Below are 111,008 nucleotides of genomic sequence, written 5' to 3'. Positions count from 1 at the left end.
GGACCAGGCGGCATTGCTGCGCAGGGCGCCGCGCAGCCGGTGCGCCAGCTCCACCAGCAGCCGGTCGCCCGCCGCATGGCCGAAGCGGTCGTTGACTGGCTTGAAGTGGTCCAGGTCGAGGTAGCACACGGCCAGCAGCGTGCCCTCGCGGTCGGCCGACGCCATGGCATCCGCCAGCATCTGCGCCAGCCGCGCGCGGTTGGGCAGGCGCGTCAGCTCGTCGAACAGCGCCTGGCGCTCCAGCCGCTGGCGCTGCAGGTGCTGCTCGGTGATGTCGGAGATCACCAGCACGTGGTAGCGCGGCTGGCTGTCGGGACCCAGCACCGCGGTGATGGTGACCTGCAGCGCGCAGGGGTCGCCATTGCGGCGGCGGTCCACCACCTCGCCGCGCCAGGTGCCGGTGGCACGCAGGCTGGCCCACATGCTGCCGTGGGTGGCGGCCGCGGCAGGGTCGCCGCTGGGCGTGCCGGCGCGGGCGGCGGCCAGCAGCGGTGGCACCGTGCCCAGCAGCTCATGACGCGAGACGCCCATGATCTGCGAGTACGTCGGGTTGACGTCCAGCACCCGCAGGTCGGCGTCGGTGATCAGCAGGCCTTCGTGCAGGTGCTGGAACAGACGGGCGGACAGGCGCTGTCGCTCCTCGTTGGCGCGGCGGTCGCCGATGTCGGCCAGCGTGGCGATCAGGCGGCTGGGGGCGCCGCGGCCGTCGCGCTCGGCCACCAGCATCTGCACATGGAACCAGCCCCAGCCGGTGGCGGTCTTCAGGCGCAGGTCGTGGCGGTAGGCGTCCTCGCCCGGGCTGTGCAGGCGCTGCAGCGCCTCGCGCTCGCGGTTGCGGTCGTCGGCATGCACCTGCGCCAGCCAGGCCTGGGGCGGCGGCAGGCTGGAGGGGCCGGCGGCATCGGCCGTGCCCAGCAGCGCCTGCCAGCGTGGCGAATGCACGCCGCGTCCGGTGGTCAGGTCCCAGTCGGCCACGCCGACGTCCGCGGCCTCCAGCGCCAGGCGCCAGCGGCTCTTGACGCGGCGCAGCTCGGCCGCACCGCTCTGCACGATGAGCACCAGCAGTCCGCAGCAGGCCAGGTAACCCCACAGCAGCAGCAGCGCATGGCCGCGGTCGCCCCGGCTGCCGAAAGGGCCGTGGCCTGCTTCCAGCGTGAGCAGTGCGCCGATGGCCAGCACGCCCAGGGTCGCCGAGGCCCAGCGGCCGGCGCCGCGCGCCGCCATCCAGGCCAGCAGCACCGGCGGCATGAACACCAGGGAGGCCTGCGCGGCCGACAGCGGCGCGGTGCCCAGCCAGGCGCCCCAGCCGGCGGCCAGCGTGGCCACCGCCAGCAGGCAGGAGCCGGCCAGGCCCACCGTGCCCGGCTCCGGCGCCGCCACCGCCGCAGTCATCGGGGCGGTGCTGGCCGTGGCGTGGGCTGGAGAACCGGAGGGTGCCAGCGTGGAGGGGCCGGCCGGATCGACCGCGGGCGGCTGCGGGCGGCTGGCCGACGGCAGGCGGCTGCCGCGGCCCAGCCACGGCAGGCAGCCCAGCAAACCGCCCGCGGCCGCGCCCATGCCGGCCAGGTAGCCGGCCGCCAGGGCGGACAGGGAGTCATCGCCGTGCACGGCCCACATCAGCGCATGCCAGGCGGCGGCCAGCGCCGCGCTGCCCACTACCGCGGCGCTCAGCAGCCGCGCATCGCGCACGCCGGGCATGCCGGCCTGGAACCGCTGGCGCGACAGCCAGGCCGCGCCCAGCCAGGGTGCCGCGGTTTCACCGGCGGCCAGCAGCAGGGCGCTGGTGGGTGACTCGCCGGCCAGCAGGTGGGCGGCGAGCAGCCCCGCCGCCACGGCCCCGGCCATCGACCGGCCCCAGGACAGCAACGCGCCCAGCGCGATGCCGGCGGGCAGCCAAAGCAGGGCGGGCCCCTCGTCGATGCGGCCGTGGCGCAGGGCCAGCAGGCCGAGCGCGGCGCACAGGCCGGCCACCAGGACCGCCCGCCCCAGCACGCCGGCGTCGGGCCGGGCGGCAAAGGCGTGGCCGCCGGAGCGTCGGCGGCAGCGGTGGCGGCAGGAGAGGAGGGGGCGGTAGCGAGGACACGAAGCACCACAACAACGCGTGCGGCGACATAACACGCGCGGTGCGCGCTACCGGATGCTAGAACCTGCCGTGGGGGCAGCGCAACCAGATGTGGAGTTTGTCTGGCAAGTGTGGCGCCGGCGCCGCCAAAGGAGCCGGCGCGGCGATCAGATGGCGAAATCGGAAAGCTGCTTGCCTTCGGCCAGGGCGGCCTTCAGCCATTTGGGTTGCAGGCCACGGCCCGACCATGTTTCGCCGGTATCACCGTTGCGGTATTTGGCTGCCACTTTCTTGGGCGTGCCTTCGGCGCGGGGAGGGGCGGCGCGTTGGGAAAGATCGGCCAGCGTCAGCCCGTGTTCGGACATGATCGACTTGACCTTGGCGATGGCGTTTGCACGCTCCTCGCGTTGCGTTTCAGCAATCTGCTTTTCGAGCGATGCTTTCTGGGCCAGGAGTTCTTGCAGCGTTGCCAATCGGGTCTCCTCAGACAATTCGGGCACGCGGCGAATATATCATCGCCGCGTGCCCGCGAGAAGACGACCGAAGGGAAAGCGGCTTACTTGAAACCCACCCTGTCGAGCATTTGCTGCACCTTGCCCTGGTTGACGCCAACGGCCGACACGGGGATGGTTTCAGACTTGAATGTGCCCAGCGATTCCAGCGCAGGATTGGACGGTTTCACGCTGGCCACCGCCGGCCATTCGTTATTGCCGTTGGCGAAGTAGATCTGGGCTTCGTCGCTGGACAGATATTCAAGGAACTTCACCGCGGCTTCACGGTGGGGTGCGTATTTCGCAACGCCGGCACCGGCGATGTTCAGGTGCGTGCCCCAGCTTTGCTGGTTGGGGAACACCACGGCCACCTTTTCAACCACGGCGCGGTCTTCCGGCTTGGTCGAACGCATCATGCGTGCGAAGTAGTAGCTGTTGCTGATGGCGATGTCGCATTCGCCGGCGGCCACGGCCTTGATCTGGTCGGTATCACCGCCCTTGGGATCGCGCGCCAGATTGTCCTTGACGCCCTGCAGCCAGGCCTCGGCCTTTTCCGGGCCCATGTGCTCCACCATGGCGCCGAACAGCGACAGGTTGTAGGGATGCGAGCCGGAGCGCGTGCAGATCTTGCCCTTGTTCTTCGGGTCGGCCAGCGACTCGTAGGTGGCCACGTCGGCCGGCTTGACCTTGATCTTGTTGTAGATGATGACGCGGGCGCGGGTGGACATGCCGAACCACTGGGCGCCGTTGCCGGTGTCCTTGCCGCGCAGGTTGGCAGGGATGCGGCTGTCGAGCGTGCTGCTCTTGACCGGCTGGAACAGGCCGTCGGTTTCGGCGCGCCACAGGCGGGCGGCGTCCACCAGCAGGATCACGTCGGCGGGGCTGCTGGCGCCCTCGCTCTTCAGGCGGGAGAGGATGCCGGAGTCGTCGCCGTCGACGCGGTTGATGCGGATGCCCGTCGCCTTGGTGAAGTTGGCGTAGAGCGCCTCGTCGGTCTGGTAGTGACGGGCGGAGTACAGGTTGAGCACCTGCTCCTGCGCATGGGCGGGCGCCTGCAGCGCGGCCACGGCGGCCGCGGCCAGGAACACTCTCGATAGGGACATGGGGCTCCTCAGCGGGATCAGTCGAAGACGGAGCCAGTATAGAAGCTATCGAGAATGATTCGCGTTAATCAACTGGCGTTGCCGGGGGCTTGCGGATCGCTCGGCGGCACGTAGCCGGTGGGCTGCTCGGCGCCTTCGCCGAAGAAGAAGCGCTCCATCTGGCGCGCCAGGTATTGGCGGGCGCGGGCATCGGCCAGATTGAGCCGGTTTTCGTTGACCAGCATCGTCTGGTGCTTCTTCCAGGCCTCGAAAGCTTCCTTGCTGACGTTGTCGTAGATGCGCTTGCCGAGCTCGCCCGGATAGGGCGCGAAGCTCAAACCCTCGGCTTCCTTCTTCAGGTAGATGCATTGGACGGTGCGGGTCATCGGGGTTCTCCGGGCAAAGGGTTACTGAAGGTGCTTGACCAGCACTTGCGAGCGCCGGTCCCAGTTGTATTTGCGCTTGCGCGCCTCGGGCAGCCAATCCGGATCCACCGGCTGGAAACCACGCTTGATGAACCAGTGCATCGTGCGCGTGGTAAGCACGAAAATGCTGGCCAGCCCCATCGATTTGGCGCGCTGCTCCACCCGCTTGAGGATGCGCTCGCCATCGCCCTGGCTTTGCACCTGCGGGCTGATGGTGAGTGCCGCCATTTCCGCAGTGCCGGCCTCGGGATACGGATACAGCGCCGCGCAACCGAAGATCACGCCGTCGTGCTCGATCACGGTGTAGTTGGCGATATCCCGCTCGATGGAGGTGCGTTCGCGGCGCACCAGGGTGCCGTCGCGCTCGAAGGGTTCGATCAGCTGCAGGATACCGCCGACGTCGTCTGCGGTGGCTTCACGCAGGCTCTCGAGTTTTTCGTCCACCACCATGGTGCCGATGCCGTCGTGGGTATAAACCTCCATCAGCAGCGCGCCGTCCTGGCTGTAGGGCAGGATGTGCGAGCGCTCGACGCCTTCGCGGCAGGCCTTGACGCAGTGGCGCAGGTAAAAGCCCGGCTCGGTCGGTTTGGTGGCCGGCAAAACCGCCAGCAGTTTTTCGGCGTCGGCCAGCGCCAGTTCGGTATCGATGTCGCTTTCCGGGTCGTCCTGCTTTTCGCGGATACCCGGCACCTCGGTCATGAACATCAGCTTGTCGGCCTGCAGCGCGATGGCGGTGGAGGTGGCCACGTCTTCCATCGTCAGGTTGAAGGCCTCGCCGGTGGGCGAGAAGCCGAACGGCGACAGCAGCACCACCGCGCCGCTGTCGATGGTGCGGCGTATGGTGATCGCATCCACCTTGCGCACGATGCCGCTGTGCATGAAGTCCACGCCGTCGACGATGCCGACCGGCCGCGCGGTGAGGAAGTTGCCCGACACCACCCGCACCGTGGCATTGGCCATCGGCGTGTTCGGCAGGCCCTGGGAGAACGCCGCCTCGATCTCGAAGCGCAGCTGGCCGGCGGCCTCCTGCGCGGCGTCCAGCGCCGGCGCGTCCGTGATGCGCAGGCCGTGGCTGAATCGCTCGGGGTGGCCCTTGGCGCGCAGCTGCTCGCTGACCTGCGGGCGGAAGCCGTGCACCAAGACCAGCTTGATGCCCATGGCCTGCAGGATGGCCAGGTCTTGCGCGAAGGCACTCAGCTTGCCGGCGGCAATGCCCTCGCCCGCCATGGCCACCACGAAGGTCTTGCCGCGGTAGGCGTGGATGTACGGCGCTACCGAGCGAAACCAGGGCACGAAGGTTTGGGGGAATATGAGGTTCATCGACGTACGGCTTTCGGGGCCGGGCATTGTGCCGCAGGGCACCTCGTCATAATCCGCGCCCCGTGAGTTCAGCCCCCACCCCTGCCGCCGGCGTCGCCGCGCTGGCCATCGAATTTCCAGAATCCCTGCCGGTTTCGGCGCGACGCGAGGAGATCGCGCGCCTGATCGCCGAGCACCAGGTGGTCATCGTCTGCGGCGAGACCGGCTCCGGCAAGACCACCCAGCTGCCCAAGATCGTGCTGGAGCTGGGCCGCGGCAGGATCAACGGCGGCAAGCTGATCGGCCACACCCAGCCGCGGCGCATCGCGGCCAGCAGCGTGGCCAAGCGCATCGCCGAGGAGCTGAAGACCCCGCTGGGCGAGGTGGTGGGCTACAAGGTGCGCTTCCAGGACCGGCTGCAGCCGGGCGCCAGCGTCAAGCTGATGACCGACGGCATCCTGCTGGCCGAGACGCAGACCGACCCGGTGCTGCGCGGCTATGACACGCTGATCATCGACGAGGCGCACGAGCGCAGCCTGAACATCGACTTCCTGCTCGGCCACCTGCGGCAGATCCTGCCGCGCCGGCCCGACCTGAAGATCATCGTCACCTCGGCCACCATCGATGCGGAGCGGTTTGCGAACCACTTCGCGGGCAGGAATGGCCCGGCCCCGGTCATCATGGTGTCCGGCCGGTTGTTCCCGGTGGAACAACGCTGGCGCCCCTTCGAGGAAAGCCGCGAATACGGCCTGAACGACGCCATCGTCGATGCGGTGGACGAACTCTGGTCGGGCCGCATCGGCGGCGACATCCTCGTCTTCCTGCCCGGCGAGCGTGAAATCCGCGAGGCGGCCGACCACCTGCGCAAGCACCTGGCGCACCAGCCGGCGCACCGGCACGCCGACATCCTGCCGCTGTTCGCAAGGCTGTCGCAGCAGGAGCAGGACCGGGTGTTCTCCACCGGTGGCGCGCCGCGCATCGTGCTGGCCACCAACGTGGCCGAGACCTCGCTGACGGTGCCCGGTATCCGCTTCGTGATCGACGCCGGCCTGGCGCGCGTCAAGCGCTACAGCTACCGCAACAAGGTCGAGCAGCTGCAGATCGAGCCGGTGAGCCAGGCCGCGGCCAACCAGCGCGCCGGCCGCTGCGGCCGCGTGGCCGATGGCGTGTGCATCCGCCTGTACGACGAGGCCGACTTCACGGCCCGCCCGCGCTTCACCGACCCCGAGATCCTGCGCTCGTCGCTGGCTGGCGTGATCCTGCGCATGAAGTCCCTCAAGCTGGGCGACGTGGAGGACTTTCCGTTCCTCGAAGCGCCGCCTCGCAAGGCCATCGCCGACGGTTATGCGCTGCTGGGCGAGCTGGGCGCGGTGGACGACGACAACGCGCTCACGCCCATTGGCCAGGAGCTGTCGCGCCTGCCGCTGGACCCGCGCGTGGGCCGGATGATCCTCGAGGCGCGCGAGCGCGGTTCGCTGGCCGAGGTGCTGGTGATCGCCAGCGCGCTCAGCGGCCAGGACGTGCGCGACCGGCCGCTGGAAGCCGCGCAGGCCGCCGACGAGAAGCACAGGAAGTTCGACGACGAGAAGTCGGAATTCATGGGCTACCTGAAGCTGTGGCACTGGATCGAGCAGGGCCGCGGCGTGCATGGCCATGCGGGCAGCGAGGCGCCGGTGGACACGCCCAAGCTGAGCAACCGCCAGCAGGAGCAGCGGCTGCGCGAGAGCTTCGTCTCGCCGCGGCGGGTGCGCGAGTGGCGCGACATCCATTCGCAGCTGCTGACGGTGGTGCGCGAGCACGGCTGGCGCCAGAACACCCAGCCGGCCACCTACGAGCAGGTGCACATGGCGATGCTGGCCGGCCTGCTGGGCAACATCGGCCTGAAGAGCGAAGAGGACGACTGGTACCTGGGCGCGCGCGGCATCAAGTTCTGGAAGCATCCCGGCGCGCACCTGAGCAAGAAGCCGGGCCGCTGGCTGGTGGCCGCGGAGCTGGTGGAAACCACGCGGCTGTTCGGCCGTGGCCTGGCCGCCATCGAGCCCCAGTGGATCGAGCGCATCGCCGGCCACCTACTGAAGAAGCAGCTGCTGGAGCCGCACTGGGAAAAGAAGGCCGGCGAGGTGGTGGCGCTGGAGCGGGCCACGCTGTACGGCATCGTCGTCTACAACAACCGGCGGGTGAACTATGCAGCGGTGGACCCGGCCGGCGCGCGCGAGATCTTCATCCGCGAAGGGCTGGTGCAGGACGAGTGGGACACGCGGCTGCCCTTCCTGGCGCACAACCGCAAGCTGATCCGCCAGGTGCAGGAGCTGGAACACAAGGCCCGGCGGCAGGACGTGCTGGTGGACGACGACCTGATCTTCGCCTTCTACGACCAGCAGCTGCCCGCCGACGTGACCAGCGGCCCGGCGCTGGAGCGCTGGTACCGCCATGCCGCGAAGGAGCAGCCCGAACTGCTCAAGCTCACCCGCGACGAGCTGATGCGCCACGAGGCCGCCGGCATCACCACCTCGGCATTCCCGAAGGTGGTGCGGCTGGGCGGCGTGGACTGCGCGGCCACCTACCTGCACGACCCCGGCGACGCCAAGGACGGCGTGACCGTGACCGTGCCCATCTATGCGCTCAACCAGGTGAGCGACGAGCGCTGTGAATGGCTGGTGCCCGGCATGCTGAAGGACAAGGTGCTGGCGCTGGTGAAGAGCCTGCACCAGCGCCCGCGTTCGCGCCTGGTGCCGCTGCCCGACTATGCGGCCGAGTTCGTCGCGACCGTGCCGTTCGCGCAGGGCAGCCTGATGGACGTGCTGCTGAAGGCGGTGCGCGACCGCACGCAGCTGGCCGTGCAGCGCAACGACTTCAAGCTGGAAACGCTGCCGGCCCACCTGTTCATGAACTTCCGCGTGGTGGACGAGCATGGCCGCCAGCTGGGCATGGGCCGCAACCTCGCTTCGCTGAAGGCGGAGCTGGGCGGCCAGGCGCGCTCGGCCTTCCAGGCGCTGGCGGGGTTGAAGCTGGGCAACGCCGCCGCGGCCGAGCCGGCTTCGGCGCCGGCAGGCAAGGGGGCCCAGCGCGTGCCCGCGCCTGCCGGCGACGGCCGGCCCGCCGCGCCGGCCGAAAACAAGCCCGCCGCGGCCTACACCGCCTGGACCTTCGGCGAGCTGCCCGAGCTGATGGAGATCCGCAAGGCGGGCCAGACGCTGGTGGGCTTTCCAGCGTTGATCGACAAGCGCACGCATGTCGAGATCGAGGTGTTCGACGAGCCCGACGTGGCCGCCGCCAGGCACCGCGCCGGCCTGCGCCGGCTGGTGGCGCTGGCCATCAAGGAGCCGCTGAAGTACCTGGAGAAGAACATCCCCGACCTGCGGCAGATGGCGGTGTGGTTCATGCCGCTGGGCACGCAGGAGGAACTGCGCGACCAGATCATCGACGTGGCGCTGGACCGGGCCTTCCTGGCCGACCCGCTGCCCACCGATGCACGCGCCTTCCAGGCGCGCATCGACGAAGGCCGGGCGCGGCTGAACCTGATCGCGCAGGAGGTGGCGCGCATGGCCGGCACCGTGCTCGTCGAGCATGCCGCGGCGCTGCGCAAGCTGAAGGACAGCCGCGCGCCCAAGGAGGTGGCCGACGATGTCACCGCGCAGCTTCAGCGGCTGGTGGGCAAGCGCTTCCTGCTGGACACGCCCTGGGCCGCGCTGGCCCACCTGCCGCGCTACCTGAAGGCGGTGGTGCTGCGGCTGGACAAGCTGCGCGCCGACCCCGCGCGCGATGCCCAGCGCCTGGCGGAGCTGCGCCCGCTGGAGCAGCGCTACATCCGCCGCATCGCCGAGTTGAAGGGCACGGCCGATGCGCGGCTGAACGAATACCGCTGGCTGCTGGAGGAGCTGCGGGTGAGCCTCTTCGCGCAGGAGCTGCGCACGCCGCAACCGGTGAGCGCCAAGCGGCTGGACAAGGCCTGGGCGCAGCTCAGCAGCTGACGACCCGGTTCGTCGTGGCAGACGCTCGCCATCGCCCGAGCCATGGCTGTGCCTGGATGATCAGCTATTCTTTTTCTATTCATCTTCGATTCATCTGCGATTCGTTTGTCATCCATTCGCCAGTCGACTCGTGGCGGTGCAGGTGTAGCATGCGGCCATGGAGACGCCCCTGCAGTTTGAACTTCTGTCGACGCTGAAGCAGCTCGGCGTGGCCAGCTCGGCGCAGCTGCAGGCGGCCACCGGGCGCAGCCAGCCGACGCTGTCGCGGCTGCTGCGTGGGCTGTCGTCCGAGGTGGTGGCCCTGGGCAGCGGGCGGCAGACGCGTTATGGGCTGCCGCAGCCGCTGCTGGGCGCGCCGGCGGTGCAGCCGCTGCTGTGGGTGCTGCCTGACGGGCAGGTGCAGCGCTGGGGCCGGCTCAGCTTCCTGCAGGGGGACCGGGTGCACGTACAGGCCGAGGGCGTGGACAGCCTGACGCAGGCCGGGTTGCCGTGGTTCCTGGCGCCGCTGCGTGCGCAGGGTTTCCTTGGCCGCGTGCTGGCCCGGCAGTGGGCGGTGCGCGGGCTCGATGCCAACCCCGAGCGCTGGTCGCTCGAGCAGGTGCTGGCCACCGCGCTCACGCTGCATGATGCCCCCGGCGCCATCGTGCTGGGCGAGCCGCCGGCCGCGGGCAGGGCGCCGGTGCCGCAACCCGGCGTGTCGCCCGACCTGGATGCCCTGGCGGATGCGGTGGCGGCCACGCTGCCGGCCGGGTCTTCCGCCGGCGGCGAACAGGCCAAGTTCCTCACCCATGAAGAAGCCGGTCATCCCCTCATCGTCAAGTTCACGCCGCCGCTGGCCACACCCTTCGGCGATCGCTGGCGCGACCTGCTGCAGGCCGAGGCACTGGCGCTGCAGGTGCTGGCCGACTGGGGCGTGCCAGTGGCCGCCAGCGAAGTGGTCGAGACGGGCCGGCGTGCCTTCCTGGTATCTCGGCGTTTCGACCGCCTGCCGGGTGGTGGCCGGCTGCATGTGGTGCCGCTGGACGCGGTGCACGATGCCTTCGTGGCCGGCGGCCGCCAGCACTGGGGCGCCACCTGCCATGCGCTGGAGCGCCAGCGGCGGCTGCCGGCCGGTGCCGGCATGCAGGCCGAGGCGCTGCTGCATTTCGGCCGCCTGATCGGCAACACCGACATGCACTTCGGCAACCTGAGCCTGGTGGTGCAGCCGCAGGGCGTGCCGGGCGGCCGCTTTGCCGGCCTGGCGCCGGTGTACGACATGCTGCCGATGCGCTGGCGGCCCGATGCGGCGATCGGCCTGGTCGACATCGAGCCGTTCAGCCCCGACGAGCTGGCCATGGGCTCACCGGCCCGCGCCCCGGCGCTGCAGTTCTGGCAGCGGCTGGCCGACCTGCCCGCGGCCTCGCGGCCGCTGCGCCGCACCGCGCAGGCGATGGCGCAGCGCCTGCGCTGAGCGCAGCCCGGGTCAGGTCGGCCGCACCACTTCCAGCAGCCGGTCCAGCCCGCCTTCGTTGATCGACACCATCGCTTGCGCCCGCACCTTGGGCTTGGCGTGATAGGCCACCGACAGGCCGGCCGCGCCCATCATCGGCAGGTCGTTGGCACCGTCGCCCACGGCGATGGCCTGGCGCGGCTCGAAGCCGTGCTCCGCGCACATCGCCAGCAGGGTGCGCTTCTTCTCCTCGCCGTCGCAGATGTCGCCCCAGGGCTGGTCGACCAGGCGGCCGGTGAGGTGGCCGTCCACCACCTCCAGCACATTGCTGCGCGCGGCGTCGATCTGCAGCCGCTCGCGCACCGCGTCGGCAAAGAAGGTGAAGCCGCCGGACACCAGCAGCGTCTTCAGCCCGGCCTCGCGGCAGGTGCGCAGCAGCACGTCGGCGCCCGGGTTCAGGCGCAGCCGCTCGTCCAGCACCGCCTGCAGCGCGGTGGCCGGCACGCCGGCCAGCAGCGCGACGCGGCGGCGCAGGCTGTCCTTGAAGTCGGTGATCTCGCCGCGCATCGCGGCTTCGGTGATGGCGGCCACCTCGGCCTTGCGGCCGGCGGCATCGGCGATCTCGTCGATGCACTCGATGTTGATCAGCGTCGAATCCATGTCGAACGCGATCAGCCGGAAATCGGCCAGCGCCAGCGGGGGTGTGAAACCCTGGATCACCAGGCCGTCAGCGGAGTCGGGTGCAGTCATTCGGTGGGCCGCGCAAAGCCCGGAATTCTAGGTGCGCAGCTTCAGCCCACCACGCGGAAGCCGCTCATCGCGCCCTTGAGCTTGTCCGATTCACCCTTGAGCGACTGCGCGGCGGCCGACACCTGCTCCACCAGCGCGGAGTTCTGCTGCGTCACGCCGTCGATCTGGGCCAGCGCCTCATGCACCTGGCCGATGCCCAGGCTCTGCTCCTGCCCGGCATGCGAGATGGCGCTCATCAGCGACGACGCATGCGTCACCCGCTCCAGCAGCTCGCGCATCGTCCTGCCCGCCTGGTCGACCAGCGCCGAGCCGGCGCCGATCTTCTCGGTGGAGTCGCCGATCAGCGTCTTGATCTCGCGCGCCGCTGTGGCGCTGCGCTGCGCCAGGCTGCGCACTTCGCCGGCCACGACCGCGAAGCCGCGGCCCTGCTCGCCGGCCCGCGCCGCTTCCACCGCGGCATTCAACGCGAGGATGTTGGTCTGGAAGGCGATGCCGTCGATCACGCCGATGATGTCGGCGATGCGCGCCGCGCTGGCATTGATCTCGCCCATGCGGCCTTCCACGTCGCGCATCAGCTGCTCGCCGCGGGTGGCCACGTTGCTGGATTCCAGCACCACGCGGTTGGCTTCCTCGGCATTGCTGGCATTGGTGCGCACCGTGGCGGCCAGCTCGTCCATCGAACTGGCGGTCTGCTGCACTGCCGAGGCCTGGCTCTCGGTGCGGGCCGACAGGTCGGCATTGCCGTTGGCGATCTCGTCCGAGGCGTTCTTCACCATCTCCACGCTGCCGCGCACTTCCAGCACCATGGCGCGCAGCTTCTTGCGCATGCTGTTAAGCTCGTACCGCAGCCAGGAGACTTCGTCCTTGCCCGGCGACTCGATCTTGGTCTCCAGGTCGCCGCCGGCAATGCGGATGACGGCCTGCACCGTGTCTTCCACCGAGCGCTTGATGCTGCCGCGGATGAGCATTGCGGCGATGGTGATGACGCCCAGCGCGGCGGCCGTGCCGATGCCGATCGACCACGCGGCGCCAACGGCGCCCAGCCCGTGGAGTTGGTGGGCGGCCGATCCGCCGATGCCGGCCAGGGCGGCCCCGGCCAGTCCAAAGCCGATCGTCGTCCTCTTCACGAGGCTGACCTTGCGCACCCAATCCATGACCGTGTCTCCTGCATCGAACCGCTGCCCGAACTACCACAGCACCGGGCCGGCCGTGCAGCCATATCGACGCGCCCGCCCAGCCGCTGAAGGCACCGCGGGCCGCCGGCGGCCGTGCCGGCGACGATTAGAGTGGCAAGCTCAGGAACACGGATCGCCAGATGAAAAAAGTGATAGATGTCGGCCTGCCGGCGCTGAATCAACCATTTTCGTGGGCCACCCAGGCCCAGGGGCTGCTGTTCACCGCGCACGGCCCGGTGCGGCCCGACGGCAGCATCGACACCGGCCCGATCGAGGACCAGGCGAGGCTCACCTTCGCCAACCTGCGGCAGGCGGTGCAGGCGGCCGGTGGCACGCTGGCCGATGTGACGCAGGTGCTGATCTACATGACCGACGTGCAGGACATGAAGGCCATCGACGCGGTGTACCGCGAGTTCTTCGAGGCACCGTATCCCAACCGCTCCAGCATGGGCGTGTCGGGCCTGGTGGTGCCAGGCATGAAGATCGAGATCGTCGCCTACGCCAGCATCGGTCCAGCCTAGCCCTCAAGCTTCCTTCGGCTGCCCCAGTGAGCGCAGCACGTCGCGGATCAGCTGCACGCGGTCCTTGACCTCGGGCGTGTCGCGTTCGATGCGCAGCTTGTCGTTGCCGGCCAGCTTGATGTGCCGGTTTTTCTGCACCAGCTCGATGATCTTCATCGCGTCCACCGGCGGGTTGGGGCGGAAGCTCACCACCATCAGCCGCGGCGCCGCGTCGATCTTGCTCACGCCATAGGGCCGCGCCAGCACCCGCAGGCGGTGGGTGTCGAACAGCGTCTGGCCCTGCGCCGGCAGCTTGCCGAAGCGGTCGGTGATTTCCTCCAGCAGCGTGTCGATCTGCGCCGGCGTGGTGGCCGTGGCCAGCCGCTTGTAGAGGTTCAGCCGCGTGTGCACGTCGCCGCAATAGCTGTCGGGCAGCAGGGCGGGCGCATGCAGGTTGATCTCGGTGGCCGCGCCGAACACGCCGCCCAGCGGGCTCAGCAGGTCGGGCTCCTTGCCGCTCTTGAGCGAGCGCACCGCCTCGCCAAGCATGTCGTTGTAGAGCTGGAAACCCACTTCCATCATGTTGCCGCTCTGGTTGTCGCCCAGCACCTCGCCGGCGCCGCGGATCTCCAGGTCGTGCATGGCCAGGTAGAAGCCGGAGCCCAGTTCCTCCATCTGCTGGATGGCCTCCAGCCGCTGCGCGGCCTGCTTGGTCAGCGCCTCCACGTCGGGCACCAGCAGGTAGGCATAGGCCTGGTGGTGGCTGCGGCCCACGCGGCCGCGCAGCTGGTGCAGCTGCGCCAGGCCGAACTTGTCGGCGCGGCTCATGATGATGGTGTTGGCCGAGGGCACGTCGATGCCGGTCTCGATGATGGTGGAGCACAGCAGCACGTTGAAGCGCTGGGCCACGAAGTCGCGCATCACGTGTTCCAGCTCGCGCTCGGGCATCTGGCCGTGGGCGATCGCGATGCGGGCTTCGGGCAGCAGCTCCTCCAGCTTGGCAGCGCGGGCGCGGATGGTGTCCACCTCGTTGTGCAGGAAGTAGACCTGGCCACCGCGCTTCAGCTCCCGCAGCACTGCCTCGCGGATGACGCCGGTGGTCTCGGTGCGCACGAAGGTCTTGATGGCCAGCCGGCGCTGCGGCGCGGTGGCGATCACGCTCAGGTCGCGCAGGCCTTCCAGCGCCATGCCCAGGGTGCGCGGGATGGGCGTGGCAGTGAGCGTGAGCACGTCCACCTCGGCGCGCATGGCCTTGATGGCTTCCTTGTGGCGCACGCCGAAGCGGTGCTCCTCGTCGATGATCAGCAGCCCCAGGCGCTTGAACTTCACGCTCTGGCTCAGCAGCTTGTGGGTGCCGATCACGATGTCGATGGTGCCGGCCTCGATGCCTTCCAGCGACGCATTGATCTCCTTGGTGGAGCGGAAGCGCGACAGCTCCGCCACCTTCACCGGCCACTTGCCGAAGCGGTCGGCGATGTTCTGGAAGTGCTGCTCGGCCAGCAGCGTGGTGGGCGCCAGCAGCGCCACCTGCTTGCCGCCCAGCACCGCGACGAAGGCCGCGCGCAGTGCCACCTCGGTCTTGCCGAAGCCCACGTCGCCGCACACCAGGCGGTCCATCGGCCGCGGGCTCACCATGTCCTGGATCACCGCATGGATGGCGGCGCGCTGGTCGGGCGTTTCCTCGAAGCCGAAGCTGGCCGCGAAGGCCTCGTAGTCGTGCGGCGAGAAGCGGAAGGCATGACCCTCGCGGGCGGCGCGGCGCGCATACAGGTTCAGCAGCTCGGCCGCGGTGTCGCGCACCTGCTCGGCGGCCTTGCGCTTGGCCTTGTCCCACTGCGGCGAGCCCAGCTTGTGCAGCGGCGCTTCCTCGGCGCTCACGCCGGTGTAGCGGCTGATCAGGTGCAGCTGCGCCACCGGCACGTACAGCGTGGCCTTGTCGGCGTACTCCAGGTGCAGGAACTCGCTGGCGCCGTCGCCCAGGTCGATGTTGAGCAGGCCCACGTAGCGGCCGATGCCGTGGTTCACGTGCACCACCGGGTCGCCGACCTTCAGCTCGGACAGGTCCTTGATCAGCGCCTCGACGTTGCTGACCTGCTCCTGCTTGCGGCGCCGGCGCGAGCTGGGTGCGGTGGAGAACAGCTCGGTCTCGGTCAGGAACTGGATCGACGCTTCCGGCGTGTGCCAGTGGAAGCCTTGCGCCAGCGGCGCGGCCGCGATGGCCACCTTCTCGTCGCCGGCCTCGAACTCGGCCAGGCTGCCTACGCTGGGCACGTCGATGCGGTGGTCGCGCAGCAGCTCCAGCAGGCTCTCGCGCCGGCCGTCGCTCTCGGCCACCAGCAGCACGCGAGCCGGCGTGTTCTTGAGGTGCGCTTCCAGGCCGGCCAGCGGCTCGGTGGCGCCGCGGTTCACGCTCACGTCGGGCAGCGGCCGCGCCCAGTCCACCGGCTCCACGCCGCGCAGCGACAGCGTGGGATGCGCATGCGTCAGCGCGAAGAAGTCTTCCGGCTTGAGGAACAGCTGCTCGGGCGGCAGGATCGGCCGCTCGGGGTCGTGCTGCAGGAAGCGGTGGCGGTCGCGGGTGTCGGCCCAGAAGCGCTCGATCGATTCATCCACCGTGCCGTGCAGCACCACCGAGGCCTGCTCGCCGAAATACTCGAAGATCGACGCCGTCTGCTCGAAGAACAGCGGCAGGTAGTACTCGATGCCCGCGGTGGCGATGCCGGCCGCGATGTCCTTGTAGATGCGCGACTTGGTCGGGTCGCCGTCCAGCTTCTCGCGCCAGCGGGCGCGGAAGGCGGTGCGGGCGGCCTCGTCCATCGGGAACTCGCGGCCCGGCAGCAGCCGCACCTCGGGCACCGGGTACAGGCTGCGCTGCGAATCGGGGTCGAAGGTGCGGATCGAATCCACCTCGTCGTCGAACAGGTCGACCCGGTAAGGCACCAGCGAGCCCATCGGAAACAGGTCGATCAGCCCGCCGCGCACCGCGTACTCGCCGGGCGACACCACCTGGCTCACATGCTGGTAGCCGGCCAGCGTCAGCTGCGACTTCAGCCGCGCCTCGTCGAGCCGCGTCTTCTGCTTGAAGTGGAAGGTGGTGCCGGCCAGGAAGCTGGGCGGAGCCAAGCGGGTGAGGGCGGTGGTGGCGGGCAGCAGCACCACGTCCACGTCGCGCTGGGTGGCCTGGTTGCCGGTTTGCGTGTGGCTCCACAGACGCCACAGCGTGGCCAGGCGCTCCGAGATCAGGTCCTGGTGCGGGCTGAAGGTGTCGTAGGGCAGCGTCTCCCAGTCGGGGAACACGGCCACGCGGATGCCGGGCGCGAAGAATGGCAGCTCGTCGGCCAGCCGCTGCGTGTCCGAAGGCTCGGCCGTGACGATGGCCAGCAGCCTGCCTTCGGCGGCACGGGCCTGGGCCAGGCGCGCCAGCATCAGCGCATCGGCGGAACCAGGAGGGCGGGGGAGGGTGAAGCGCTTGCCAGGCGCGATGGAAGGCAGGGGAACGGACGGCGAAGCCATCGCGAATTCTAGAATCGCCTCGATGACCCAGCCCGTCGAGCGGATGCCCCGCTGCCATGCCCTTGTTCCCTGCGCCGGTGTCGGTGCACGCTCGGGCGCCGATGGGCCCAAGCAGTACGTGCCGCTGGCTGGCCGGGCCATGGTGGCGCACACGCTGGCTGCGCTGGCCGCCGTGCCGCGCCTGTCGGCCACGCTGGTGGTGCTGTCGGCCGAGGACGATCTGTTCGAAGCTGCCGTGCCCTGGTTCGGCCGTGCGCCGAACCGCGAATGGCTGGCCCGCTGTGGCGGCGCCAGCCGCGCCGCCACCGTGGCCAATGGCCTGCAGGTGCTGGCCGACCGCGGCGCGCAGCCCGACGACTGGGTGCTGGTGCACGACGCCGCGCGTTGCCTGGTGCAGCCGGCGTGGGTCGACCGGCTGATCGACGCCTGCCTGGGCGATGAAGTGGGCGGCCTGCTGGCCCTGCCGGTGGCCGACACGCTCAAGCAGGCCGATGCGCAGGGCCGTGTGGCCGCCACCGTCGACCGCAGCGCCAAGTGGGCCGCGCAGACGCCGCAGATGTTCCGCATCGGATTGCTGCGCCAGGCGCTGGCCACCATCGGCGACGCACCCACCGACGAGGCCGGTGCCATCGAGGCGCTGGGGCTGCAGCCGCGGCTGGTGGTAGGCGACGCCGCCAACTTCAAGGTCACCTGGCCGGGCGATTTCACGCTGGCCGAACGTCTGCTGAACACACTGTAGGGAGTACCCATGACGATTGAAACCGAAGCCGACATAGAAGGCCTGCGCCGTGCCGGCGCGCTGGTGAGCGACGTGCTGCACAGCATGCTCGACGCCATCGAGCCCGGCATGCGCACCGACGAGCTGGACGCCATCGGCGCCCGGCTGCTGGCCGCGGCCGGTGCGCGTTCGGCGCCGCAACTCACCTACGGCTTCCCCGGTGCCACCTGCATCAGCATCAACGAAGAGGCGGCGCACGGTCTGCCGGGCGCGCGCCGCATCGCCAGGGGCGACGTGGTCAACATCGACGTCTCGGCCGAGCTGGACGGCTACTTCGCTGACACCGGCGGCACCCGTGTGGTGCCGCCCACCACGCCGGTGAAGACGCGGTTGTGCTGGGCCGCCCGCCATGCACTGGACGAGGCACTGGGCCAGGCCCGCGCCGGCCGGCCGGTGGCCGCCATCGGCCGCACCATCGAGCGCGTGGCGAAGCAGACGGGCTTCCGCATCCTGCGCAACCTGGGCAGCCACGGCGTGGGCCGCGCGCTGCATGAGTCGCCCGAGTTCATCCCCGGCTTTGCCGACCCGAGCGAGAAGCGCGTGCTGGCCGCCGGCATGGTGATCACCATCGAGCCCTTCCTGTCGACCCGCGCCCGCATTGCCGAAGACACCGGCGACGGCTGGACGCTGTCGGGCGGCGCAGGCAACCTGTCGGCGCAGTTCGAGCACACGCTGATCGTGACGAACGGCGCGCCCATCGTCGTCACGCGGCATTGAGCCGCAGCCCCCATGAACCGCCGCGGCCTGTCCGCGGACCACAGGACTTCCGTACATGACGACTCCCGCGATCCCCGCCCTGCGCATCGGCGAAGGCTGGGACACCCACCAGCTGGTCACCGGCCGGCCGCTGATCCTGGGCGGCGTGACCATCCCGCACAGCCACGGCCTGCTCGGCCACTCGGACGCGGATGCGCTGCTGCACGCGATCACCGACGCGCTGTTCGGCGCGGCCGCGCTGGGCGACATCGGCCGCCACTTTCCGGACACCGACCCGACGTTCAAGGGCGCCGATTCGGTGGCGCTGCTGGTCGAGGCCGTCAAGCGTGTGCGCGCCGCCGGCTGGGAGCCGGTGAACGTTGACGCCACCATCGTGGCCCAGGCACCCAAGATGGCCCCGCACATTCCCACGATGCGCGAGCGGGTGGCGGCCTCGCTCGGCATTCCGGTCGAGCGTGTGAACGTCAAGGCCAAGACGGCCGAGAAGATGGGCCCGGTGGGCGAAGGCCGCGCCATCGAGGCGCGGGCGGTGGTGCTTCTAGCGGGGAGCTGAACCCCGCTTCAGCTCATGGTGCGCGCTTGAGCCGCACATGGGCCACCAGCCCACCTTCGGCCGCATTCGCCAGCTCCAGGTTGCCGCCCATGCGCTGCAGCGACTTGTCGACGATGGCCAGGCCCAGGCCGGCGCCGGTGGCGGCGGTGCGGGCGGTGTCGCCGCGGTAGAAGGGCGTGGTCAGCTCGGCCAGCTTCTCGGGGGCCACGCCGCGGCCATGGTCGCGCACGCTCACCGTCACCCACGGGCCGGCGCGCGAATAGCTGACGTCGATGCGGGTGATGCCGGTGCCGGGCGTCTGGCCATAGCGGCGCGCGTTCTCGAACAGGTTCTGGAACACGCGGCCCAGTTCGGTCTCGTCGGCCATCACCTTGATGTCGATGGCCACCCGTGAGGTGATCTGCAGCGCCGGGTCGCGGAAGCCCGCGGCCTCGCGGTCGATCAGCATCGACAGGTGCACCGGCACCAGCCGGGTATCGCCCGGCCGCGCATAGTCCAGGAACTTGTCGATGATGGCGTCGAGCTGGTCGATGTCCATCGCCATGTTGCGCCGCGCTTCATCGTCGTTGACGCTCATCTCCGCTTCCAGCCGCAGCCGCGCCAGCGGCGTGCGCAGGTCGTGGCTGATGCCGGCCAGCATGATCGCGCGGTCTTCCTCCACCTTGGCCAGCTCACGCGCCATGCGGTTGAAGCCCATGTTGACCTCGCGGATCTCGCTGGTCAGGGTGTTCTCGTCCAGCCGCGAATCAAACTCGCCGTCGCGGATGCGGCTGGCCGCGAACGACAGCTCGCGCAGGGGCTGGTTGATGCGCCGCGCGATGGCCACCGAACCCACCAGCGTGGCCAGCAGCGCGATGCCCACCCAGACGAACCAGGTGCCCGGCGTCAGCGGCACCACGCGGGTGGACTCGGCCTGCAGCCAGTACAGGTCGTTCTCGATGGTGAAGCCCACCCACAGCCCGTCACGGCCGTTGACGGTGCGCGCCACCAGCGTCTCGGCGCCCAGCCGGTTGTGCAGCTCCTGGCCCACGCGGCGGGTGAAGCGGTCGACCTCGAAAGGCTCCCAGCGGTCACCGGGCTCGCGTGGCAGCACCCGCAGCGCATCCTGGTCGTCCATGGTCTTGACGATGGAGGTGCGGCTGATGCTGTCGGAGTAGCGCAGCGCCGCGCGGCTCAGGTTGACGAGCGCGGCGATCTGCTGCGCGGCCTGCACCGCGCGCGGCTCAAATTCGAGCGCGCGCAGGGTCTGCACCCACGCGAAGATGCCGCCCGTCAGCAGCAAGGCCAGCAGGACGAAGGTGCGCCAGAAGAGGCTGAGGGCGACATGACGGCTGCTCATCGGGCGCGATGATGCCCGCAGTCAGCGAAGAGAAAGCGCCTCAAGATCAGGCTGCGCCGTCCGGCACGAAGACATAACCGACGCCCCACACCGTCTGGATGTACCGCGGCTGCGCCGGATCGGGCTCGATCATCTTGCGCAGGCGGCTGATCTGCACGTCCAGGCTGCGGTCGAAGGGCTCGAACTCGCGGCCGCGGGCCAGCTGCGCCAGCTTGTCGCGCGACAGCGGCTGGCGCGGGTGGCGCACCAGGGCCTTGAGCATCGAGAACTCGCCGGTGGTCAGCGCGATCTGCTCGCCGTCCTTGGTCAGGCGGCGCAGCGACAGGTCGAACTCGAACGGGCCGAAGGTGACGGTCTGCGCTTCCTTGGCCGGCGCACCCGGGGCTTCCATCGCCGGGCGGCGGCGCAGAACGGCGTGGATGCGGGCCAGCAGCTCGCGCGGGTTGAAGGGCTTGGGCAGGTAGTCGTCGGCGCCCACCTCCAGGCCGACGATGCGGTCGACGTCCTCCACCTTGGCGGTGAGCATGATGATGGGCGTGACGTCGTTGGCCGCGCGCAGGCGGCGGCAGATCGACAGGCCGTCCTCGCCCGGCAGCATCAGGTCGAGCACGATCAGGTCAATGGTCTCGCGGGTGATGACGCGGTTGAGCGCCTTGGCGTCTTCGGCCAGCAGCACCTCGAAACCTTCCTGCGTCAGGTAGCGCCGCAGCAAATCACGAATGCGGGCATCGTCATCAACAACGACGATCCGGTCCGGCCGTGTGTTTGCGGGTGCGTTCATATGTGGACTCCAAACTTGTAACAGGCGCATTGTGCGCAGGAAAGACTAAGGGTTAACCCTTGTTCTGACCCGTGGTTACAAGTCTTTCGGTAACCAAAGGCCGGTCCGCCAGTCAACCCGGTGCCATGGCCAGCGGTTGTTGGCAGGGCGCATGCCCAGCGGAGAGCGGCCCCCTCCAGCGCAGGTGCCGGTCTGGCGCAGCCGTTGCGGCGTCACTTTTTCTTGCCCACAGGAGCTTCATGAAACCCACGATCGATCGTCCCCGCGCCACCATCCGCCGTTCGGCGCTGCTCGCCGCCCTGGTGGGCCTGGCGGCCTTCAGCGCCTCGGCCCAGCAGGCGGTGCTGCCCGCGCCGCAAGGGGTGCTCGGCTTGAACGCCAGCGCCAGTGTGGAAGTGGCGAAGGACCTGCTGACCATCACCTTCACCGCGACGCGCGAAGGGACGGATGCGGCCACGGTGCAAACCCAGCTCAAGCAGGCGTTGGACGCCGCGCTGGCCGAGGCCCGAAAGGCCGCCCGGCCGGAGCAGGTGGAGGTGCAGACGGGCAACTTCTCGCTCTATCCGCGCTATGCGGCCAAAGGCGCCATCAACGGCTGGCAGGGCACGGCCGAGCTGGTGGTGCAGGGCCGCGACATGGCCGCCATCTCGCAGCTGTCTGGCCGTATCTCGACGATGACGATCGGCCGCGTGAACTACGGCCTGTCGCGCGAGGCGACGCAGAAGGTGGAGGCCGAGGTCACCGCGCAGGCGATCAAGCGCTTCCAGGCGCAGGCCACCGAGATGGCCCGGCATTTCGGCTACCAGGAGGCCACCGTGCGTGAGGTGAACGTGCAGACCAACGAGGTGGGGTCGATTCCCATCGCGCCAAAGACCTACATGCGCGCCGCGGCCGCGCAAATGGACGAGGCCCTGCCGGTGGAAGCCGGCAAGAGCACCGTCACCGCCACGGTCAGCGGCACGGTGCAGATGAAGTAGCCGGCCCCCAACCTCCCTGCGCTCGCGCCCCCCGAGGGGGATCTCAGCCCCTTAGGGCGGCCCGGCGGGGCTGAGGCCTACTGCGCGGCCCAGCCGCCGTCCACGTTGATGGCGGCGCCGCGCAGGTTGTCGGCCGCGGCCGAGCACATGAACACCGCCAGGTCGCCCAGTTGCTCGGGCGTGGTGAACTGCAGCGAAGGCTGCTTCTCGCCCAGCAGGTCGCGCTTGGCCTGGTCCACCGAGATGCCTTCGCGCGCGGCGCGGTCGTCGATCTGCTTCTGCACCAGCGGCGTCAGCACCCAGCCGGGGCAGATGGCGTTGGCGGTGACGCCGGTGGTCGCCGTCTCCAGCGCCAGCGCCTTGGTGAAGCCCAGGATGCCGTGCTTGCTGGCCACGTAGGCCGACTTCTGCGCCGAGGCTACCAGCCCGTGCGTGCTGGCCACGTTGATGATGCGTCCCCAGTTGCGCTGCTTCATGCCGGGCAGCGCATGGCGCGTGGTGTGGAAGGCCGAGGTGAGGTTGATCGCGATGATCGCGTCCCACTTCTCGGGCGGAAAGTCTTCCACCAACGCCACATGCTGGATGCCGGCGTTGTTGACCAGGATGTCCACCGCGCCGAACTCGGCCTCGGTCTCGCGCACCAGCGCCTCGATCTCGTCGGGCTTGCTCATGTCGGCGCCGTTGTAGGCCACCTTCACGCCCAGCGCTTCCACCTGTGCCTTCGGTCCGGCATGGTCGCCGAAGCCGTTGAGCATGATGTTGGCGCCCTGCGCGGCCAGCCGCATCGCGATGCCCAGCCCGATGCCGCTGGTCGAGCCCGTGACGAGGGCGGTCTTTCCTTTGAGCATTCCAGATCTCCGTGAGGGGGTTGCTACGATGCATTATCAAACGCAGGGGCACCTTTCCATGACCGTCGAACCCGTCCTCCAGCATGTGCAATGCCTTGGCAGCCGCGGCCTGCATCGCATGGCTTATTGGGAGTGGGGCGACGCGGCCAATCCCAGGGTGCTGGTGTGCGTTCATGGCCTGACGCGGCAGGGCCGCGACTTCGACGTCCTGGCCCGCGCAATGTGCGACGAGTACCGCGTCATCTGCCCCGACGTGCCCGGCCGCGGCCGGTCCGACTGGCTGGCCGATCCGGCCGGCTATGCAGTCCCTGCGTATGTGTCCAACATGGTCACGCTGGTGGCGCGGCTGGGCGTCGACAGCATCGATTGGGTCGGCACCTCGATGGGCGGGCTGATCGGCATGGGCCTGGCCTCATTGCCCAACACACCGGTGCGCAAGCTGGTGCTCAACGACATCGGCCCGGCCATCGACTATGAAGGCCTGGCCCGCATCGGCACCTATGTGGGCAAGCCGGCGCACTGGGCCAGCGAGCAGGAGGCCGCGGCCGCGCTGTGGGCCATCTCGCAGGGCTTCGGCCCACATTCCGACGAACAGTGGCTGGCGCTCACGCGGCCACAGCTCAAGCCCGACGGCGATGGCTTCAAGCCGCACTACGACCCGGCCATCGGCCTGGCCTTCCAGGGCATGACGCCGGAGATGGCCAAGGCCGGCGAGGCCATGCTGTGGGCCGCCTATGACGCCATCGCCTGCCCCACGCTGCTGACGCGCGGCGCGCAGAGCGACCTGCTGTCGGCGACCACCGCGCAGGCCATGACCCGGCGCGGACCACGGGCGCGGCTCGTCGAATTCGAAGGCGTGGGCCATGCGCCCACGCTGGTGCAACCCGACCAAGTGAAGGCCGTGCGCGACTTCCTGTTGTCCCCGTGATCGTCGCCCCGTGAAGAGCCACGCCCCCGAAGTCACCACCGACCACGCTGCCACCATCGTCCGGCTGGCCGACGTGGCCGACGAACTGGACGCCAAGCACCGCGCACGCAGTTTCGCGCAGCCGCTGCTGCAGGGCGAAGTGCTGGACACCGGCGAAGATGCCCTCGGCCATGCCGACGGCGTGGCCGCGATCCTGCATGACATCGGCGCCTCGCCCGCGATGCAGGCCGCGGCCTACCTGGTGTATTCGGCCGACTTCCTGCAGCGGCCGGAAGAAGTCATCGCCAAGGCCTTCGGGCCTTCCTATGCCGGGCTGGTGCTGCACACCGTCAAGCTGGTGCAGATCCAGCGTGCGGCGCGTGAAGCCCGGCTGGCCGTCGCCGACCGCGCGGTGCAGACGGAGCGGGTGCGCAAGATGCTGCTGGCCTTCTCGCGCGACCTGCGCGTGGTGCTGCTGCGGCTGGCCTCGCGGCTGCAGACGCTGCGCTGGTATGCCGCCTCCCGCACGCCATGCCCCGAGGCGCTGGCGATGGAAACCCAGCAGGTCTTCGCGCCGCTGGCCAACCGCCTCGGCATCTGGCAGATCAAGTGGGAGCTGGAAGACCTCTCCTTCCGCTTCCTGCGGCCCGACGACTACAAGCGCATGGCGCGCCTGCTCGATGAAAAGCGCGTGGAGCGCGAAGCCGGTGTCGAGGCCTTCCGCCAGCAGCTAGCGCAGCAGCTGCAGGCCGCCGGCCTGCAGGCCGAGGTGCAGGGCCGGCCCAAGCACCTCTACAGCATCTGGAAGAAGATGCAGGGCAAGGGGCTGGACTTCGCGCGGGTGTTCGACGTGCGGGCCATGCGCGTCATCGTGGCCGATGTGCCGGCCTGTTATGCCGCGCTGGCCCATGTGCAGCAGCGCTACCGCGTGGTGCAGGGCGAGTACGACGACTACATCGCCAAGCCCAAGCCCAACGGCTACCAGTCGCTGCACACCGTGGTGCTGGACGACGACGGCCGCACGGTGGAAGTGCAGATCCGCACCCGCGCCATGCACGAGTACGCCGAGTTCGGCGTGGCTGCCCACTGGGCCTACAAGGAGGCGGGCGCCAAGGGATATGCCGGCGTGTCGGCCGCGGGCGCCGACGACGAGCGCGTGGCCGAGGCGCGGCGCTCGGTGCTGCGTCAGCTGCTGGCCTGGGAGCGCGACTTCGCCGGGCAGGGGGCTGACGATGCGGCCGGCGCACGCGACGAGCGCATCTACGTCTTCACGCCGCAGGCCGCGGTGATCGAGCTGCCCGCCGGTGCCACGCCGGTGGACTTCGCGTACACGCTGCACACCGACCTGGGCCACCGCTGCCGCGGTGCCAAGGTCGATGGCGCGATGGTGCCGCTCAACACGCCGCTGGCCAACGGCCAGACGGTGGAGATCAACGCCATCAAGGAAGGCGGGCCGTCGCTCGACTGGCTCAACCCCGAACTCGGCTACCTGGCCAGCTCGCGCGCCAAGAGCAAGGTGCGCGCATGGTTCAACGCGCTGGCGCAATCGCAGACCATCGCCAAGGGCCGCGAGCTGGTGGAAAAGCTGCTGCAGCGCGAAGGCCGCACCGCCATCAAGCTCGACGACCTGGCCTCGCGCCTCGGCTTCCGCGGTGCCGATGCGCTGTTCGAGGTGGTGGGCAAGGACGAGTACTCGCTGCGCAACATCGAGCAGTTGCTGCGCCCGCCGGTCGAGGCCCCCACGCCCGACGAGATCGTGGCGTTGCGCCGCTCCAAGGGCGACGGTGCCACGCCGCGCGGCGGCGTGCTGGTGGTGGGCGTCGATTCACTGCTCACCAGCCTGGCGCGCTGCTGCCGGCCTGCGCCGCCCGATGCCATCGGCGGCTTCGTCACCCGCGGCAAGGGCGTGGCGGTGCACCGGGTGGACTGCACCAACTTCCGCAACATGCGCGCGCAGCAGCCGGAACGCGTGATCCCGGTGGCCTGGGGCGCGGGGCAGGGCGTGCGCGGCGAGGAAGCGATGTATCCGGTGGACGTGGTGGTGGAAGCCGCCGACCGCCCGGCACTCCTGCGCGACATCTCCGAGGTCTTCGCCAAGGAGAAGATGAACGTGACCGGCGTGCACACGCAGTCGGTCAAGCATGTGCGCGGCGGCACCGCCTGGATGACCTTCACCGTCGAGGTGGGCGACGCCGCCCGGCTGGCCGCGGTGCTGGGCCAGGTGGCCCGCGTCGCCGGCGTGCGGCACGCGCGGCGCAAGTAGCCGACGCCCGCGTGCGTCAGCGCAGCAGCGTGAGCAGCGCGCCGGCCGCGCCGCTGGCCAGGATCACCGGGATCACGCCCACGCGCCCGCTGAACAGCGCGATGGCGGCCAGCCCGCCCAACACCGCGGCCACCGGGTCGAAGCCCTGCCACATGCCACCGGCCAGGCCCTGCGGCCACAGCACATGCTGCGCGAAGAACACCGCCAGGTTCACGATCACGCCCACCACCGCGGCGGTGATGGCGGTCAGTGGTGCGGTGAAGCCGAGCTTGCCGTGCGTGGTCTCGATGAAGGGCCCGCCCAGCAGGATGAAGCAGAACGAGGGCAGGAAGGTGAACAGCGTGACCACGCACGCGCCTGCGATGCCGGCCAGCGCCAGCGCATCCGGCCCGAACAGGGCGCGGCCCCAACCGCCGACGAAGCCGACGAAGGCCACCACCATGATCAGCGGGCCGGGCGTCGTCTCGCCCAGCGCCAGGCCGTCGATCATCTGGGTGCCGGTGAGCCAGCGGTAGTCGTCCACCGCGCCCTGGTAGACATAGGGCAGCACCGCATAGGCCCCGCCGAAGGTCAGCAGCGCAGCCTTGGTGAAGAACCAGGCCATCTGCGTCAAGGCGCCATCCAGCCTGAAGCGCGCGGCTAGCGCACCGAAGGCCAGCAGCCACAAGCCGATGAACGCGGCCAGCACCAGGCCGAAGCGCCGCCAGGTGAAGCGTGCATGCGCCGGCGTCGGCGTGTCGTCGTCGATCAACGCCGGCGCCTGCGCCACCGGTGCGGATGCGCCAGTCGGTGCATGGCCGGCCGCACGTGGCATGAAGGAATCCGGCGACCAGCGGCCACCCAGGAAGCCGATGCCGGCGGCCGCGGCGATGATCAGCGGAAACGGCAGGTCGAAGGCGAACAGCGCGACGAAGGCTCCGGCCGCCAGCGCCCACGTCCAGGCATTGCGCAGCACCCGCGACCCGATGCGCCACGCCGCCGCCAGCACGATGGCCGTCACCGCCGGCTTGATGCCGTACAGCACACCGGCCACTGCCGGCGCCTGCCCATGCGCCAGGTACAGCCAGGACAGCCCGACCAGCAGCAGCAGCGACGGCAGCACGAACAGTCCACCGGCCACCAGGCCGCCTGCGGTGCGGTGCATCAGCCAGCCGATGTAGGTGGCCAGCTGCTGCGCTTCCGGTCCGGGCAGCACCATGCAGTAGTTCAGCGCATGCAGGAAGCGCCGTTCGGAGATCCAGCGCCGGCGCTCGACCAGCTCGGCATGCATCAGTGCGATCTGCCCGGCCGGCCCGCCGAAGCTGACGAAGCCCAGCTTGAGCCAGAAGGCAAAGGCCTGGGCCAGCGATACCGGCGCAGGGCCGGAGCCGGCCGCGGCGGAAGAGGGCGGGGCGGTGGTGTTGGACATCGGCCGCGAGTGTCGTTGTTTTTGTGTTGAGCACCGTGCGGCGCGAGCCGCTTGCCAGCGCTTCGAAACGTCTGCTATAGTCACAGGCTTCCCCAGGCGCGTAGCTCAGCTGGTTAGAGCACCACCTTGACATGGTGGGGGTCGTTGGTTCGAGTCCAATCGCGCCTACCAACACTGAAACCCGGTAACTCTTGAGAAATCAAGGCTTACCGGGTTTTTCGCTTTCCGAGCGTCGTTTTCCAGCCTTCGTTTTCGGCCTTTCACTACAGCGGCCTGCGGTAGCCGATCAACCGGCTGGACCAGTAACCCTCGGCAAGCCGGGCCAGGCTCACCGTGCCGCCGGTGCTGGGCGCATGCACGAAGCGGCCCTGGCCCACCAGGATGCCGGCATGGCTCGCGTCGCCGCGGCTGCCGAAGATGGCGAGGTCGCCCGTGCGCACGAAGCTGGGATGCACGGGCTGCCCCCACAGGCTCATCTCGCGCACGGTGCGCGGCGTGGCCAGCCCCGCCGCACGGTACACGTACATGATGAGCCCGCTGCAATCGAAGCCGCCCTCGGGCGTGTTGCCGCCATAGCGGTAGGTGGTGCCCACCAGGCCCAGGGCCAGGACCGTGGCGTCCTGCGCCTGCTCGTCGCTCATGCGCGAAGGACGGGGCGGCGTGGCCGGCACCACCGGCGGGCCGCCCGCGCAGCCGGCCAGCAGTCCGGCCGCCAGCCAGGCGGCGGCGGTGCGGCGGTCCACGGTTGGGCGGGCAGGGTGGGCGTGGTTCATGTCGTGGGCATTCGTCATGTCGCGGTGGATGCTAGCGGCGTGGCCTCAGGGTGGCAGCAGCAGGCCTTCATGGCGGGCCACATGCTCCAGCGCCGCCTCGAAGCGGGCGCGCGCCGTGGCGGCCATGTGGCGCAGGCCGCGGTGCAGCTCGGCATCCTCGGGGCTGCGGTGCTCGCACTCGGCGCTGTAGGCCTCGAAGTGGGACAGCTGCATCAGCAGCTCCGCCACGTGCCGTGGACATTCGCAGGCGATGGTGGTGGACAGTCCGGCGAATTCGGCCAGCGCCTCGTCGTCCCAGCGACGGGGCGTGGCCGCTGCGGCGGGATCGTCCCAGCCACCGGCGACCGCGGCAGCAGACGGCGCCGGCCCGGCCAGCGAGCCGCACCAGGCGGCCAGCCATTGCGCCAGCACCGTGTCGCTCTGCGGCTCGCGCAGCAGCCAGGCGCCTGCATCCGCCCAGGCGGCGGCCGTGGTCTCGGCGGCGAAGCGGTACAGCAGTGCGCAGGGCCGGGTGGTGGACGGGGCGGCGTCCGCATGCAGGCGCGGCTGCTGCATCAGCACCGCATCGGCAGGTTGCCGTGGCCGATCGGCGTCCGCCTGCGCGAGGTCGTCGAAGGGGCCCAGCCACTGCACCGGCCGACCCAGCCGCCGCTGAAGCGCCGGCTGCTGCAGCCGCTGGAACAGCGCCCCGCCCACCACTTGCACCCTGAGGACCCGCGCTGCGTTGGCCACGGGCGCCGCGGCGGCCAGTGGCCCGGGCTGCAGCGCGATGGGCCGGGCCGCCAGTGCGCTGGCGTGGGTGGCCGCCACTTGCTGGAGCTGCGCCATGTCCAGCGGCGCCAGGCTGCCGATGGCATGGCCGGCGTCCACCAACTGCTTGAGCAGCGCCAGGCGACGCACGTCGTCCGCGGAGTACAGCCGCTGGCCGCTGGGCGACAGCGCGGGCTGGGTCAGGCCGTAGCGCCGCTCCCACACGCGCAAGGTGGCGACCGGCATGCGCAGCATGCGGGCCACCGCACCACTGCGGTGGCGGCCGCCGGCATCGACAGGGGAGGCATGAGAGGCCATGACGCGTATTGAATCGGCTTTGAATCGCATTAGCGGACACGGCCGCTGGGCCATGCGCAGGTTGAAGCGATTCTGACGCCGATGTGCGTACGCTTGCAGCATGTTTTTGAAGACACAAGGCATCGAAGTGGCGGTCATCGGTGCCGGCATCGCCGGCGCCAGCTGCGCCCGTTGGTTGGCCGAGAGCGGTTGCCGGGTGCAGGTGATCGACAAGTCGCGCGGCATGGGCGGGCGCCTGGCCACGCGGCGCTTGCAGTGGACGGACACCGAAGGCCGGCTGCAGACCACCGCGCTCGACCATGGCGCGCCGGGCTTTGCGGCGCAGGGCGAGCCCTTCCAGGCCTGGGTGGCCACCGCGGTGCAGGCCGGAGTGCTGGCGCCGTGGCGGCCCACGCTGGCACCCGGCAGCCGTCCGCTGGACGAGCCCGGCCCGCTGTACATCGGCCTGCCGGACATGCCGGCCGCCTGTCGCTGGCTGTTGCAGCACCTGCCGTTCACGCCGAACGCGACGGTGGAGCGCTTGCGCAAGACACCGGCCGGCTGGCTGCTGGAGGGCAGCGGGCCGCTGCCCACGCAGGCTTTCAATGCGGTGGTGCTGGCGCTGCCGCCGGCCCAGGCGGCGCCCCTGCTGGCCGAATACCGGCGCGACTGGGCCCAGCGCGCCGCGATGGCCCTGATGCAGCCCGGCTGGACCCTGATGGGCGTTTCCGACGCACCGCCTGGCATGCCGGCCTGGGATGCGGCGCGGCCGCAGCACGGGCCGCTGGCCTGGGTGCTGCGCCATGCGGCGCGTCCGGGCCGCCAGGCGCCGGCCGGCGAGGCGCACTGGGTGCTGCATGCCCGCGCCGGCTGGAGCCGCCAGCAGCTCGAGCAGCCGCCCAGCCAGGTGCAGGCCGCGCTGCAGGCGGCGCTCCAAGGCTGGCTGCAGCAGCCGCTGGCCTGGCGCCATGCCGTGGTGCACCGCTGGCGCTACGCGCTGCCGATGACCACCGGTGGCGAGGTGGACGCCAGCTGCTGGTGGGACGCCGCCCAGGGCCTGGGTGCCTGTGGCGACTTCCTCGGCGGCGGTGGCGTAGAGGCGGCCTGGGCTTCGGCCCGGGCGCTGGTGCAGGCCATGCGGCATGCACCGCAGACCCCCAGCACCGCACAGGCCACCGCCGCAGGCCGCGCCTCCGCGCCCGCTCTGGCCACCTCCGCCGACGCCTGCCGCGCCGGCACCGACATGCCGCCGCAGGGCCATCCGGCCGCGGCATGAAGCACCGCTTTCTTCACGCCCCCAGCCATCGCAAGGAGCTTCCATGAACCACTGCAACCCACCACGCCGCGTCTTCCTCATCGGCCTGGCCGCCTCCACCGCCGGCCTGGCCGCCGGGCCGGCGGCCGCCCAGGCCATGGTCGACGAGAAGGACCCGCAGGCCACCGCCCTCGGCTATGTGGCCGACGCCAAGCGCGTGGACACCAAGAAGTACCCCAAGTACGCCGCCGGTCAGGTCTGCGGCAACTGCGCGCTGTACCAGGGCAAGCCCACCGACAAGGCCGCCGCCTGCCCGTTGTTCGCCGGCAAGCAGGTGGCTGGGCCCGGCTGGTGCAGCGCCTGGGCCAAGAAGGCTTGATGCCGCGGCGCGCGATGTCCCGCCACGCGTTGCCGCAGGACGCGACCGCGCCTGCCAGCGGCTTCCGCGGCAACAAGGCCGCCCTGCCCAGCAAGCCGTGCGCGGCCTGCGGGCGGGCCATGAGCTGGCGCAGCCGCTGGGCACGCTGCTGGCCGGAGGTGAAGTTCTGCAGCCAGGCCTGCCGCCGCCAGCGCGGCGGGCCACATCCCCAGGAAGGCACGCCATGAAACCCATCGCCCTCGTGACCGGTGCCAGCGGCGGCATCGGGCGCGCCGTGTCCGCCCGCCTGCAGGCCCAGGGCTGCGTGGTGGTGGCCGTCGGGCGGGATGCCGCGCGCCTGGCCGAACTGCCGGCCGTGCTGCGCCTGGCCGCCGACACCACCACGCCGGAAGGCGCCGCGCAGGCCATCGACGGCTGCCGCCAGGCGCTGGGCGCGGCGCCTACCCTGCTGGCGCATTGCGTGGGCAGCGTGCTCATCGCCTCGCTGCCGCGCACCAGCGTGCAGGCCTACCGCGAGGTGATGCGTGTCAACCTGGACAGCGCGGTGTTCATGCTGCAGGCCTGGCTGGCCGGACTGGAAGGCGGGGCGGGCGCGGCGGTGTTCGCCAGCTCGGTGGTGGCCCGCATCGGCGTGGCCAACCATGAGGCCATCGCCGCCGCCAAGGGCGGGGTGGAGGCCCTGGTGCGCAGCGCCGCGGCCACCCATGCCGGGCAGGGCGTGCGGGTGAATGCCGTGGCCCCGGGCATGACCGACACGCCGATGACCGCCTCGATGCTCAAGGTGCCGGCGATGCGGGAAGGCGCCGCCCGGCAGTACCCGCTGGGCGGCATCCAGGTCGCCGACGACGTGGCCGGCGTGATGGCCTGGCTGTTGAGCGAGGGTGCCGCGCGGCTGACCGGCCAGGTGATCCCGGTGGACGGCGGGTTCACCAGCGTGCGGCCGCTGGTGAAGTAGCGGCCCGCAGGCTCAGGCCGCCACGGCCACGATCACGCTGGAGGCCTTGAAGAAGGCCATCGCGCGGCTGCCCACGACCAGGCCCAGGTCGCGCACGCTGGCTTCGGTGACCACTGCGGTGACCGCGCCGCCGGCATCCAGCGCCAGCGTCAGCTCGCTGTTGACCGCGCCGGTGCGCAGGCCCTGCACCGTGCCGGCGAACTGGTTGCGTGCCGACAGCCGCAGGCCGTGGTCCTCGGCCGCCAGCAGCACCGACGACGACTTGACCAGCGCCAGTGCCGTCATGTTCAGCCGCAGGCCCAGGGAGTCGGTGCTGTCGCGGGTGAGCACCGCCACGATGCGCGGGCCGCCGGGCACGGTGATCTCCACCTCGTCGTTCACCGCGCCGGCGCGCACCGCGGTCACCTGGCCGACGAACTGGTTCCGGGCGCTGGTCTTCAAGATCATGATCCTCGTCAGCGAGAAGTCGGCCTCCAGGTCGAAGGCCTGCTCGTCCAGCAGCCTGAGCAGCCGGCGGTGCACCGCGTCCACCTCCTCGTAGCGCTGCAGCAGCCGCAGGCCGTGGCCGGTCAGTCGGGTGGAGCCGCCGCCGCGGCCGCCGGCGCTGCGGTGCACCAGCGGCGCGCCGGCGGCCTGGGTCATCGCCTCCACCGCGTCCCAGGCGCCCTTGTAGCTCAGGCCCACCGCCCGTGCCGCCTGGGTGATGGAGCCGTGCTCCGCCACCGCCCGCAGCAGGGCCATGCGGGTTTCGCCGCCCAGCCGGCCGACGGGGCTGTCCACCCACAGCTCGCCGCCCAGGTGCAGCGGCTGGCGGCGCCTGCGGGCCGGGCGCGGGCCGGCGGTCATCGCGCCACCTCGGCCCACACGGCCTGGGCGGCCTGCGCCGCCGGCACCAGGCGGCCGGCCTGCATGTGCAGCACCTCGCCGGCCAGCAGCGCGGCATCCTCGTCGTCATGCGTGATAAGCAGCGTGGGGATGTCGATGTCGGCACGCAGGTCGCGCAGTTCGCGGCGCAGGTGGGCGCGCAGCGGCTTGTCCAGCGCAGCGAAGGGTTCGTCCAGCAGCAGCGCGGCGGGCTCCGCGGCCAGCGCGCGGGCCAGGGCGGTTCGCTGGCGCTGGCCGCCCGAGATCTGGTGCGGCTGGTGGTCGGCGATGGCCGTGAGGTGGAAGGCGCGCAGCCAGCGCTGCACCGTGTCGTCGGGCCATGCGCGCTGCGGATTGAGCCAGCCGCCGCGGCGGGCGAAGCCGATGTTCTGCCGCACCGTCAAGTGCGGGAACAGCGCGTAGTCCTGGAACACGTAGCCCAGGCGGCGCCGCTGCGCCGGCAGGCTGAAGCCGCTGGCGCTGTCGTGCAGCAGCCGCCCGGCCACCTGCACCCGGCCGGTGTCGGGGCGGGCGATGCCGGCGATCATCTTCAGCGTCTGCGACTTGCCGGCGCCCGAGGGGCCCACCAGCGCCAGGTGCGGCTGGGCGGTGGCAAAGCGCACGTCCAGCGTGAAGCGGCTGCCCTGGTGGACCAGTTGCCGCTGCAGGCTCACGTCCCAGGTGGGCTGCGTCATGGCCAGGCCCTCAGCCCCGGAGCGGCAGGCGGCCGGGCAGCAGCCGGCCAGCGGCCAGCAGCACCGCGATGCAGGTGAGCGAGGTGACGGCCACCAGGAAGTTGGCCGCGTCGTCCTGGCCGGCCTGCACCGCCTCGTACACCGCGATGGACAAGGTCTGCGTCTTGCCCGGGATGCTGCCGGCCACCATCAGCGTGGCGCCGAATTCGCCCAGCGCCCGCGCGAACGACAGCAGCAGCCCGGCCAGGATGCCGCGCCACGCCAGCGGCAGCGACACGCGGAAGAACACTGCCGCCTCGCCGATGCCCAGCGTGCGGGCGGCGTCTTCCAGCTGCGGGTCCACCGTCTCGAAGGCGGCGCGCGCGGCCTTGAACACCAGCGGAAACGACACCACCGTGGCTGCGATCACCGCCGCCTGCCAGGTGAAGATGAGGCGAATGCCGAAGGTGGACAGCAGCCAGCCGCCCAGCGGCCCCTGGGTGCCGATGAGCACCAGCAGGTAGTAGCCCAGCACCGTGGGCGGCATCACCATCGGCAGCGTGAGCGCGGCGTCCAGCAGGTCGCGCCCCGGAAAGCGCCAGCGCGCCAGCGCATGGCCGGCGGCCACGCCCAGCACCAGGTTGATGGCCGTGGCCCAGCCCGCCACCTTCAAGGTGAGCAGCAGCGGCACCCAGGCCTCGCCCATCACGGCGCGCTGAAGCCATGGCGGGCCAGCACTGCCTGCGCCGGCGGCGTCAGCAGCCAGTCGGCGAACTGCCGCGCCAGGGCCGGCTGTGCGCTGGCCCACACCGGCGCCACCGGGTACAGCACCGGCTGCGGCGTGGCCACGCGCAAGGCCACCTGCACCTTGTCGGGCAACAGCGCCGCATCCGTGGCGTAGACGAAGCCCGCATCCACCTCGCCGCGGGCGACGTAGTCCAGCGCCTGGCGTACGTTCTGCGCGCCGATCATCTTGGGCTGCACCGCCTGCCAGTGGCCGGCGGCCTCCAGCACCGATTGGGTGTAGCGCCCGACCGGCACGCTGGCCGGCAGGCCGATGGCGATGCGCTGGTAGGCCGGCTGGGCCAGATCGGCCAGGGTGCGTGGCCGCAGCCTGCTGGCCGCGGGCACCACCAGCACCAGGCTGTTGGAAGCGAAGGCCCGTGCCTGGCCCGCCGCCACCAGGCCCTGGGCCTGTGCCTGGTTCATCGTGTGCGCGTCGGCGGTGGCCAGCACATCCACCGGCGCGCCACGGGCGATCTGCTGCAGCAGCATGCCCGAGGCCGCGAAGTTGAACTGCAGCCGGGCGCCGGGATGCGCCGCCTCGAAGGCCGGAGCCAGCGCGGTGAAGGCCTGGTTCAGGCTGGCCGCGGCAGAGACGGTGAGCTGCTGCGCCGCTGCGGTGCCGGCCAGCGCCAGCAGGCTGAGCAGCAGGGCGATCGATGGCAGGGTGGAGCGCCGCATGGCAGTGATGGGGGTGGCAGGGCTGTAAAGCAAACTATATATCCTGCCTGTTGGCACGACGTCGCCAGGAGGTGCATCACGCATCGCACGCGCTATGTAGTGGCCTGCATGACGACGACCGGCGCGAGGCCGAATGCCGTCCAAGGCTTTTGTCGATCGGCGCCATCAGCCCGCCGCCAGCGCTTACCCTTATGCGCCCGCATCCGGGCCCGTCCGGGCTGCGTAGCGTGCTGCGGTACGGGGCATGCAGGGCGGCCTCGGTCCTCGTCTTGAACCAGAAAGGGAGTTGGCATGTCATCTCGCGCGCGTGTCGCGGTGGGTTGGGTGGAGCAGGGCCTGGTGCCCGATTCGGTGGTGCGGCTGGGCATCCGGCGGCTGCTGAAGGAACGGCTGGACGAGATCGGCGACCGCGACCCGGAACGCGCGGCTGAGGCCACCACCGCCTTCGTTCGGTCGCTGGGCCAGGCGCCGGTGGCGCTGCTCACCGACAAGGCCAACGAGCAGCACTACGAGGTGCCGGCCGCCTTCTTCCAGCAGGTGCTGGGGCCGCACCTGAAGTACAGCTGCGGCTGGTGGCCCGACGGCGTGGCCACGCTGGCCGAGTCGGAAGCCGCCGCGCTGCGCGCCACTTGCGAGCGCGCCGGCCTGGCGGACGGCCAGAACGTGCTGGAGCTGGGCTGCGGCTGGGGTTCGCTGTCGCTGTGGATGGCCCAGCACTACCGCGGCAGCCTGGTCACCGCGGTGTCCAACTCGCAATCGCAGCGTGCACACATCGAGGCCCAGGCCCGTGAGCGCGGCCTGCGCAACCTGCGCGTCATCACCGCCGACGTCAACCACTTCCACACCGAGGACCGCTACGACCGCGTGGTGTCGGTGGAGATGTTCGAGCACCTGCGCAACTGGCCCGAGGCCTTCCGCCGCGTGGCCGGCTGGCTGAAGCCCGACGGCCGCTTCTTCATGCATGTGTTCGCCCACCGCGCCACGCCGTATGAATTCGTGGAGCGCGACGAGACCGACTGGATGAGCCGTCACTTCTTCTCCGGCGGCATGATGCCTAGCGACGACCTGGTGCTGCATTGCCAGGACGACCTGAGGCTGCAGCAGCGCTGGCGCTGGAACGGCCGCCACTACGCCCGCACCGCCGAAGCCTGGCTGTCCAACATGGACGCCGCGCGGCCCGCGCTGTGGCCGCTGTTCGAACGCACCTACGGTGCCGACGCCGCTGTGTGGTGGACCCGCTGGCGGCTCTTCTTCATGTCGGTGGCCGAGCTGTTCGGCTACGACGACGGCAACCAGTGGTGGGTCAGCCACTACCTGCTGGCACCGCGCCAGGCCCCGGCCCGATGACGACGCTGCAGGTGGCCGCGGGCGGCCTGGCCGCGGCGGTGGTGCTGGCGGTGCTCACCTGGCTGGCCAGCGTGGTGCGGCATGACGTGAGCCTGGTGGACCGGGTCTGGTCGCTGATGATCGTCGCGGTGGGCCTGGTGTTCGCCTGGCAGCTGGGCGCGACCGATCCGCGCACCGTGGCCATGCTGTTCATCGGCGGGCTGTGGGCGCTGCGGCTGGCGGCCTACATCAGCTGGCGCAACTGGGGCCATGGCGAGGACCGGCGCTACCAGGCCATCCGCGAGCGCAACCAGCCGTACTTCGCGGTCAAGAGCCTGTACCTGGTGTTCGGGCTGCAGGCGGTGCTGGCCTGGATCGTGGCGCTGCCCTTCCTGGCGGCGGCGCTGGGCGCACTGGGCAATGCCCGCGACTGGGAAGGGCTGGACACCGTCGGCGCCGCCATCGCCGTGGCCGGGCTGCTGTTCGAGGCCGTGGCCGATGCGCAGATGGCCGCCTTCAAGGCCCGTGACGCCAATACGGGCCAGGTGATGGACCGCGGACTGTGGCGCTATTCGCGCCATCCGAACTATTTTGGTGAATGCTGTGTCTGGTGGGGCCTGGGCCTGATGGCGCTGGCCGCCGGCGGCTGGTGGGCGCTGCTGTCGCCGCTGCTGATGACGGTGCTGCTGCTGAAGGTGTCGGGGGTCACCCTGCTGGAGAAGGACATGCATGAACGCCGCCCGGGCTACCGGGACTATGTCGCCCGCACCAATGCCTTCATTCCGGGCCCGCGCAAGCCGCCGCGGCCAGGCGCATGAAGGCCGCCGCCTCGTGGGCCGCCGTGCTGTTGCTGGCCGGTGCGGCCCAGGCCTCCACGCCACCGCCCGGCGCGGCGCGCACGGCGATGACGGCCAGCCCGGCCGAATGGCACTTCGAGGTGCAGCTGGATGGCAAGCCGGTGGGCGAGCACCGTTTCAGCCTGAGCACCGAGGGCAGCGAGCGCCGGCTGCGCAGCATTGCCAGCTTCGACGTGAAGCTGCTGGGCATCACCGTCTACCGCTACCGGCATGAGGCCCGCGAGCGCTGGAAGGGCGACTGCCTGGCCGAGCTGGAAGCCCGCACCGACGCCAACGGCAAGCCCACCACCGTGAGCGCCCGGCTGGAGCCCGAAGGCCTGCGCGTGAGTGCGCCGGCCGGCATGGCGGCGCTGCCGGCCTGCACCATGACCTTCGCCTACTGGCACCCGGCGCTGCGCCGCCAGGCCCAGTTGCTCAATCCGCAGACCGGCCGCAACGTGGCGGTGCAGATGGTGCCGGTGGGCACCGGCATGATCGACGTGCGCGGCAGCGCGGTGCCGGCGGAGCACTGGCGGCTGACGGGCGACGAGTCGCCCATCGAGCTCTGGTACACGCCCGGCGGCGAGTGGCTGGCGCTGGATGCCACGGTCAACGGCCGGCGGCTGAGCTACCGCCTGCGCTGATTGCTGCACTGCCGCGGGAAAACCCCCCGCGGGCTCAGGCAGGGCCCCCTAGAATCTTTTCGATACCGTCCATCCGATCAGGAGTTCCCTGCATGGCTTCCCCTCGCCGCGGCGTGTCCGCGGATGCTGCAGACGCCGGCACCGCCGCCGGCGACGGGCCGCGCGTCCTGAAGAAATACCCGAACCGCCGGCTGTACGACACCCAGACCAGCAGCTACATCACGCTGGCCGACGTCAAGCAGATGGTGCTGGCCGTCGAGGCCTTCGAGGTGCGTGACGCCAAGACCGGCGAAGACCTGACCCGCAGCATCCTGCTGCAGATCATCCTGGAGGAGGAGAGCGGCGGCGTGCCGATGTTCTCCGAGCAGATGCTGGCCCAGATCATCCGGTTCTACGGCCACAGCATGCAGGGCATGATGGGTGCGTACCTGGAGAAGAACCTGCAGACCTTCGTCGAGCTGCAGAAGCGCCTGGCCGGCCCCGCCACCTTCACGCCCGAGATGTGGACCCAGTTCCTCAGCGGCCAGGCACCGGGCATGCAGGGCCTGATGGGCACCTACCTCGAGCAGTCGAAGAACCTGTTCAACCAGATGCAGGAACAGATGGCCAAGGCGGGCACGCTGTTCCCGGGCTTTCCGCCGAAGCGCTGACATCCGCAGGCGATGCGGGACAATCCGGGGATGAACCTCCCCGTTTCGCCCGCCGCGCCCACCGCCGGCGCTGCCGCCCCCAAGATCGGCTTCGTCAGCCTCGGCTGTCCGTAAGCGTGCCTATCTAAATTCCATACCCTGGTTCATGAGACTGCTTGATCAGATCGTGGACGCACTCACCAGCGAGGGCGGCCGCCTCTCCGAGGCGTTACTCAAGACGAAGGTGCTGTTGCATCGCTTAGGACACGGTGAGCTGGCCGACTGGGTGAATCTAGAGCTCAATGGCTATCCAGACGAGGTGCCGGTGCCCTCATATCGCGTGGCACATTGCCAGGTAATGGGCAACGTGCAAAACGCACTGTACGTCCGTTACGACGTCACGCTCCCGACGTCGCATCTGGAAGAAAAGCACCGCCAGATGCTGCTGGTAGACGAGTTCCGCCAGCCCATCGCGGTTTTGGAAGGCTGGGCGAAGTCTGCGAAACAAGGTGCGATGAAGCGAGACCTTGCTCCTGAGTGGACTCTTCGTTTCAACGAAGCGTTCGCCGCCGGAAACTGGGTCGAGCGTGCGTGGGTGGTTACCTCGACTGAGGGTATGGCCGAGGCCTCAACGCAGGTTCGATCAAGGTTGCTCGACTTCGTGCTCGGGTTACAAGACAAGGTCGGCGCCAGTCCGGATAACGAGTTGCGTCAGGCAGCAGAAGGAATCGACGTGGTCAATCAGTTCAAGAGCATCGTTGCCGGCGACAACAGCACGTTCATCTTCGGCGACCACAACACGACATCCATCAACAACGCGGTCAGGCGCGGCGATATTGAGTCGCTCGCAGCCCACCTGGCCTCGCACGGGCTGCCGAAGGAAGACATCGTGGCGTTGCGTGAAGCAGTCGCTGAAGATGCGGCCACGACGGAGCACCCGGTCGAGGGGCCGAAGGTGCGCGAGTGGAAGAAGGGCGTGCTGGGGAAAACCATCGACGGCACCTGGAAAATCTCGACCGCCGTTGCGGCGAAGCTGATCGCTGATGGGATCACAGGTTTCTTTGGAAGCTAGCCACGAACGCCAAACGAAAGATGCCCGCCGTAGCGGGCATCTTTCCGGAGTGGAGCAGGTCAGGCTGCTTTTGCTTCGATCGGCTTGCTCCAGACACGCAGGTGTCCAAGAGCTATCCTATGTAAATATTGGGGGGCGTAGCTTGAGAACACTATCCATTGCGGCATTCCTTGTGGCCTTCGTTGCAGCGGTCGTCTGGGCGGCGACGAAGCCGGGTTGGGACTCGTTTGCTGGCGTCGCTGCCTCTTTGGCAGCGTTGTTGGCGTCGTTCTTCTTAGGGCGGGATGCCGCCGCGGGCCAAAGCCAACAGGTCAGCGACGGCGGCGTGGGCATACAGGCGGGCCGCGACCTCACAGTTCGAGACATCAAAGGCCGAAAACAATGACGCTGCTGGGCAAGACACAAGGGCAGGCGGTTGGTTCCAACTCGACGGCGCTGCAGGCGGGGCGAGATATTCATCATCATCAGGGAGTGACGCATGCCGATGTGCTATCGACGTGCCAGTTCCTCATCGAGCACAACTTCCCTCGACTTCAAGAGGCGGCGCGTCTCGAAGCAGAGAAGAACGTTCGAGACTTCGCGACAAAGATTTCGGAGGACTTGCGCAAAGAAGCAGCGACAGTCTTGGTGCAACGGTTCTCCGACCCGGACGTGCAGGCTACGATGTACGACGCCGTCAAGGCTTGCGCTCGAAAGGGCGCAGCAGCCAGCCCGGAGCTTTTATCAAAGCTCTTAGTGCATAGGATGGAGGACAACACTCCGTTTTTGGACACAGTCTTGTCGGAAGCGGTCATCGTCGCACCCAAGCTGTCCAAATCACAGATCGCGTATCTCGGCTATCTATTCATCATGCGCTCGATGAAGGTGCGGAACGCGTCATTCGCGGCGCTGGAGCGACTTGCCACGGGCGTGCTACCAATAGTGCAGCCAGGCCTGGGCCTGTCAGGACCGCAGAAGCTGCATCTTGGCTATGCGGGTGCGACAAGTACTAATTCGTTTGCAGGCGGCAATATCTACGATAGTCTTTTCGAGACATACAATCATAGTCTTGGTACGAAGACAGTGGATGAGTTACGAGGTTCCTTATCAATGTTCTGCCCAGTCTTCAACTCACTATTGCAGCACGCTGAGTCGAGTGAAGTTTTCCAAACCAGCTTAACAAGTGTGGGGTATGCAATTGCAATTACGCTCGTTAAGCCGGTAATGAATCTAGATTTCTCGACGTGGCTTGGCTAGTGATATAGCAAATTGCCGTGAAAAAGCCCGCACGAGGCGGGCTTGCCGGGGCTGACTCAAGCTACGCAGCCTTTGCCTCGATCGGCTTGCTCCAGACGCGAAGGTGCCCCTGCGCCTTGAGGAATGACCGGTAGGCATTCACGGCTACGGCCTGCGCCTCAAGCGCCACCATGTCGCCGGCTGCGAACACCGCGCCGTCGTCGGTGATGATCGCAAGCCGCGCGGGGCGGCCGTTAACGGTGACGGTTAGCCCCTCATGAGCTACGGCGCTGATCAGCGCGCCGGCAATTGCGCCAGTGTGCTGCTCGCCGATCATGCGGCCTCCTTCGCCTGGTGTTCCATGTGCAGCACGCGCAGCTCGCTCCACTCTGCGGCCGCGATCGCCGTCGGTCGGTCGACGAGCTCGGCCAGCGCGTCCATCACCTCCACACCCCGGCGTGCCACCTCGTACTCACCAGGTGCAAACGTCACAGCGCCCGTGCGCACGAACCTGGCCACAATCTGCAGCACCAGCTCGTGCTGCTCCAGCATCTCGTCGACGCCGCGCTGCAGTTGCTCGGTGATGCGCATCCAGGTCAGGATGCCACCGACCATCTGCCACAGGATCTCGCCTGAGGCTTCGCCGCGGTGGACCGCGTCGAGGTTGGCGTAGTGCGCCAGGCTGAGGTCCCGGATCTGGTCGGGCAGCAGCTTGGGCCGGAAGGCGCGCGGTAGTCGGGCGATTAGCTCAGCCCGGGTTGGACGCCGGCGCTTCATGCTGTTGGCCCCTTTGCGGCCTTGACGATGTGTCGCGTTGCCCACGGCGGCGCTACGCTCATTTCGGGATGGATGGGCCGGCCCATGTGCGAGTCGGCACCGTCATAGCGATGGGTGTAAGTGCCCCACTCGCAGCGGTACTCGATGCGGTAGCCCAGCAGGGCAAGGAGGCGGCGGATCATTGCTGCTCCTTGGGGGTGGTGCCGGCAGGGGTGATGCCGTGGGCCGCGATCAAGACCGGGCAGTCAGCCTTGTGGTTCATGACCTGGGGACCGTAGCCCGCGGCATCGCACGCGAGGCAGTGCAGCATCGGCGTGGCCCCGCGCCCGCCTGGCGTGCCCGCGTCCCGCTCCCAGCGCAGGAGCTTGCTGGCATGCACGGCCAAGTACCCGGGCTTCAGCGGCACCAGCGCGGGTGCCTGCGGTGCAGTGGGTGCGGCGTCGCGGACAACAATTCGGTAGATGGCCATGTAGCCGTCCTCGAAGTTCACGCTGTAGCGGTACGGCACACCCCAGCCGTCGGTGCTCCAGTCGTCCAGGTCTGCAAGGATCTCGTCCCACCCATCGCCGGCGACATCGGAGACAACTCGCGCCACCAGCGCGGGCCAGCCGCGGATTAGTTCGGCGCTCGCGCCGTCATCCCCGGTGGCGTAGCAGAAAAGCGCGTCCTGCAGCTTGGGGTGGGGAGCCTGAATGAACGGAACCGCCCGCTTTTGCGTGGGCTCGCTGAACAGCGATGCCTCCGCATTGCACCCGCCGGCAACGCCGGCGTTGTCAATCTGGTTAGATGCCTTCGTCATTGCGCCACCTCGCCAGCAAGCTCAGCCGTCGCACCAGCCCCGCCGGCGCAGCCGACGTCGTCAAACTGTTCTCGGTCGGCGCCGTAGGCGTCGGCCGTGTCTTCTCCGGGCTCCTCGTCGAGCCCGGTGTCCGCCCCAGCTCGCGCCCGCGCAGCGCTCGGATCGCCGCCGGCACCGCCGCCCGCCTCCTCCTCGCTCCGCGCAGCGATGGAAGGGGTAGAAGCGACTTTGACGCCGTAGTGCTTGGCCGCGGCCATGAGGATCTCGGGCTTGTGGTCGAGGTGGTAGACGTGTCGGCACTCCACATCGCGGACCAGCAGGCAGTCGAGGGCCAGCAGCGCAAGCTGGTCCGCGGTCATGGTGTCTAAGCGGCGCTTGAGGACCTCGCTGATCGAGTCGCCGTCCTCGTCGTCGTCGACCTGGTACAGCTCGCCGATCAGCTCTTGCGTGTCCCATTGCAGGCGATTCAGCATGGTTTCGACGATGAGGCGCAGGTCGAACATCGACCGCGGGGCGGCCTTAGCCGCCGCCCGAACAGCGTCGAGCAGCGCACGCCGGCTGTCGTTCTCCTGCTTGAGGCGCAGCCGCTCCTCCGCCTCGCGTGCTTCGCGCTGCTCCGGCGTCTCGCGCTGCCCTGATGCCGACTTGGCCGGCTCGGCCGGCGGCTTAATGCCCATCTTCGCCGCGGCCTCGCGCACGTCCGCCAGCTTCACGCCTTCCACCGTCTTGCCGGTGCGAGGATCCTGCACCACCACGCGCGGCAGGTTCACGCCCTTGACGCCGGCGAGCATGCCTTTCAGCTCGGGCGGAGCCTTCTTAATCGAGATGTAGCCGCCCTTGAGCTCGCCGTTGTGGTCGACCAGGCTGCGAGCCCGGTTGCCGCCGATCACGGTCTTGCCCGTGGCCTCGATGGCCCTCGCCTCGCGCGCCAGGTGAGCCTTCTTCTTCGCCTCGAAGCAATCCGGATCCGTGCAGACGTCTGCGCCGACGGGCTGGGTGCTGTAGTGGTGCGGCTTCTTGCCGTGCGTGATGTCGTCGAAGTGCGGGGCGTTGCCGCTGCGCTTGGGGCACCGGATGCAGTGGCCAGCGCTCGGCAAGAGCATCTCGTCCTCGATGTCGAAGATGGCGTCCTTCAGATCGGTGGTGAAGTAGTCGGCGAGCAGGTCGCGGATCTGCCGGAAGCTGGCCTTGCCGCCGTCCGTGACGTCGCCGTTGCGGCCCTTGATCCGCTGCAGCGCCTTCTGCTGCGCCTTGGCGTCGCCCACGCGGGCGATCAGCAGACCGACCTCGGTGCCGATCTCACCGGTCAAGCAGGCCTTGCGCACCTCCGGGCACAACGCCAGGAGCTTGAGTCGGCCGTACACATAGCTGCGGCTCTTGCCCAGCGAGGCGGCCAGCTCGTCGGCGGTCAGCTGGTCCTCGTCGAGCATCGCCTGCAGGCCCTGCGCCTCCTCGATCGGGTGCACGTCGGCGCGGGCGATGTTTTCGGCGGCTTGGTTCGCGCGCACCTCTCCGTCGGTCAGGCTGCGCACAATGCACGGCGCCGTGGCCAGCCCGGCTTGCTCGGCCCCGCGGCGCCGGGTGTGGCCGAACACGATCTCATAGCCGTCTTGCGGGTCGTACTGGTCGCGGAACAGCGGATTCGGGTAGCGCAGGCGCACGACCAGCGGCTGAAGGATGCGGCCGGTGTCCTTGATCGACGCTGCGATTTCGTCGATCGTCGATTGCTTGTAGGTCTGCCGGTACTGCAGTGGACTGTCGTGCAGCTGGTGCAGCGGAACCTCGATGATGGTTTCGTTGGTCATGGTGATCCCTCAAGCAGCGCGCTCGATGCGCATCTCGTCGTCGGTGCAGGTCGTCACGCGAAAGTGGGCGCGGTTGCCCTTCGCCCAGGCGCTGCACACCCTCAGGACGTCGTCGCCCACCATGGGCGGCACGATCAGGTACTGGCCGACGCGCAGGCCGGACAGCAGCGAGTCATACGCCGCCACGGCCTTTGCCAGCTCCTCGTCCTGGAGGGAGCTGACCTTCAGCTCCTCCGGCTTCGGCAGGCGTTCCAGCAGGCTTTGCACGCGGGTCGGCAGCGGTGGCTTGGGCGTCGGCGCCGCTGCGGGCGGCTGCACCTTGGGCTGCATGAGCATGCTGACCGGGGCCGCGATCGGCGCCGGTGGCTTGGCCGGCGTCGGCGCGCGTGCCGGTGCGGCTTGGCGCTTGACAGCCGCCTCAGGCGAGGGGGCCGGCGCAACTGCCGAGCGGGCAGCAGCATCGTTCAGCTTGCGGCCCGCGACGTACACCATGCCGCGGTCGTCGCCGCTCTGGACGCGTGCCAGCAGGAGGTTGGTCACTGCTGACGACAGGCAGGCCGTGACGGCCGTTGGGCGGATGTCGAGGCGCTCGGCCAGCTGCGTGCCGGTCAGCTCTAACTTGGCGTCCGCCCGAAACAGAGCGACGGCGCGGGCGGCGATGCTGCCGGGTTGGGGGATGTAGCTCATGATCGCGAGCTCCTTCAAGGTTGAGCAACGGCGAAGACAGTCGCGTTGCGTGCGTGATCGAGGCCTTCGTAGTGGTCGAGCCAGGCCTGGCGCCAGTCCATCCAACTCAGGCTGGCGCGGCCGCGGTCCATCAGGTCTATCCAGCCCACTGGCTCAACGCCCTGCAGGACCTCCCACTGCGGGCCGCCTGGCGGCAGCAGCTGGGCGCGCTCGGTGGCCAGCGCAATCAGGTCGGCCTGGTGCACTGCCTCGGCGTGAACGAAGGCGGCGCTGTGCAAGGCAAAGGCGCTGCGGACGGTGCGCTGGTGCTTGGCCTCGAACGCGTGCCAGCCGTCAATCTGCGCCTTGGCCGGGCTCGTGACGTCCTGCGTGTAGGCCTCGTGCGCGTCGTGCATCAGCGCGTAGAGGCGGCCGTGCACGTCGAGCTGGAACATGCGCTCGACGATCTCCAGCACCAGCAGGCTGTGCTCAGCCACGCTGTACGGACGGGCGGCCGCGCCGTTGAAGCGATTGATCTGCGCCAGGTGGTGGGCGATGTCAGCGGCCAGCACCGCGCCCTGGCGGGGGAAGCGCATGTCCATCTGCTGGCCGCTGGCGGTCATGATCCACGTCATGCCGCGAGCTCCGCCGGTGCGGTGAACCAGCACGCCGTCAGCTTGCTGCGGGCGCGGGCCAGGAACTCGTCCGGGCCATTGAACAGGTGACGGGCATAGTGGGACACCAGGCCCGGCACATCGCGCGTCGGCATCGCCGCGATGTCAGCGGCGAGACCTCGGCCGATGCAGCGCAGGTCGAACACTTCAACGCGATCGTGGTGGACGACTGCGCGCTGGGCCGCTTGAATGTGGCCGTACTGCTGCACCAGGTGCAAGGCAAGCGTCTGGCCGTTAGGCCAGCGGATGACATCGGAGTGGGCCAGGACGGCGACGCGGTCCTGCTGCTGGAGGATGGTCAGGTCACGCAACATGGTTGCCTCCTGGTTGAACGATGGTGGGATGGAGCGTGCGCTCGATGCGGCAGAAGGCCGTGCAGTCGAGCAGGCGCAGCACGGGCTCGCCGTGCAGCGTGGAAGGGACGAGGCCGGTACCGCGCAGCAGCGTCTCGGTGCCGGCCTGGAACTCCGATGCGCGGGTCACCGCGGCGATGTGCGTCGCGTTGTCGTCGCCGGCGGCGGGGTACTCGAAGTCCGCATAGACATGACGTGCCTCGGGGTGGCGCTGCAGGTGCTGTGCAACGACCAGCCGCACGATGGTGTGACCGCCGCGGTAGAACACGGCGGCCGGCGCGCGCAGCAGGCCTGCTACGCAGACTTCGAGCACCGCCTCGGGGGCGGGGTTGGGCGCGACGTTCATCCGAGCCACGCGTAGAGCAGGCCGGCCGCGATCGCTGCTGCCACGCCGCCGGCGGCCGCGCCCCACCTGAAGCCGTCGCTGTAACCCGCGTGCTCGCCTTCGAAGAACCCTTCCTCGTAGCCGCGGATCGGCCGGGCGAAGTGCGCGGGCACGCGGTGCAGCTGAAGGTCAATCGGGGCGTATTCGCTCGGGGGCGGAGCCGTCGGCTTGCTCGGTGGAAGCGGCCGCCGGTCTGCTGCGGAGCCAATGCGAGCCAGGGGCGCCGTCGGCACCGGGATCTGGCCGCGGCTCATGCTGACACCGCCTGATCGACGCGCCGAACACGCACCACCGCGCCGAGGCCTGCAGCCTCCATCGCTTCAAGCGTGTGGTCGACCGAGGAGCCGCCGCGGCGGAGGTCAGTCTGCGTGGTGCCATCCGGGCGCGTGGTGCACACCTCGAACAGCGGGGAACGGTTGCGCCAAGTCGGCGCAGGGAAGGGGATGACGCTTGCACGCATGCAGGCCTCCGTGGTCCTGCAGGCCTACCGGCCGCGGTGGGTCGGTCAGAAGTCGCGTTCGACACTGAGGTGGAGCGCAGCGGCACCACCGCGCCTGGGTGGCTTGGGCAGTACTGCCAGACGAGCCCCCAGCCCGCGGCGAGGGGAATGCGCACGCTCGGCGTGATCAGCAGGCTGACGGAAGCCGCTGGGTAGCCGGTGATCGCGCCGACGGTCAAGGCGAAGCGCCGGTCTTCCGTCTCGACGGTCCATGCCGCATAAGCCGAGGCGCGACCGTAGCTGTTGCGCAGCGCACCGAGCGTGAGACCGTCGTCTCGCTGGTAGTAGGCGCCGACAGTGCCCGCCTCGAAGCCCGGCTTGCTGTGGGCGCTGGCCAGGTGCACGCCGATGGCGTCCTTCGCCTCGGCGGAGCTGAAAATCCCCGGCGCACATACCACCAGCAGCGCAATGAGCAACGCCACCGCACAGCGGTTGAGGCGGGCCCTCACGGCCGTCCCCATACATTCCAGTCACGACCGCTGCCTTGCAGCCACTCATCGAACTGGTGGGTCGACGAGAACACCAGCCATCCGCCCGTCGGCCCGACCGCGCGCCAGCAAGTCCCGTCCAGCCAGCGAACAGCACAGAGCCACTGACGCGATTTTCCAAAGCGGCTGCAGCCCACTGCGCTCGGCTTGAGATCGTCTGCTGTCGCAGTGAGCCGCGGCGAGGCGTTTTCTATGCAGTGCTGTTCGTCGACTGCCGGCGTTGCAAACGTCTGCACGGCGAAGAAGCGTCGGTCGCTGTCGCTCGGAGGGGCGTCCGCGTGGCCACTCATTAATGCCAGAGTCGGGCGCGCATCGAGTGCCTCGGCAAGCGCTGCATGCAGCGCATGCGCCTGCTGGTCGGTAATCAGCAGTTCGTGCTCGTGGGCAATGTTGATGGTGAGCAGCGGAGGGCGGTCTCGCCTGTCGCCCTCGACGTAAAGCATCGGGGGGCCGAAGCTGCGGTCGATCTGGTAGCCGATGTGGGGTGCCGGAGCCGCTGAACCAGGCTCGTGGATGATGGCGCGCATGAGACCTCCGTCGTCAAAGACGGCGCGATGATGCGTCAAAGCATCAGTCGCGGTCAATACGTCAACGCATCATCTGCGCAAAAAAGAGCCGCACAGGGCGGCTCACTTGTCAGAAGTCAGTTCTTAGCGTTCGACTTGCTTGACGCCATCGCCGCTGCTGCTGCTAAGAGAGCTGCACGCGCTGGCTCGTCCAACTCGTCATATAAGGCCGAGAGGCGGCGGACATCCGGTCGTTCGTCAAGGGGCACCTCGCCGGTCAACTCACTGACCGTCACCTCCAGCGTGCGCGCTAGCGCCTGAAACGAGGCGAGCTCCATCGTTTCGGCCTTGCCGGCCAAGTACCGTGACAGTGTCGGTTGGGGAATGCCGGCAGCGATTGCAAGCGAACGGTCACTAGTGAAACCGCGCTTGAGACGCAGATCTCTGATGATTTCCCGGGGGTCACGGTGATGCATGAACGCATTGTTCGTGAACCTACTTGCGTCGATGATGCGTTGAAGTATCATGCCTTCCTATGCTTCAACGTATCGACTATGCAGCGCTCGCTAGGCGCCTGTTGCGGGGGTCCGGCCGGACCACGCGGTCGTTGGCCGCGGATCTGGGCTTGTCGCAAGCTGCGGTCAGCCGACTCGCCAGCGGAAAGACTGGTGCGATCTCCGCGGACGTAGGCATCGCGCTCATTCGCATGGCCGGCGGCTCGGTGCATGTGCCACTGATCGAGTCTGAAGGCAGGGACGGCCAGTGAGGTCACTGGGTCAAATCGAAGCCGCTCGGACGTTGGTGCCGCCCAGTGCCCTCATATGCAAGCCACACTTCGATGTGCAGCCTGTGCGGGCCGTGCCACTCATGGATCACTTTGTCCACACGCCAGGCCGAGCTGCTGGTCAGGTAGACGAACTCACCCCGGCGAGGCAGCGGAGCGTTTTTCGGCAGCACTACTGGCCAGCGTCGACGCGATGGCGCTCGCGCCGCATCGTCGTTGTGAATGCAATAACAAGCGATTACCTCAATGGGGTCCGTGTCTCGCTGTGTGTTCGGCATGAAGACGGCTCCAATATCAATGTCGAGCATGTCGGGTTCGGCTGTCCTGTTGTTGCGACGGCCGCACTTTCGATTACCCCGGCTCAATTTGCCATTGCAATTGCCGGCGCTTTGCCTTCATCGCGGATAAGCGGAGCACCGCCGTGTTGTGGCACGCGCGCGCGCGTTCGCATCGGTGTGCGCCGGCCTGAAGGTAGATATTTGCCATCCACGAAGGATGCGCGCTCATGCAGGCGAGTAGCCCTATTTCGACGACCGCGATGCAGGAGTCTGCTTGTCATCGCTCCACCGTAGTGCGCGATGCGCATCACGAACAAAAGCAGGGGATCGAACAAGTCCATGGGGTCAGTGTGCGTAGTCCGCGCGATGCGGTCTACGGCAATTTATGAGGGGAGTCTGCCGTGCATCATCCGTTGTTGATCGCCGCGCGCTTGGTTGTGCGCGACATGGGAGGCGCTGAGCGCGCCGCGCTACATCTCGGGAAGGGCGAGTCGACCCTTCGCCATGAGCTCAATCCCAACGATGCCAAGAACAAGCTCGGGCTGCTAGACGCGGCCACCCTGAGCCAGGCGGCGCGGGACTCCCGCATAGCGGAAGCTTTCGCCGCTGAATGCGGCGGCGTCTTCATCGCGCTCGCTCGGTCCGAGGACACGGCCGGAGGCGACACCACGATGGAATACGCCGGCCGGCTGGCGACCGAGTTGGGCGAGCTGCTGACCAGTGCGGCAAAGGCTGTGAGTGACGGCACCGTCACCGATGAAGAGCTGCGGGCGGTGATGGCGAAGGGCGTCTCCATGGCGTCGGCCTGGCAGGAGCTGATGGTCCACATGGGCAGGCTCAACCAGGCGGCCAACGACAAGCGTCAGCCCCGGGTGTCCGCCTGATGCGCCCCCCGGGCGAGATCCACCGCGCGGTCCTCGCGACTGCCGGCGCGGTGGCCGCTGAGCGCGCGCAGCATGCAGTGCCGGCGGCCACCTGGCGCGATGTCGCGGAGCGCCTAGAGGTCCAGGGCTTTGGCCGTCGCGCAGTGATGGAGACGTGGCACAACCTGCGCAAGCGAGGCCAGCTGCGCACCGTGGGCCCGATCCGCTTGCCGCATTCCTGCCGCCCGATGCAGGCTTGTGTGCCTGTGCCGGCGGAGCCCGCGGAAGTGACTGACGCAGCAGCGCTGCTGCAGCGACTGTTCTGCAGCTGGTCGACCTGTGGCTGATCGGACGCCCATCGACTTCGCAGGCCTGGCCGCTGCACTGCTGCAGCGGTCCGACACGCTGGTTGCCGAGTGGTTGCCGCATGGGCAGCGTCGCGGCAACCGCTGGTACATCGGCGACTTCGATGGCTCGGACGGCGAGTCGGCCAACGTCAACCTTGATACGGGCCAGTGGTTCGACAACGCCGGCAACGACGAGGACCGCGGCGGCGACCTGATCAGCCTTTACGCCCGCATCCACAACCTGAACAACGGCCAGGCCGCGCGAGAGCTCATGGAGCGCATGGGCTGGATGCCGGTGCAGGCGTCTGCATTCACCGAGCGGGCGGGCAGGGCGCCGGTACCTGACGCTGCAGGCGATGACCGCCCGGAGCCCCCGCCGGAGCAAGGTGCCATCGCAGCGCCTGCCGCCGAGCGCAGCAAAGAACGCTGGCGCCCGGTCGCCCCCGTGCCGTCCTTCGCTAAGCCGCCCACGCAGTTCCGCTTTGGCTACAAGGACCGCAAGCAGGGCAACCAGTGGATCGAGCTCGAGGCCGCCCGCGTTTGGCGGTATGAGTTCGAAGGTGAGCTCTATGGCTACGTCGCCCGGTTTGAGCGTGTCGACAGCCACGGTGAGCTGGTCAAGGACACGGTGCCGCTGACCTTCTGCGAAGACACCAGCGACGACCGCGGTTCGCATCGCTGGCACTGGAAGGTCTGGAAGGAGCCGCGGCCGCTGTATGTGCCCGCAGGCGTGCTCGGGGACCCGTCGATCAAGCCCGTCGTGGTGGTCGAAGGTGAAAAGTGCGCAGAGGCGCTACACCAGCTGCTCGGCGATGAGTTTGACGTGGTCAGCTGGCAAGGCGGCTGCAAGACCTGGTCGCTCGCCGCGTGGGGCTGGATCATGAGTCGTTCGGTCATCCTGTGGCCGGACGCGGATGCCAAGCGCAAGGCCCTGACCAAGGCGGAGCGAGAGCAGGGGGTAGATCCGCTGTCGAAGCCGCTCATGCCTGCAGGTATGCAGCCGGGCCTCCGCGCCATGGTCGGCATCGGCACCCGCCTGCTGGCCACGCACGGCTGCAGCGTCGCCATGGTGTCGTTGCCCGAGCCGGGCAAGATGCCCGACGGCTGGGATGTCGCCGACGCGATCGCCGACGGCTGGACGGCCGAACGTGTGCGTGCCTTCTTGCGTGCTGCTCGGACGTTCGTGCCGCCCGACGAAGCCGCCAGCGCTGCGGCCGGCACTGCTCAGCCGGCTGGCGGCGGAAAACCGCCGCGATCCAGTGCTGGCGCGGATCAGGGGGAAGAGGACGACCCTGACCAGGCTGAGGCCTGGAAACGGTACTTGCTGACCAGCGCGAGCGGCGCGGTGCGCAACGTGCGCGAGAACGTCGTGCTCGCCCTCGACGGCTGGCCCGACAAGGGTGTGCTCGGCGCGCCGGAGACGCGCGGCCTGATCGCCTTCAACGAGTTCACGAACAACGTCGAGAAGACGCGGGACACGCCCTGGGGCACGCCGGCCGGGCCGTGGGAGGAGGCCGACGAGCTGCTGATGGGTGAGTGGCTCGTGCGCGAGTACTACCTGCCCAGCATGCCCCGCGGCACGCTGGAGGAGTCGGTGCTCATGGTGGCCCGCCGGCATGCATTCCACCCCGTGCGCGAGCAGGTCGAGGCGCGCCGCGGCCAGTGGGATGGCGTCAAGCGCCTGGACACCTGGTTGACCCGCACCTGCCTCGAGGAGGACGAGTGGGATCCGAACGACCCGCTGCAGCGCTACCTGGCGCTGGCCGGGCGCTGGTTCCTCATGGCCATGTGCGCGCGCGTGCTGCCGGTGGTCAAGGATGGGCCGCGCATCGTGCGCGGGCCTGGCACCAAGTTCGACTACATGCTGATCTTCGAAGGGCCTCAGGGATGGGGCAAGTCGACGCTGTCGGCCGTCCTCGGCGGCGAGCACTTCGCCGACACCGGCCTGGTGCTGGGCGACAAGGACAGCTACCAGAACATCCAGGGCGTCCGGGTGTACGAGTGGGGCGAGCTGGAGAACATGTCCAAGCAGGAGGTGTCCAAGGTGAAGCTGTTCATCAGCTCGCCGAAGGACCGCTTCCGCGCCTCGTTCGACCGCCGGCCGAAGGACTACCCACGCCAGGTGGTGTTCGTCGGCACCACCAATGAGTCGCACTACCTCACCGACGTGACCGGCAACCGGCGATTCTGGCCGGTGCGGGTCACCAGGCCGCCCGACTCGCCGTGGCTGCGGGACAACCTGGCTCAGCTCATCAGCGAAGCGCTGGACGCGCTGGACGCCGGCGAGCGGTTCTGGCCGACGCGCGATGAACAGCGCGATCTGTTCGATCCGCAGCAGCAGTCGCGCACGGTGGAGAGCTCGCTCGAGGCGGCCATCCGGCATTACCTCTATGACGAGGAGCAGCGCGTGCCGCACAACGGCCGCAATGGCGCGCTGGTCACCGAGATCGGCATGCAGGACCTGCTCCACGCGATCGGCTACACGATCGACAAGCAGACCGACGTGGTCGTCAAGCGGGCCGGCGCGCTGATGCATGCTCTGGGCTGGTCCGTCCGCCGCTTGAGCCACGCGGGCCGCCCCCGTGTGTACGTCCGCCCATCCAACGCCGGCGCCTCCAGTGCGCCCGGCGGCAGCGATGGATCCCAACAGCCCACGCAGGGCACTTCACCCGAGGGCGTCGATGACTGCCCGTTCTGACCAGCGATCGCGGGGCGCCGCGGAAAAGGTCGGGGCGGTCGACGCCATGGCCATGCCGTAGCCCGGCCACGCACCGGGCGCGCCCGGACTTGTCCACGTGTCCACGTTCCTGCAGTGAGTGCTGGTGGCCTACCGAATGGCTCCACCGGGTCTCAGGGCGGAGCTGTGCCCGGCGGACTTGTCCAGGCGTCCAGACAACAGCGCAGACGTGCACAGACGTCTGCAAGCGGGCCCGCGCGCCCGACCCCCTCCGCGGCTTGACCGCTCGATATTCGAAGGTGGACACATGGACAAGGACAGAGATCAAGACAGGAAGAACCGATTCGCCTGGGTCGCTGCTGCCATGCCGCTGGTGCCGGCCAGGATCAAGGCCCTGCGCCAAGAGCACGGCGATGCCCATGTCAATGAGTGCTGGAAGCGCGGCGTCATCGCCGGCGAGCCTGGCTGGTTCTTCGCACGTCAGGGCTCGGTGGCCATCGGTGCACCGTTCGTTGGCAAGGAAGGCGCGGCGGATTGGGGCGGGATGCAGCTGCAGCCCGACCAGGTGGTGGTGTTGATCAAGTCGCCCGCCGCAAGAGGAAGCCATGGCGCGCATTGACTGGATCGAACACCGGCTGCTCAACTGGGCTCGATGGAAGTCGCGCTCTGGCGGCGGTGCACTGGGCTATGCCCGCGTGCCGCTCGGCGTTCAGACGCCGTCGACGCGCGATGCCTATGCCGACGTACCCATCCCAGTCAATGACATTGAGGCCGGCGTCACTGACGACGCGGTGCAGCGGCTGCCATCGGAGCTACGAGCCACAATCGTCGAGTACTACACTGGTACCGGCGGCGAGCAAGATCACTTAAAGGTCTTGTGCTGTGCAAAGGCTACGCTCTACGCTCGTATCGAAAGAGCACATCGCCTCCTCGCTGCCCATTTCCACAGTGAGCAGCAGCGAGGTGCAGTAGAACGCCAGCGGGTTGAGGATCTGCAACGTGAGAAGCGAGGTCTCGTTTGAATCTGTTCGGGGATCAACATTGACCCAAGAATCAGCGACTGAGCCTGAGGTTGTCGATAGGGCTGCTGTCGAGGTGGCGACACTCGTCCAACGGCTAACGTCTGACTACTTCACCCACGTTGCAGCGATGTACGTCGCTCGTGACACGCGGGCATTTGCATTCGCACCGCCGATCGAACCGGGTCAGCACGTACCAATTCTCCGAGTGCCAAGGCGCGACGGCAACGACATGCAGCTGCACTTCCACCACTACCTGGCGGCCAATCGCCAACCCGAGACCAGGGCCGCCTTCGATGTCGTTTGGTTGCGCGGCACGCTTCTCACCGTGTCCGACGCGCTCGGTGACCACCATTGGTTCGGCCGCACGCCAGAGACGCAAATGATTCGCCACCTCCGCAATGGCATCGCGCACAAGAACCGCTTCACGTTTAGGGGCGGGAGGAGCTCAAGGCTCGTGGATCCGGACACTGGGCGACTCCTGTATCCGGCGAACATCTTCAGGTGGGCTGCGAGACAAGGCATGCCGCGCCACGAGATCGACACCCATCTAGACGGCGTTGAAGTCCTTGGGGCCTGGGGTGGGCCTGATGCGATCGTCGATTGCTTAACAGTGCTCGGTTTGCAGCTATGGCACCTCGGCTACGGGTTGCCACTCCCGACCGAGTAAGAGGCCGCCCGATCTATGTGCCGCGAGCGAGTTTGACCAAATAGACTTAACCGGTACATTTCTGGCACGCTGAGCACAGCTGCCTCCCTCCTCCCTTCAACGCCCCGCGCGAGCAATCGCCCGGGGCGTTGTTCTTTGCGGAACCACCATGCCCCAGGCTGCACCTCGTCCTTGCACGCAGGTCGGCTGCGGCGTGCTCGTGCGTGATGGCAGCGGCCGCTGTGCGGCGCACAAGGTGGTGGCCGGCGCTTTCGCCGATCGGCGGCGCGGCTCGCGTCATGAGCGCGGGTATGGCACCGCATGGGACAAGCAGCGCAAGCGCATCCTGCAGCGCGATGCCGGTATCTGCCAGGCCTGCCTGCCTGGTGCCGTGCATGCCGGCACCGAGGTGGATCACCGGGTTCCGAAGGCCGAGGGCGGCAGCGACGACGACGCGAACCTGCAGACGATCTGCCGCGCCGCGCACCAGGAGAAGACGGCCGCCGAGGCCGCCCGGGGGAGGGGGGTCCAAAGTTCGGCGCCCCTGCCGCCGGGACCGATCCCCTCGCCAAATTTCTGCGCGCGCAGGTTTCAGGGGTGGGGGGGGTCAAGTAATGGGCGCCCGGGGACCGTCGGCCAAGCCGGCCGAGCTGAAAGTGCTGGAGGGGGAACCGCGGCCACCGGCCGATGAACCTCGACTCGACCTTCCGCCCGGAAGTCGGCATGCCGTCCGTGCCGAAGGACCTGAGCCCCGGCGCGCGCAAGGTGTGGAAGCGGCTGGGCCCCGAGCTGCTGCGCTACAACCTGATGTCGATCGTCTACTCGGACACGTTCGAGGACCTGTGCGAGACGATCGCCGACGTCAAGACGCTGCGCCATGCGCTGCGCCGCCGCCAGGCGCAGCTGCGCGAAGAAGGCAAGGACGAGGCCGAGGCCTGGGAGGCCCGCACGCCCAACGGCATGTCGGTGCAGCACCCGCGAGTGCAGAACCTGCGCAACGCGCGCATGGACATGCACCGCCTCCTGAAGCTGTTCGGCCTCAACCCGGCCGAGCAGGCCGCGGTGACCACGGCCGTGCGTGCGCAGTTCAAGCTGTTCGAGAACGACGACGCGCCGAGCACGCCGGGCAGCAAGCCGCCGGCCGGCGCCGGCGAGGCCACCAGCTTCGCGGACTTCTGACGATGGCCACCTACTTCGAACGCTCCAAGGCGTACGCGCAGCGCTGCGCCTCGGGCCAGGAAGGCGCTGGGCTCTTCGAGCGCCTGGCCGCCGAGCGCTTCCTGCGTGACCTGGCGCGCCAGGGCACGGCCGACTTCCCGTACGTGATCGAGGAGGCGAAGGGCAATCGTGCGTGCCGCTTCCAAGAGCTGCTGCCGCACATCAAGGGCGAATGGGCCAAGCCGGTCTACATCGACGGCAAGTTCCACTATGCCAAGCTCAAGCTCGAGGACTGGCAGGTCTTCATCGAGTTCAACCTTTTCGGCTGGGTGCATGCCGACACCGGCCTGCGCCGCTTCAGCCGCGACTACGAAGAGATCGCGCGCAAGAACGCGAAGAGCACGCGCCTGGCGGCCCGCCAGCTGTACCTGGCATTCGCCGACGGCGAACCGGGCGCCCACTGCTACAGCGCGGCGACGACGGGCGAGCAGGCCCGCGAGGTGTTCGACGTTTCGCGCAACATGGCGCTGCGCGAGCCCGAATTCCTGCAGCGCTTCGGCGTCGAGGTTGGCAAGCACGACATCACCTCGCCTAGCAGCGCCAGCAGCTACAAGCCGCTGAACGCCGAGGGCTCGACGCTGGACGGCCTCAACATCCATGGCGGGTGCGTCGACGAGCTGCACGCCCACAAGACCCGCGCGGTGTGGGACGTGCTGGACACCGCCACCGGCGCCCGGTCGCAGGCACTGCTCAGCGCCATCACCACGGCCGGCTCCGACCGTGCCGGCATCTGCTACGAGCTGCGCACCTACACCATCAAGGTGCTGCAGGGCATCGTCGTCGACGAGAACTGGTTCGGCATCATCTTCACCATCGACGAGGGCGACGACTGGCGGGATTCTGCCGTGTGGCGCAAGGCCAACCCGAACCTCGGCGTGTCGGTCAAGCTCAACGTGCTGGAAGCCGCTTGCCGGAAGGCGATGGCGATGCCCAGCGCGGTGGCCAACTTCCTTACCAAGCACCTGAACGTCTGGGTGTCGAGCGACAGCGCCTGGATGGACATGGCCGCGTGGGACCGGTGCGGTGATGCCACGCTGACCATCGACGACGTGAAGCACCTGCCGTGCTGGGTCCCGCTGGACCTGGCGAGCAAGGTGGACATTGCCGCGGGCCCGGTGCTCGCGCACGATGAGGAGGCCGGCCGCTACCTCCTGATCACCCGCGGTCGCTTCTGGCTGCCTGAACGTGCGGTGGAGACCGGCCGCAACTCGCAGTACGACGGGTGGGTGCGTGCCGGCTTCATCATCGCGACGCCTGGCGAGGTCACCGATTACGACCAGATCGAGGACCAGTTGCGTGCAGACGCCTGCACTTTGGAGGACCTGCGGGAGATCCCGTTCGACCCCTTCCAGGCTACGCAGTTGTCGGGGCACATGCTGGCGGAGAACCTCCCGATGGTGGAGTACCGGCAGACGGTGCTCAACATGTCCGAGCCGATGAAGCAGCTCGAGGCACTCGTGCTCCAGGGGAAGGCGAAGTTCGTGCATGACGCGAATCCGGCGATGGCCTGGATGGTGAGCAATGTCGTCTGTCACCGTGACGTCAAGGACAACATCTACCCCCGCAAAGAGCGCGACGAGTACAAGATCGACGGCACGGTGGCCACCATCATGGGTCTCGGTCGTGCGATGGCCGCTCAGCCCTCGTCGGATATGAACCTCGACGACTTCATCAACAACCCGGTGATCGGCTAGGCCAATGTCCACTTTTGTCTCAACGGTCCGCGGCTGGTTCGGCTGGGGCGGCCGGGCCTTGGGCGCCGGTCGCGGCATGCAGTACGCCGGTCCCGGTGGCTCGCTGGTCGAGGACACATCGGCTTTGTCGGCAGACACCGCGCTGCAGCTGTCCACCGTCTGGGCATGCGTGCACCGTCGCGCCACCACCATCGCATCGCTGCCGTTCTTCGTCTACGCACAGGCCGATGGCCGGCGCTCGATGGCCCGCACCGATCGCCTCTACGGCCTGTTGCACGACAGTCCGAACGCGCGGATGACGCCGTACGAGTTCTGGGTCGCGATGATGCTGAACCACGACCTGCGCGGCAATGCCTATGCGCGCATCGACCGTGCACCCAACGGCGAAGCCGTAAGTCTCTGGCCCATGCCTGCCGACCAGGTGCAGCCCTTGATCCTGGACGATGGCACGCTGGTGTACCAGTACCGAATCGACGGCAACCTCGCGATCCTGGCCGCTGAAAACGTGCTGCACCTGAAGGAGATCGGCAATGGCACGGTGGGCCTGGCACGGCTCGACTACATGCGAGCAACGACGGCAGAGGCGTCGCGCTCGCTCGCCCATGCCACTCGCACGTGGGCCAACGGTGGCAAGCCCAGCGGCGCGTTGATGATCGACAGCGTGCTAAAGCAGGGCCAGCGGGAGGCGCTGCTCGAGCGCTTTGGCGAGATGGCACGCGGCAATGCAGCGCGCCTGTTCCTGCTCGAAGCCAACATGAAGTACCAGGCGCTCACACTGTCGCCTGAGGACATCGAGCTGCTGGACTCGCGCAAGTTCTCAGTCGAAGAGATTTGTCGCTGGTTCGACGTGCCGCCGGTGCTGGCCCACCACAGCAATGTCACGACCTGGGGATCGGGCGTCGAGCAGATCGTCGACGGCTTCCACAAGTTCACTGTGCGGCCACTGCTGGTGAGCATCGAGCAGGCGGTCACAAAGCGTGTGATGACGCCGAATCAGCGCTCCCGGCTCACCGCCGAGTTCAGTCTGGATGCGCTGCTGCGCGGCAACGCCAAGGACCGTGCCGAGATTGCCGCCAAGAAGGTGCAGAACGGCCTGGCAACCCGCAACGAAATGCGCCAGCTCGAGAACGAGCCTCCCGTCGAGGGCGGCAACGTCATCACCGTGCAGGCCAACCTGCTGCCGATCCACATGCTCGGCAAGGTCAAACCCACTACTTCCCTCGGAGCCTCCGATGCTGCTTCGCAAGACCCTGTCACTCAGTGACGTCAGCCTGAAGCTGGAAGGCGACACGGGTCGCTTCTCCGGCTACGCCAGCGTGTTCGGAGGTGTCGACAGTTACGGCGACACCATTGTCAAGGGCGCCTTCGAATCGACCCTCAAAGCGAACGGCAAGCCGAAGATGTTCTTTAACCACGAGTGGCGAATGCCGATCGGCAAGTACCACGTGGCCAAGGAGGACGACAAGGGACTGTTCGTCGAAGGCGAGCTGACGCCCGGCATTTCGCTGTCCGCCGACGTGCGCGCCGCCATGCTGCACCAGACGCTTGACGGCCTGTCGATCGGCGGCATGGTGAAGAAGGGCGACTACGACGAGACAGAGACCGGCCGCGTCATCCGCCGCTGGTCTGTGCTCATGGAGATTTCGCCCGTCGCCTTCCCGGCCGACAAGGCGGCGCGCGTCGACCTGGCCAGCGTCAAGGGCGCCGAGTTCGACGACGCCATCGCCGAGCTGGAAACCATCCGTGATTTCGAACGCCTCCTGCGGGATGCAGGCGGCTTCAGCAAAGGGGCCGCCGCTGCGCTGGTGGCCCGCGCGAAGGTCGTGTTCGCCGCGGGGGATCCCGGCGAGGACATCGACGCGAAAGCCCTCCGTGAGCTGCAGGACCGGCTGACCCGGTTCGGCGTTCCGGCGTGAGCGCGCATCCCGCGAACCACCATCCACTTCTCAAGGACTACTGCACCATGCAAACCCAACGTTTCCTGCGCTTCGGCCTCCTGGCCGTGATGGCGATCGCCTCCGGCCTGGCCATGGCCGCCCAGTTCGACCTGCTGCCGCACGCCCTGCAGCTGCTCGTGCACCCGAACGACCTGCTCGTCCTGGCCGAGGGCGGCGTGGCCGGCGTCGTCGCCGACGTGATGAAAAAGCTGGATGGCATCGAAGCCAGCATGAAAACCCAGTCCGAGAAGGCCGAAGGCGAGCTGAAAACGCTAGGCAAGGTCAGCGCCGAGACCAAGGCCGCGCTCGACAACTTGGGCACGGAGCAACGCACGCTGGCCGATCGCATTCAGCAGCTGGAGCAGAAGGGCGTCATCCAGAAGGACCCGGCCGGCGAAGGCGGCGACACCTGGGGGTCGCAGTTCATCAAGGCCGCCGGCTTCGAGGCCTTCAAGTCGGGCAGCCAGAACAAGCTGCGCGTCGAGGTGAAGAACACCGTCACCAACACGGTGGGCAACACCTTCAGCGACCGCAAGCCGGGCATCGTGAGTGGCCCGTTTCGCGAGTTCACCCTGGAAGGCCTGCTCAACAAGCTGCCGACCAGCTCCAACGCGGTGGACTACGTCCGCGAGAACGTGTTCACCAACAACGCCGCCGAAGTGGCTGAAGGTGCGCAGAAGCCCGAGAGCTCGATTACCACACAGCTGGTGACCGAGCCGGTGGCCACCATCGCCCACTGGATCAAGATCAGCCGGCAGCTGGCCAGCGACAACGCGGCCCTGGCGGCCTACATCGACCTGCGCATGCGCTACGGCGTCAACCTGCGGGTCGAGAACCAGATCATCGCGGGCAGCGGCGTGACGCCGAACATGAGCGGTTTCACTAAGGCCGGCAATTTCACCGCCCACGGCTACAGCGCCGCGGCGCTGACGGCGCTGGGCCTGTCGCCCACGAACCGCTTCGACCTCATCGGCAAGATGCTGGGCGACGCGCAGTCGGGCGACTACCCGGCCGACGCCATCCTGTTGAACCCGGCCGACTGGTGGACGCTGCGCCTGACGAAGGACAGCCAGGGCCGCTACATCCTGGGCGATCCGGGCATGTCGGTGGCGCCGATGCTGTTCAACGTGCCGGTGGTGGCCTGCAACGCTGTGCCGGCCGACAACGTTGGCGTGGGCTCGCTGCGCGCCGCCGCAACGTTCTACGAGCGCGAGGGCGTGGTGGTCGACATGTCGGAATCCGACAGCGACAACTTCACCAAGAACCTCATCACGCTGCGGGCCGAGCGCCGCTGCATGCTGGCTGTGGAGCGCCCGGCCGCCTTCCGCTACGGCGACCTGACGCCGGCTTAAGGCTCATCTCCTCGCCGCGCTTCGCAGCGCGCCTTTGGGGCCGGCTCGCAAGGGTCGGCCCCTTCTTCTTGAAGTCCCATCACATGCGACGCATCAAATTCATCGCCACCGGCCACAGCATGCTGGTGGGCAATTTCGGCCCGGGCGACATCGCCACCATCGACGCCAATGCAGCCTCGCACCTGGTGCACGCTGCAGGCGCTGCGGTGTACGACGACGAGCCCGCCCAGCAGCCGGAGCAGCCGGAGCAGCCGGAGCAGCCGGAGCAGCCGGTGGCTCATGATCAACCTCGAGGCGCGGTGGTTCCCGCCACCTCGACGCGTGCCAAGCGCGGTGCGAAAGGCGGTGCAGCATGAGCATCCAGATGCTGGCCACATGGGGAGGCTACGAGCAATGGGGCAAGTACACGCTGGCACCGGCGGAAGAGGCCCGGCTCATCGCTGCGGGGCTGGCACGCTCGGCGACGGCGGACAGCCCCTCTCCGGTGATGGCCCGTCTCGACCCTGTGAGTGGCGCGGTGGTTGGCGCTTCCCAGGACCTGCACTTTGCGGCGGAAAGCTATGGCCAGCCCGCGAAAGCGGCCTCGTTCGCAGCGCTGACGTCGTCGCAGACTTCGCTGCGGCTGTTCACTGCCGCACAAGCGATGCCGTTCCTACAGGCCCAGTTCGACTCGCTCGGTGTGGCCCAGACCTATGTTGCATATCTGGAATATCCACTCGGCGCCACGCCGCTCCAGCTGACGGTGGCTGGTCAAGCCGAGTTCACGGTCCAGGTCAACGCGGGGGCGGTACTCACTGACCCGGTGCCGACGTCCATTCAGGCCGGCGAAACCTTCGGAATCCGGACATACGGCAAGGTCGTCAATCTCAACGTCGACACCCTGCGGGGCCTTGACACCATGCTGCTGGCTGGAGAGAGCACCAGCGCCCTCGGCACCGGTGCAGGGTATGGACCCAATGCGGCCGCAGCTGCCGGCGCGATTGCCGGGGGCGCGACTGGCCCCAGCTCTGTGCGCTGCGTCGGGCCGTCGGCCATCATTTCCAGTCGCGGGGAGCAGCGTGCCGTTCTTGGTATCCACGACTCCATCGGGGCTGGCGTCGGCATTCCTGACGATATTCCCACCCCGTCGATCACCCTACGAATGAACAACTGGTTCACTGGCGGACTTCGGGACGCCGGGCACAAGGCGTTCGCACAGCACAGCATCGGAGGCGAGCAGCTGAGCACGCTGTTCGATGCAGGCGCTGCATTGCCGCAATGGCGCAGCCGGCTGACCAAGCTTCGATTCTCGGACGACGTGTTCTGCAACCTCGCCTACAACGACTTCCCGACCAAGACCTGGCAGGAGATCGCGCTGTACATGATCAAGATGGCGAAGCTGGCTGCTGCGGCTGGCGCGCGCTTTCATGCTGTCACGTCGATTCCGTCAGTGCAGGTCGTCGGCAACATCTGGCGTGCATCGACGCAGGTGCCAACCTGGGTGGAGAAGCGCACGGCGTGGAACACTTGGCTTCGCAACGGCTGCCAACTGGACAGCTCTGGTGTGCCGGTGTTGTCGGGTGGCACGCCGTCGCCTTATGTCTTCGGTGTGTTTGATCTAGCCGCCGAGTTGGAGGTCGACGAGAACAATGTTCTCACGCGCAATGGCGGGCGATTCATCTGCAACCCAACGCCGCGGTATGGCGGGCTGGTCATCACTGCTGTAAGCGGGGCCGTCAACACCGTGCCCGTTCTCACGATCGGTGCCGGCGGTCTACCGGCTTACACCGGTGGCGCGTTTGGCCTGCATCCGTTGGTGGGCGTCATTCGAACGGGTGTCGCGGCTGGTCAATCGGCGATCTGCACCACGGCAAACACCGCCACGACCGTTCGGCTGTATGGCCACAACACTGGCAGTCCCACTGGGGTGTTGACTCCAGGCCTGAGCACCATGCCGGAAGTCGGCGACATCGTGGACATCTATGAATCGGCGTCGAACGATGGTATCCATCTCACACCCTGGGGTAACAACATGGCCCGCCCTGGCTTTATGCGCTACCTGCTGCGCAATCAGCTCGGCGACTGGCAGCGGCTGTACGTCGCATGAGCATCGTCCTGGCTCCAAAGCGGTTGACCGGTCCCGCCCAGGAGCCGGTGAGCCTTGCGGAAGCGAAGCTAGCCGCCAAGGTTGACGGCAGCGAGCAGGACACGCTGGTCGCCGGCCTGATCACGGTCGCCCGCGAGCAGGCCGAGCAGCTGACCAATCGCCTATTCGGCGCGCAGATCTGGCGCGCCGAGCTTGCGGACTGGCCGGCCGCCGATCAGCTGCTCGAGGTGTACGGACCGACCGCCGTGGCCGTGTCGTACCGCACCGGTGCCACCTGGACCGCGGTGGCACCCGAGGCGGTGGCCTGGGCCGCCTCGGGGCGCGGCACGGTGGTTGCGCCGGTGCTGGGCGGCAGCTGGCCCACCCTGGCCGCGGTGGCGCTCGGACCGCGCGTGCGCATCGACATCACCGCCGGTGAAGAGGCCGAGGAGTCGGTGAAGCTGTACATCAAGGCGAGCGTCACGCACTGGCTTCAGTCGCCTGCAGCAGCACAGGCGGGAACGCTGACGCCGAACCCGCTGTTCGCCCGGCTGCTGGACCGGTCATGGGTGGTCTGATGGGTGCGGTCGTCAACGTGGGCGAGCTGAACCAGCGCGTGACCATCCAGCGCCGTGGCGCCAACGACAACACGCTGGGGGAGGCTGACGGCGACTGGGCGGACGTCGCCACCGTCTGGGCCCGCGTGCAGCCGATGCGGGCCCGCGATCAGTTCGCCGCTGGCCAGGCCGGGCGCTTGATGGATCACCGCGTGCTGATCCGGTACCGCACCGACGTCGACGGCGCGTGCCGCCTGGTGTGGAAGGGCGCGCCGCTGGAGATCGAGGGCGACCCGGTGCCGGTCGATGGCGGCACCGAGTGGCTGGAGATAGGCGCGATCAAGGGAGCACGGGATGGCCGCTGACCTGGAGGTGAAGGTGTCCGGCCTGAGCGAGCTGCGGGAAGCGCTGGCCGGCCTGCCGGACAAGCTGCGTCGGCGCGCGCTGCGCAACGCCCTGGCCGCCGGTGCACGCCTCATCCGCGACGCGGCCCGCGCCACCGTGCCGGTGCTGGCCGAGCCGACGCCGCGGCGCGCCAGCGGCACCGTGCGCAACGCGATTTCCGTGCGCACCAGCAAGGCCGCGCGGCGCGAGGGCAATGTGGGTGTCTACGTCAACGTGCGGCCTGCCAAGGGGGCCGCGCGTGGCGCCAAGAGCGCCAGCGACCCGTTCTACTGGCGCTTCCTGGAGTTCGGCACCGACAAGATGGCCGCGCGCCCGTACCTGCGGCCGGCGGCCCAGGCGCAGGCGCAGGCCGCGCTGGGCGCCTTCTCGGCCAAGCTGGGGCCGCAACTCGACAAGCTCAACGCCAACCCGAAGGATCCGCTGTGACGCCCGCTGAAGAGCTGCGCCAGATCCTGGCCAGCTACGCACCGCTGACAGCCTTGTGCGGCGACCGCATCCGCGTCGACCTGGCGCGTGAGGAGGACGACTACCCGTTCATCGTCTTCAAGCGCGTGTCTTTCCAGCGAATCACCGGGCTGGACGGCAGCGTGCACGCCCGGCGCGACACCTTCCAGGTCGAGTGCTGGGCCGGCAGCCGGGCAGCCTCCAGCGCACTTGCCGAGCTGGCCGACGAGGCGCTGCGCGCCGGCGAGCTGGATCCGGACGAGTCGGATCCGGACAGCATCGATCCGGAGATCGGTGCCCGCGCCGTCGTGCTCAACGTCGACATGTGGAGCGACTGACCGCGTGCAGGCGTCTGCACACCTCATCCCAACCAACCGGCCGCCGCGCCGGTTTTTCTTTGCCTGAAAGGACTGAACAATGACCACCATCGTAGGGCGCGGCGTCCGCGTCGAAGTGAGCAAGACGGAGGGCACCGCCAAGGTCGTCACCGCCGTCAGCAAGGCCAAGCCGGGCGTTGCCTCCAGCACCGCACATGCGCTGCCGGCCAAGTCGATCGGCTACTTCCGCGGCGTGGAGGGCATGGTCCAGCTGGAAGGCCAGGCTGCCCGCCTGGCCGCGGTGACCTCCGACAACTTCACGCTCGAGGACATCAACACCACCGACTATCCCGATTTCACCGACCAGGCCGAGTTCGTGCCGATCACGGCGTGGGCAACGCTGGCCAAGGCCACCAGCTACGGCATCGGCGGCGGCGACGCGGAGAAGCTGGACGACACCTCGCTGCTCGACGACATCAAGCAGGAAGTGAACGGCCTGCTGGCGGCACAGTCGGTGTCGATCGGCCTGAACGCCGAGACGATCGCCAGCGAGGCCATGGCCATCATCCGCGACGCGGCCCGGCGGTCGGCGTACCTGGTCTTCCGGATCACGTTGAAGGACGGCAACGTGCGGGTGTTCCGCGGCCAGCCCTCGCTGCCGGGCGAGGAGGTGCAGAAGGGTGCGCTGGGCACCGGCAGCCTCAGCGTCACCATCAAGGGCTTCGTCACCGAGGGCGCCGCCTGATGAACCCGCTGATCGCGAAGCTGCGTGCCCGGCGGGAGCACGTCGTGCCGCTGGATGGCGGCAAGAGCGTCACGGTGCGCCGGCCGGCCGAGGCCGAGTTCGGCCGCGTGGCGAGCGACAAGGCCGTCGACCTGGTGGCCGACTTTGTGGTCGGCTGGCAGGGCTTCACCGAGGCCGACCTGCTCGGCCCGGAGGTCGGCGCCTCCGACATCGAGGTGCCTTTCGACGCCGACCTGTGGCGCGAGGTCGTGCGCGATCGCATCGACTGGGTCAAGGTGGTGGCGCAGCGGCTGGGCGAGCTGGTCACCGAGCATGTAACCCAGCGGGGCCTGGTCGCAAAAAACTGACCGAGGTGCTGGACGGCCTGGCCGGCGTCCAGCTCGAGGGCGAGGCGCCACCGGTCGCCAGCCCCGAAGACCGCCTCGCCATCACGGCCTGGAAGTACCTGTCCACCGACGGCGGCTCCATCGACTACGCCGGCCTGCCGCTCGTGGTTGAGCTGCTCGGCGTCGACGACGTCGAAGGCCTGCTGCTGCGGCTGCTGGTGATCAAGCACCACGCGCCGCCTACCACCGACACCGAGGAATGACCGCATGGCATTGGCCACCCTTTCCATCGACCTGATCGCGCAGCTCGCGCGGTTTGAGCAGGACCTCGGCAAGGCCGTGCGCCTGTCCGAGAAGGCGGCCGCCGGCGTGAAGGGCAGCTTCGAAGGTATCGGCGAGGTGTTCGCCGGCAGCTTCCTGGCGGACTTCGCCGCGGAGGCGGTGCGGCAGCTCGCCGACCTGCCGGCCGCGATCATCGAGAGCATCGCCGGCTTCAAGGACCTGGAGGACAAGACCGGCGCCAGCGCCGAGGCGCTGGCCAAATGGCAGGCCGTGGCCGAGCTGTCGGGCACGTCGATGGAGGCGATCGGCGATGCTTCGGTGAGGCTGACCGGTGCACTGTCGAAGATCGGGGAGGGCGGCAACATCGCTTCGGCGGCTCTGGCGAAGATCGGCATCAACGTCGAGGCCTTCCGCCAACTGGCGCCGGACGAGCAGTTCAAGGCGGTGGCCGACGGCCTGGCGCAGTTCGAGGACGGCGCCGGCAAGACGGCGGTGGCCGTCGCGCTGCTCGGCAAGTCCGGCGCCGAGATGATCCCGTTCTTCAAGGACCTGGCCGAAGCGGGCGACCTGCAGGTGCGTCTCACGCAGGAGCAGATCGAGCGCGTCGACCAGTACACGAAGATTCAGTCTCGGCTGCGCGCCGAGTTCAAGGCGGTGGCGCAGGTCGTCGTCGCGGAGAGCCTACCGGCCTTCACGGCCCTGGTGGAGGCCGGTAAGGAAACGCTGAAGGCCTTCCTCGGCATCGACCGGGCCACGGGCAACCTGGACGCGCAGCAGGTCTCCGACTTCGCTGATGGCGCTGCCCGGGCCCTTGCGTTCGTCGTCGATGCCATCGACGGCGTGGTGCGCGGCTTCCAGCTCGCCGGCACGTTCATTGGCGGCGCGGCCGCACAGGCCGCGCTCATCATCAAGGGCGAGTTCCGGGCGGCCGCCTCGGTCGGCGAGCAGGTGATGGCCGACATGCGCGCCATCATGGACAAGCCGCTGTTCAGCACGCGCTTCGAGGAGCAGCTCAAGCGCATGCGCGACTCGACCGAAAAGGCGCTCGGCGACGGCAAGGCCAAGCCGAAGCTGGAGTTCAACTTCGACCCGGACGCCGAAAAGAAGGTCAAGGACGTGGCCAAGGCCTACGAGGACCTGATTGGCGAGATCCGCAAGCGCACCAGCGCGGCGGAGGCCGAGCTGGGCACGGGCGAAAAGCTCACCGCTGGCCAGCAGTTCTCGCTCGACATCCTGGCCAAGCTGGCCAATGCCGAATCCGGGTACAGCGACGCGCAGAAGCGGACGGTGACGGCCATGCTCGAGGTGTTCCTCGGGCGCGAGCAGCTGCTCAATCAGCAGCGCGAGGGCGAGAAGCTGACCCAGCAGGCGACGCGCGCAGTGGCCGTGGAGATCTCACAGGCCGGCGACCTGCTGACGTCGCTGCGCGAGCAGGCTGAGGAATACGGCAAGAGCGCTGACCAGGTCGAGCGACTGCGGCAGGCCCGCGTCGAAGAGACTGCCGCGAAGGCGCAGGAGAAGCTCGAGACGATGGAGCTGATGGGCTTCACGAAGGAGAGCATCGAGCAGCAGCGCATCCTGGTCGACACGCTGCGAGAGGTGGCCAAGGCGCGAGGCGCGATCGTGGCGGCCAGCGAAAAGGACCGCACCGACCCGCTGGCCGGCGCGTCACGGGCGGTGAGCGACTACCTCAAGAATCTGGAGTCGGTCGGCGAGTCAACGCGCCGGGCGCTGGGCAACACCATGGCCACGCTCGAGGATGACCTCACCAACGCGCTGAGCGGCGGCAAGGATGGTGTGCGCACCACCATCAACGCGATCATCTCGGAGTTCAACCGCCTGATGATCGTGCGCCCGCTGATGCAGAGCCTGTTCGGCGGGGCCGGCGCCGGCGGCGCGGGCGGCTTGGCCGGCGGCATCGGCGGGTTCCTCAAGGGACTGCTCGGTGGGGGCGGCGGCGCCGGCGGTGGCCTGCGCGCCGACCTTGCCTCCATGGGTGTCTTCGCCAACGGTGGTGCCTTCGACCGCGGCATCGTGCCCTTCGCTGCCGGCGGGGTCTTCGACAGCCCGCACCTGTTCAAGTTCGCCAAAGGCAACGCGATGGCCACCGGCGTGCTGGGCGAGGCGGGACCTGAGGCCATCATGCCGCTGAAGCGGGGGCCCAACGGCAAGCTGGGCGTGGTGGCAAGCGGCGGCCGCGGCGGTGCCGTCACCAACTACATCAGCGTCGGCGCGGGCGTCTCGCGCAACGAGGTCCAGAGCCTGATGCAGCTGTACGGTGAGTCGCTCAAGGGCGAGATCCTGCAATCGATGCAGAACGGCGGCGCGTTCTCGATGGCGCGGGGGTACTAACCATGAGCACGCGTGACCTGCCGGTGGCCATGCGCATCGGCTCGATGGAGTGGGGGCATTCCAAGGCGTCGCTGCAGTTCGCAGGCCCGTACAACGGCACCCGCCAGGCGATGGAGTACCTAGCCGAGCGCTTCGTCGTGTCCCTGACCTTTAATGCGGCGCAACGGCGGCAGGCGGGCGGCGTGGAGGGCTTTGTTGGCTGGCTCACCGGCGGCGCCAACCGCGTGAGGCTGTACCACCTGGCGCGGCCGCAGCCAGCCGGCTCCCTGCGCGGGTCCCCCACCCTGCAGGCCGGTGTCGGTCGTGGTGCCGTCGCGCTGACGTTGGCCACCGTGCCGGGCGCCACCTTGCGGATGGGCGACCTGTTCGGCTGCGGCGGCCAGCTGTTTCAGTGTGCAGACGACTGCACGGCCAACGGCGCAGGCCTGATCATGGTGCCGGTGGTGCACCGCGTGCGCGGCAGCATCGCCCCCGGCAGTGCCGTGGTGTGGGACCGTCCGACCGCCGAGTTCATCGTGCCTGCCACGACCGGCCGCTATGCGTACATGCCAGGCTCGCGTGGGCCGGTGCAGATCGACCTCGAGGAGACCTGGTAATGCGCACGGGACTGAGCGCGCCGAGCCTGGTAGTGCTGAATGGCGCCAACGTGCCGGCGGTGCTGTTCGTGGAGTTGCGGTTCGACGCGGTGGTGCGTCTGTGCAGCGCGGCGGTGGACTTCGAGTGGGCCGGTGAGCTGTGGCGCGGCACCGGCTCGCTGGGCACGGTCAGCGCGGTCAAGGACACCTCCAACGGCGAGACCACCGCGCTGCAGCTCACCCTGTCGGGTGTGCCCACCGAGAACATTGCTCTGGCGCTGGGCGAGCGGCCGCGTGGCCGGCCCTGCCGCGTGTGGTTCGGCGTGCTGGATCCGGAGACGCATGCGCTGCTCGATGCGCCGCTCATCTTCAGCGGCGCCATCGACCAGATGCCGATCAGCCGCACCGGCGAGACCTGCACGATCGCCGTCACGGTGGAGCACCAGGGCAAGCTGTTTGGTCGTCCCAAGCCGCTGCGCTACACCAGCAGCGACCAGCAGAAGACCCACGCCGGCGACACCTGCATGCGCTTCCTGGTCAGCCAGGCCCAACACAACGACGTCTGGCCGGCCGCGGCCTTCTTCAAGCAATGACCACCCGTCTGAGAGATTGGCAGGGCCGACTGGGCGCCTGCCTTGCGGAGCGCTGGGCGCGTCCGTTCGAGTGGGGCGTGCAGGACTGCTGCCTGTTCGCCGCCGACTGCGTGGCTGCGGTGACTGGGGAGGACCCGGCCGCTGACCTGCGGGGCCAGTACGCCAGCGCCGTGGCCGCGCTGCGGCTGCAGCAGGCGCTGGGCGGCCCGGAGGCGATCGCCGCCAGCCGACTGGGCGCTGAGGTACCCGTGCTCATGGCACAGGTCGGCGATGTCGGGATCACCGATGGCGTGGAGGGCAACGACCTGCCGGCGCTGGTCGTGTGCGGCGGTGCGCACTGGATCGGCCCGGGCGCCGCCGGGCTTGTCGCGGTGCCGGTCGGATCCGTGCGCAAGGCGTGGCGGGTGGGCGCATGAGCAAGGTTGTCGACACCACCCTGCGGATCGCCGGCGTCGTGCTGTCGGTGGCCGCCATCATCACCGGCAACGGCTGGGTGATCGCCGCTGCCTTCGCTGTCAACACGGCCTCGGGGATCAGCTCTGCCCGCCTGGCGCGGCGGCAGGCTGTTGACGCCTACAACGACAGCCTCAAGGACCGGCTGCAAATGACGCCCGTGGTGGACGGCGCCCGCTCGCGGATCTACGGCCGGGTGCGGAACGTCGACGGGGTGCTGTTCAAGGCCACCCACGGCGCAAAGAGCGAGTTCTACACGCTGGTCATCGCGGTGGCTGACGGCGAGTGCGACGCAATCGAGGACGTCTATTTCGGCGACAAAAAAGTCACCCTGTCGGATCCTGACGCGCAGGGCTGGCAGGACGTGCAGAGCGAGCCCTACAACAAAGTCAGCACGGTGTCGGCCTCGGTCGACTGCGTTTTGGCCGGCGGCGTGGGCACGGTCACGCTGCCGCTGGTGCCGCTCGAGGGGAGCGTAGCGGCCGTCTACGCCGAGGATGGCTCGCAGTTCCAGGGGGCGGTGTCGGTCGCTGGCTCAGTGGTCACGGTGACTGCCGCGGTGTTCAACGGTGCAGCGGTAAATGGCACCTACCAGGTCGGCTACCAGTGGAGCGAGTCGAAGTCGAAGGCGCGCGTGCGCAAGTGGCTGGGGGCGCCTGGCCAGGATCTGTCCGGGAGTCTGGCAGAGCGGCACCCAGACCTGGTCAACCCGGCAGACCGCTTCGCCGGCATCACGCTGCTGGAGGTCGAGCTCGAGTACGACACCGACGTCTGGCCATCCGGCCTGCTGAACATCAGTGCCGTGGTGCGCGGGGTCAGGGTGCTCGACCCCCGCACCGGACTGGTCGCCTGGAGCGAGAACCCGGCGCTGCATGCCTATGACTGGGCGCGCTATCCGCACGGCGGCGACTGCCCGGCGGACGTGGTGCCGGTGGCCGATGTGATCGCGGCCGCCAACGCGTGCGACGTTGCGCACACATTTTCGAAGTCGGACGGCAGCACGGTGACCGCGCCCATGTACACCAGCGGCATGGCCTGCCGGCTGGAGGGCAGCCCCACTGCAGTGATGGATGAGCTCGTCGAGGCCATGGCTGGCCGCTGGGGCTGGGGCGGCGGCCTGCTGCGGATGCGCGCCGGCGCCTACCGCGCGCCCGTGGCCACCATCACTGAGGACTGGTTGGCAGATACCCAGGCCACCACGATCGTCCCGGATCCGCCCGTGGCATCGTCGGTCAACATCGTGCGCGCCACGATCGCCAACGCGGCGCAGGACTATGTGGCGTCGCAGGCCCCCGACGTCGTGGCGCAGGCATACGTCGATCTCGACGGTCAGGAGCTGGTGCGCGAGCTGACCTACTCGGCGGTAACCGACGCGGTGCACGCACAGCACGTTTCGGGCGTGGTGCTGCGAGACGAGCGCAGCGGCCTGGCCGCGACGCTGCCGTGCAACTTGCGGGCGTTCCCGCTGGAGCTGTTCGACACCGTGCTCGTTGACCTGCCTTCGTTCGGCTGGTCCGCCAAGGCCTTCGAGGTGCTGGGATGGCAGTTTGGCCTGGCCGGCGGTGTCGTGCTGTCGGTGAAGGAGACGGCGCCCAGCATCTTCGACCCCGACGCCCTGTTCACACGGGAGGATGCGACGCCCAACACCTCACTGCCGGACCCGTTCTTCGTGCCGCCGGTGCTGGACCTCGCCGCGGAAAGCGGCACCGAGCAGCTGCTGCTGCAGGCGGACGGCTCAATCGTGTCGCGAGTGCGCGTGAGCTGGGCACCGATCGATGACGAGGCGGTGCTCAATGGCGGCGCGGTCGAGATCCGCTACGGTCAGATCGTCACCGACCCGGCCACTTGGCCCGTCGTGCGCGTTCCCGGTGATGCGACCGAGGTGCACCTGCTCGGCGTGAAGGACGGCGCGATTTACAGCATCACGGCACGGGCGCGGAACGCGCTGGTGCGGGGCGACTGGGGCAGGGCGCTGGGACACCGCGTGCTGGGCAAGACGGCGCCGCCGCGCAACGTGCCGTCGATCGCCGCCGAGATCACGACCGACGGCGTGCTCATCAGCGTGCCTCAGAACGCGGACCTCGATCGCGATGTGACCGAGCTACGGGTCAGCGGCATCGACTGGGAGTCGTCGGTGCCGCTGGTCGGCAGCCAGCCCACGCGCTTCGCAGGCACCACCTACCTGTGGCCGCGGCCGCCGGCGGGCATCTACCGCGTGCGTGCGCGCTACTTCGACACGTCGGGCAACGACTCGTTGGCCGACGCCTATGTCGACGTGACCATCGGTGCCGCTGAGCTGATCGCCTGGGGCGCGGTAAGCGGCCGGCCAAGGCTGTTCCGTGTCGTCACTCGCGGCTGGAATGTGGACCCGGTGCCCACCACTCCCGGTGATGGCCTGTTTGACGGGGAAACGGGCGTCAAGCTGCACGGCGTGTCGCGCAGCTACGCGATGGCGCGGATTCGCCGCAGCGATGGAGCTGTCACCTACACGAACTACTACGACGTGCTGGCCCCGAACGACAACAGTTGGGACAACCCGGGCTTCGGCAAAGGCGCCGACGTCCTAGCGGCGGATCTCAATGCAACCGGCAGCGACCATCTCGTCGTTGTCTGGAGCTGGGACGAGCCGCAGAGCAATCGACTGATCGGAGGCCTGCCAGATGCCATGTACCGGTGTGGTGCGAGCCGCGCAGTGTTTGGCAGCCCGGAGTTCGGCTTCCGCAGCGCCTACATCCTGGTGGGTATTCCGGGCTGCGGCGAGGGCAACGGATCAGAGGCATACCAAGGCAACTCGCCTGGCCAGCGCGACGCGTGGTGCGACCTCTCGTTTCAGCTGCTGGCCGGCCAGCTCATCAGCAACGGCGGCGCCTATCAGCCGCGGACGCTGCGCGACTTTGCTTACACCGGCGACCTCAACGCGACGGCAACACTGAGGCTGGTGGCTCGGAACGGCTGCGAAACCAGCGGCAGCGTGGCAAGGAAGACGGCGGACACCGGCCCGTGGGTGGGCGACGTTTTCAGCCGCGATGGCTATGCAGGCGGTGCGTATGCGGCGGCGGTAGCCGACAGGACTGACCGCGACCTGATGTTTGGCCTGGACCGAACGCCCTCAGAGACGAGTGGCTACTACGAGATCGACGCCGCGATCTACCTGCGCAGCGACGGGGTCTTCACTGTGTACCAATCGGGCAACCCTTGGGGCGACTTCGGCACCTATGCCGCCGGCGATCGGTTCATGGTGCTGTACGACGGCACCCGGCTGCACTACTCACGCAACGGCACGGTCTTCTTCACCTTCGACTGGGTGCACAACGATCCGCTCTATTTCGACAGCTCATTTGTGCAGGTGGGCGGCTCGCTCAGCGGCATCGAATTCGGCCCGCTGTCCAGCATCCGGCGTGCGGTTGACGCTGCCAACACCGCGCAAACGGCGGCCAATAACGCGGCGGCGGCTGCTAACTCTGCGCTGGCGGACCTGGCTGCAATTGCCTCGGACAGCGTACTGTCGCGCTCCGAGAAGAGCCGAGTCATCCAGGACTGGAACGTGCTGGCCAACGAGCAAGCCGGGGTCCTCTCTCAGGCTGACAACTACGCCGTCGTCGCAGAGAAAAACGCCTACATGGCCGCGCTCAACGACCTGGCGGGGTACCTGAGTGGCCTGTCGCCAGGATGGGCGGACACCAGCCAGGATTCGGTGATCAATGGAGCAACTTGGCGCTATGTGTGGCAGCAGGCCTACCTCACCCGCCAGGCCGTGCTAGACAAGATCGCGGCCAATGCCAAAGCCCGCCTCGGCGCGCTGGCCACGCTGAGCCAGGTGGGCACGCCGCAGATCATCGACTACGCCGCTACGGTGCCCATCAACGTGCCGATCGCCGACGGCACGCACGACCCGGCCAGCAACCCCTCAATCCCGATCTTCGGCGCCTACACCTTCGACAACACCACCGGTGCGCAGGCGGTGGTCGAGGTGATCATGACCGGCACTGTCTATGGCTTCTCGGTGCTGGCTGGCTCAGACCTGCACGTGGTCAGCGAAGCGGTGCAGTACGACGCCGCCTGGAACAACACCGGCCTGGGCCGCACGCTGCACGGCGAGCGCATCCGCACCAACACCAACGACCCATCGGATCAACGCAACTTCGCGTTCTCCCATCCGACGTACGTGCTGCCGCCAGGCGGGAAGCTGTATGTCTCGCTGCGCTCGAGCCGGCAGGCCAGCTCGATCACCTGGTTCTCTTGCACGATGCGCCTCAACGCGATCCTAAAATGAAGAAGTACAGCTTCTTTGACCCGGCCACCGGGCTCTTTCACCGGACCGCCTACGAAGGCCCTGAGGCGTTCGTCTGTGTGCCGGAGGGCTTCGAGAAGATCGAAGGCCACTTCGACATGCATTGCCAGCGGGTCGATCTCACAGGCGCAGAGCCGGTGGTCGTCGACTACGTGCCGCCGGCGCCGGCCGACGACCAATTGCAGACGTGGCAATGGGATTCGGCTACGCGCCGGTGGCTTTCGTTTCCCACGCTAGCCGCGCTTAAGGCGCAACGCATCGCCTCAGTGCAGGCCGAGATTGACGCGCAGGAGCTTCAGCAGGCGCGCCCGCAGCGCGACGTGCTGACGGCGCTCGTGGCTGGTCTGCAGCCGCCGCCCGAGGCCGTGTTGCGTCTGCAGGAGATCGAGGCGGCGATCGTGCCGCTACGCGCGCGACGCGCTGCGCTTGAAGCGGCCACCACAGAGACCGAGCTGACCTCAGCCGGCTGACGAATTCGCGTGCGGACGTCTGCACGCTCACCTGGAGATCCTGATGCCAGAAACACCGGCAGGCCCGGCCACGTCCACCGAGGCCCGTCTGGGCGCCATCGAGGATGCGCTCGTACATGGCGACGGCCGAATGAAAGCCCTGGAGGAGGCTGTCGCGCACAACACCGAGCTGACCGCGGAGATCCGCGAGCTTATTGCTGCGGCGAAGCTCGGCTTCCGCGTGCTCGGCTGGATCGGCGTTGGCGCGAAGTGGACCGCCGGCCTGGCCGCCGCCATCAGCGGCGTGTGGGGCGTGATCAAGCTGCTCAAGGGCGGCCACTGATGGCCGTCTCGTTCCCCTCGCTTGGCGGCCGCCGATTCGTGCTCACCCTTGGGTGCGGCATCGCCACCACCGTGCTCACCTGGTTCGGGCGAATCGACGGCGGCACCTACGCCACCGTGATCATTGCCACCGTGGGCGCCTACATCGCCGGCAACACCGCGCAGAAGCACGCGGAGATCAAAGCCGGCAGCAATTCGGAGCCTACGCAATGAAGTTGATCCTGACTCGCGAGCAGCTCGATGCCGATGTGACCATCGGCAGTCTGACCGTCGATGGCGCCTGGTGCGCCTGGGTGTGCGAGGACACCGTCCGGCCGCCTGGCCAGAAGGTGTACGGCAAGACCGCCATCCCGTACGGCACGTACCGGATCGACATCACGATGAGCGCGCGCTTCAAGCGCCCGCTGCCGTTGTTGCTCAACGTGCCCATGTTCGAAGGCATCCGCATCCATCCAGGGAACACCGCCGCGGACACTGAGGGCTGCCTGCTGCCCGGTCTGCAGCGCTGGCCCAAGGGCGTGGGTGAAAGCCGCAAGGCGTTCGATGCGCTGTATGTGCAGCTGGTGGCCGCCAAGGCTCGGGGAGAGTCGATCACGATCGACATCGTAGGCGCGGACCTGTGATCCGCGCGCTGCTGGGCATGGTGCCGCCCACCGGCTGGGCGCTGCTGCTGGCCATCGCCGCGGCGGCTGGCGGCGCCTGGTGCCACAGGCAGGGCGCGGCAGGCGTCCAAGCGCGCTGGGACGCAGCCGAGCTCGAGCGGGAGCGTCAGTCCAACGCTGACGCTCTGCGCAATGCCAACCGTGCGTTGCAGGCCAGCGCACGCCATGAAACCGAACGCGCCAGCCTGGCGCGCAACCTTAGCGAGGCGCGCCATGCCAACACCGTCGCCATCCAGGTTCCCGTCGACTGTCCCGCGTCAGGCTTGGCTGGCGACGTGCTGCTGCCTGCAGGCGCTCTTGTCGGCGTGCACGACGCTGCAGCAGGGGCCGGCGCCTCGCGCCCCTGATCCGCCCCCGGCCAATCTGGCCGCGCCTTGCGACGAGGGCCCACCGATACCGCTTGGTGTGGTGCTGCTGGCCAGCGCCACCGACATCTGGGCCCAGCGCGAGGCAGCCGCGGCCGAATGCCGCGCCCGCCACCGAGGCCTGGTCGACGCCTGGCCACGTTGAGACCGGAGAACACGATGCCGATCCGCCATGAGCCAACCACCAGCACGCTGAGGTTCTACGCGCGCGCCAGCGACGACCCTACGCCGCACTACGACGCCGTGTGCACCGTGGTGTGGGAGACGCCGCGGACCGTATGGATCCGAGGCTTGCATGGCACGCTCACGCGCCGCCTTCTCCGCGAACTCCTCGCCTGGCTCGTGAACAACCACATCCTGCTGGTCAAGGCGCACCGCGATTCCGCTCGGGTGCTGCCGTTGGGCGTGGTGCACGCCGACGGCCACACCGAGATCAACGTGGCCGATCTGGCCGCACGCGTCGCTGCGCGCTGATCGGACGCCGCCGTGCTCGAGCCTTCCGACAAGGATCGGGAGGCGGTGCGCATGGCAACCGAGGAGGCGGTTCGTCTCGGCCGTCTGTTTTGCGTCATCGATGACTGGGCGCTGAGCAGGGCTCGGCTCTTGATCGAAGCGCTTGTCAGCCGGGCGCGGTAGCTGGAGTTGCCTCTGCAGACCGGGCAAATATTCACCTGGGAAATCCTAGGTTTTGCACATGTAAGGCGGTGTTACGCTCCCAGGCATGCAAGAAGAAGTGCTGCTAGCAATCCTGATGGGCGGGGTAATTACGGTATTGCTATTTCACGTGGTCGCTCGCATCCGAAATGGCACTTCGTCGGAGGATGACGGTGATGACACGTGGCCCTGGTGAGCGGATCCGCAATGCGCTTCTTAGCAAGTCTATGACCCAGATGAGGGGGGCATTGGGCACGCGGAAAACCAATAATCGCGGCTTGGGGCAGCTAGCATCGTCACTCGACGCAGAAGTCAGTCAGTCGGTGACTGATGCTCGAATTGAACAACCGGAGGGAAGTATGAATTGCAAAGGGTTCGTCCTTGCGTTTGCGGTGCTGTGCCACGGGGTAGGCATTGCCGCGACGACATCAACCAATGGCTTCACGGTCACGTACGACGAGAAGACCTTCTCGGCTCCAACGCTGATGAGCAGCTTGTCGGAGAAGACCGCCTTCTTCACGTCCCCGCCAGCATCCGTTGTCAATGGTGTCGGCTCATTCGAGTTCCTAGCATCTGCGTCCAACGATCTGCCGCTGAGAAGTACCAGGATTCAGTTCGGCCTCAACCTCTCGCCACTAACGAGCGGATCGCAACAGCTGGTTCTTTCGAAAGGTCTGCTCAAGGCTAAGGTCAGCATCTTCGATGCAGACACTTCTGAGTTGCTCAAGTCGTCCGATTTCGAGATATCTAGCCTTACTCGATACGACATTGGCTTTCGAGCGGCGACTGCAATCTATGGTGCAGACGGGTTTAGCGACCATCAGTCATTCCGGTACGAAATTAGCTACGACTTCAATCCCGGATATTACCTTGCCGCGTCGAACGACCCGACATGTGCATCTCTGTCATGCATGCAGTTGAAGCAGGACGAACTATTGCCGTTTGTGTCCATCAGCGTAAATCAGGTGCCCGAGCCTTCGACGTACGCGTTGATGCTGGGCGGCCTTGCGCTGATGGGCGCCATGGCCAGACGCCGCGCCGGGTAGCGAGCGCTCAATCGCTTGCCGCTGGGGTGCAGAGCCACACCTGCATGTGCTCGAAGATGCCGGCATCTTCGGAGTGCAGCTGCATCCCATGCAGCACCATGGCGCCGGCATCCATCGAGATGATCTGCGGGTCGAAAAGCGGCAGGAGCAGCGGCTGCCGGACGGTGCTCGGCGTGCCAAACAGCTCCATCTTCTTGAGGGGCCGCCGGGCGTTCGTCTCAGGCATAAGCGAGAGCTCCAGCTCACCCACCGCCGGCTCGGGCCACTCGCCGCGCTTCAGCCGCCGGCCGCGATCACGCAGCTGGGTGACCGCCCATTTCATGCGGTGGCCTTACTGGTCGACATCTTCACCGTCCTCCCAGCGGCCGCCCTTGTCGATCCGCAGCAGCCGCGCTTGCCCGCCACGGGCTAGCAGTACAACGTCTGTGAACCCCTTGGGCGTCAGGTCAGGTCGGACGCCCTTGTGATAGACGACGATCCGCTCGAAGGTGTCCGCCACGAGTTGTCGCGCGCGGATCCGCGCGTCGAAGTCCAGCGCCTCGACGCCGGCGGCCAGATCGCGCCACGCGGCGTCGGCGCCGTCCAGGTGCGTGCGTGCTGCCGCGGAAACATCCCGCTCTGCCCTGGTGATTTCGACCTGGATCGCTGCCTGCTGAGCCTCCAGCTCGCGCGCGCGCTTAGCGAAAGTCAGCGGCACCCCGCCAGCCTCGCTAGCCAGCATCGCGTCGGTCAGCCGCTCCAGCTGCACCGCAAGAGCTGCAGCGCGCTTCCGGGCGCTGGCCAGCCTCGCACGAGGCTCGGCCGAACGATCGCCGGTGTAGAGCCGTTGCAGGTTCATCATGTCCGAGCAGTACGCCATCAGAGCCCGCTCCACCCTGGCCACTGAGATCGACCCCGGGACCGGACAGGGCAGCCGCTGTGAGTGGCTGGTGCACAGCAGCCGACGATGACCGTCGAGCAGCGTACCGTCGGCCTTCACGCGGTTCATCATGTGCTGGCCAGCCATGGCGCGGCCGCAGTAGCCGCAGACCGTGACGCCGATGCCGGTGATTACGTGGGGAAGGGTGCCTTTCACCCGCCGGCGGCCTCGGTCGTCGTTCAGGCCCTGCAGCGCCTGCCACTCCTCCTGATTCAGGAGGGCTGGGTAATAGCCCGCGAGCACGAAGGTCTCACCATCGACGGTGAGTTCCTTCTCACCGAGCAGCGCGCGCTGGCGCACCAGGCGGTGGATCTGCAACGACTGTGCACCGCGGTCGGTGAGCTGCAGCCCGCGGTCTGCCAGCGCCCGGACGATGCGAGTCGCGCTGTAGCCTTGCTGGTACAACTCGAGGCCGGCGCGGACGGCCTCCACCCGCTCGGCGACCAGCTGCCACTCGCCGTCGACCAGGCGCACCCATGCCGGATCTTTCCCGTTGCGGATCACCCCGTGCCAGGTGCCTGCCTGCCAGCCAACGCACTGCCGACGAATGCTGGCGACAACACGCTTCGACTTGGTGTCGGACTCCTCGTGCGCCCGGATCATCACCAGGAGGCTGTAGACCAGGTCCATCGGGTTGGCCTTAAGGTGCTCGCGGCTGTAGGCCTTCCCGTCGCTCGCCGTCACCACGGTGATGCCGGCATTTACAATCTGGGCGAGCTGGCCCTGCGCCTGGATCGGCTCGGCGCGCGAAAGGCGGTCCAACCCTTCGACCACCAGCACGGATCCCGCAGGCACTTTGCCGCCCTCGACGGCCGCCAAGAACGTGCCCAGCGCGCCTGACTTTACGTGGCGCTGGTGATACGCCGACAACCCCTCATCCCTCAACGACAGCGAGTCGTCCAGCACCAGGCCGTGCTCCTCCGCCCAGCGTTTCGCGTATGCAAGCTGCCGCTCGCTCGACGAGCCGGCCATCTGACGCGGATCCGAGAACCGCATGTAGCTGTAGACGAGACCCACGAATGACCACCCCAACAGACATCACCACCAAGCGGGCGCCGAGTATAGGTATGGTATCGCTCGGGTGTCCCAAGGCCCTCACCGATTCCGAGCTCATCCTCACGCAGCTGCGTGCCGAGGGCTACGAGACCAGCAAGACCTTTGCCGGGGCCGACCTGGTGATCGTCAACACCTGCGGCTTCATCGACGATGCCGTCAAGGAAAGCCTGGACACCATCGGCGAGGCCCTGGCCGACAACGGCAAGGTGATCGTCACCGGCTGCCTGGGTGCCAAGGCCGGCAGCGACGGCGGCAACCTGGTGCGTGCGGTGCACCCCAAGGTGCTGGCCGTCACCGGCCCGCATGCCACGCAGGAGGTGATGGACGCGGTGCACATCCATGTGCCCAAGCCGCACGATCCCTTCGTCGACCTGGTGCCGCCGCAGGGCATCAAGCTCACGCCCAGGCACTACGCCTACCTGAAGATCAGCGAAGGCTGCAACCACCGCTGCACCTTCTGCATCATCCCGAGCATGCGCGGCGACCTGGTCAGCCGCCCGGTGGGCGACGTGCTGGGCGAGGCGAGGGCGCTGTTCGAGGCCGGCGTGAAGGAGTTGCTGGTCGTCAGCCAGGACACCAGCGCCTATGGCGTGGACGTCAAGTACCGCACCGGCTTCTGGGACGGCAAGCCGGTCAAGACCCGCATGCTCGACCTGTGCGAGAAGCTGGGCGAGCTGGCTGCGCAGCATGGCGCCTGGGTACGGCTGCACTACGTGTACCCGTATCCGCACGTGGACGAGGTGCTGCCGCTGATGGCCGCGGGCCGCATCCTGCCGTACCTGGACGTGCCCTTCCAGCATTCGCATCCCGACGTGCTCAAGCGCATGAAGCGCCCGGCCAGCGGCGAGCGCAACCTGGAGCGCATCGCCCGCTGGCGCGAGATCTGTCCCGAGCTGGTGGTGCGCAGCACCTTCATCGCCGGCTTTCCGGGCGAGACGGAAGAGGAGTTCGCGCACCTGCTGAACTTCGTGCAGGAAGCGGGCATCGACCGCGCCGGCTGCTTCGCCTATTCGCCGGTGGAAGGCGCCACTGCCAACGAGATCGCCAACCCGGTGCCGGCCGAGTTGCGCGAGGAGCGGCGCTCGCGCTTCATGGCCGTGGCCGAGCGGGTGTCGGCTGAGCGGCTGCAGCGCCGCGTGGGCGCCACCATGCAGGTGCTGATCGACAGCGCGCCGGCGCTGGGCCGCAAGGGCGGCCTGGGCCGCAGCTATGCCGACGCGCCGGAGATCGACGGCACCGTGCGCCTGCTGCCGCCGCAAAAGGCCTCGAAGACGCTGAAGGTGGGTGAGTTCACCAAGGCCCGCATCATCGCCGCCGAAGGCCACGACCTCATCGCCATGCCCATCTGACGCCACCATGACCGACCGCGCCGATTCCCCCGACCTCGACCACCGCGCCACCGAGCTGATCCACCATCCGTACCAGCCGCCGGCGGCCTTCGCCGCGCCCACGGCGGGTGTGTTCAAGGCCTCGACCATCTACTTCGAGAACACGGCGGCGATGCGCAGCAGCCGCTGGATCGACAAGTCGGCCTACACCTACGGCCTGCACGGCACGCCCACCACCTTCCTGCTGGAAGAGCGGCTGGCCACGCTGGAAGGCGGCACGCATGCGCTGCTGGTGCCCAGCGGCCTGGCCGCCATCACGCTGGTGGACATCGCGCTGCTGAAGGCCGGCGACCAGGTGCTGCTGCCCGACAACGGCTACGGCCCCGGCACCCGCTTCGCCAAGGAAGACCTGGCGCGCTGGGGCATCACGATGGCGATGTACGACGCCCTGGACCCGGCCTCGCTGGCCGCGGCCATCACGCCGGCCACCAAGCTGGTGTGGACCGAGGCGCCGGGCTCGGTCACGCTCGAGTTCCCCGACCTGCCGGCGCTGGTTCGCACCGTGCGGGAGAAGGCGCCGCAGGCGCTGGTGGCGCTGGACAACACCTGGGGCGCCGGCCTGGCCTTCAACGCATTCGATGCCGGGGTGGACATCACCATCCATGCGCTCACCAAGTACCCCTCGGGCGGAGGCGACGTGCTGATGGGCTCGGTGGTCTACCGCGACCATGCGCTGCATCCGAAGCTGGCCTGGGCCCGCGCCCGGCTGGGCCTGGGCGTGGGCGTGAACGACGTCGAGGCCATCCTGCGCTCGCTGCCCTCCATGCCGCTGCGTTATGCCGCGCAGGATGCCGCCGGCCGTGCCTTCGCGCAGTGGTGCCAGGGCCGGTCCGAGTTCAAGCGGGTGCTGCATCCGGCCCTGCCTGAATCACCCGGCCATGCCCACTGGAAGGCGCTGTGCAAGGCCGCTGCCGGCCTGGTGACGGTGGAGTTCGACCGCGAGCGCTTCAGCCCGGCGCAGGTCGATGCCTTCGTCGATGCGCTGCAGCGCTTCAAGATCGGCTGGTCCTGGGGCGGGCCGGTGAGCCTGGCGGTGCCCTACCAGGCCGCGGAGATGCGCAGCCTGCCCACGCCGTACCGGGGCACGCTGGTGCGCTTCTGCCTGGGGCTGGAAGCGGTGGAAGACCTGATCGCCGACGCGCAGCAGGCGCTGCAGCGTCTGGGCTAGGCCTTCGGCGACGAGACCTTGTGCCGCATCAGGCGGCCCTTCTCGCGTTCCCAGTCGCGCTTCTTCTCGGTGTTGCGCTTGTCGTGCTCGGCCTTGCCCTTGGCCAGCGCGATCTCGGCCTTCACGCGGCCGCCCTTGTAGTGCAGGTTCAGCGGCACCAGCGTGAAGCCGCGCTGCTCCACCTTGCCGACGAGACGCTTGATCTCGTCCTTCTTCATCAGCAGCTTCTTGGTGCGGTCGGCCTCGGGGCTGACGTGCGTGCTGGCGGTGCGCAGCGCATTGATGCGGCAGCCGATGAGGAACAGCTCGCCATCGCGGATCAGCACGTAGCCATCGGTGAGCTGCACCTGGCCGGCGCGCACGGCCTTGACCTCCCAGCCGTGCAGCACGATGCCGGCCTCGTACTGCTCCTCGAGGTGGTATTCGAATCGGGCTCGGCGGTTCTCGGCGATGTTGCTCATGGGGCGGCTTGCTTTCGAGTTCTGGTGCGGACTTCGTGATCCGCTGCAGGCAAAAGTGGGGGCGCAGCGGCCGCCTACAATCCGGGCCATTCTATGAAGCACGTGAAAAAGTCTGTCTTGCTGTGGTACTCGCCGCAGGAGATGTACGAGCTGGTGGTGGCGGTGGAGGACTACCCCAAGTTCCTGCCCTGGTGCGAACAGGCCGAGGTCCTCACGCGGGACGACAGCGGCATGACCGCGCGACTGCATCTCAAGTACCTGGGCCTGCGCCAGGCCTTCACCACCCGCAACCTCAACGTGCCGGGTGAATCGGTGCGCATGAGCCTGGTGGACGGTCCGTTCTCCATGCTGGAAGGCACCTGGCTGTTCAAGCCGGTGGGGCAGGGCGACCAGCAGGCCTGCAAGATCGAGTTCGACATCCAGTACACCTTCAGCAGCCGCGCCCTCAGCGCCGCGGTGAGCCCGGTGTTCGACCGCATCGCCAACACCTTCGTCGACAGCTTCGTCAAGCGCGCCGAAGCCGTGTATGGCAAGCGCTGACGACGCTGCGCCGCTGCGCATCGAAGTCGTCTACAGCCCTGCCGCCGACCAGACCGACCGGGTGATGCTGCGGTTGCCGGCCGGCTCCACCCTGCGTGAAGCCGTGCTGCAAAGCGGCCTGCCGGCGCGCCATGGCCTGCGGCTCGAAGCCTTGAAGCACGGCATCTGGGGCCGCCTGGCGCCGCCCGACCAGCCGCTGCGCGACCGCGACCGCATCGAGCTGTACCGGCCGCTGCAGGTCGATCCGAAGGAAGCGCGGCGGCTGCGCTACAAGGGCCAGCGGCGCGGATGAGCCGATCGCGTTGTATCGGCGTCAAAGGCGACGGGGACCACGCCGGCCGCGAATAACCTTCGGTCTTCCACGCGCCGGCGGTGATGGCGCACTGACTCCATCGCCCTGGAACCCTCGTGAAATCGCGCTTCGTCGCCCTGTTGCTGGCCGTGCTGCCGGCCCTGCTGCCGGCCTCCTGCCACGCCGACGGCTACACCCGGACCCGCCATCCCATCGTGCTGGTGCACGGCCTGTTCGGCTTCGAACGGCTGTTCGGCACCACCGACTACTTCTACGGCATCCCCGAGGCGCTGCGTGCCGGCGGTGCGCAGGTGCTGGTGGTGCAACTGTCCCCCGCCAATGACACCGTGCTGCGCGGCGAAGCGTTGCTGCGCCAGCTGCAGTGGTGGCAGGCCACCTATGGCCACGCGCGCTTCAACCTGATCGGCCACAGCCAGGGCGGCAGCAGCGCACGCTACGTGGCGGCGGTCGCGCCGGCGTTGGTGGCTTCGGTCACCACCATCGGCACGCCGCATCAGGGCTCGGCCAGCTTCGATGCGTTCCTGGGCCTCACGGGCGCGACCGGCACCACCGCGCTCGGCGGTGCCGCGGTGGGTGCCCTCGGTGGCCTAGTGAGCCTGTTCGCCGGCAGTGCCGCGCCCATCGACGGCCTGGCCGCGGCGCAGTCCCTGTCCAGCCGCGGGGCGCAGGCGTTCAACCGGCTGTTTCCGCAGGGCGCCCCGAGCACGCCGTGTGGCCAGGGCCCGGCGATGGTCAACGGGGTGCGCTACTACGCCTTCGGCGGCCGTGTGGCGGCCACCAACCTGCTCGATGCCACCGACGCCATCCTGGTCACCGGTGCCACCGCCTTCCTCGGCGCGGCCAGCGATGGCCTGGTGAGCCCCTGCTCATCCCGGTGGGGCCAGGTGATCCGCGACGACCTGCCCTGGAACCACTTCGACCAGGTGAACCAGAGCTTCGGCCTGCGCGGCCTGTTCACGCCCGATCCGGTGGCGGTCTACCGCGCCCATGCCAACCGCCTGAAGGGGGCGGGCCTGTGAAGTGGCGCGGCGTGGGCGCGCTGGCCTTGGTCGTGGTCGGCGGGTGGCAGCTGCAGCAGGGCTTGCGCCAGCAGATGCCACCGGCCATGCCCCTGCCATCGGCTGCGCCTGCACTGGCACAGGAGCAGCCCGACACGGCCGCCGCGCTGCGGCCCGCAGCGGCTTCGGATGCGGCCGACTGGGCCCGGTGGCTGGCCGGTTCGTCGCTGCGGGGCGCCGAGCCCGATGGCGATTGGGCGGTGGGTGCCGATGGCCGGCTGCGGCCCGATCCGGCGCTGCGCCGGCGGCTGGACCACTACCTTGCGCTGCAGGGCGAACTGCCGCTCGAGCGACTGCGCGACGCCCTGGTGGACGAGGTGGCGCGCCGCCACGGTCCACAGGCGGCGACCGACCTGCGGCAGCTGTGGGCCCGCTACCTGGCGTTGGCGCAGTACCGCTGGCGGACGGTGGCCGATCCTTCCCGCCCCGAGACACTGGCCGCCGCCCTGGCCGAACGCACCCGGGTGCGGCAGCAGCTGCTGGGCCCGGCCATGGCCGAGGCCTTCTACCGCGAGGAGGACGACCGCCTGCGTGCCACCATCGCACGGCTGAACGGCGGCGCCGGGCCCAGCTTCGCGTCGTTGGCGCCGTTGGCGCTGCATCTCGAGCCGCTGCCCGATGCGCCGATGCAGCAACTCGCCCTGCAGCAAGGCTGGGCGGCCTGGGAGCAGCGGCTGTCGGATGCCCACTCGGAGCAACTGCGTCTGCAGGCGCAGCCGGGCCTGTCGGCCGCGCAGCGGGCGGCGGCGATGCAGGCGCACCTGGATGCGCATTTCAGCGCCGCCGAGCGGCCGCGGGTGGAGGCGCTGTTGCGCCTGATGCCGCGCTGAGAACCTGAGCCGGCGTCAGCCGTTCAGCGGCATTCGCTGGCCGCCACCTGACGGGCGCGCTGGGTCTCGGCGCCGAGCTGCTGGTCGTCCAGAAACTCGCGCTCGCCCTTCTCGTTCACGCGGGCGATGCGCAGGCCGCTTTCCAGCTGCCGCAGCGCTTCCCGCGCGCGGTTGCAGTTCTCCACGCGCTGGCTGGCCTGGCGCGTTTCCTCGGCCTTCTTTTGCGCGGCCTGTTCCTCATCGGCGCGGCGCTTGCGCGCCTCCAGCTCGGGATCGACACGCGCAGCCGGCACCGAGGCGGCGGGCGACGCCGGCGCTGCGGGTGCCGTGGTGGCACCTGTGGCCGCCGGCCGCGGGGTGGGCGCGGCGGCAGGGCGCTGGATGACGTTCCTGTCGGGGATGTCGCGCGGTGGCGGCAGGTCGCTGGCATGTACCTGGCCGCGGCTGTCCTTCCACACCCACTGCGCCCGGGCGGCGGAGGACATCAACACGGCGGCAGCACACAGCACGCCGGTGGTCACGAACATTGAGGGTCGATGCATGAGGCGCCGTACTCAGGCCGTGAAACGGATAACCGCGCAGTGTAGCGGGCTGGTGGCGTGCAACAGGACGATGCCGCGAGCCTCCCTATAATCGCGCTTTGCGACTGGAGCTTTCTCATGCGCCTTCTTGGCAAAGCCCTCACCTTCGACGACGTGTTGTTGGTGCCAGCGTTCTCGCAGGTCCTGCCCCGCGACACGAGCCTCTCGACCAAGCTGTCCCGCAACATCGCGCTGAACCTGCCGCTGGTGTCCGCCGCGATGGACACCGTCACCGAAGCCCGGCTGGCCATCGCGCTGGCGCAGGAAGGTGGCATCGGCATCGTGCACAAGAACCTCACGGCCAAGCAGCAGGCGGCCGAAGTGGCCCGCGTCAAGCGCTATGAGTCGGGCGTGCTGCGCGACCCCATCACCATCGGCCCCGACATGACGGTGCGCGAAGTCATCGCGCTGTCGGAGCAGCACGGCGTCTCGGGCTTCCCGGTGGTTCAGGGCAAGACGGTGGTGGGCATCGTCACCAACCGCGACCTGCGCTTCGAGACCCGCATGGACGTGCCGGCGCGCCAGATCATGACGCCGCAGGACAAGCTCATCACCGTCAAGGAAGGCGCCTCGCTGGCAGAGGCCAAGACGCTGATGCACCAGCACAAGCTGGAGCGCGTGGTGGTGGTGGGCGAGGGCTTCGAGCTGCGCGGCCTGATGACCGTCAAGGACATCACTAAGCAGACCACCTTCCCGAATGCCGCGCGTGATGCGCAGGGCAAGCTGCGCGTGGGCGCGGCGGTGGGCGTAGGCGACGGCACCGAGGAGCGCGTAGAGCTGCTGGTCAAGGCCGGCGTCGACGTGCTGGTGGTGGATACCGCGCACGGCCACAGCGCCGGCGTGATCGACCGCGTGCGCTGGGTCAAGAAGAACTACCCCGGCGTGGACGTGATCGGCGGCAACATCGCCACCGGCGCCGCCGCGCTGGCGCTGGTGGAAGCCGGCGCCGATGCGGTCAAGGTCGGCATCGGCCCCGGCTCCATCTGCACCACCCGCATCGTCACCGGCGTGGGCGTGCCGCAGATCATGGCGATCGACGGCGTGGCCACCGCGCTCAAGGGCACCGGCGTGCCGCTGATCGCCGACGGCGGCGTGCGCTACTCGGGCGACCTGGCCAAGGCCATCGCCGCCGGCGCCAGCACCGTGATGATGGGCAGCGCCTTCGCCGGCACCGAGGAGGCGCCGGGCGAGGTCATCCTGTACCAGGGCCGCAGCTACAAGAGCTACCGCGGCATGGGCTCCATCGGCGCGATGCAGCAGGGCTCGGCCGACCGCTACTTCCAGGAAGGCGCCACCAGCAATCCCAACACCACCAAGCTGGTGCCGGAAGGCATCGAGGGCCAGGTCCCGTACAAGGGCTCGGTGGTGGGCATCATCTTCCAGATGGCCGGCGGCCTGCGCGCCTCCATGCACTACTGCGGCTGCGCCACCATCGACGAGATGCAGAGCAAGGCCGAGTTCGTCGAGATCAGCACCGCCGGCATCCGCGAGAGCCACGTGCACGACGTGCAGATCACCAAGGAAGCGCCGAACTACCGCGCGGAATGACCATGGACGCCGACGCTCGCAAGCCGGGCACGCCGCCCGGCGGGCCGAGCGCCGGGCCGCCCTCAGCCGGCCCGCGCCCCCCTGGAGGGCCGTCGGGCGTACCCGCCCGGCGGGGGGCCGCCATGCCTTTCATCTTGATCACCGTGCTGATCGACATGGTGTCGATCGGCCTGATCATCCCGGTGCTGGCGCCGCTGGTGGGCAGCTTCACCGGCAGCCAGGCCGACCAGGCCTTCTGGTTCGGTGCCGTGTCCTTTGCCTTCGGCATCGCCAACTTCTTCGGCGCGCCGGTGCTGGGCGCGCTGTCCGACCGCTACGGCCGGCGGCCGGTGCTGCTGCTGGGCTTCACCGGCCTGGCGCTCAGCTTCTTCGTCACCGGCCTGGCCAATGCGCTCTGGATGCTGATCGCCGTGCGGCTGGTCAGCGGTGCGCTGCAGGCCAATGCCGCCGTGGCCAATGCCTATGTGGCCGACATCACCCCGCCCGAGGATCGCGCACGCCGCTTCGCGCTGCTGGGCGCGATGTTCGGCCTGGGCTTCGTGCTCGGGCCGGTGATGGGCGGGCTGCTCGGCAGCATCGACCTGCACCTGCCGTTCTACGTGGCCGGCGGCCTGGCACTGCTGAACCTGCTGTACGGCCTGTTCGTGCTGCCCGAATCGCTGCCGGCGGACAAGCGCAGCCCGTTCGAATGGCGCAAGGCCAACCCGGTGTCGGCGCTGCGCGGGCTCACGCGGCTGGAAGGCATCGGCCCGCTGGTGATTGCCATCGCCTTCGCCACGCTGGCGCAACTGATGCTGCATTCCACCTGGGTGCTGTACACCTCCTTCAAGTTCGGCTGGGGGCCGCGCGAGAACGGCTGGTCGCTGTTCGCCATCGGCGTGATGATGTTCATCGTGCAGGGCGGGCTGATGCGTGCGCTGCTCAAGCGCTTCGCGGCCGAGCGGCTGGCGCTGCTGGGGCTGCTGTCGGCCGGGCTGTGCTACCTGGGCTGGGCGCTGGCCACCGAGGGCTGGATGATGTACGTGTTCATCATCGTCAACGTGCTGGGCTATGCGGTCACGGCGGCGCTGCAGAGCATCGTGTCCAACGCCGCGAGCGCCGACATGCAGGGCAGGGCCATGGGTGCGCTGGCCGGCATCAGCAGCATCATGGCCGTGGCCGCGCCGGTGATCGGCGCCGCGCTGCTGGGCTTCGTGTCGCACCTGGCACCGGGCGACTGGCGCATCGGCGCACCCTTCTTCTTCTGCGCCGCGCTGCAGGCCATCGCCACGCTGCTGGCCTGGCGGCATTTCCGGCGCCCCGGTTTCCGTTCCTCCGCATCTGCCACCGCGGGCCCGCCCGCGGCCGCCGACGTACATCCCTGACTGGCATCCGACCATGCACGACAAGATCCTCATCCTCGACTTCGGCTCCCAGGTCACGCAGCTCATCGCCCGGCGCATCCGCGAGGCGCATGTGTATTGCGAGATCCACCCGAACGACGTCAGCGATGCCTTCATCCGCGAGTTCGCGCCCAAGGGCATCATCCTGTCCGGCAGCCATGCCAGCACCTATGAGGAGCATGAGTTGCGCGCGCCGCAGGCCGTGTGGGACCTGGGCGTGCCGGTGCTGGGCATCTGCTACGGCATGTTCACGATGGCGGTGCAGCAGGGCGGCCAGGTGGAAGCCAGCGACCACCGCGAGTTCGGCTATGCCGAGGTGCGCGCCCATGGCCACACGAAGCTGCTCGACGGCCTGCAGGACTTCGCCACGGCCGAGGGCCACGGCATGCTCAAGGTGTGGATGAGCCACGGCGACAAGGTCACCGCGCTGCCGCCGGGCTTCAAGCTGATGGCCAGCACGCCCAGCTGCCCGATCGCCGGCATGGCCGACGAGGCGCGCGGCTACTACGCGGTGCAGTTCCATCCCGAGGTGACGCACACGGTGCAGGGCAAGGCGCTGCTCGAACGCTTCGTGCTGAACATTGCCAAGGCCCAGCCGGACTGGGTGATGAAGGACCACATTGCCGAAGCCGTGGCGTCGATCCGCGCGCAGGTGGGCGACGAGGAAGTGATCCTGGGCCTGTCCGGCGGCGTCGACAGCAGCGTGGCCGCGGCCTTGATCCACCGTGCCATCGGCGACCAGCTGACCTGCGTGTTCGTCGACCACGGCCTGCTGCGGCTGAACGAAGGCGACATGGTGATGGACATGTTCGTCGGCCAGCTGCATGCCAAGGTCATCCGCGTGGATGCGAGCGAGCTGTTCCTGGGCAAGCTGGCCGGCGTGAGCGACCCCGAGGCCAAGCGCAAGATCATCGGCAGCGAGTTCGTCACCGTGTTCAAGCAGGAGGCGGCCAAGCTGGTGGGCGCAGGCGCCAAGGGGGCCAAGTGGCTGGCACAGGGCACCATCTACCCCGACGTGATCGAGTCGGGCGGCGCCAAGACCAAGAAGGCCGTGACCATCAAGAGCCACCACAACGTGGGCGGCCTGCCTGAGCAGCTGGGCCTGAAGCTGCTGGAGCCGCTGCGGGACCTGTTCAAGGACGAGGTGCGCGAGCTGGGCGTGGCCCTGGGCCTGCCGCCCGAGATGGTGTACCGCCATCCGTTCCCCGGCCCCGGCCTGGGCGTGCGCATCCTGGGCGAGGTGAAGAAGGAATACGCCGACCTGCTGCGCCGGGCCGACGCCATCTTCATCGAGGAGCTGCGCAACTGGAAGGACGAGGCCAGCGGCAAGAGCTGGTACGACCTGACCAGCCAGGCCTTCACCGTGTTCCTGCCGGTCAAGAGCGTGGGCGTGATGGGCGACGGCCGCACCTACGACTATGTGGTGGCGCTGCGCGCAGTGCAGACCAGCGACTTCATGACCGCCGACTGGGCCGAGCTGCCCTACGGCCTGCTGAAGAAAGTGTCGGGCCGCATCATCAACGAGGTGCGTGGCATCAACCGCGTGACCTACGACGTGAGCAGCAAGCCGCCGGCGACGATCGAGTGGGAATGAGCCAGAATGGCTCGACAGCGTTCGGCGAGGTTCGCTGGTTCGCAAATTCCTGTTATCTGACAATGGTTTAGCGTTCAAATTGGTTCATCGTCGTTCATCGTCGACCAGACCCAAATGACGGTATCCATGACGGTGTTTGCGCTGCTACGCTGAAGTTGCCCGAAAAGTACCGTCAGGCGGTCTGACGGTATCGGGTGACGGTATCGGTGAGGCCCGCATGTCAGTCGTACGCTTGGAAAGATCTGCCAGCGCGAGCCCCTCTCGCGCTCGCTCGCTCACGGATCTGCAGCTCAAGGGGTTGAAGGCCCGCGACAAGGCCTACAAGGTCAGCGACCGGGACGGGCTCTACGCCTACGTGGCGCCGTCCGGGTCCGTCAGCCTTCGGTACGACTACCGCATCGGGAAGCGACGGGAGACCTTGACGCTGGGTCGCTACGACGCCACAGCCTCGGCCAGAGTCCCGCGGCCCCTGGAGGTGCTCGAGTTCGGCATGGGTGTGTCCCTGGCGGAGGCGCGTCTGCTCTTGAGCCAGGCGAAGCGTTCGCTGGAGCAGGGTGTGTCGCCTTCGCGCGCGAAGGCCGAGAAGAAGGCAGCGGAAGCCGAGGCGCTCACGTTCGGCAAGTGGGTGGAGCGCTACCTCGAGTTCAAGGGCGACCCGAAGAGCAAGGGCGAGCAGCTCGCCGACAGCACGCTGGCGATGCGTCGATCGACCTACAAGCGGGCGCTGGAGAAGCCCCTCGGCAAGCTGATGCTTGAAGAGATCACGCCGAACCGGCTGGCCACCTTGTGTGACGACATCAAGGCGCAGCGCGGTCCGGCGGTGGCGGTGCACGCGCGCGAGATCGTGCTGATGGTCTACCGGCACGCCCAGCGCAAGGGGATCGAGGTGTCGAACCCGGCCGAGCGAGTGCAGGCGAGCGCCATCGCACGCTTCGAGCCACGCGATCGGGCGCTGTCCCCGAGCGAACTGCGCCTGTTCCTCGCCGCGCTGGATCGGGCTCCCACGATGCCGACGCTGCGGCTGGCGGTCCGGTTCGTGCTCCTGACGGGCGTCCGCAAAGGCGAGTTCATCGGCGCCACCTGGGACGAGATCGACTTCGACAGCGAGACGTGGACCATCCCGTCACGCAGGATGAAGGGCGGCAAACCGCACATCGTCTACCTGTGCGACCAAGCACTGGACATCCTGACGACGTTGCGATCGTGCTTCTCTGCGAGCCGCTACCTTCACCCGGGCAGGTACGACAGCGACCTTCCCATCAGCGATGCGACCCTGAACCGGGTCATCGCCATGGCGATCGCCAGTATCCGGAATGACGCCCCCCGACTTCACGCCCTTCACCGTGCACGACCTTAGGCGCACGTTCAGCACCTCGCTGAACAGGGCCAAGTTCGACGAGCGCTGGATCGAGATGGCCCTGGCGCATGTCCCCCGGAACCGCATCGCCGCCACCTACAACGTGGCGCGCTATGCAGCGGAGCGCCGCATCATGATGCGGGCTTGGGGGGACATGCTGTCCCTTTGGGAACAAGGCCAGTCTGCGAGGGATGTGATCGCAAAGGCCAGGCGCGATGCCTCCGAGGTGATGGACTTGGACGTCGCCGACGACCTTTGACTGCCTGGTTGGAGTGCTGACCGGTCAACTGACTTGCAGCACCTTGACATGGTGGGGGTCGTTGGTTCGAGTCCAATCGCGCCTACCAAATTCGGTAGGAAGAACAAGCACCTAGCGGAGACGCTAGGTGCTTTTTTCTTGGCGGTACGAAAAAAGTACGAAAAAGCGGGTGTCGGGTGTCCGCACTCTGTGGGTCTCGCGTGATCGCGCTGGATCTGCTTGACCGGTGCGCCTTCGCGGCGGGCATGACCTTGGCGTCCGATCGGCACAGGCCAGACGCCGTAGGCGCTGCACCGCGGCTTGGCGCATGTCCTCGTCGGTAGTGAGCGAGCGCCAGCGGTTTCAGCTATCGTCCCCGCGTGACGTTCAGCCAGCGCCTTCGAGCCCGTGTCATCGGCATTCTGTCGATGGCTTTGCTGTTCTCGCAGATCGCTGTGGCCGCCTACGCCTGCCCGGCCATTGGCGAGCGGGCCGGCTCCGCCGACGCCGCAGCGATGGCGGGGATGCCTTGCGCCGAGATGATGGCTGCCGGCGTGCCGCTCGATCCCGAACAGCCGACGCTGTGCATGCAGCACTGCCAGTTCGGCTCGACCACGCAGGTCGTCGATCACGTGCCCGCGGTGTTCGCGCCGGTGACGGCACTCCCCGCGCTGTTCACCGTCTCGGTCGATGGACGGATGGACCTCGGCCTGAGTTCCTGGGCCGAGAGCGAGCGCCTGCGCGACCGACCTCCGCCGCTCGCCCACAGCATCGCGCACTGCTGCTACCGCATTTGATCTCCTGAAGTCGCCCGCTTGATCGGTCGCGGCGCTGCCGCGGCCCGGTTCCGGACTTCAGGAGTTCCCATGATTTCGACCCTGCCCAGGAGGCGAGACGGCCTCCGTCTGGCTTCATCCCTCGTGCTGTGGCTGGCATTGGGCGCTGCGCCTGCCTTTGCTCAGACCTCGCTCTCCTTGGAGAGCGCCGTCGCCGAAGCCGCCGTGCGCTCGCGGCTCGTGAGCGCGATCGAGTCGCAGGCCCAGGCTGCGCGCGAGATGGCTGCGGCTGCGGGCCAGCTGCCCGACCCGGTGCTCAAGCTCGGCCTCAACAACCTGCCGATCGACGGCCCGGACCGCTACAGCGTCACCCGCGACTTCATGACGATGCGTTCGGTCGGCCTCATGCAGGAGCTGACCCGGGCCGACAAGCGCAGCGCCCGCACGCGCCGTGCCGAACGCGATGTCGAGCTGGCCAAGGTCACTCGCCAGGCCACCATCGCAGACCTGCAGCGGGACGCCGCGACGGCCTGGCTCGAACGCTCGTACCTGGAATCGATGCGCGAGTTGCTGCAGGCGCAGATTGCCCAGACAGAACTCCAGGTCCAGGCTGCCGAGACGCTGTACCGAAGCGGCAAGGGCTCGCAGGCCGAGGTCTTCGCGGCGCGCGGATCGGTCGAGCAGCTGCGCGACGGGCTGGCACAGGCAGAGCGCCAGATCGCGGTCGCGACCACCCAGCTGGGGCGGTGGGTGGGTGAAGGCGCGCGGCTGCCGTTGGCTGCACGTCCTGTGCTCACGCTGCCTGCATGGACCGAAGGTGCCCTGGCGGAGCACCTGACCCAGCACCCCCAGATCGCCGCTGCAGCGCAGCAAGAGGCCATCGCCAACAGCGACGCCGCCGTGGCGCGTGCCGCGCGATCGTCGGACTGGAGCGTCGAGCTGATGTACAGCCAGCGCGGACCCGCCTACTCGAACATGGTGTCGATCAATCTGTCGGTGCCGCTGCAGTGGGACCAGAAGAACCGGCAGGACCGTGAACTCGCGGCGCGGCTAGCCGGCATCGACGAGGCGCGAGCCCGTCGCGAGGAGCTGCAGCGAGCCCACGAGGCCGAGGTTCGCGCGATGCTCCAGGAGTGGCGCAGCCACGAGGATCGATTGCGTCGCTACGACGCTTCGCTGTTGCCGCTGGCGACTCAGCGCAGCGAAGCTGCGCTGGTGGCCTACCGCAGCGGCACCGGTCCGTTGCCGGCCGTGCTCGAAGCACGCCGCAGTGAAGTGGATGTGCGCATGGAGCGCCTGCGCATCGAGATGGACAGGGCCCGGGTCTGGGCTCAACTGAACTATCTGCTGTTGTCACACGACGGCGCCCAAGCCAAGCCGGAGGCGGCACGATGAACACCCGAAACACCTTGTTGACGGCCGTCGTTGCCGTCGCGCTGGCAGCGGGCGGCTTTGCGCTCTACCAGGTCGGCATGCACCGCGGCATGGGCCAGGCTGGCGCCGGAGCAGCAACTGCATCCGGCTCGACTCCTGCGGAAGACCCGACCAGCAGCATCGCTGCCGGCGAGGCCGCGACGCGACGCCACATCAAGGACGGCATCAAGGCCGGCGAGATCGATCCTGCCACCGGCAAACCCGTCCTCTACTACCACGACCCCATGGTGCCCGGTAAGCGCTTCGACGCGCCGGCCAAGTCGCCGTTCATGGACATGATGCTGGTTCCCGTCTATGGCGGTGCTGGTGGCGACGACCAGGGCACGGTCACTGTGAGCCCGCGCATCCAGCAGAACCTGGGGGTGCGGACAGCCGAGGTCGTGGAGGGCACGCTGCAGCCGATGGTCAGCGCCGTCGGCAGCATCGCCTGGGACGAGCGCGACCAGTCGGTGTTGCAGGCCCGGGCGACGGGCTACATCGAGAAGCTGCATGTGCGAGCCACGCTCGATCGCGTGCGCGCAGGCCAGCCCTTTGCCGAAATCTACGTGCCCGAGTGGGTGGCGGCGCAGGAGGAGTACCTCTCGGTCAAGCGCTTCGCGAAGGATGATGCGGGGCTGGCAGCTGCAGCCCGCCAGCGCCTGCTGCTGGCCGGCATGAGCGAAGCGCAGGCCGCGCGTGTCGATGCGGCGGGCACCGTGCAGCCACGCATCACGCTCGTCGCACCGTCGAGCGGCGTAGTGGCTGAACTCGTGGCTCGTGAGGGCATGACGGTGAGCCCGGGGATGATGCTGGCCCGCATCAACGGTCTGGCCAGCGTCTGGGCACTCGCCGAGCTGCCCGAGAGCCAGGCCGCGCTGGTGCGCCCCGGCAGCCAGGTCGAGGCACGCAGCCCAGGCGTCCCAGGGGCGGTGTTCCGCGGCAGCGTGCAGGCGCTGCTGCCCGAAGTGAACGCGACCACGCGCACGCTTAAGGCGCGCGTGCAGTTCGCCAACCCTGGCGGTCAGTTGGTGCCCGGCCTGTTCGTCACGATGCAGTTCACGGACACCCGCGCGGGCAAGGCACTGCTGGTGCCGACGGAAGCGGTGATCCAGACCGGCAGGCGCGCGGTGGTGATGGTGGCCGAGGAGGGCGGGCGGTTTGCCCCGGTCGATGTGGAGACAGGCCTGGAGACCGGCGGCCAGACCGAGATCAAGCGCGGCCTGAAGGCGGGCCAGCGTATTGTCGTCTCGTCGCAGTTCCTGATCGACTCGGAAGCCAGCCTGAAGGGCGTCGAGGCGCGGCTCAACAACCAGCCGGCGCCCACAGCCGCCAACACCGCCCAGCGCCACAGCGCCCAGGGCCTGATCGAGTCGCTGGACCGCGAAAGCGTCACGCTGAGTCACGGCCCGATCCCGAGCGTCGGCATGGGCGCGATGACGATGGAGTTCAAGCTGCCGCCGCCTAACAAGCGGCCGCGCGGCCTGGCGGTGGGTGACCGCGTCGACTTCGAGTTCTACGTCGACCCGACCGATGGCCCGACCGTGACCACGTTGACGCTGCTGCCCCCGTCTGCGCCTGCCGCCGCCGCCCCGGGAGCGTCGCGATGATTGCCGCGCTGATCCGCTGGTCCATCGTCAACCGCTTCCTGGTGCTGCTGGCGACCGTCATCGTCACCGCCTGGGGCCTGTGGGCCGTGCAGCGCACGCCGCTGGATGCGCTGCCCGATCTCTCGGACGTGCAGGTGATCATCCGCACGCCCTACCCGGGGCAGGCGCCGCGCATCGTCGAGAACCAGGTCACCTATCCGCTGACGACGACGATGCTGTCAGTGCCGGGGGCGAAGGTCGTGCGTGGCTACTCGTTCTTCGGCGACAGCTTCGTCTACGTGCTGTTCGACGACGGCACCGACCCGTACTGGGCGCGCTCGCGGGTGCTGGAGTACCTGAACCAGGTGCAAGGGCGACTGCCCGCCGCCGCGAAGCCGGCGCTCGGGCCGGACGCCACCGGTGTGGGCTGGATCTACCAGTACGCGCTGGTGGACCGCAACGGCACGATGGACGCCGGCCAGCTGCGCGCGCTGCAGGACTGGTTCCTGAAGTACGAGCTGAAGACCGTGCCCAACGTCGCCGAGGTCGCCTCGGTCGGTGGCATGGTGCGCCAGTACCAGGTGCTGCTCGACCCTGACAAGCTGGCGGCCTACAACGTGCCGCATGGCGCGGTGATCGACGCGATTCGCAACGCCAACCAGGAGGCCGGCGGTTCGGTGCTGGAGCTTGGCGAGGCCGAGTACGTCGTTCGCGCCTCGGGCCTGCTGGCGACGCTGGACGACTTTCGCAAGATTCCCTTGAGTGCCACGGACGCCGGCGTCAGCGTGCGCCTGGGTGACGTGGCGCGGGTGCAGGTCGGCCCGGAGATGCGGCGCGGCATCGGCGAACTCGATGGCGAGGGCGAGGCCACCGGTGGCGTGATCGTGATGCGCTCGGGCAAGAACGCGCTGGAGACCATCGCCGCCGTGAAAGCCAAGATCGCGTCGCTGCAGGCCAGCCTGCCGCAAGGCGTGGAGATCGTGTCGACCTACGACCGCTCCAGCCTGATCGAGCGCGCCGTGGAGAACCTCAGCCACAAGCTGATCGAAGAGTTCATCGTCGTGGCACTGGTGTGCCTGGTGTTCCTGTTCCATCTGCGCTCGGCGTTCGTGGCCATCGTCACGTTGCCGCTGGGCATCCTGGCGAGCTTCATCGTCATGCACTACCAGGGCGTCAACGCCAACGTGATGTCGCTGGGCGGCATCGCCATCGCCATCGGCGCGATGGTCGATGCGGCGGTGGTGATGATCGAGAACGCGCACAAGCACATCGAGGCCTGGCGGCACGCGCACCCGGGCGAGGACCTGAAGGGAGAAGCGCAGTGGCGCGTGGTGGGCGACGCGGCGGTCGAGGTCGGCCCAGCGCTGTTCTTCTCGCTGCTGATCATCACGCTGAGCTTCATCCCGGTGTTCACGCTGGAGGCGCAGGAGGGTCGGCTGTTCTCGCCGCTCGCATACACCAAGACCTACGCGATGGCGGCCTCGGCTGGCCTCGCGGTGACGCTGGTGCCGGTGCTGATGGGCTACCTGATCCGCGGGCGCATTCCGGACGAGCGGCGCAACCCGTTGAACCGTGCGCTGATCGCGATCTACCGTCCGCTGCTCGACGGCGTGCTGGCCTGGCCGAAGGCGACCGTTGTCGTCGCCTTGCTGCTGCTCGCCAGCACCGCCTGGCCGATCCTGAAAATCGGCGGCGAGTTCATGCCGCCGCTGGACGAAGGCGACCTGCTCTACATGCCCACCGCGCTGCCCGGCCTGTCGGCCGGCAAGGCGGCCGAGCTGCTGCAGCAGACCGACCGGCTGATCAAGACCCTGCCCGAAGTGCAATCGGTCTACGGCAAGGCCGGCCGTGCCGAGACGGCCACCGACCCGGCACCAATGGAGATGTTCGAGACCACGATCCAGTTCAAGCCGAAGGACCAGTGGCGCGAGGGCATGACGAGCGACCGGCTGGTCGAGGAACTGGACCGCATCGTCAAGGTGCCCGGGCTGTCCAACATCTGGGTGCCGCCGATCCGCAACCGTATCGACATGCTGGCGACCGGCATCAAGAGCCCGGTCGGGGTGAAGGTGGCCGGCACCGACCTGGCCGAGATCGACCGCTTGGCAGGCGAAATCGAGAAGGCGGTGAAGGGCGTTCCCGGCGTCAGCAGCGCGCTGGCCGAGCGGCTGACCGGCGGGCGCTATGTCGACGTGAATATCAACCGCGATGCAGCGGCGCGCTACGGCATGAACATCAGTGACGTGCAGTCGGTGATCAGTGCGGCGGTCGGCGGCGACAACGTCGGCGAGACGGTCGAGGGCCTGCAGCGCTTCCCGATCAACGTGCGCTACCCGCGCGAGGTCCGCGATTCGCTGCAGAAGCTACGCCAGCTGCCCGTCCTCACGCCGCGCGGCGCACGCATCGTGCTGTCCGACGTGGCCGAGCTGCGCATCACCGACGGCCCGCCGATGCTGCGCAGCGAAAACGCACGCCTGGCCGGCTTTGTCTACGTCGACATCCGCGGGCGCGACCTGAAGTCCGCGGTGATCGACATGCAGAAGGCGGTCGCCGAGCAGGTGAAGTTGATGCCGGGCTACTCCGTCTCGTGGTCGGGGCAGTTCGAGTTCCTGGAGCGCGCGACGGCCAAGCTCAAGGTCGTCGTGCCCTTCACGCTGGGCATCATCTTCGTGCTGCTGTACCTGACCTTCCGCCGCTTCGACGAGGCGCTGCTGATCCTGGCGACGCTGCCCTTCGCGCTGATCGGCGGCTTCTGGCTGCTTTACCTGCTGGGCTACAACCTCAGCGTGGCCGGTGCGATCGGCTTCATTGCGCTGGCCGGGGTGGCGGCCGAGTTCGGCGTGATCATGCTGCTGTACCTGAAGCAGGCCTGGGAAGCGCGGCTGGCGCGCGGCCAGACCAATGACTCGGACCTGCTCGACGCGATCCGCGAGGGCGCAGTCCTGCGCGTGCGGCCCAAAGCGATGACGGTGGCCGTCATCATCGCCGGCCTCGTGCCGATCATGTTCGGTGGCGGCACCGGCTCCGAAGTGATGCAACGCATCGCCGCGCCCATGGTCGGCGGCATGGTCACGGCGCCGCTGCTGTCGATGTTCGTTGTACCCGCCATCTACCGGCTGATGCGAAGACGCAAGCATGCTGCTGTCGGCGAAGCGCCTGCCGATCGCGGCGATGCCTCGATGCCGGACCCGGCGACGTCGGCGGCCTGAGCACGACCGGCGGTGGGCTGTCAGAAAAGCAGCCGCCGTCGGCCTATCGCTTCGCCTTCGCCACTTCCTCCGCCACGAGGGCGGCGAGCTGGTCCGGACCGAAGCTGGGCAGGCTGCGGCCGTTGACGAAGAAGGTAGGCGTCCGGCTCACCTGCAGGGCGGTGAGGTCCTCGACATCGTGAGCCAGCAGCGCCTGCATCTCGGGCCGGGCCATGTCCTCCCGCGCCCGCTCGATATCCAGGCCGGCGGCCTTCGCGATCTCGAAGGTGAGGTCGGGGTTCGGGCGCCCGTGGTCGGCCCAGGTCGGCTGCGCCTGCAGCACCGCTTCCAGCAGCGGCTGGTACTGGCCCTGGCGTTTGGCCGCTTCGAGCAGCATCACCACCTGGTCGGAGCCCTGGCCGGCTGTAGCCCCGCTGCCGTCAGTCCACCTTCGCCGTCCGCAGGCGCAGGGCGTTGCCGATCACGCTGACCGACGACAGCGCCATCGCCGCCGCGGCGACCACCGGGGACAGCAGCAGCCCGAAGAAGGGGTACAGCACGCCGGCGGCGAGCGGAATGCCGGCCACGTTGTAGGCGAAGCTCAGGAACAGGTTCTGCCGAATGTTCTTCATCGTCGCGTGCGACAGCGTGCGCGCCCGCACGATGCCCATCAGGTCGCCCTGGAGCAGGGTGATGCCCGAACTCTCCATCGCCACGTCGGTGCCGGTGCCCATGGCGATGCCGACGTCGGCCGCGGCCAGCGCGGGCGCATCGTTCACGCCATCGCCGGCCATCGCGACCACGCGGCCCTCGGCCTTCAGCCGCTGCACGACCGAGGCCTTGTCCTCGGGGAAGACCTCGGCCACCACCTCGTCGATGCCGAGTTCGCGGCCGACCGCCTCGGCCGTGGTCTTGCCGTCGCCGGTCAGCATGACGATGCGCACGCCCGCGGCCTTGAGCGCCCGCAGGGCCTGGCCCGTCGTCGCCTTGATCGGGTCGGCAATCGCCACGAAGCCCGCCAGCGCGCCGCCCACGCCGACGAAGATGACCGTCGCTGCCTTCTGGCGCTGCGCCTCCGCGGCGGCAACCTGGTTCGCCGTGTCGACGCCGTGCTCGGCGAGGAACTTCGCGCTGCCCGAAACGATGACCTGACCCTCGACAGTGCCGATGACACCCTTGCCGACAGGCGAGTCGAAGTCCGTGACGGGCGACAGCGGCAGCTTGCGCTCCTGCGCGTCCATCACGATGGCCATCGCCAGCGGATGCTCGCTGGCGCGTTCGACGCTCGCGAGCTTCTGCAGCACGGCGTCGGCGGTGAAGCCCGGCGCGGGCTCAATGTGGACGACCTTGGGCCGGCCCTCGGTCAGTGTCCCGGTCTTGTCGACGACCAGCGTGTCGACCTTCTCCATGCGTTCGAGTGCCTCCGCGTCGCGGATGAGCACGCCGTGCTGCGCGCCGCGGCCGACACCCACCATGATCGACATCGGCGTGGCCAGCCCGAGCGCACAGGGACAGGCGATGATCAGTACGGCCACCGCGGTGATCAGCGCATAGCTGAACGCGGGCGACGGCCCCCAGATCAGCCACGCGACGAAGGTCAGTGCGGCCACGCCGATCACGACGGGGACGAACCAGCCGGCCACCTCGTCGGCCATGCGCTGGATGGGGGCCCGGCTGCGCTGGGCGGCCGCGACCATGTGTACGATCTGCGAGAGCAGGGTGTCGGCGCCGACCTTCTCGGCACGCATCACGAAGCCGCCGGTCTGGTTGAGCGTGCCGGCGGTGACCTTGGAGCCGACGGCCTTGGCCACCGGGATCGGCTCGCCGGTCACCATCGATTCGTCGACGTTGCCCTTGCCCTCGGTGAGTTCGCCGTCGACCGGCACCTTTTCGCCGGGGCGCACGCGCAGCAGGTCGCCGACCTGGATGGCGTCGACCTGGACGGTCTCGTCGCTGCCGTCGGCCTTTACCTTCACTGCCGTCTTCGGCGCCAGGCCGAGCAGGGCCTTGATGGCGCCCGAGGTCTTCTCCCGTGCGCGCAGCTCCAGCACCTGGCCGAGCAGCACGAGCACGGTGATCACCGCCGCCGCCTCGAAGTAGATAGCGACGGCGCCATCGGCCATGCGCAGGTTTGCAGGGAACAGCTGCGGCGCCACCGTGCCGACGATGCTGTAGAGCCAGGCCGCGCCCGTGCCCAGCGCGATGAGCGAGAACATGTTCAGGCTGCGGTTCTTCACCGACGCGACAGCGCGCACGAAAAACGGCCAGCCGGCCCACAGCACCACCGGCGTGCCCAACAGCAGCTGTATCCAGTTCGACATCTGCTGGCCGAGCACATGACTCAGGTTCGTCAGGTGGCCGCCCATCTCCAGCGCAAAGACCGGCACGGTCAGCGCGGTGCCGATCCAGAAGCGCTTCGTCATGTCGCGCAGCTCGGGGCTCTCGCCTTGATCGGCCGTCGCTAGCACGGGCTCGAGCGCCATGCCGCAGATGGGGCAGCTCCCCGGTCCCATCTGGCGCACCTGCGGATGCATCGGGCAGGTGTACTCGACCTGGGCTGGGTCGCCTCCAGGGACGGGCTTCGGCTGCGATGGTGTGTGGACGTGATGCCCGTGGTCGTGGTGGCCGTGCGCCGCGTGGTCGTGGTGCCCGCCCTTCATGACCGTGCCGTCGGGCATCACGTGGGTGCCCTCGGCCTCATGGGCGTGATGGGCGTGATGCGCGTGATCGTGGGTCGTGCTGCTGTGGTCGGGCATGGCGCTCTCCTGTTGTTGCTGGCAGTCTCGACCTTGTCCCGGTGGGAAGGTCAAGGGCGCGCTATCGAGCGGCGAAGACAACTGCAATCCACAGGCCGAGCGCGGCCAGGCCAAGCCAGCATAGACAGAACAATGCCCGCTCCCACCAGAGGGGTGGACCGTCCCGAAGTTCGAGGCGGACCTTCAGGGTCATGCCGAGGCCATGGACGAGTGCCCCACCAGCCAGCAGCGGCAGGGCATAGGCGCGGAGCCACTCCGGCAGCATCAACGCCGCGCCGGCGCCCAGAACGATGGCTCCCATCCCCGAGAACAGCTCGGCGGCCTTCACGTGACCGCGAGGCCCGAGCTTCATGTCATGGCGGCGGTGTGCGGTCCTTGGGCTGCCCGTGGTCGCGATGGCCATGGTGCCCGTGCCCATGGAAGAAGTGCATCAGCGGGCATGCCAGCAGGAACAGGTAAGGGATGGCCTGCGTCACGTGCGTCAGATGCTCGGTGAGCAGGTAATAGATGCCGACCGCGCCTGCGACGAGCATGAAGATGCCCAACGGCGAACGCCAGCGCGACGGTGGAGCGGGGTCCTGGGGATGCATGACCCGCCTCGACCTACCTGGCCGCTGGCGCCTTCATCGCCTCGCGGTCCATCATCATCTTCATCATCATTTCCATCATGTCCATGCGCTTGCCCATCATCTCGGGGCTCATCGGCATGTCGCCACCCATCCCCATCCCACCCTTGCCGCCGCGCACTCGGCCCATCATGGCCATGTGGTCTTGCATGAGCTTCATGTGCTCCTGCATCAGCCTCGTTCGCTCATCCGGGGCCTTGGCGCCCATCATCCGGTCGTGCATCTCCTGCATCGACTTCATCATCGAGTCCATCTGGCCGGGCGTCGGTGACGTGGGACCGGCCGTTGCGGCGCCTGGCGGGTGATGGGCGGCGTGGTCGGGTTCCTTGGGGCCGGCGGCACAACCGGCCAGCACGAACGAGGTGCCAAGGACTGCCAGGGCGACTTTCATGATGACCTCCTAGGATTTCGTTGACCAGTATGCGCACTGCACCGGCCCTGCGGACTTGACCTGCCTCAAGGTCTTCTGCACGGCTTCTTCAGCCGCGGCACCCGCAGCAGCTGCCCGTCTTGACGCGCTCTGCCACCACGGTGGTGGCCTGAATCGGCACCGGCGTCGTGGTTAGTGGTGCCGAGCGTTTCCGTCCCGGTGTTCGACCACGCGCGCGTCGATGCCGGTCTGCAGGCCGCGCGCGCCGGCGAGCGCGAAGCACTGCTGGCCTACCGGCAGCGCGTGCCGCTGGCCACGGAAGAGGTGGAGAGCGCGCTGGCCCAGGTGCGGCAGGGGCAGTTGCGCCTGGCATCCCTGCAGGAACAGGCGCGGCAGGCTGTGCGCGCCGAGCAGCCCGCGCGCAAGCGCTTCGAGGCCGGGGGGCACCGACCTGCTCGAACTGCTGGATGCGCAGCGTTCTGCGCAGCGCGCCGAGATTGGACTGTCTTTGGCCCTGACAGGTCAGCAGCAGCGGTGGTGGGGCTGCAGCGCGCGCTGGGATCGCGCCTCCTGCCGGACGGTCGCGCAGCAGTGGTGGGTCCTGCCCAGTGGGAGGGGTGATGCATGAGCTTGCTCAAGCACCCGGGCATCACACTTCGACAGCAATGCCGGCTTCTCGTGCAGGGCTTGGCCCGCTTCGGAACACGCCGGCCGGGCCGGCAAAGTAAACTTCCGGCATGAGTGTGTTCATCCGAACGCTGTTGGTCTGGCTGATCGTCCTCGCGCTTCCCGTGCAAGGGGCGTCTGCCGCGACCATGGCGTTCTGCGGTCCCGCCCACCACGGCGGCGGGCAAGCCCGTAATGCGGTGACCGCCTCGGGCTCGGAGCACTCTCATCACAGCGTCGCCGTAGCCGCAAACGACCTCGAGGCGGGCATGGCGGCCGAAGCCGCTGTCTCCGACGACGCTTCATCCATGCTGAAGGCCAGCCAAGCTGCCAAGCAGAAGTGCAGCGTCTGCGCTTCCTGCTGCTCGCTGGGTGCCATCCTGACCACGGTGCCGGTCGTTCCGGCCACCGAGGCAGCGCCGACGGTGTTTACCACCGTCGTGCCCACAGTCGACGCGTTCGCCGCCGACGGGCCGGACCGCCCCCCTCGAAACGTCCTCGTGTAACCGGCTCGGGTTGACGCGCGTGCATTGACGCGCGGCCTCGAGCCAGGTCCTGTTCCGTCCCCGCCGCGCCTGCGGCAGGGACGTTTCCAGACGTTCACACGAGGATTCCATGGTCCCAATCCCCATGCGCCGGCGCAGCCCGTGCGCGTTGCCGAGCCTGCTGTTCACGTTGTTGCTGGTCGCGCAGGCCCACGCGCAGTCGCCCGCCCCCACACGCCCCGATCCGCTGGACCCGAGAGCCCAGGTGCCTTCGGTGCGTTACGAGTCATCGTTCGCACAGTTCCGTCGCATCGGCGACGACAAGCCCGTGGCCTGGCGCGAGGCCAACGATGCCGTGGCCCGCATCGGCGGCTGGCGGGTCTACGCGCGCGAGGCGCAGCAACCCGATCCCGCCACGGCGGAGAAGCCGGCGGCACCCTCGCAGGCTCCCGCGTCAGCGCCGGCGCCAGCGGCCCCGCCGATGCCCGCGGGCCATTCCGGCCACAAGCACTGAGAGGCCGCACGATGAGCCATGACATTCAAGGTCTAGCGCCCGCAGGGCGCGGCGTTCGCGGCCTCCGCGTGCTGGCGCTTGTCGCCAGCGCGGTGGTGTTGGGAGGCTGCGCGAGCTTCGGCGCCGACGGTGGGTTCAGTGTCGTCGAACGGACCACCAAGGAACGGATCGGCAAGGACCTGCACTGGGCGCGCGGCGACGCCGACCTCGACACCATCGCCAAGCGCGTCGCGGAACTGCTGGCCAAGCCACTGACGGTGGACGATGCGGTTCAGGTCGCGCTGCTCAACAACCGCGGGCTGCAGGCCGATTTCCAGGAGCTCGGCGTCACCGAGGCCGAGGTCGTGCAGGCCGGGCGCCTACCGAACCCGGGCTTCAGCTTCGGCCGCTCGAGCCGCGGCGACGAGCGAGAGATCGAGCGCGGCCTGCACTTCAACCTGGCGCGCCTGGTGGCCATGCCGTTGATCGGCCGCATGGAGGCGCGCCGCTTCGAGCAAGTGAAGGGGCGCGTGGCGATGAACGTGCTGTCGCTGGCCGCCGACACGCGCAAAGCCTATTTCACGGCGCTGGCGGCGGAAGAGACCGTCCGCTACATGCGGCAGGTGAAGCAGGCGGCTGACGCCAGCGCCGAGCTGGCCCGGCGCATGGAGCAGGTCGGCAACTTCAACAAGCTGCAACGTGCCCGGGAACAATCGTTCTACGCCAACGCTGCGCTTCAGCTCGCCCGGGCGGAACAGGCCCAGCGCTCGACGCGCGAGCGCCTGGTGCGTCTGCTCGGCGTCTGGGGGACCCAGACTGCGTTCGCCCTGCCCGAACGGCTGCCGGACCTGCCGCCATCGCCACTGGACCTGCCCGACGTCGAGCAGGTGGCACTGACGCAGCGGCTGGACGTGCAAGGTGCCAAGCAGGCGGCAGAACAGACGGCGAGCAACCTGGGTTTGACGAAAACCACGCGCTTCGTCAACGTGCTGGAACTGGGCGTGATGCGCAACAGCTCGAACGAAGAGCCGACCCAGCGCGGCTGGGAGATCGGCTTCGAGTTGCCGCTGTTCGACTGGGGCGGTGCGCGTGTGGCGCGTGCCGAGGCGGTGTACATGCAGACGCTTCATCGCGCCGCCGAGACTGCGATCAACGCGCGATCCGAGGTGCGCGAGGCCTACACCGGCTACCGCTCGGCCTACGACATCGCAAGGCACCACCGCGACGAAGTCGTGCCGCTGAACCAGCGCATCGCTGAAGAGAACGTGCTTCGCTACAACGGCATGTTGATCGGCGTGTTCGAGCTGTTGGCCGACGCCCGCACGCAGATCGCCAGCGTGAACGCCTCCATCGAGGCGCTGCGCGACTTCTGGATCGCACAGGCCGACCTCGACATGGCGTTGATCGGCAAACCCAGCCTTGCCGCGGCCGCCGGCCCCGCGATGGCGGCCGAAGCCGCTGGCGCAGGCCACTGAACATGAAGGACTCTCATATGCTTTCCCGACGCAAGATGCTCGGTGGCGCAGGTGCCATCACCGCAGCGGCCGCCGCCGCCTCGGTCAGCAAGGTGGCGATGGCCGCCTTGCCCGAACCGGTGCTGCAGACCAAGCCCGACACGATGCCGCCGCTGGTGCCGAACACCGGGCGCCCCTATAACCCCGTCGTCACGCTCAACGGCTGGACGCTGCCCTGGCGCATGAACAACGGCGTCAAGGAGTTCCACCTCGTCGCCGAACCCGTGGTGCGCGAGATGAGCCCCGGCTTCAAGGCCCACCTGTGGGGCTACAACGGTCAGAGCCCGGGGCCGACGATCGAGGTGGTGGAAGGTGACCGCGTGCGCCTCTTCGTCACCAACAAGCTCGGCGAGCTGACCAGCATCCACTGGCACGGCCAGCGTCTTCCAAATGGCATGGACGGCGTGACCGGCTTGAACCAGCCGGGCATCCCGCCGGGCAAGACCTATGTCTACGAGTTCGTGGCCCGCCGACCCGGCACCTTCATGTACCACCCGCATGCCGACGAGATGGTGCAGATGGCGATGGGGATGATGGGCTTCTGGATCACGCACCCGAAGGGCAAGCACCCGCTCATCGACGAGGTCGACCGCGACTTCTGCTTCCTGCTCAACGCCTATGACATCGATCCTGGCGCCGCCACGCCGAAGATCATGACGATGCTGGACTTCAACCTGTGGAGTTGGAACAGCCGCATCTTCCCGGGCATCGACCCGCTGGTGGTGAGGCACATGGACAAGGTGCGCATCCGGGTGGGCAACCTGACGATGACCAACCACCCGATCCACCTGCACGGGCACGAGTTCCTGATCACCGGCACCGACGGCGGGCCCACGCCGAAGAGCACGCGCCAGTACGAGGTGACGGCCGATGTCGCCGTGGGGCAGATGCGGCAGCTGGACTTCCTGGCCGATGAGGAGGGCGACTGGGCCTTCCACTGCCACAAGAGCCACCACACGATGAACGCGATGGGCCACGACGTGCCGACCATGATCGGCGTGGACCACCGAGGCGTGGCCAAGCAGATCACGAAGCTCATCCCCGACTACATGGTGATGGGCGAACGCGGCATGAAGGACATGACCGAGATGGAGATGCCGCTGCCCGACAACACCGCCGCCATGATGACCGGCACCGGTCCGTTCGGCGCTGTCGGCATGGGCGGCATGTTCAGCGTTGTGAAGGTGCGCAAGGACCAGAAGCGGGGCGACTACAGCGACCCCGGCTGGTACCAGCACCCACCAGGCACGGTGGCCTACGAGTTCACGGGCGCCTTGCCCGACCCGGCGCGCTTCAAGGCCGACGCCAGCCCTGGGCCGGGCTCCATGCCGCCAGTGGCCAAGCCGACGCAGGACGTCGAGGTCAAAGTGCGCAAGCCCGCGGGCGGCCACTCGGGCCACTGACCGCAACAAGACTCACTCTCACCACTCAAGGAGTACCGCATGAACGAACCGAAGACGATCTCGCACGCCCGCCGCACCGCTGTGACGCGCATGGCGCTTTCCGCCGCTGCGGCGGCGATGCCCCTGCTGGCCACTCCCGCGCGGGCTCACACCGACAAGCCGCACGCGCCGAAAAAGGGCCCGGTGGTCAAGGAGCAGAAGGACTGGGGCATCGCCGGCGATGCCAAGAGCGCCAAGCGCAGCATCGAGGTCGGCATGGCCGACAACATGCGATTCACGCCGGAGCGCATCGAGGTGCGTCAAGGCGATACCGTGAAGTTCGTGGTCCGCAATACCGGCAAGGTGATGCACGAGTTCGTCATCGGCACGAAGGCCGAGAACGCCAAGCACGCCGAGATGATGGTGAAGTTCCCGAACATGGAGCACGACGAGCCCTACATGGCGCATGTCCCGCCGGGCAAGACCGGCGAGATCGTCTGGACCTTCAACCGCGCGGGACAGTTCGAGTTCGCCTGCCTGATCGCCGGCCACTACCAGGGCGGCATGGTGGGCACGATCATGGTCGCCGCGGCGGGCAAGGCATGAAGCGCCGTCAGGCACTGGGTTCCCTGCTCAGCGCTGGCGGACTGCTTGCCATCCCCGCGGTGCTGCAGGCGCAGGGCCAGGCGGTGCTCGTCGAGGTCTGGAAGAGCCCGACCTGCGGCTGCTGCAAGGACTGGATCACCCAACTCGAGGCCAACGGCTTTCGGGTCAAGGTCAACGACGTCGGCAACACCGGTGCCCGCGCCCGGCTGAAGGTGCCCATGAAGCTCGGCTCGTGCCACACGGCTCTCGTGGGCCGTTATGCCATCGAGGGCCACGTCGCCGCAGCCGACATCCGCCGGCTGCTGAAAGAACGCCCCGACGCGATTGGCCTGGCCGTGCCGGGCATGCCGGTGGGCTCCCCGGGTATGGACGGTCCTGCTTTCGACAACCTGCAGGACCCCTACGACGTGCTGCTCATCGCCCACGATGGCAGCACTCAGATTTTCAACAGCTACTTCAAGCAAAAGGAACGCTCATGAACCGCTCAAAGACCTTCTTCCGCGCCACTGGCATCGCTTTGCTGATTTCCGCCGCAGCCGCATCGCCGGCCTGGGCTGCCGGCCACCAGGGTGGCCACGGTACGCATGGTGATCATGCCAAGCCGATGGCGCAGGCCGCTGCGGGCGACATGACCGACGGCGAGGTGCGCAAGGTCGACAAGGAGGGCGGCAAGCTGACCCTCAAGCATGCAGACATCAAGAGCCTGGACATGCCTGCGATGACGATGGTGTTTGTCGTCAAGGACAAGGCGATGCTCGACAAGCTGAAGGCCGGCGACAAGATCAAGTTCAAGGCCATCAACGACGCAGGCAAGTTCACGGTTACCGAGATGCAGATGGCACAGTAGGCGGCGTCGGGCCCGCTCGCGGTGGGCCGACCCGGTCTTTCCCACGACGTTTGAGAATCCAGGAAGCCATCGAGCAGAAAGCAAGAACATGACGCAATTCCGAGCCTGCGGCGTGCTGGCCATGCTTGCACTCCCCGGCGTGGCTTTCGCCTCCAGCCACATCGTCGACATCGCCTGGTCCCCCGACGGTCGCTTCGCTCACAAGACGCAGATTGCGGCGGGCAAGTTCGTCGAGGTGTGCGGCAAGCTGACGGTGGGCGAGGGTGTGCGCTGGAACTTCGCAACCGCAGCGCCGGTGGACTTCAACATCCACTATCACGTCGGCAAGGAAGCCGTGTTCCCGGCCAAGCAGGCACAGGTCAGCAGTGGCCGCGACACGTTGAACGTCACGGTCGGGCAGGACTACTGCTGGATGTGGACCAACAAGGGCAGTGCCCCGGTGAGCCTGACGATCGACCTGGCGCGCTGAACCCGCTTTGCTGCAGCCGGCAGCGTCGATCAGGTCGCCCGGCGACGCGCGCGCCCCGGTTGCAGTCCGACGTTTCTGCCGGCTGCGTGATGCGCGGTAGCTGCCGGAGCGGCTGTTTCGTGGGAGAGCGAGTCGATGATCGGGCAGTCGGGCCGGTCGTCACCGTGGCAACAGTGCACCAGGTGCTCCAGCGTCGCCTTCATCGACTGCAATTCCTTCAGCTTCTCGTCGAGTTCTTCGATATGCGCCTGCGCCAAGGCACGCACCTGGCGGCTCGGGCGCTTGCGGTCTTGCCACAGGCCGAGCAACTCGCGAATCTGCTCGATCGAAAAGCCCAGGTCGCGCGACTGGCGGACAAAGCGCAGCGTGCTGACTTCCTTGGCGGTGTACTGCCGGTAGCCGGAATCGGTGCGCGCCGCCTCGGGGAAAAGCCCGACGCTCTCGTAGTGGCGGATCATCTTCGCCGACACGCCAGAAGCTTTCGCGGCTTCGCCGATGTTCATGCTCATCGCTGCTCTCCCAAGGCTGCCACCGTTCGGGGCTGCTGGTTTGTCGGTTGCGCCGAATGCCCGTCGGCGACACCGCGCCAGCGGCTCAGGGTCAGCGCGTTCAGAACGACGCTGACGCTGCTGAAGGCCATCGCGGCACCGGCGATGACCGGGTTCAGCAAACCCAGAGCCGCCAGCGGAATGCCCAGCACGTTGTAGCCGAAGGCCCAGAACAGGCCCTGCTTGATCTTCGAGTAGGTGCGGCGCGAGATGTCCAGAGAGTCGGCCACCAGCCGCGGGTCGCCGCGCATCAGCGTGATGCCGGCGGTCTCGGTTGCCACGTCGGCGCCACCCGCCATCGCGTACGACACCGATGCGGCGGCGAGCGCCGGTCCGTCGTTCAGACCGTCGCCGACGAAGGCCACCACCTCGCCGGCGTCGCGAAGTTCCTTGACGATCGCCGCCTTGTCGCCGGGCAGCACCTCGGCACGCACATCGGCGATGCCCAGCTCCTTCGCGACGGCTTCGGCCGCGCCCCGGTTGTCGCCGGTCAGCATCACGGTGCGGATGCCGAGTTGATGCAGCCGAGATACCGCTTCCGCTGCGGCTGGCTTGACGGTGTCGCCGAAGGCAAGTAGGCCGAGTGAACGCCGATAACCAGCATCGGACTGAACCATCCACGACACGGTCCTGCCCTGCTGCTCCAGCCATTGCGCTTCAGCATGCAAGCCGCCTTCTTCGAGGCCCAGCTCGCGCAGCAGGCGCGTGCTCCCCAGGGCCAGCGTCTGGCCGCGCACGACCCCCTGCACGCCGCGCCCCGGCAACGCCTGGGCCTCGTGCGCCTCAGGCACAGGCAGGCGCTCATGGCGAACCTGGTCCATCACGGCCACGGCGAGCGGATGGCTGCTCGACTTCTGCAGCGCAGCCGCCAGGCGCAGCACATCATCCCTGGTCGATCCCACTGCTGCCACCACGGCGGCGAGGGATGGCTTGCCTTCGGTGAGCGTGCCGGTCTTGTCGAACGCCACCACGGTGACGGCGTGTGCCGCTTCCAGCGCTTCCGCGTCCTTGATGAGGATGCCGTGGCGCGCCGCGACACCAGTGCCGGCCATGATGGCCGTCGGCGTGGCCAGCCCGAGCGCACACGGGCAGGCAATGACGAGCACCGCGACGGCGTTGATGAGCGCATGCTCCCAATCACCCGTGAAGCCGAACCATCCCAGGAAGGTGAGCAGCGCGATGACCAGCACCACCGGCACGAACACCGCGCTCACGCGGTCGACGATGCGTTGGATCGGCGCCTTCGCGGCCTGGGCCGACTCGACCATGCGGATGATGCGGGCCAGCGTCGTCTCCGCGCCGATGGCCATCGTGCGAACCGTCAGCGCACCTTCGGCATTGATCGCGCCGCCGGTCACCTTGTCGCCGACGCCCTTGGCCACCGGCAGGCTCTCGCCGGTGATGAGCGATTCGTCGATGTGGCTGCGGCCGTCCACGATCTCTCCGTCGACGGCCACGCGGTCGCCGGGTCGCACGATGACGAGATCGCCGACGACAACCTGCTCCACGGGAACATCAAGCTCGACATCACCGCGGCGCACGCGCGCTGTGGTCGGCCGCAAAGCGTTCAGCGCCCGGATGGCATCGGCTGTCTGCCGCTTGGCGCGCTGCTCGAGCCACTTGCCCAGCAGCACCAGCGTGATGACCGCCGCGGAGGCCTCGAAATACAGGTGCGGCATGCCATGCGCGGCATGCTTGAAGAGCAGGTAGACCGAGAGCCCGTAGGCGGCCGTTGTTCCGAGCGCCACCAGCAAAT

The 111,008-nt window shown here is 68.4% G+C and carries 117 protein-coding genes, 1 tRNA gene and 2 pseudogenes (2 of these 120 only partly in view); 77 read left to right on the top strand and 43 right to left on the bottom strand.

The features are described 5' to 3' along the window. The 5 genes from LRS14_RS05525 to argA form a co-directional block, all read right to left on the bottom strand. Positions 1–1,971, bottom strand: partial view of a bifunctional diguanylate cyclase/phosphodiesterase gene (locus LRS14_RS05525; RefSeq protein WP_257798905.1) — the 5' portion only. The gene continues 1,122 nt to the left of window position 1, outside the view; 1,971 of the gene's 3,093 nt are visible here — the first part of the coding sequence; it begins with the start codon at positions 1,969–1,971; the stop codon falls past the left edge of the window. A 258-nt stretch (positions 1,972–2,229) separates the two neighbouring features. Continuing rightward, entirely contained in the window at positions 2,230–2,562 is a 333-nt protein-coding gene (locus tag LRS14_RS05520; RefSeq protein WP_310740804.1) for an H-NS histone family protein, read from the bottom strand. Positions 2,563–2,618: 56 nt separating this feature from the next. After that, positions 2,619–3,656 carry a Fe(3+) ABC transporter substrate-binding protein gene (locus LRS14_RS05515; RefSeq protein WP_046111415.1) on the bottom strand — a complete coding sequence of 346 codons (1,038 nt, stop codon included), beginning with the start codon at positions 3,654–3,656 and terminating at the stop codon, positions 2,619–2,621. 68 nt (positions 3,657–3,724) lie between these two features. Continuing rightward, entirely contained in the window at positions 3,725–4,021 is a 297-nt protein-coding gene (locus LRS14_RS05510; RefSeq protein WP_046111414.1) for an oxidative damage protection protein, read from the bottom strand. 21 nt (positions 4,022–4,042) lie between these two features. After that, a complete protein-coding gene (argA, locus tag LRS14_RS05505) occupies positions 4,043–5,380 on the bottom strand; it encodes an amino-acid N-acetyltransferase (RefSeq protein ID WP_257798904.1) in 1,338 nt (445 codons plus the stop codon). 62 nt (positions 5,381–5,442) lie between these two features. On the opposite strand from argA, the gene hrpA reads away from it, so the two are divergent. Together hrpA and LRS14_RS05495 are read left to right on the top strand one after the other, a co-directional pair. Next, entirely contained in the window at positions 5,443–9,330 is a 3,888-nt protein-coding gene (gene hrpA / locus LRS14_RS05500) for an ATP-dependent RNA helicase HrpA (RefSeq protein WP_257798903.1), read from the top strand. A 157-nt stretch (positions 9,331–9,487) separates the two neighbouring features. Further along, positions 9,488–10,780 carry a HipA domain-containing protein gene (locus tag LRS14_RS05495; RefSeq protein WP_257798902.1) on the top strand — a complete coding sequence of 431 codons (1,293 nt, stop codon included), beginning with the start codon at positions 9,488–9,490 and terminating at the stop codon, positions 10,778–10,780. Positions 10,781–10,792: 12 nt separating this feature from the next. Here the strand turns inward: LRS14_RS05495 and serB are convergent, their stop codons facing one another. Together serB and LRS14_RS05485 are read right to left on the bottom strand one after the other, a co-directional pair. Next, entirely contained in the window at positions 10,793–11,509 is a 717-nt protein-coding gene (gene serB, locus LRS14_RS05490) for a phosphoserine phosphatase SerB (RefSeq protein ID WP_257798901.1), read from the bottom strand. Positions 11,510–11,550: 41 nt separating this feature from the next. After that, positions 11,551–12,663, bottom strand: a complete 1,113-nt coding sequence (locus LRS14_RS05485; protein WP_257798900.1) for a methyl-accepting chemotaxis protein — start codon at positions 12,661–12,663, stop codon at positions 11,551–11,553. A gap of 161 nt (positions 12,664–12,824) precedes the next feature. On the opposite strand from LRS14_RS05485, the gene LRS14_RS05480 reads away from it, so the two are divergent. Next, on the top strand, positions 12,825–13,205 hold the full coding sequence (locus tag LRS14_RS05480) for a RidA family protein (protein ID WP_046111408.1): 381 nt from the start codon (positions 12,825–12,827) through the stop codon (positions 13,203–13,205). 3 nt (positions 13,206–13,208) lie between these two features. Here LRS14_RS05480 and mfd read toward each other — a convergent pair whose 3' ends face one another. Next, positions 13,209–16,697, bottom strand: a complete 3,489-nt coding sequence (mfd, locus tag LRS14_RS05475; RefSeq protein ID WP_257798899.1) for a transcription-repair coupling factor — start codon at positions 16,695–16,697, stop codon at positions 13,209–13,211. A 22-nt stretch (positions 16,698–16,719) separates the two neighbouring features. Between mfd and ispD the strand changes: the two genes are divergently transcribed. Genes ispD through ispF form a run of 3 tightly spaced genes read left to right on the top strand, consistent with a single transcriptional unit; the run spans position 16,720 to position 18,745 of the window. Continuing rightward, complete coding sequence (gene ispD / locus LRS14_RS05470) at positions 16,720–17,436, top strand: 2-C-methyl-D-erythritol 4-phosphate cytidylyltransferase (RefSeq protein WP_257798898.1); 717 nt, start codon at positions 16,720–16,722, stop codon at positions 17,434–17,436. A gap of 9 nt (positions 17,437–17,445) precedes the next feature. Continuing rightward, on the top strand, positions 17,446–18,192 hold the full coding sequence (gene map, locus LRS14_RS05465) for a type I methionyl aminopeptidase (RefSeq protein WP_257798897.1): 747 nt from the start codon (positions 17,446–17,448) through the stop codon (positions 18,190–18,192). A gap of 55 nt (positions 18,193–18,247) precedes the next feature. Further along, positions 18,248–18,745 (top strand): 2-C-methyl-D-erythritol 2,4-cyclodiphosphate synthase, encoded by a 498-nt coding sequence (gene ispF / locus LRS14_RS05460; protein WP_257798896.1) that lies wholly within the window; start codon positions 18,248–18,250, stop codon positions 18,743–18,745. Positions 18,746–18,758: 13 nt separating this feature from the next. Here ispF and LRS14_RS05455 read toward each other — a convergent pair whose 3' ends face one another. Beyond that, complete coding sequence (locus LRS14_RS05455; RefSeq protein WP_257798895.1) at positions 18,759–20,084, bottom strand: sensor histidine kinase; 1,326 nt, start codon at positions 20,082–20,084, stop codon at positions 18,759–18,761. A gap of 46 nt (positions 20,085–20,130) precedes the next feature. Then, a complete protein-coding gene (gene ompR / locus LRS14_RS05450; RefSeq protein ID WP_046111400.1) occupies positions 20,131–20,865 on the bottom strand; it encodes a two-component system response regulator OmpR in 735 nt (244 codons plus the stop codon). A gap of 239 nt (positions 20,866–21,104) precedes the next feature. Between ompR and LRS14_RS05445 the strand changes: the two genes are divergently transcribed. Next, complete coding sequence (locus LRS14_RS05445) at positions 21,105–21,842, top strand: SIMPL domain-containing protein (RefSeq protein ID WP_257798894.1); 738 nt, start codon at positions 21,105–21,107, stop codon at positions 21,840–21,842. Between the two features lie 77 nt (positions 21,843–21,919). Here the strand turns inward: LRS14_RS05445 and LRS14_RS05440 are convergent, their stop codons facing one another. Then, positions 21,920–22,690 carry a 3-hydroxybutyrate dehydrogenase gene (locus tag LRS14_RS05440; RefSeq protein WP_046111399.1) on the bottom strand — a complete coding sequence of 257 codons (771 nt, stop codon included), beginning with the start codon at positions 22,688–22,690 and terminating at the stop codon, positions 21,920–21,922. A gap of 118 nt (positions 22,691–22,808) precedes the next feature. Here LRS14_RS05440 and LRS14_RS05435 point away from each other — a divergent pair, with 118 nt between their 5' ends. After that, positions 22,809–23,618: an alpha/beta fold hydrolase gene (locus LRS14_RS05435; RefSeq protein WP_404977533.1), complete on the top strand. Its 810-nt coding sequence runs from the start codon at positions 22,809–22,811 to the stop codon at positions 23,616–23,618. Between the two features lie 10 nt (positions 23,619–23,628). Beyond that, positions 23,629–25,860: a RelA/SpoT family protein gene (locus tag LRS14_RS05430; RefSeq protein ID WP_046111397.1), complete on the top strand. Its 2,232-nt coding sequence runs from the start codon at positions 23,629–23,631 to the stop codon at positions 25,858–25,860. A gap of 16 nt (positions 25,861–25,876) precedes the next feature. Here the strand turns inward: LRS14_RS05430 and chrA are convergent, their stop codons facing one another. Further along, positions 25,877–27,268, bottom strand: coding sequence for a chromate efflux transporter (chrA, locus tag LRS14_RS05425; RefSeq protein ID WP_257798893.1), 1,392 nt, complete (start codon positions 27,266–27,268; stop codon positions 25,877–25,879). 94 nt (positions 27,269–27,362) lie between these two features. Between chrA and LRS14_RS05420 the strand changes: the two genes are divergently transcribed. Next, a tRNA-Val gene (locus tag LRS14_RS05420) sits at positions 27,363–27,439 on the top strand. Between the two features lie 92 nt (positions 27,440–27,531). Here LRS14_RS05420 and LRS14_RS05415 read toward each other — a convergent pair. Together LRS14_RS05415 and LRS14_RS05410 are read right to left on the bottom strand one after the other, a co-directional pair. Beyond that, on the bottom strand, positions 27,532–28,041 hold the full coding sequence (locus LRS14_RS05415) for a C40 family peptidase (protein ID WP_404977575.1): 510 nt from the start codon (positions 28,039–28,041) through the stop codon (positions 27,532–27,534). A 45-nt stretch (positions 28,042–28,086) separates the two neighbouring features. Continuing rightward, positions 28,087–29,109, bottom strand: a complete 1,023-nt coding sequence (locus LRS14_RS05410) for a MerR family transcriptional regulator (protein ID WP_257798891.1) — start codon at positions 29,107–29,109, stop codon at positions 28,087–28,089. 100 nt (positions 29,110–29,209) lie between these two features. Here LRS14_RS05410 and LRS14_RS05405 point away from each other — a divergent pair, with 100 nt between their 5' ends. Genes LRS14_RS05405 through LRS14_RS05390 form a run of 4 tightly spaced genes read left to right on the top strand, consistent with a single transcriptional unit; the run spans position 29,210 to position 31,677 of the window. Further along, a complete protein-coding gene (locus LRS14_RS05405; protein WP_257798890.1) occupies positions 29,210–30,364 on the top strand; it encodes an NAD(P)/FAD-dependent oxidoreductase in 1,155 nt (384 codons plus the stop codon). Between the two features lie 43 nt (positions 30,365–30,407). After that, positions 30,408–30,722, top strand: a complete 315-nt coding sequence (locus LRS14_RS05400; RefSeq protein ID WP_046111395.1) for a high-potential iron-sulfur protein — start codon at positions 30,408–30,410, stop codon at positions 30,720–30,722. Beyond that, positions 30,722–30,949, top strand: a complete 228-nt coding sequence (locus LRS14_RS05395; RefSeq protein WP_404977532.1) for a DUF2256 domain-containing protein — start codon at positions 30,722–30,724, stop codon at positions 30,947–30,949. The genes LRS14_RS05400 and LRS14_RS05395 overlap by 1 nt, the downstream gene beginning before the upstream one ends. After that, entirely contained in the window at positions 30,946–31,677 is a 732-nt protein-coding gene (locus tag LRS14_RS05390; protein WP_257798889.1) for an SDR family NAD(P)-dependent oxidoreductase, read from the top strand. Before LRS14_RS05395 ends, LRS14_RS05390 begins: the two co-directional genes overlap by 4 nt. A gap of 12 nt (positions 31,678–31,689) precedes the next feature. Here the strand turns inward: LRS14_RS05390 and LRS14_RS05385 are convergent, their stop codons facing one another. The 4 genes from LRS14_RS05385 to modA are packed head-to-tail and all read right to left on the bottom strand — an operon-like array spanning position 31,690 to position 34,679. Further along, positions 31,690–32,523 (bottom strand): TOBE domain-containing protein, encoded by an 834-nt coding sequence (locus LRS14_RS05385; RefSeq protein ID WP_257798888.1) that lies wholly within the window; start codon positions 32,521–32,523, stop codon positions 31,690–31,692. Next, positions 32,520–33,236 (bottom strand): ATP-binding cassette domain-containing protein, encoded by a 717-nt coding sequence (locus LRS14_RS05380; RefSeq protein ID WP_257798887.1) that lies wholly within the window; start codon positions 33,234–33,236, stop codon positions 32,520–32,522. The genes LRS14_RS05385 and LRS14_RS05380 overlap by 4 nt, the downstream gene beginning before the upstream one ends. Positions 33,237–33,246: 10 nt before the next feature. Then, positions 33,247–33,921 (bottom strand): molybdate ABC transporter permease subunit, encoded by a 675-nt coding sequence (gene modB, locus LRS14_RS05375; protein ID WP_257798886.1) that lies wholly within the window; start codon positions 33,919–33,921, stop codon positions 33,247–33,249. Continuing rightward, complete coding sequence (modA, locus tag LRS14_RS05370; RefSeq protein ID WP_257798885.1) at positions 33,921–34,679, bottom strand: molybdate ABC transporter substrate-binding protein; 759 nt, start codon at positions 34,677–34,679, stop codon at positions 33,921–33,923. The genes modB and modA overlap by 1 nt, the downstream gene beginning before the upstream one ends. 291 nt (positions 34,680–34,970) lie before the next feature. Between modA and LRS14_RS05365 the strand changes: the two genes are divergently transcribed. The 6 genes from LRS14_RS05365 to LRS14_RS05340 all read left to right on the top strand — a co-directional run bounded on the left by LRS14_RS05365 (position 34,971) and on the right by LRS14_RS05340 (position 40,422). Continuing rightward, positions 34,971–36,026 carry a cyclopropane-fatty-acyl-phospholipid synthase family protein gene (locus LRS14_RS05365; RefSeq protein WP_257798884.1) on the top strand — a complete coding sequence of 352 codons (1,056 nt, stop codon included), beginning with the start codon at positions 34,971–34,973 and terminating at the stop codon, positions 36,024–36,026. Further along, complete coding sequence (locus LRS14_RS05360; RefSeq protein WP_257798883.1) at positions 36,023–36,823, top strand: DUF1295 domain-containing protein; 801 nt, start codon at positions 36,023–36,025, stop codon at positions 36,821–36,823. The genes LRS14_RS05365 and LRS14_RS05360 overlap by 4 nt, the downstream gene beginning before the upstream one ends. Then, positions 36,820–37,485: a DUF6134 family protein gene (locus tag LRS14_RS05355; protein WP_257798882.1), complete on the top strand. Its 666-nt coding sequence runs from the start codon at positions 36,820–36,822 to the stop codon at positions 37,483–37,485. The genes LRS14_RS05360 and LRS14_RS05355 overlap by 4 nt, the downstream gene beginning before the upstream one ends. Positions 37,486–37,577: 92 nt before the next feature. Then, the gene (gene phaR, locus LRS14_RS05350) at positions 37,578–38,135 is read left to right on the top strand and encodes a polyhydroxyalkanoate synthesis repressor PhaR (RefSeq protein ID WP_083440330.1); all 558 of its coding nucleotides are present in this window, start codon (positions 37,578–37,580) and stop codon (positions 38,133–38,135) included. Positions 38,136–38,280: 145 nt separating this feature from the next. Then, a complete protein-coding gene (locus tag LRS14_RS05345) occupies positions 38,281–39,186 on the top strand; it encodes a hypothetical protein (RefSeq protein WP_257798881.1) in 906 nt (301 codons plus the stop codon). A gap of 381 nt (positions 39,187–39,567) precedes the next feature. Then, positions 39,568–40,422 (top strand): LPO_1073/Vpar_1526 family protein, encoded by an 855-nt coding sequence (locus LRS14_RS05340; RefSeq protein ID WP_257798880.1) that lies wholly within the window; start codon positions 39,568–39,570, stop codon positions 40,420–40,422. 61 nt (positions 40,423–40,483) lie between these two features. On the opposite strand, the gene LRS14_RS05335 is transcribed toward LRS14_RS05340, so the two are convergent. From LRS14_RS05335 to LRS14_RS05270, 14 genes are all read right to left on the bottom strand, one after another. Continuing rightward, entirely contained in the window at positions 40,484–40,738 is a 255-nt protein-coding gene (locus LRS14_RS05335) for a hypothetical protein (RefSeq protein WP_257798879.1), read from the bottom strand. Further along, positions 40,735–41,178 (bottom strand): hypothetical protein, encoded by a 444-nt coding sequence (locus LRS14_RS05330; RefSeq protein WP_257798878.1) that lies wholly within the window; start codon positions 41,176–41,178, stop codon positions 40,735–40,737. The genes LRS14_RS05335 and LRS14_RS05330 overlap by 4 nt, the downstream gene beginning before the upstream one ends. Continuing rightward, positions 41,175–41,360, bottom strand: coding sequence for a hypothetical protein (locus tag LRS14_RS05325; protein ID WP_257798877.1), 186 nt, complete (start codon positions 41,358–41,360; stop codon positions 41,175–41,177). The genes LRS14_RS05330 and LRS14_RS05325 overlap by 4 nt, the downstream gene beginning before the upstream one ends. Next, on the bottom strand, positions 41,357–41,977 hold the full coding sequence (locus LRS14_RS05320) for a hypothetical protein (RefSeq protein WP_257798876.1): 621 nt from the start codon (positions 41,975–41,977) through the stop codon (positions 41,357–41,359). The genes LRS14_RS05325 and LRS14_RS05320 overlap by 4 nt, the downstream gene beginning before the upstream one ends. After that, on the bottom strand, positions 41,974–43,782 hold the full coding sequence (locus LRS14_RS05315) for a ParB/RepB/Spo0J family partition protein (protein WP_257798875.1): 1,809 nt from the start codon (positions 43,780–43,782) through the stop codon (positions 41,974–41,976). The genes LRS14_RS05320 and LRS14_RS05315 overlap by 4 nt, the downstream gene beginning before the upstream one ends. A gap of 9 nt (positions 43,783–43,791) precedes the next feature. After that, complete coding sequence (locus tag LRS14_RS05310) at positions 43,792–44,469, bottom strand: hypothetical protein (RefSeq protein ID WP_257798874.1); 678 nt, start codon at positions 44,467–44,469, stop codon at positions 43,792–43,794. Between the two features lie 14 nt (positions 44,470–44,483). Beyond that, complete coding sequence (locus LRS14_RS05305; protein WP_257798873.1) at positions 44,484–45,083, bottom strand: HD family hydrolase; 600 nt, start codon at positions 45,081–45,083, stop codon at positions 44,484–44,486. Next, a complete protein-coding gene (locus LRS14_RS05300) occupies positions 45,080–45,436 on the bottom strand; it encodes a hypothetical protein (protein WP_257798872.1) in 357 nt (118 codons plus the stop codon). Before LRS14_RS05300 ends, LRS14_RS05305 begins: the two co-directional genes overlap by 4 nt. Continuing rightward, on the bottom strand, positions 45,426–45,821 hold the full coding sequence (locus LRS14_RS05295; protein WP_257798871.1) for a hypothetical protein: 396 nt from the start codon (positions 45,819–45,821) through the stop codon (positions 45,426–45,428). Before LRS14_RS05295 ends, LRS14_RS05300 begins: the two co-directional genes overlap by 11 nt. Further along, positions 45,818–46,114: a hypothetical protein gene (locus tag LRS14_RS05290; RefSeq protein ID WP_257798870.1), complete on the bottom strand. Its 297-nt coding sequence runs from the start codon at positions 46,112–46,114 to the stop codon at positions 45,818–45,820. Before LRS14_RS05290 ends, LRS14_RS05295 begins: the two co-directional genes overlap by 4 nt. Then, positions 46,111–46,320 carry a hypothetical protein gene (locus tag LRS14_RS05285; RefSeq protein WP_257798869.1) on the bottom strand — a complete coding sequence of 70 codons (210 nt, stop codon included), beginning with the start codon at positions 46,318–46,320 and terminating at the stop codon, positions 46,111–46,113. The genes LRS14_RS05290 and LRS14_RS05285 overlap by 4 nt, the downstream gene beginning before the upstream one ends. Before the next feature lie 484 nt (positions 46,321–46,804). After that, positions 46,805–47,374: a hypothetical protein gene (locus LRS14_RS05280; RefSeq protein ID WP_257798868.1), complete on the bottom strand. Its 570-nt coding sequence runs from the start codon at positions 47,372–47,374 to the stop codon at positions 46,805–46,807. A 116-nt stretch (positions 47,375–47,490) separates the two neighbouring features. Further along, a complete protein-coding gene (locus tag LRS14_RS05275) occupies positions 47,491–47,880 on the bottom strand; it encodes a helix-turn-helix transcriptional regulator (RefSeq protein WP_257798867.1) in 390 nt (129 codons plus the stop codon). Between the two features lie 618 nt (positions 47,881–48,498). Further along, a complete protein-coding gene (locus LRS14_RS05270) occupies positions 48,499–48,756 on the bottom strand; it encodes a hypothetical protein (protein WP_257798866.1) in 258 nt (85 codons plus the stop codon). Between the two features lie 60 nt (positions 48,757–48,816). On the opposite strand from LRS14_RS05270, the gene LRS14_RS05265 reads away from it, so the two are divergent. The 33 genes and pseudogenes from LRS14_RS05265 to LRS14_RS30585 form a co-directional block, all read left to right on the top strand. Continuing rightward, complete coding sequence (locus LRS14_RS05265) at positions 48,817–49,299, top strand: phage regulatory CII family protein (protein WP_257798865.1); 483 nt, start codon at positions 48,817–48,819, stop codon at positions 49,297–49,299. 318 nt (positions 49,300–49,617) lie between these two features. Further along, positions 49,618–52,323: a VapE domain-containing protein gene (locus LRS14_RS30205; protein WP_257798864.1), complete on the top strand. Its 2,706-nt coding sequence runs from the start codon at positions 49,618–49,620 to the stop codon at positions 52,321–52,323. 286 nt (positions 52,324–52,609) lie between these two features. Beyond that, positions 52,610–52,921: a hypothetical protein gene (locus LRS14_RS05255; RefSeq protein WP_257798863.1), complete on the top strand. Its 312-nt coding sequence runs from the start codon at positions 52,610–52,612 to the stop codon at positions 52,919–52,921. Further along, positions 52,908–53,324 carry a hypothetical protein gene (locus LRS14_RS05250; protein ID WP_257798862.1) on the top strand — a complete coding sequence of 139 codons (417 nt, stop codon included), beginning with the start codon at positions 52,908–52,910 and terminating at the stop codon, positions 53,322–53,324. The genes LRS14_RS05255 and LRS14_RS05250 overlap by 14 nt, the downstream gene beginning before the upstream one ends. A 229-nt stretch (positions 53,325–53,553) precedes the next feature. Continuing rightward, complete coding sequence (locus LRS14_RS05245; RefSeq protein WP_257798861.1) at positions 53,554–53,991, top strand: hypothetical protein; 438 nt, start codon at positions 53,554–53,556, stop codon at positions 53,989–53,991. 148 nt (positions 53,992–54,139) lie between these two features. Beyond that, entirely contained in the window at positions 54,140–54,661 is a 522-nt protein-coding gene (locus LRS14_RS05240; protein ID WP_257798860.1) for an HNH endonuclease, read from the top strand. 32 nt (positions 54,662–54,693) lie between these two features. After that, the gene (locus tag LRS14_RS05235; protein WP_257798859.1) at positions 54,694–55,149 is read left to right on the top strand and encodes a P27 family phage terminase small subunit; all 456 of its coding nucleotides are present in this window, start codon (positions 54,694–54,696) and stop codon (positions 55,147–55,149) included. Positions 55,150–55,151: 2 nt separating this feature from the next. Continuing rightward, positions 55,152–56,882 carry a terminase large subunit gene (locus LRS14_RS05230; RefSeq protein WP_257798858.1) on the top strand — a complete coding sequence of 577 codons (1,731 nt, stop codon included), beginning with the start codon at positions 55,152–55,154 and terminating at the stop codon, positions 56,880–56,882. Between the two features lie 4 nt (positions 56,883–56,886). After that, entirely contained in the window at positions 56,887–58,146 is a 1,260-nt protein-coding gene (locus LRS14_RS05225) for a phage portal protein (protein ID WP_257798857.1), read from the top strand. Next, complete coding sequence (locus tag LRS14_RS05220; RefSeq protein ID WP_257798856.1) at positions 58,115–58,798, top strand: HK97 family phage prohead protease; 684 nt, start codon at positions 58,115–58,117, stop codon at positions 58,796–58,798. Before LRS14_RS05225 ends, LRS14_RS05220 begins: the two co-directional genes overlap by 32 nt. 47 nt (positions 58,799–58,845) lie before the next feature. After that, positions 58,846–60,171 carry a phage major capsid protein gene (locus tag LRS14_RS05215; protein ID WP_257798855.1) on the top strand — a complete coding sequence of 442 codons (1,326 nt, stop codon included), beginning with the start codon at positions 58,846–58,848 and terminating at the stop codon, positions 60,169–60,171. Between the two features lie 83 nt (positions 60,172–60,254). Next, positions 60,255–60,527 carry a hypothetical protein gene (locus LRS14_RS05210; protein WP_257798854.1) on the top strand — a complete coding sequence of 91 codons (273 nt, stop codon included), beginning with the start codon at positions 60,255–60,257 and terminating at the stop codon, positions 60,525–60,527. Then, entirely contained in the window at positions 60,524–62,257 is a 1,734-nt protein-coding gene (locus LRS14_RS05205) for a hypothetical protein (RefSeq protein WP_257798853.1), read from the top strand. Before LRS14_RS05210 ends, LRS14_RS05205 begins: the two co-directional genes overlap by 4 nt. Then, entirely contained in the window at positions 62,254–62,814 is a 561-nt protein-coding gene (locus LRS14_RS05200; RefSeq protein WP_257798852.1) for a hypothetical protein, read from the top strand. The genes LRS14_RS05205 and LRS14_RS05200 overlap by 4 nt, the downstream gene beginning before the upstream one ends. Continuing rightward, the gene (locus LRS14_RS05195; RefSeq protein WP_257798851.1) at positions 62,802–63,158 is read left to right on the top strand and encodes a phage head closure protein; all 357 of its coding nucleotides are present in this window, start codon (positions 62,802–62,804) and stop codon (positions 63,156–63,158) included. The genes LRS14_RS05200 and LRS14_RS05195 overlap by 13 nt, the downstream gene beginning before the upstream one ends. Next, positions 63,148–63,624 carry an HK97-gp10 family putative phage morphogenesis protein gene (locus tag LRS14_RS05190; protein WP_257798850.1) on the top strand — a complete coding sequence of 159 codons (477 nt, stop codon included), beginning with the start codon at positions 63,148–63,150 and terminating at the stop codon, positions 63,622–63,624. Before LRS14_RS05195 ends, LRS14_RS05190 begins: the two co-directional genes overlap by 11 nt. Then, complete coding sequence (locus LRS14_RS05185) at positions 63,621–63,980, top strand: DUF3168 domain-containing protein (RefSeq protein WP_257798849.1); 360 nt, start codon at positions 63,621–63,623, stop codon at positions 63,978–63,980. The genes LRS14_RS05190 and LRS14_RS05185 overlap by 4 nt, the downstream gene beginning before the upstream one ends. Before the next feature lie 79 nt (positions 63,981–64,059). Beyond that, entirely contained in the window at positions 64,060–64,704 is a 645-nt protein-coding gene (locus tag LRS14_RS05180) for a phage tail protein (RefSeq protein ID WP_257798848.1), read from the top strand. After that, a complete protein-coding gene (locus tag LRS14_RS05175) occupies positions 64,704–65,051 on the top strand; it encodes a hypothetical protein (protein ID WP_257798847.1) in 348 nt (115 codons plus the stop codon). The genes LRS14_RS05180 and LRS14_RS05175 overlap by 1 nt, the downstream gene beginning before the upstream one ends. A gap of 5 nt (positions 65,052–65,056) precedes the next feature. Then, positions 65,057–65,293 (top strand): hypothetical protein, encoded by a 237-nt coding sequence (locus LRS14_RS05170; RefSeq protein ID WP_257798846.1) that lies wholly within the window; start codon positions 65,057–65,059, stop codon positions 65,291–65,293. Between the two features lie 4 nt (positions 65,294–65,297). Then, complete coding sequence (locus LRS14_RS05165) at positions 65,298–67,664, top strand: phage tail tape measure protein (RefSeq protein ID WP_257798845.1); 2,367 nt, start codon at positions 65,298–65,300, stop codon at positions 67,662–67,664. A gap of 2 nt (positions 67,665–67,666) precedes the next feature. Next, positions 67,667–68,260: a hypothetical protein gene (locus LRS14_RS05160; RefSeq protein ID WP_257798844.1), complete on the top strand. Its 594-nt coding sequence runs from the start codon at positions 67,667–67,669 to the stop codon at positions 68,258–68,260. Continuing rightward, positions 68,260–68,832: a hypothetical protein gene (locus LRS14_RS05155; protein WP_257798843.1), complete on the top strand. Its 573-nt coding sequence runs from the start codon at positions 68,260–68,262 to the stop codon at positions 68,830–68,832. Before LRS14_RS05160 ends, LRS14_RS05155 begins: the two co-directional genes overlap by 1 nt. Further along, positions 68,829–69,248, top strand: coding sequence for a DUF6950 family protein (locus LRS14_RS05150; protein ID WP_257798842.1), 420 nt, complete (start codon positions 68,829–68,831; stop codon positions 69,246–69,248). Before LRS14_RS05155 ends, LRS14_RS05150 begins: the two co-directional genes overlap by 4 nt. Then, complete coding sequence (locus LRS14_RS05145; protein WP_257798841.1) at positions 69,245–73,558, top strand: phage tail protein; 4,314 nt, start codon at positions 69,245–69,247, stop codon at positions 73,556–73,558. The genes LRS14_RS05150 and LRS14_RS05145 overlap by 4 nt, the downstream gene beginning before the upstream one ends. After that, on the top strand, positions 73,555–74,046 hold the full coding sequence (locus LRS14_RS05140; protein WP_257798840.1) for a hypothetical protein: 492 nt from the start codon (positions 73,555–73,557) through the stop codon (positions 74,044–74,046). The genes LRS14_RS05145 and LRS14_RS05140 overlap by 4 nt, the downstream gene beginning before the upstream one ends. A 43-nt stretch (positions 74,047–74,089) precedes the next feature. Beyond that, entirely contained in the window at positions 74,090–74,368 is a 279-nt protein-coding gene (locus tag LRS14_RS05135) for a hypothetical protein (protein WP_257798839.1), read from the top strand. Beyond that, on the top strand, positions 74,368–74,580 hold the full coding sequence (locus LRS14_RS05130) for a hypothetical protein (RefSeq protein ID WP_257798838.1): 213 nt from the start codon (positions 74,368–74,370) through the stop codon (positions 74,578–74,580). The genes LRS14_RS05135 and LRS14_RS05130 overlap by 1 nt, the downstream gene beginning before the upstream one ends. Beyond that, the gene (locus LRS14_RS05125; protein ID WP_257798837.1) at positions 74,577–74,990 is read left to right on the top strand and encodes a DUF5675 family protein; all 414 of its coding nucleotides are present in this window, start codon (positions 74,577–74,579) and stop codon (positions 74,988–74,990) included. Before LRS14_RS05130 ends, LRS14_RS05125 begins: the two co-directional genes overlap by 4 nt. Then, positions 74,987–75,376 (top strand): hypothetical protein, encoded by a 390-nt coding sequence (locus LRS14_RS05120; RefSeq protein ID WP_257798836.1) that lies wholly within the window; start codon positions 74,987–74,989, stop codon positions 75,374–75,376. Before LRS14_RS05125 ends, LRS14_RS05120 begins: the two co-directional genes overlap by 4 nt. A 177-nt stretch (positions 75,377–75,553) precedes the next feature. Further along, positions 75,554–75,868, top strand: a complete 315-nt coding sequence (locus tag LRS14_RS05115) for a hypothetical protein (RefSeq protein ID WP_257798835.1) — start codon at positions 75,554–75,556, stop codon at positions 75,866–75,868. Between the two features lie 12 nt (positions 75,869–75,880). Continuing rightward, positions 75,881–76,030, top strand: a complete 150-nt coding sequence (locus LRS14_RS05110; RefSeq protein WP_257798834.1) for a hypothetical protein — start codon at positions 75,881–75,883, stop codon at positions 76,028–76,030. A 965-nt stretch (positions 76,031–76,995) separates the two neighbouring features. Then, positions 76,996–77,094, top strand: a pseudogene (locus tag LRS14_RS30585) (PEP-CTERM sorting domain-containing protein); the annotation flags it as partial. Between the two features lie 7 nt (positions 77,095–77,101). On the opposite strand, the gene LRS14_RS05100 reads toward LRS14_RS30585, so the two are convergent. Continuing rightward, positions 77,102–77,416, bottom strand: coding sequence for a hypothetical protein (locus LRS14_RS05100; protein ID WP_257798832.1), 315 nt, complete (start codon positions 77,414–77,416; stop codon positions 77,102–77,104). Between the two features lie 9 nt (positions 77,417–77,425). Next, the gene (locus LRS14_RS05095; RefSeq protein WP_310740803.1) at positions 77,426–79,030 is read right to left on the bottom strand and encodes a recombinase family protein; all 1,605 of its coding nucleotides are present in this window, start codon (positions 79,028–79,030) and stop codon (positions 77,426–77,428) included. Between the two features lie 2 nt (positions 79,031–79,032). On the opposite strand from LRS14_RS05095, the gene rimO reads away from it, so the two are divergent. Further along, on the top strand, positions 79,033–80,418 hold the full coding sequence (rimO, locus tag LRS14_RS05090; RefSeq protein ID WP_257798831.1) for a 30S ribosomal protein S12 methylthiotransferase RimO: 1,386 nt from the start codon (positions 79,033–79,035) through the stop codon (positions 80,416–80,418). A 7-nt stretch (positions 80,419–80,425) separates the two neighbouring features. Continuing rightward, on the top strand, positions 80,426–81,625 hold the full coding sequence (locus LRS14_RS05085) for a PLP-dependent transferase (RefSeq protein WP_257798830.1): 1,200 nt from the start codon (positions 80,426–80,428) through the stop codon (positions 81,623–81,625). On the opposite strand, the gene smpB is transcribed toward LRS14_RS05085, so the two are convergent. Then, positions 81,622–82,176: an SsrA-binding protein SmpB gene (smpB, locus tag LRS14_RS05080; protein WP_083440329.1), complete on the bottom strand. Its 555-nt coding sequence runs from the start codon at positions 82,174–82,176 to the stop codon at positions 81,622–81,624. The two genes, LRS14_RS05085 and smpB, sit on opposite strands and share 4 nt — an antisense overlap. 3 nt (positions 82,177–82,179) lie before the next feature. Here smpB and LRS14_RS05075 point away from each other — a divergent pair, with 3 nt between their 5' ends. From LRS14_RS05075 to LRS14_RS05060, 4 genes are all read left to right on the top strand, one after another. Beyond that, a complete protein-coding gene (locus LRS14_RS05075; protein WP_046111383.1) occupies positions 82,180–82,626 on the top strand; it encodes a type II toxin-antitoxin system RatA family toxin in 447 nt (148 codons plus the stop codon). Further along, positions 82,613–82,918 carry an RnfH family protein gene (locus LRS14_RS05070; protein WP_046111382.1) on the top strand — a complete coding sequence of 102 codons (306 nt, stop codon included), beginning with the start codon at positions 82,613–82,615 and terminating at the stop codon, positions 82,916–82,918. The genes LRS14_RS05075 and LRS14_RS05070 overlap by 14 nt, the downstream gene beginning before the upstream one ends. 116 nt (positions 82,919–83,034) lie before the next feature. Then, complete coding sequence (locus LRS14_RS05065; protein ID WP_257798828.1) at positions 83,035–83,958, top strand: triacylglycerol lipase; 924 nt, start codon at positions 83,035–83,037, stop codon at positions 83,956–83,958. Then, the gene (locus tag LRS14_RS05060) at positions 83,955–84,827 is read left to right on the top strand and encodes a hypothetical protein (protein WP_257798827.1); all 873 of its coding nucleotides are present in this window, start codon (positions 83,955–83,957) and stop codon (positions 84,825–84,827) included. The genes LRS14_RS05065 and LRS14_RS05060 overlap by 4 nt, the downstream gene beginning before the upstream one ends. Positions 84,828–84,850: 23 nt before the next feature. On the opposite strand, the gene LRS14_RS05055 is transcribed toward LRS14_RS05060, so the two are convergent. Beyond that, the gene (locus LRS14_RS05055; protein WP_257798826.1) at positions 84,851–85,369 is read right to left on the bottom strand and encodes a DUF4124 domain-containing protein; all 519 of its coding nucleotides are present in this window, start codon (positions 85,367–85,369) and stop codon (positions 84,851–84,853) included. Between the two features lie 117 nt (positions 85,370–85,486). On the opposite strand from LRS14_RS05055, the gene guaB reads away from it, so the two are divergent. The 9 genes from guaB to LRS14_RS05010 all read left to right on the top strand — a co-directional run bounded on the left by guaB (position 85,487) and on the right by LRS14_RS05010 (position 98,511). Next, positions 85,487–86,956, top strand: coding sequence for an IMP dehydrogenase (gene guaB / locus LRS14_RS05050; protein WP_257798825.1), 1,470 nt, complete (start codon positions 85,487–85,489; stop codon positions 86,954–86,956). A gap of 122 nt (positions 86,957–87,078) precedes the next feature. Beyond that, entirely contained in the window at positions 87,079–88,320 is a 1,242-nt protein-coding gene (locus LRS14_RS05045; protein WP_257798824.1) for an MFS transporter, read from the top strand. A gap of 13 nt (positions 88,321–88,333) precedes the next feature. Continuing rightward, positions 88,334–89,932, top strand: a complete 1,599-nt coding sequence (guaA, locus tag LRS14_RS05040) for a glutamine-hydrolyzing GMP synthase (protein ID WP_257798823.1) — start codon at positions 88,334–88,336, stop codon at positions 89,930–89,932. 298 nt (positions 89,933–90,230) lie between these two features. Further along, positions 90,231–91,289, top strand: a complete 1,059-nt coding sequence (locus tag LRS14_RS05035) for an integrase arm-type DNA-binding domain-containing protein (protein ID WP_257798822.1) — start codon at positions 90,231–90,233, stop codon at positions 91,287–91,289. Next, the gene (locus LRS14_RS05030; RefSeq protein ID WP_257798821.1) at positions 91,246–91,548 is read left to right on the top strand and encodes a hypothetical protein; all 303 of its coding nucleotides are present in this window, start codon (positions 91,246–91,248) and stop codon (positions 91,546–91,548) included. Before LRS14_RS05035 ends, LRS14_RS05030 begins: the two co-directional genes overlap by 44 nt. A 359-nt stretch (positions 91,549–91,907) precedes the next feature. Next, positions 91,908–92,324, top strand: a complete 417-nt coding sequence (locus tag LRS14_RS05025) for a hypothetical protein (RefSeq protein ID WP_257798820.1) — start codon at positions 91,908–91,910, stop codon at positions 92,322–92,324. A 69-nt stretch (positions 92,325–92,393) separates the two neighbouring features. Next, entirely contained in the window at positions 92,394–93,698 is a 1,305-nt protein-coding gene (locus LRS14_RS05020) for a TolC family protein (RefSeq protein ID WP_257798819.1), read from the top strand. After that, positions 93,695–95,323 carry an efflux RND transporter periplasmic adaptor subunit gene (locus LRS14_RS05015; RefSeq protein ID WP_257798818.1) on the top strand — a complete coding sequence of 543 codons (1,629 nt, stop codon included), beginning with the start codon at positions 93,695–93,697 and terminating at the stop codon, positions 95,321–95,323. The genes LRS14_RS05020 and LRS14_RS05015 overlap by 4 nt, the downstream gene beginning before the upstream one ends. Next, complete coding sequence (locus LRS14_RS05010; RefSeq protein ID WP_257798817.1) at positions 95,320–98,511, top strand: efflux RND transporter permease subunit; 3,192 nt, start codon at positions 95,320–95,322, stop codon at positions 98,509–98,511. The genes LRS14_RS05015 and LRS14_RS05010 overlap by 4 nt, the downstream gene beginning before the upstream one ends. Before the next feature lie 43 nt (positions 98,512–98,554). On the opposite strand, the pseudogene LRS14_RS05005 reads toward LRS14_RS05010, so the two are convergent. From LRS14_RS05005 to LRS14_RS04985, 5 genes and pseudogenes are all read right to left on the bottom strand, one after another. Continuing rightward, positions 98,555–98,896: pseudogene (locus LRS14_RS05005) on the bottom strand (DsbA family protein); the annotation flags it as partial. A 34-nt stretch (positions 98,897–98,930) separates the two neighbouring features. Then, on the bottom strand, positions 98,931–101,168 hold the full coding sequence (locus LRS14_RS05000) for a copper-translocating P-type ATPase (protein WP_257800416.1): 2,238 nt from the start codon (positions 101,166–101,168) through the stop codon (positions 98,931–98,933). 139 nt (positions 101,169–101,307) lie between these two features. Continuing rightward, positions 101,308–101,598: a hypothetical protein gene (locus LRS14_RS04995; RefSeq protein ID WP_257798815.1), complete on the bottom strand. Its 291-nt coding sequence runs from the start codon at positions 101,596–101,598 to the stop codon at positions 101,308–101,310. Position 101,599: 1 nt separating this feature from the next. After that, the gene (locus LRS14_RS04990) at positions 101,600–101,836 is read right to left on the bottom strand and encodes a DUF2933 domain-containing protein (protein ID WP_257798814.1); all 237 of its coding nucleotides are present in this window, start codon (positions 101,834–101,836) and stop codon (positions 101,600–101,602) included. A gap of 13 nt (positions 101,837–101,849) precedes the next feature. After that, on the bottom strand, positions 101,850–102,263 hold the full coding sequence (locus tag LRS14_RS04985) for a hypothetical protein (RefSeq protein WP_257798813.1): 414 nt from the start codon (positions 102,261–102,263) through the stop codon (positions 101,850–101,852). 177 nt (positions 102,264–102,440) lie between these two features. Between LRS14_RS04985 and LRS14_RS04980 the strand changes: the two genes are divergently transcribed. The 9 genes from LRS14_RS04980 (at position 102,441) to LRS14_RS04940 (ending at position 108,704) form a co-directional block, all read left to right on the top strand. Next, a complete protein-coding gene (locus LRS14_RS04980; protein ID WP_257798812.1) occupies positions 102,441–102,863 on the top strand; it encodes a TolC family protein in 423 nt (140 codons plus the stop codon). 116 nt (positions 102,864–102,979) lie between these two features. Continuing rightward, positions 102,980–103,414, top strand: coding sequence for a hypothetical protein (locus LRS14_RS04975; RefSeq protein ID WP_257798811.1), 435 nt, complete (start codon positions 102,980–102,982; stop codon positions 103,412–103,414). 109 nt (positions 103,415–103,523) lie between these two features. Beyond that, on the top strand, positions 103,524–103,907 hold the full coding sequence (locus LRS14_RS04970; RefSeq protein WP_257798810.1) for a hypothetical protein: 384 nt from the start codon (positions 103,524–103,526) through the stop codon (positions 103,905–103,907). A gap of 11 nt (positions 103,908–103,918) precedes the next feature. Beyond that, positions 103,919–105,361: a TolC family protein gene (locus tag LRS14_RS04965; protein WP_257798809.1), complete on the top strand. Its 1,443-nt coding sequence runs from the start codon at positions 103,919–103,921 to the stop codon at positions 105,359–105,361. Between the two features lie 17 nt (positions 105,362–105,378). After that, the gene (locus LRS14_RS04960) at positions 105,379–106,803 is read left to right on the top strand and encodes a multicopper oxidase family protein (protein ID WP_257798808.1); all 1,425 of its coding nucleotides are present in this window, start codon (positions 105,379–105,381) and stop codon (positions 106,801–106,803) included. Between the two features lie 90 nt (positions 106,804–106,893). Continuing rightward, on the top strand, positions 106,894–107,388 hold the full coding sequence (locus LRS14_RS04955; RefSeq protein ID WP_257800415.1) for a cupredoxin family protein: 495 nt from the start codon (positions 106,894–106,896) through the stop codon (positions 107,386–107,388). After that, complete coding sequence (locus LRS14_RS04950) at positions 107,385–107,867, top strand: DUF411 domain-containing protein (RefSeq protein ID WP_257798807.1); 483 nt, start codon at positions 107,385–107,387, stop codon at positions 107,865–107,867. The genes LRS14_RS04955 and LRS14_RS04950 overlap by 4 nt, the downstream gene beginning before the upstream one ends. A 38-nt stretch (positions 107,868–107,905) precedes the next feature. Beyond that, positions 107,906–108,235 carry a copper-binding protein gene (locus LRS14_RS04945; protein WP_257798806.1) on the top strand — a complete coding sequence of 110 codons (330 nt, stop codon included), beginning with the start codon at positions 107,906–107,908 and terminating at the stop codon, positions 108,233–108,235. Positions 108,236–108,323: 88 nt separating this feature from the next. Beyond that, positions 108,324–108,704 carry a hypothetical protein gene (locus tag LRS14_RS04940; RefSeq protein ID WP_056321246.1) on the top strand — a complete coding sequence of 127 codons (381 nt, stop codon included), beginning with the start codon at positions 108,324–108,326 and terminating at the stop codon, positions 108,702–108,704. A 29-nt stretch (positions 108,705–108,733) separates the two neighbouring features. On the opposite strand, the gene cueR is transcribed toward LRS14_RS04940, so the two are convergent. Continuing rightward, complete coding sequence (gene cueR, locus LRS14_RS04935) at positions 108,734–109,207, bottom strand: Cu(I)-responsive transcriptional regulator (RefSeq protein ID WP_257800414.1); 474 nt, start codon at positions 109,205–109,207, stop codon at positions 108,734–108,736. A gap of 2 nt (positions 109,208–109,209) precedes the next feature. Further along, positions 109,210–111,008 carry the 3' portion of a heavy metal translocating P-type ATPase gene (locus LRS14_RS04930; RefSeq protein WP_257798805.1) on the bottom strand. It continues 655 nt past the right edge of the window, so 1,799 of the gene's 2,454 nt are visible here — the last part of the coding sequence; its start codon lies beyond the right edge, outside the window; it ends in the stop codon at positions 109,210–109,212.

Source organism: Aquincola sp. J276 (assembly GCF_024700035.1).
GTDB lineage: Bacteria > Pseudomonadota > Gammaproteobacteria > Burkholderiales > Burkholderiaceae_C > Aquincola > Aquincola tertiaricarbonis.
The sequence above is the reverse complement of the archived record's forward strand: the minus strand, read 5'-3'. Positions and strand labels throughout refer to the sequence as shown.

Coding starts and splice junctions, on each gene's coding strand:
- LRS14_RS05380 (WP_257798887.1), bottom strand. CDS start 33,236: ATGACGCAGCCCACCTGGGACGTGAGCCTGCAGCGGCAACTGGTCCAC.
- rimO (WP_257798831.1), top strand. CDS start 79,033: ATGACCACCCCAACAGACATCACCACCAAGCGGGCGCCGAGTATAGGT.
- LRS14_RS05335 (WP_257798879.1), bottom strand. CDS start 40,738: ATGATCGGCGAGCAGCACACTGGCGCAATTGCCGGCGCGCTGATCAGC.
- LRS14_RS05150 (WP_257798842.1), top strand. CDS start 68,829: ATGACCACCCGTCTGAGAGATTGGCAGGGCCGACTGGGCGCCTGCCTT.
- LRS14_RS04940 (WP_056321246.1), top strand. CDS start 108,324: ATGACGCAATTCCGAGCCTGCGGCGTGCTGGCCATGCTTGCACTCCCC.
- LRS14_RS04970 (WP_257798810.1), top strand. CDS start 103,524: ATGGTCCCAATCCCCATGCGCCGGCGCAGCCCGTGCGCGTTGCCGAGC.
- LRS14_RS05410 (WP_257798891.1), bottom strand. CDS start 29,109: ATGGCCTCTCATGCCTCCCCTGTCGATGCCGGCGGCCGCCACCGCAGT.
- LRS14_RS05125 (WP_257798837.1), top strand. CDS start 74,577: ATGAAGTTGATCCTGACTCGCGAGCAGCTCGATGCCGATGTGACCATC.
- LRS14_RS05255 (WP_257798863.1), top strand. CDS start 52,610: ATGGACAAGGACAGAGATCAAGACAGGAAGAACCGATTCGCCTGGGTC.
- LRS14_RS05210 (WP_257798854.1), top strand. CDS start 60,255: ATGCGACGCATCAAATTCATCGCCACCGGCCACAGCATGCTGGTGGGC.
- LRS14_RS05415 (WP_404977575.1), bottom strand. CDS start 28,041: ATGAACCACGCCCACCCTGCCCGCCCAACCGTGGACCGCCGCACCGCC.
- LRS14_RS05155 (WP_257798843.1), top strand. CDS start 68,260: ATGCGCACGGGACTGAGCGCGCCGAGCCTGGTAGTGCTGAATGGCGCC.
- LRS14_RS05165 (WP_257798845.1), top strand. CDS start 65,298: ATGGCATTGGCCACCCTTTCCATCGACCTGATCGCGCAGCTCGCGCGG.
- modA (WP_257798885.1), bottom strand. CDS start 34,679: ATGCGGCGCTCCACCCTGCCATCGATCGCCCTGCTGCTCAGCCTGCTG.
- guaA (WP_257798823.1), top strand. CDS start 88,334: ATGCACGACAAGATCCTCATCCTCGACTTCGGCTCCCAGGTCACGCAG.
- ispD (WP_257798898.1), top strand. CDS start 16,720: ATGACCCAGCCCGTCGAGCGGATGCCCCGCTGCCATGCCCTTGTTCCC.
- LRS14_RS05325 (WP_257798877.1), bottom strand. CDS start 41,360: ATGATCCGCCGCCTCCTTGCCCTGCTGGGCTACCGCATCGAGTACCGC.
- LRS14_RS05510 (WP_046111414.1), bottom strand. CDS start 4,021: ATGACCCGCACCGTCCAATGCATCTACCTGAAGAAGGAAGCCGAGGGT.
- LRS14_RS05435 (WP_404977533.1), top strand. CDS start 22,809: ATGGCTTATTGGGAGTGGGGCGACGCGGCCAATCCCAGGGTGCTGGTG.
- LRS14_RS04960 (WP_257798808.1), top strand. CDS start 105,379: ATGCTTTCCCGACGCAAGATGCTCGGTGGCGCAGGTGCCATCACCGCA.
- LRS14_RS05455 (WP_257798895.1), bottom strand. CDS start 20,084: ATGAGCAGCCGTCATGTCGCCCTCAGCCTCTTCTGGCGCACCTTCGTC.
- LRS14_RS05085 (WP_257798830.1), top strand. CDS start 80,426: ATGACCGACCGCGCCGATTCCCCCGACCTCGACCACCGCGCCACCGAG.
- LRS14_RS05020 (WP_257798819.1), top strand. CDS start 92,394: ATGATTTCGACCCTGCCCAGGAGGCGAGACGGCCTCCGTCTGGCTTCA.
- LRS14_RS05320 (WP_257798876.1), bottom strand. CDS start 41,977: ATGACGAAGGCATCTAACCAGATTGACAACGCCGGCGTTGCCGGCGGG.
- LRS14_RS05300 (WP_257798872.1), bottom strand. CDS start 45,436: ATGTTGCGTGACCTGACCATCCTCCAGCAGCAGGACCGCGTCGCCGTC.
- smpB (WP_083440329.1), bottom strand. CDS start 82,176: ATGGCCCGGATTGTAGGCGGCCGCTGCGCCCCCACTTTTGCCTGCAGC.
- LRS14_RS05030 (WP_257798821.1), top strand. CDS start 91,246: ATGACGCCCCCCGACTTCACGCCCTTCACCGTGCACGACCTTAGGCGC.
- LRS14_RS05215 (WP_257798855.1), top strand. CDS start 58,846: ATGCAAACCCAACGTTTCCTGCGCTTCGGCCTCCTGGCCGTGATGGCG.
- LRS14_RS04955 (WP_257800415.1), top strand. CDS start 106,894: ATGGCGCTTTCCGCCGCTGCGGCGGCGATGCCCCTGCTGGCCACTCCC.
- LRS14_RS05305 (WP_257798873.1), bottom strand. CDS start 45,083: ATGACGTGGATCATGACCGCCAGCGGCCAGCAGATGGACATGCGCTTC.
- ispF (WP_257798896.1), top strand. CDS start 18,248: ATGACGACTCCCGCGATCCCCGCCCTGCGCATCGGCGAAGGCTGGGAC.
- argA (WP_257798904.1), bottom strand. CDS start 5,380: ATGAACCTCATATTCCCCCAAACCTTCGTGCCCTGGTTTCGCTCGGTA.
- phaR (WP_083440330.1), top strand. CDS start 37,578: ATGGCTTCCCCTCGCCGCGGCGTGTCCGCGGATGCTGCAGACGCCGGC.
- LRS14_RS05270 (WP_257798866.1), bottom strand. CDS start 48,756: ATGGACTTGTTCGATCCCCTGCTTTTGTTCGTGATGCGCATCGCGCAC.
- LRS14_RS05190 (WP_257798850.1), top strand. CDS start 63,148: ATGGCCGCTGACCTGGAGGTGAAGGTGTCCGGCCTGAGCGAGCTGCGG.
- LRS14_RS05400 (WP_046111395.1), top strand. CDS start 30,408: ATGAACCACTGCAACCCACCACGCCGCGTCTTCCTCATCGGCCTGGCC.
- LRS14_RS05235 (WP_257798859.1), top strand. CDS start 54,694: ATGCCGTCCGTGCCGAAGGACCTGAGCCCCGGCGCGCGCAAGGTGTGG.
- LRS14_RS05515 (WP_046111415.1), bottom strand. CDS start 3,656: ATGTCCCTATCGAGAGTGTTCCTGGCCGCGGCCGCCGTGGCCGCGCTG.
- LRS14_RS05115 (WP_257798835.1), top strand. CDS start 75,554: ATGCCGATCCGCCATGAGCCAACCACCAGCACGCTGAGGTTCTACGCG.
- LRS14_RS04965 (WP_257798809.1), top strand. CDS start 103,919: ATGAGCCATGACATTCAAGGTCTAGCGCCCGCAGGGCGCGGCGTTCGC.
- LRS14_RS05180 (WP_257798848.1), top strand. CDS start 64,060: ATGACCACCATCGTAGGGCGCGGCGTCCGCGTCGAAGTGAGCAAGACG.
- LRS14_RS05280 (WP_257798868.1), bottom strand. CDS start 47,374: ATGCGCGCCATCATCCACGAGCCTGGTTCAGCGGCTCCGGCACCCCAC.
- ompR (WP_046111400.1), bottom strand. CDS start 20,865: ATGAACGCACCCGCAAACACACGGCCGGACCGGATCGTCGTTGTTGAT.
- LRS14_RS05070 (WP_046111382.1), top strand. CDS start 82,613: ATGGCAAGCGCTGACGACGCTGCGCCGCTGCGCATCGAAGTCGTCTAC.
- LRS14_RS05445 (WP_257798894.1), top strand. CDS start 21,105: ATGAAACCCACGATCGATCGTCCCCGCGCCACCATCCGCCGTTCGGCG.
- LRS14_RS05075 (WP_046111383.1), top strand. CDS start 82,180: ATGAAGCACGTGAAAAAGTCTGTCTTGCTGTGGTACTCGCCGCAGGAG.
- LRS14_RS04985 (WP_257798813.1), bottom strand. CDS start 102,263: ATGAAAGTCGCCCTGGCAGTCCTTGGCACCTCGTTCGTGCTGGCCGGT.
- LRS14_RS05140 (WP_257798840.1), top strand. CDS start 73,555: ATGAAGAAGTACAGCTTCTTTGACCCGGCCACCGGGCTCTTTCACCGG.
- LRS14_RS05130 (WP_257798838.1), top strand. CDS start 74,368: ATGGCCGTCTCGTTCCCCTCGCTTGGCGGCCGCCGATTCGTGCTCACC.
- LRS14_RS05390 (WP_257798889.1), top strand. CDS start 30,946: ATGAAACCCATCGCCCTCGTGACCGGTGCCAGCGGCGGCATCGGGCGC.
- LRS14_RS05010 (WP_257798817.1), top strand. CDS start 95,320: ATGATTGCCGCGCTGATCCGCTGGTCCATCGTCAACCGCTTCCTGGTG.
- LRS14_RS05230 (WP_257798858.1), top strand. CDS start 55,152: ATGGCCACCTACTTCGAACGCTCCAAGGCGTACGCGCAGCGCTGCGCC.
- LRS14_RS05100 (WP_257798832.1), bottom strand. CDS start 77,416: ATGAAATGGGCGGTCACCCAGCTGCGTGATCGCGGCCGGCGGCTGAAG.
- LRS14_RS05385 (WP_257798888.1), bottom strand. CDS start 32,523: ATGACCGCCGGCCCGCGCCCGGCCCGCAGGCGCCGCCAGCCGCTGCAC.
- LRS14_RS05285 (WP_257798869.1), bottom strand. CDS start 46,320: ATGCGTGCAAGCGTCATCCCCTTCCCTGCGCCGACTTGGCGCAACCGT.
- LRS14_RS05205 (WP_257798853.1), top strand. CDS start 60,524: ATGAGCATCCAGATGCTGGCCACATGGGGAGGCTACGAGCAATGGGGC.
- LRS14_RS05200 (WP_257798852.1), top strand. CDS start 62,254: ATGAGCATCGTCCTGGCTCCAAAGCGGTTGACCGGTCCCGCCCAGGAG.
- LRS14_RS05495 (WP_257798902.1), top strand. CDS start 9,488: ATGGAGACGCCCCTGCAGTTTGAACTTCTGTCGACGCTGAAGCAGCTC.
- LRS14_RS05175 (WP_257798847.1), top strand. CDS start 64,704: ATGAACCCGCTGATCGCGAAGCTGCGTGCCCGGCGGGAGCACGTCGTG.
- LRS14_RS05405 (WP_257798890.1), top strand. CDS start 29,210: ATGTTTTTGAAGACACAAGGCATCGAAGTGGCGGTCATCGGTGCCGGC.
- LRS14_RS05055 (WP_257798826.1), bottom strand. CDS start 85,369: ATGCATCGACCCTCAATGTTCGTGACCACCGGCGTGCTGTGTGCTGCC.
- chrA (WP_257798893.1), bottom strand. CDS start 27,268: ATGTCCAACACCACCGCCCCGCCCTCTTCCGCCGCGGCCGGCTCCGGC.
- LRS14_RS05000 (WP_257800416.1), bottom strand. CDS start 101,168: ATGCCCGACGGCACGGTCATGAAGGGCGGGCACCACGACCACGCGGCG.
- cueR (WP_257800414.1), bottom strand. CDS start 109,207: ATGAACATCGGCGAAGCCGCGAAAGCTTCTGGCGTGTCGGCGAAGATG.
- LRS14_RS05365 (WP_257798884.1), top strand. CDS start 34,971: ATGTCATCTCGCGCGCGTGTCGCGGTGGGTTGGGTGGAGCAGGGCCTG.
- LRS14_RS05245 (WP_257798861.1), top strand. CDS start 53,554: ATGCAGCTGCACTTCCACCACTACCTGGCGGCCAATCGCCAACCCGAG.
- LRS14_RS05330 (WP_257798878.1), bottom strand. CDS start 41,178: ATGAAGCGCCGGCGTCCAACCCGGGCTGAGCTAATCGCCCGACTACCG.
- LRS14_RS05290 (WP_257798870.1), bottom strand. CDS start 46,114: ATGAGCCGCGGCCAGATCCCGGTGCCGACGGCGCCCCTGGCTCGCATT.
- LRS14_RS05145 (WP_257798841.1), top strand. CDS start 69,245: ATGAGCAAGGTTGTCGACACCACCCTGCGGATCGCCGGCGTCGTGCTG.
- LRS14_RS05225 (WP_257798857.1), top strand. CDS start 56,887: ATGTCCACTTTTGTCTCAACGGTCCGCGGCTGGTTCGGCTGGGGCGGC.
- LRS14_RS04975 (WP_257798811.1), top strand. CDS start 102,980: ATGAGTGTGTTCATCCGAACGCTGTTGGTCTGGCTGATCGTCCTCGCG.
- mfd (WP_257798899.1), bottom strand. CDS start 16,697: ATGGCTTCGCCGTCCGTTCCCCTGCCTTCCATCGCGCCTGGCAAGCGC.
- guaB (WP_257798825.1), top strand. CDS start 85,487: ATGCGCCTTCTTGGCAAAGCCCTCACCTTCGACGACGTGTTGTTGGTG.
- LRS14_RS05045 (WP_257798824.1), top strand. CDS start 87,079: ATGCCTTTCATCTTGATCACCGTGCTGATCGACATGGTGTCGATCGGC.
- LRS14_RS05480 (WP_046111408.1), top strand. CDS start 12,825: ATGAAAAAAGTGATAGATGTCGGCCTGCCGGCGCTGAATCAACCATTT.
- LRS14_RS05295 (WP_257798871.1), bottom strand. CDS start 45,821: ATGAACGTCGCGCCCAACCCCGCCCCCGAGGCGGTGCTCGAAGTCTGC.
- LRS14_RS05360 (WP_257798883.1), top strand. CDS start 36,023: ATGACGACGCTGCAGGTGGCCGCGGGCGGCCTGGCCGCGGCGGTGGTG.
- LRS14_RS05240 (WP_257798860.1), top strand. CDS start 54,140: ATGCCCCAGGCTGCACCTCGTCCTTGCACGCAGGTCGGCTGCGGCGTG.
- LRS14_RS05485 (WP_257798900.1), bottom strand. CDS start 12,663: ATGGATTGGGTGCGCAAGGTCAGCCTCGTGAAGAGGACGACGATCGGC.
- LRS14_RS05195 (WP_257798851.1), top strand. CDS start 62,802: ATGGGTGGTCTGATGGGTGCGGTCGTCAACGTGGGCGAGCTGAACCAG.
- LRS14_RS05440 (WP_046111399.1), bottom strand. CDS start 22,690: ATGCTCAAAGGAAAGACCGCCCTCGTCACGGGCTCGACCAGCGGCATC.
- LRS14_RS04990 (WP_257798814.1), bottom strand. CDS start 101,836: ATGCATCCCCAGGACCCCGCTCCACCGTCGCGCTGGCGTTCGCCGTTG.
- LRS14_RS05250 (WP_257798862.1), top strand. CDS start 52,908: ATGGCGCGCATTGACTGGATCGAACACCGGCTGCTCAACTGGGCTCGA.
- serB (WP_257798901.1), bottom strand. CDS start 11,509: ATGACTGCACCCGACTCCGCTGACGGCCTGGTGATCCAGGGTTTCACA.
- LRS14_RS05135 (WP_257798839.1), top strand. CDS start 74,090: ATGCCAGAAACACCGGCAGGCCCGGCCACGTCCACCGAGGCCCGTCTG.
- LRS14_RS05395 (WP_404977532.1), top strand. CDS start 30,722: ATGCCGCGGCGCGCGATGTCCCGCCACGCGTTGCCGCAGGACGCGACC.
- LRS14_RS04995 (WP_257798815.1), bottom strand. CDS start 101,598: ATGAAGCTCGGGCCTCGCGGTCACGTGAAGGCCGCCGAGCTGTTCTCG.
- LRS14_RS04950 (WP_257798807.1), top strand. CDS start 107,385: ATGAAGCGCCGTCAGGCACTGGGTTCCCTGCTCAGCGCTGGCGGACTG.
- LRS14_RS05315 (WP_257798875.1), bottom strand. CDS start 43,782: ATGACCAACGAAACCATCATCGAGGTTCCGCTGCACCAGCTGCACGAC.
- LRS14_RS05220 (WP_257798856.1), top strand. CDS start 58,115: ATGCTGCTTCGCAAGACCCTGTCACTCAGTGACGTCAGCCTGAAGCTG.
- map (WP_257798897.1), top strand. CDS start 17,446: ATGACGATTGAAACCGAAGCCGACATAGAAGGCCTGCGCCGTGCCGGC.
- LRS14_RS05340 (WP_257798880.1), top strand. CDS start 39,568: ATGACGCTGCTGGGCAAGACACAAGGGCAGGCGGTTGGTTCCAACTCG.
- modB (WP_257798886.1), bottom strand. CDS start 33,921: ATGGGCGAGGCCTGGGTGCCGCTGCTGCTCACCTTGAAGGTGGCGGGC.
- LRS14_RS05275 (WP_257798867.1), bottom strand. CDS start 47,880: ATGATACTTCAACGCATCATCGACGCAAGTAGGTTCACGAACAATGCG.
- LRS14_RS05160 (WP_257798844.1), top strand. CDS start 67,667: ATGAGCACGCGTGACCTGCCGGTGGCCATGCGCATCGGCTCGATGGAG.
- LRS14_RS05345 (WP_257798881.1), top strand. CDS start 38,281: ATGAGACTGCTTGATCAGATCGTGGACGCACTCACCAGCGAGGGCGGC.
- LRS14_RS05015 (WP_257798818.1), top strand. CDS start 93,695: ATGAACACCCGAAACACCTTGTTGACGGCCGTCGTTGCCGTCGCGCTG.
- LRS14_RS05310 (WP_257798874.1), bottom strand. CDS start 44,469: ATGAGCTACATCCCCCAACCCGGCAGCATCGCCGCCCGCGCCGTCGCT.
- LRS14_RS05355 (WP_257798882.1), top strand. CDS start 36,820: ATGAAGGCCGCCGCCTCGTGGGCCGCCGTGCTGTTGCTGGCCGGTGCG.